Consider the following 112,923-nt stretch of genomic DNA (forward strand, 5'->3'; position numbering starts at 1 on the left):
GTGGTCGGGGCCTCCTATTCGGGCACCGAACTGGTGGCTCAACTGCGGGCGCTGGCCGACGCGGCAGCCAAGCAGATGCGCTTCGACCCCGCCGCCGTCCGGTTCGTGCTCCTCGATCTGGCCGAGCAGGTGATGCCCGAAGTCGGCAAGAAGCTGGGCGACGCCGCGCAGAAGGTGCTCCGCCGGCGCGGCATCGACGTCCGGCTCGGCCTCACGCTCAAGGAAGCTCACGGCGATCACGTTGTGCTCAGCGATGATTCGCGCATCGACACGCGCACGGTCGCCTGGCTGACCGGTGTCACCGGCGCGCCGTTGATCCAGGATCTGGGGTTGCCGACCGAACGCGGCCGGCTCAAAGTCCGCCCGGATCTGCAAGTGCCGGACCACCCCGGCGTCTTCGCGGCCGGCGACGCGGCCGCGGTCCCCGACCTGACCCAACCGGGCAAGATCACGCCGCCCACGGCCCAGCACGCCACCCGCCAGGGCAAGGTGCTGGCCCGCAACGTGGCGGCCAGCCTCGGTTACGGCACGCCCAAGCAATACAAGCACCGCAACCTGGGCCTGGTGGTCGACCTGGGACCGTGGCAGGCGGTGGCCAACCCGCTGAACATCCACCTTTCCGGCCTGCCGGCCAAGATCGTCACCCGGTCGTATCACCTGTATGCGATCCCGCGGGGCGTCAACCGGTGGGCGGTGTCGCTGGCCTACCTGACCGACGCACTGTTCGCCCGGTCGGTGGTGTCCATCGGGTTGTCCTCCGAGGAGGACGCGGGGTTCGCGGCCAGCGAGGGCATCCCGATGCCGAGGACCGGCTGAGCGCCGCTCAGCCCCCGGCCGACTGCTGCGCCATCGAGTAGGCGAGCTGAAGGAAGTCGGCGCCGGTCAACACGGTGAAGACGCCGGCGATCAGGCGGGTGAATCTGGGGGCAAAGACCAAGCCGATGGCGAAGCCGGTCGCCACCCACATATCCAGGCAGAACGGGCACGTAAGTAGTTCTCCCAGGCTGTGCCGCAACGGGCTTTCTTCCCGGACCTCCTCCATGACCTCCGCCGGTCCGCCGCTGCCCGCGAAGCGGGTGAACGGCGCGCGCAACGGGCTGGTCACCGCGTCTTTGGTCAGCGTCCGCGAGAGCTTGTGGGTGCCCAGGGTGACCGTGATCAGGTCCTGGATCCGCCACCGGGTGGGCAATGTCCGCCCGGTGAGCAGCGCGGCCGTGGTCGCGACGGCCACCAGGGCGGTGTAGATGAGCAGCACCGCCACGTAGCCGCCCAACGGGCGAGGCTCGTCGCCGCGGTATTCGTCCGCCTCGCGCCGTGCGCCGTCGACCACCTGGGTCTTGGCTTCCGCCACCTCTCCCATTGCATCTCCTTCAGCTCAAGGGCCCAGCAGGCTGGGTACCCGAACTCGGTGAGCGCAATCGGAGGGCCGGTGCCCTCAGCCGGCACCTTCGCCGGGTTCGCCGGCCTCCTGCGTGACCGTGGCGGTTTTGGCGGCCTTCCGCAGGGTTCGGTTGGTGGACAGTAGGTCGGTGTTGGCCGCCGAGAGCGTCGCGTTGTGATCCTCGAGGTCGAGGATCCGGGCGACGCCGGCCAGGTTGATGCCGGCGCCGACCAGCTCGCTGATCCGCTTGAGCCGGGCCAGGTCATCGGCGCTGTAGCGGCGGGTTCCGCCGTTGCTTCGCGCCGGCGCGAGCAGCCCATACCGCTCGTAGAGGCGCAGCGACTGCACCGGGATGCCGGAGAGCTCGGCGGCCACCGAGATGCCGTACACGCCGTGATCGGGCGCCGGGACGCCGGAGTCGCCGCGTTGGTCGGTCATCACGCGTCTCTCCTCGAAGCTAGCTGGCCTAGAAAATCTATTTATCACACTTGCGTGACTAATGTCGACAGTGCTATACCAAATCTATGTCATTGGACATAGGTAATAACCAGACCACAGCCTAGATTGGAGTGAGAGGTGACCACCATGCTGATGCGTACCGACCCCTTCCGTGACCTCGACCGCTTTGCCCACCAGGTGTTCGGTACGGCCGCCCGGCCGGCGGTGATGCCGATGGACGCCTGGCGCCAGGGCGAGGAGTTCGTCGTTGAGTTCGACCTGCCCGGCATCGATGCCGAGTCGCTCGACATCGACATCGAGCGCAACGTCGTGACCGTGCGCGCCGAGCGGCCGGCCCTCGACCCGAACCGCGAGATGCTGGCCACCGAGCGCCCGCGCGGGGTGTTCAGCCGGCAGCTGGTGCTCGGCGACAACCTCGACACCGACAAGATCGAGGCGTCCTACCGCGAAGGTGTTCTGCGGCTGCGCATTCCGGTGGCCGAACGGGCCAAGCCGCGAAAGATCACCGTCGGGCGCGGCGACGGGCAAACGGCCATCAATGAGAACGCCTCGCAACGCGAGGTCATCAACGCCTGATGTCCGGCGGGCAGGCGGCGACCCGGGTCCCTGCAGAAACACACGGGCCGCCGCCTTCCGCCGGTTCCACAACGCGGGGAGCCCAGGTGCGAGATGAAGTGGGAACTGGACGGCCAGCGGGCTAACGTCGAACAGGCGTTGGCCGGCGGAGCCGCGCAACCGGCCGGCTGGTTTCGCTTCTACTTCACCGACCAGCGCTGGGAGTGGTCGGAACAGGTGCAGCGGATGCACGGGTATGAGCCCGGCAGCGTGACGCCCACCACCGATCTGGTGCTATCGCACAAGCATCCGGACGACCGCGGGCAGGTCGCGGCCACCATCGATCAGATCGTCAACACCCGGCAGGCGTTCAGCACTCGCCATCGAATCATCGACACCGACGGGAATGTGCGCCACGTCGTCGTTGTGGGCGACCGGTTCTTCGACGACGACGGCGACGTCGTTGGAACGCAGGGGTTTTACATCGACGTCTCCCCGGCCACGGGACAGGTGGCGGAGGAGATCGTCAGCGCCAGGCTGGCCGAGATCAACGAGAACCGGGCCGGGATCGAACAGGCCAAGGGCATGCTGATGCTGATCTATGGCATCAGTGACAGCGCGGCCTTCGAGTTGCTCAAATGGCTTTCACAGGAAGCGAACATCAAGTTGCGGCCGCTTGCCGAGCAGATCGCCGAAGACTTCCGCGGGGCCAGGTTGCGCCTCGGTGCCCAATCGGAGTTCGACCACCTACTGCTGACGGCGCATCAACGCGTCACCCAGTCCGAAGCGTCATGACGCCTTGCGGCGCCGGGTACGGGCGGCCGCAATCAATTGCGCCATCCCCTTCTCGATGCCGGCCGCGAGCGCGTCGATGTCGGGCGCCGTGTCGTAGTCGGCGGTGATGCCGAAGACGAAACTGTCGGCGTAGCTGAGCATTCCGATGCCGGTGCGCACCTGCAGAGCGATCGGGGGAACCGGCAGGAGTTCCAGCACCCGGCGGCCCATCAGCCGCTGGCGGCTCCGTGGACCGGGAACGTTGCTTGCCAAGGCGACGACCGCCCGTTGAGGGAACCGCGACAGCAAGCGAATCGCCCACGCCGACAGCGCAAACGGGGTGCGCTTGGCGGCCATCACCACCGCGCTGCCACCCTCGCTCTGACCGCTCGCTTTGGCGTGGGTGAGCCGGTCGTGCACCAATTTCAGCTGCCGCACCGGGTCCGCCTCGTCGACGGGCAGCAACGGCAGCATCGCCGAGACCCGGTTGCCGGCGACATTGAAACGGTCCACCGCGCGGACGGAGACCGGGACGAGCGTGCGCAGCGAGTCTCGGCCCGGTTGTTCCCCGCGCGCCAGCAAGACGGCGCGATAACTGTTGGTAATCGCTGCCAGCGCAACGTCGTTGAGCGTGACTCCGAATGCCCGGGCGACCTTGTTCATGTCCGTCAACCGGGCGCGGGCCACACTGTACCGCCGCATCGCGGTGACCGGCCCGTTCAGCGAGGATTCCGGCGCGGGGCGCATCAGTGCGGTGGCCAGCTCGGCCGCCCCGATCGCCGCGTGTTCGGCCGCGGTCACGGCGCCAAACGCGCTTCGCCCGATTCCGCTCGCCCAGCTCAAGGGATTGAGGCTGATCTTGGACAGATCCGGCCCGCGCCGAACCGCCTTGCGGGCGGCGCCGACGTCGACGGCAAAGGTGCCGCCCTCGCCGTCGTCGCCGAACTTGGCGAACAGCTGCGTCATCGCGATGCCGTCGGCGATGCAGTGGTGAATCTTGGTGAGCACCGCCCACCGGTTTCCGCTGAGCCCCTCGATGATCCAGGACTCCCATAGGGGGCGCTCACGATCGAGTCGGCGTTCCATCAACGACGCGATCATCTCGAACAGCTCCGGATCGCGGCCCGGTTGCGGCAGCGCGACGCGGTGCACGTGACGCGCGAGGTCGAAGTGGGGGTCGTCCGTCCATTCCGGCGGCCGCAGGTCGAGTGGATGGGTGCGCAGGATCTGCCTGCAGCGCGGTACCGCCGCCACCCGCTCGGCGAATCCGCCGACGAACTCGTCGTAGGTCGGGATCGGTCCCTCCACGATCGACACACCGCCCACCGCCAGGCTGACATGCGGGTCGGAGTCCTCCACCTCCAGGAAGCCGGCATCGAGCGCGGTCAATTGCTCCATGGTGTTACTTTCCGCGCCGCAATGCCCTGCTGGCAGGGCCGTAAGTCCTCAACTACTGAGGCCAAACGGCGGCTGTGGCGGCGCACCCCCGGCCATATCGTGAGGGGGGTGACGGGAGAGCAATTGAGCAGCGAGGCAGATGCTTTCGCCGCCGCGTCCCGCACCGACCTGACCGCACTGCCCGACCTCGTGCACGGGCGGCCGCGCGCGGGCCCGGTCCGCGAACGCCGCCCGATCTACGTCGATCTGCTGCCGCCGTGCAACGCCGGTTGCCCCGCCGGCGAGAACATCCAGGCGTGGCTCGCCCACGCCCGGAGCGGACGCTTCGAGCAAGCCTGGCGGCAGCTGACCGCCGACAACCCCTTCGCCGCGATCCACGGCCGCGTCTGCTACCACCCCTGCGAATCCGTCTGTAACCGGGCGCATCTGGACTCCTCGGTGTCGATCCACGCGGTGGAACGGTTCCTCGGCGACACCGCCCGCGCGCAGGGATGGCTGTTCGACCACCCGCCGCAGACGACGGGCAAGCGGGTGCTGGTGGTCGGCGCCGGCCCCAGCGGCCTGTCGGCCGCCTATCACCTCGCGCGGCTCGGCCACCTGGTGGAGGTCCGTGACACCGGCGCGCAGCCGGGCGGGATGATGCGCTACGGCATCCCGAAATACCGGCTGCCCCGCGACGTGCTGGACGCCGAGATCGACCGCATCGCCGCGCTGGGCGTGGAGTTCACGTGCGGGCACCGGGTGGAGGACCTGGCCGCCGAACGCGACGCCGGGGGTTTCGACGCGGTGTTCGTCGCCGTCGGTGCCCACCTCGCCAAGCGCGTGGACATCCCGGCCGCCGATGCCGCTTCGATGCTGGACGCGGTCTCCTTCCTGCGCGCCGTCGCCGTCGGCGAAACACCCGAACTCGGCCGCCGCGTCGCCGTGTACGGCGGCGGCGACACCGCGGTGGACGCCGCGCGCGTCGCGCGCCGACTCGGCGCCGAGGACGCCGTCATCATCTACCGCCGCACGGCGGCCCAGATGCCCGCGCACTCCCACGAAGTGCAGGAGGCCGAGCGCGAGGGCGTGCGGATCCACTGGCTGCGCACGATCACCGCCTTCGACGGCCCCGAACTCCAGGTGGAGCTCATGCGACTCGACGAATCCGGACGTCCGGTGCCGAGCGGGCAATTCGAGACGCTGGCGGCCGACACCGTGATCATGGCCCTGGGGCAGGAAACCGAGTCAGCGTTCATGCGCAGCCTGCCCGGTGTGGAGTTCGACGACGACGGTTCCGTGCGCGTGTCGTCGTCGCTGATGACCGGCTGCCCGGGGGTGTTCGCCGGCGGCGACATGGTGCCCTGCGAGCGCACCGTGACGGTCGCCGTCGGGCACGGCAAGAAGGCGGCCCGTCACATCGACGCGTGGCTGCGCGGCGTCGACGGGGAGCGCGCCCCCAAAAATCCGACCGCGGAGTTCGACCTGCTGCATCCGTGGTACTTCGGTGACGCCTCCCGGCGCAGCGAGCCCGAACTTCCCGCCGCGCAACGCGTTAGCGGGTTCGATGAGGTGGTCTGCGGCCTGTCGGCGCAGGCCGCGACGTTCGAGGCCGGCCGGTGCCTATCGTGCGGCAACTGCTTCGAGTGCGACGGCTGCCTGGGCGCCTGCCCGGAGGACGCGGTGATCAAGCTGGGACCGGGTCACCGCTACCGCTTCGACTACGACCGCTGCACCGGTTGCGCCGCCTGCTACGAGCAGTGCCCGGTGCACGCCATCGAGATGATCCCGGAGTCCCGGTGACGCGCGCCACGATCGACGGCAACGAGGCGGCGGCGTCGGTCGCCTACCGCCTCAACGAGGTGTGCTGCATCTACCCGATCACCCCGTCCTCGCCGATGGCGGAGCTGGCCGACGACTGGTCGAGCCGGCACCGGCCCAACATCTGGGGCACCGTGCCCACGGTGGTGGAGATGCAGAGCGAGGGCGGGGCCGCCGGAGCGCTGCACGGCGCCCTGCAAGGCGGCGCGCTGGCCACGACGTTCACGTCGTCGCAGGGCCTGTTGCTGATGATCCCGAACATGTACAAGATCGCCGGCGAGCTGACCTCCGCGGCGATCCACGTCGCGGCCAGATCAATTGCTGCGCAAGGTCTTTCGATTTTCGGCGACCATCAAGACGTGATGGCCGCGCGCCAGACCGGCTTCGCGCTGCTGTCGTCGGCCTCGGTGCAGGAGGCCCACGACCTGGCCCTGGTCGCGCAGGCGGCCACGCTGCGCACCCGAATCCCGTTCGTGCACTTCTTCGATGGCTTCCGCACCTCGCACGAGCTGAACACCATCGAGCTACTCGACGACGACGACCTGCGGGCCCTGGTTCCCGAGGAGCTGGTGCTGGCGCACCGGGAGCGCGCCCTGTCCCCGGAGCGGCCGTTCATCCGCGGCACCGCGCAGAATCCCGACACCTACTTCCAGGCGCGCGAGACCGTCAACCCGTTCTACGCCCGGGTGCCCGAGGTGGTCGATGACCTGATGGCCGAGCTGGGCCGTCGCACCGGGCGGCCGATGCGCATCGTCGAGTACACCGGGCACCCGCAGGCCGAACGGGTGGTCGTGCTGATGGGATCCGGCGCCGACACCGCCGCCGCGACGGTTGCGGCCCTCACCGAGCGCGGCGAGCGGGTCGGGGTGCTGCGGCTGCGGCTGTACCGGCCGTTCCCGGTGCGGGCGCTGCTGGCCGCCCTGCCGCCGGCCGTCCGCGCCGTCGGCGTGCTCGACCGGACCAAGGAACCCGGCTCGCACGGCGAGCCGCTGTATCTGGACGTCGTCGCCGCCCTCGCCGAGGCGTATGTGAGCGGCGAACGGTCGGCCCTGCCGATGGTGTGCGGCGGGCGCTACGGGCTGTCGTCGAAGGAATTCACCCCGGCCATGGTCGCCGGCGTGTTCGCCGAACTGGCCCGCGACCGGCCCCGGCCCCGCTTCACCGTGGGCATCGACGACGACGTCAGCCGGACGAGCATCGACTACGACCCGGCCTTCGACATCGAGCCGGCCGACACGGTGCGCGCGGTGTTCTTCGGCATCGGCTCCGACGGCACCGTCGGCGCCAACAAGAACACGATCAAGATCCTCGGCGGCGAGGAGGACCTCTACGCCCAGGGCTACTTCGTGTACGACTCGAAAAAATCGGGCTCGCAGACCGTTTCGCACCTGCGGTTCGGGCCCGAGCCGATTCGCGCGCCCTACCTGGTGCAGCGGGCCTCCTTCGTCGGCTGCCACCACGAGCGGTTCCTGCACAAGCTCGACGTGCTGGGTGGCGCCGCCGAGAACGCCGCGCTGTTGGTCAACACGAGACGTCCGCCCGAGAAGGTGTGGGACGCCCTGCCGGGCAGCGTGCAGCGCCAGATCCTCGACAAGCGCATCCGGCTGTACGTCGTCGACGCCAGCGGCATCGCCCGCGAGGTGGGGCTCGCCGGACGGATCAACATCGTCCTGCAGACCTGTTTCTTCGCCATCTCCGGTGTGCTGCCGCTGGAACAGGCGCTCGCCCGGATCAAGGACAGCGCGGCCAAGACGTACGCCGGGCAGGGTGCCGACGTGGTGGCCCGCGAGGCCGAGGCCGCCGACCGCGCCCTGCAACGGCTGCACCAGGTCGACGTCCCGGACACCGCGACCTCCGTCGTCGCGCTCGAACCGCCGGTCGGACCCGACGCCCCCGAATTCGTGCGGGCGGTGACCGGCGAGATGATCGCCGGCCGCGGCGACGCGCTGCCCGTCAGCGCCCTGCCGATCGACGGCACCTACCCCAGCGGCACCGCCGCCTACGAGAAACGCAACATCTCCGACCTCGTCGCCGTCTGGGACCCCGACACCTGCATCCAGTGCGGCAACTGCTCGTTCGTGTGCCCGCACAGCGTCATTCGCACCAAGTTCTACGACCAGGAACACCTCGAGGACGCGCCCGCGACGTTCCCCTCGGCACCGCTCGACGCGGTCGGCCTGCCCAACGCCCGCTACACCCTGCAGGTCTACGTCGAGGACTGCACCGGATGCGACCTGTGCGTCCAGGCCTGCCCCGCCGTGGTGCCCGGCACGCCGGTGACCAAGGCGATCAACCTGGCGCCGCGCGAACCGCTGGTCGCCCCCGAACGCGAGAACATCGCGTTCTTCGAGACGCTGCCGGTGGCCGACCGCTCGAGGGTCGATTTCGGCACCGTCCGCGGCACGCAGTTCCTGCAGCCCCTGTTCGAATTCCCCGGCGCGTGCGCCGGTTGCGGGGAAACGCCCTACCTCAAATTGCTGTCGCAGCTTTTCGGGGACCGGTTGGTGATCGCCAATGCCACCGGCTGCTCGTCGATCTACGGCGGCAACCTGCCCACCACGCCCTGGACGGCCAACGCCGAGGGGCGCGGGCCCGCCTGGTCGAACTCGTTGTTCGAGGACAACGCCGAATTCGGCCTCGGGCTGCGGCTGGCCGCCGACACCCATCTCCGCCAGGCCCGTCAGCGGCTGACCGAACTGCGTGACGCGCTGGGCCCCGACCTCGTCGACGCCGCCCTGGCCGCCCCGCAGCGCCGCGAATCCGAACTGGACGAGCAGCGCCGCCGCGTCGCCGAGCTGCGCGGCCAGGTCGACCGGCTGCAGGTCGGCGACGAATTGCAAAGCGTAATCGAGCATCTGGTGCGCCGCAGCGTGTGGATCGTCGGCGGGGACGGGTGGGCCTACGACATCGGCGCCGGCGGACTGGACCACGTGCTCGCCAGCGGACACAACGTCAACGTGCTGGTGCTCGACACCGAGGTGTATTCGAACACCGGCGGACAGATGTCGAAGAGCACACCGCTGGGGGCGGTGGCCAAGTTCGCCGCCGGCGGCAAGACCGTGCCGCGCAAAGATTTGGCGCTACAGGCAATTTCGTACGGCAACGTGTATGTCGCGCGCGTCGCCATGGGCGCCGACCCGCAACAGACGCTGCTGGCCTTCCGCGAGGCCGAGGCCTACGACGGGCCGTCGCTGATCATCGCCTACAGCCACTGCATCGCGCACGGCTTCGAGATGCGCAACGGCCTGGATCAGCAGCACCGCGCCGTCGCCAGCGGGCACTGGCCGCTGATCCGCTACGACCCGGTGCTGCGCGCCACCGGAAACCCGCCGTTCTTGCTGGATTCGCACCGGCCCCGCATTCCCCTGGCCGACTACCGCAACCGCGAGCTGCGCTACCGGAGCCTGGCCAACACCGCCCCCGACGAGGCGGAACGGCTTGCGGCGCTGGCGCAGGAGTCAATCAACCAGCACTGGAACGTCTACGAGGACATGGCCTCCCGCGACCCGCACGAGTTTCCCGCCAGAGCGGGATCCCCTCCGACGCTGCGGAGGGAGGGCTGATGGACCTGACCGCCCACTACCTGGGCCTGAGGCTGCGCAACCCCCTGCTGGCATCGGCATCCCCGCTGAGCACCACGGTCGACGGGGTGCGCCGGCTCGTCGACGCGGGCATCGGGGCGGTGGTGCTGTACTCGCTGTTCGAGGAGCAACTGCGGCGCGAGGCGGCGCACAACGAGCGAATGGCGTTGCAGGGCAGCGAAAGCTACGCCGAGTCGCTGAGCTACTTCCCCGCCACCGTCGAATCGTCAGGCAACGGCGGCCCCGAGCGCTACCTGCGCCAGCTCGAGCGCGCGGTCGCCGCGGTCGACGTCCCCGTGATCGGGAGCCTCAACGCGTCCGCGCCCGGCAACTGGGCGCACTACGCCCGCCGCATGCAGGACGCCGGCTCGGCGGCGATCGAGCTGAACATCTACTACCTGCCCGGCGACGCCGGCGTGGACGGCCGCGCGGTGGAGCAGCGCCACCTCGACGTGCTGGCCGAGGTCAAAAGCGCGGCCGGCATCCCGGTCGCAGTCAAACTCAGCCCGTACTTCAGCGCGACCGCCGACATGGCGCACCGGCTGGACGCCGCGGGCGCCGACGGCCTGGTGCTGTTCAACCGGTTCCTGCAGCCCGACATCGACCCCGAGACGCTCACCGCGGTGCGCACCGTGACGCTGTCGACGACGGCCGATACGCGCGTGCCGCTGACCTGGATCGCGTTGCTGAGCGGCCGGATTCGCGCCTCGCTGGCCGCCAGCACCGGGGTGGAGTTCGGCGGCGACGTGGTCAAGTACCTGCTGGCCGGGGCGGATGTCGTGCAGTCAGCATCAGCACTGCTGCGCCACGGTCCCGAGTACGCGGACGTGCTGCTGCGAGGGCTGTCGGAGTGGATGGCCCGCAAGGGTTTTCAGTCCCTCGCCGAGGTGCGCGGGCTGCTGGCCGCGCCCGATACCGAGCACTCCGGGCTCCGCGAACGCGCGGATTACGTCTGGGCGGTCCGCAAGGCCAACAACGGTATCTACGAAGCATATTGACGCGGTAACTACAGGGAGGAAAGAGACGATGAGCGACTTGACCTACATTCGCTTCTTCGAGGAGGTCGGCATCAGCGACGTCCCGCTGGTCGGCGGAAAGAACGCCTCGCTCGGCGAGATGTTCCAGAAGCTGTCCGGGCAGGGCATCCGGGTGCCGCACGGGTTCGCGACGACCGCCGCGGCCTACAAGCACGTCCTGGACAGCGCCGGGGCGTGGGACGCGCTACACGCCGAGCTCGACGATCTGGACCCGGGCGACGTGGCCGCGCTGGCGCACAAAGGCAAACGCGCCCGCGAGATCGTCTACGGCGCAGGCCTTCCCGACGACCTGGCCGCCGAGATCGTGGCCGCCTACCGGATGCTGCAGGACGAGTACGGCGAGGATGTCAGCCTGGCGGTTCGGAGCTCGGCCACCGCGGAGGACCTGCCGACGGCGAGCTTCGCCGGCCAGCAGGAGACCTTCCTCAACGTCACGGGGGCCGAGAGCCTGCTCGACGCGTGCCGCCGCTGTTTTGCCAGCCTGTTCACCGACCGGGCCATCCACTATCGCATCGACCAGGGCTTCGACCACTTCAAGGTCGCGCTGTCGATCGGCGTGATGAAGATGGTGCGCTCCGACCTCGCCTCGTCGGGCGTCATGTTCACCATCGACACCGAGTCGGGCTTCAACGACGTCGTGTTCATCACCGGCGCCTACGGGCTCGGCGAGAACGTGGTGCAGGGCGCCGTCGACCCCGACGAGTTCTACGTCCACAAGCCGACATACCTGGCCGGCCACCGCGCCGTGCTGCGCCGCCTGGTCGGCGACAAGGCCGTGAAGATGGTCTTCGTCGCGGGCGGAACGAAGCACACCACCCGCAACATCCCCACGCCCAGGGCCGACCGCGCCCACTTCTGCATCACCGATGAGGACGTCCTCGAATTGGCCGGCTACGCCTGCACCATCGAGCGGCATTACGGGCGGCCGATGGACATCGAATGGGCCAAAGACGGTCTCGACGGAAAGCTCTACATCGTCCAGGCCCGCCCCGAGACGGCGGCCTCCCAGCGCAGCCTGACGACGGTGGAGAGTTACGTCCTGGAAGGCAGAGGCGAGGTACTCGCCGAGGGCCGGTCGGTCGGCGAGAAGGTGGCCACCGGCGTGGCGAAACGGATAGAGCACCTCGATCAACTGTCGGAGTTCCAACCCGGCCAGGTTCTGATCGCCGACATCACCACGCCGGACTGGGAACCGGTCATGAAGACGGCGGCCGCCGTCGTCACCAACCGGGGCGGGCGCACCTGCCACGCGGCGATCATCGCGCGCGAACTCGGTATCCCGGCCGTGGTGGGGGCGGGCGACGCCACCGCGAGCGTGCCGGACGGCGAGGTCGTCACGGTGTCCTGCGTGGAGGGCGACACGGGGCGCGTCTACCGCGGCGAGGTCGGCTTCCACGTCGACCGCACGGAAGTGGCCGACCTGGCGCGGCCCCGCACCGAGATCATGATCAACCTCGGCAACCCCGACCTCGCCTTCAAGACGTCGTTCCTGCCCAGTGACGGTGTCGGGCTTGCCCGGATGGAGTTCATCGTCAGCGAATACATCAAGGTTCACCCGCTGGCCCTGCTGCATCCCGACAAGGTCCACGACCCCGAGGCCCGCCGGACGATCGCCCGACTCACCCAGGGCTATGCCGACGGCGGCGAGTTCTTCGTCCAACGGCTCTCCGAGGGGATCGGCACCATCGCGGCCGCCTTCTGGCCCAAGCCCGTGGTGGTGCGGATGTCGGACTTCAAGACGAACGAATACGCCAGCCTGCTCGGCGGGACCGCCTTCGAGCCCGTCGAGAGCAACCCGATGATCGGGTTCCGCGGCGCCTCGCGCTATGCGCACCCGGCCTACGCCGAGGGATTCGCGCTGGAGTGCCGGGCGATGAAGCGGGTGCGCGAACAGATGGGGCTGACCAACGTCGTGCTGATGTTGCCGTTCGTGCGCCGGGTGGCCGAGGCGGACCTGGTCCTGGCGGAGATGGCCAAACACGGTCTGCACCGCGGGGAGGACGGGCTCAAGGTGTACGCGATGTGCGAGATCCCCAACAACGTCATCCTCATCGACGAGTTCGCCAAGCGCTTCGACGGGTTCTCCATCGGATCCAACGACCTCACCCAGCTGACGCTCGGCGTCGACCGGGACAGCGAGATCGTGGCCTTCGACTACGACGAACGCGACGAGGGCGTCAAGGAGATGATCCGCCTGGCCGTGGAGGGCTGCCGCCGCAACGGGATTCACTCCGGGTTGTGCGGTCAGGCGCCGTCGGACTACCCCGACATGGCCGAGTTCCTGGTTCGCTGCGGCATCGACTCGATCAGCCTGAACCCCGACGTGATGGTCAAGACCACCCGCCGCATCGTCGACCTGGAGCAGCAGGTGGCAGCTGCCCGCTGAATCGACCGGCCGCCAGGGGGCTAATTGGTTGTCGGTGGTGGTTGGGGCCGGAAGGGTTCGTACCACCACCAGTCGGCGCGCTCGCCGGTGGGCCCCGGGCACGGCGGGACAGCCGGTGGGGGCCCAGTGGGTGGGTGCGCCAGCGATCCGGGGCTCAGTGCGCGGCCGGCGCTGTCGGTGATGACGAGAGCGTCTGGGGTCCCGGTGATGGTGATGACGCCGCGGTGGTGCAGCCGGTGGTGATACGGGCAGAGCAGCACCAGGTTGGCCAGCTCGGTGGGGCCGCCGTCTTCCCAGTGCCGGATGTGGTGGGCGTGCAGACCGCGGGTGGCGTCACAGCCGGGAACCGCGCACATGGGGTGGCGATACTCCAGCGCGCGGCGAAGCCGCCGGTTGATGGTGCGGGTGGTACGGCCCACGCCGATGGGCTCGCCGTGCCGTTCGAACCAGACCTCACATGTGGCATCACAGGTCAGGTAGCGGCGTTCGGCGTCGGACAGCAGCGGACCCAGGTGCAGCGCGGCGGCGCGCTGCCCAACGTCGAGGTGCACCACCACCGTGGTGTGCTGCCCGTGCGGCCGCCGTGCCGCCTCGGCGTCCCACCCCGCCTCGACCAAACGCAGAAACGCCTCGGCGGTGCTAGGCACCGGGGGCCGCCGATCTGAACCGCCATGGCCCTCGCCGTGATCGCGCTTCCACTCGGCGATCAACGCCTCACGATGCGAGGCCAAGGCGGCGTCGAACTTCGCCGCGTCCAGGTGCGGCAGCCTGATCCGCCAACAGGTGAACTCCTCGTCGGCGGTCTTGGTGATCGCCGGCTGCGGTTGCGGCCGAGTTTCGGGTTCGGGTCGTGGTTCTAACCTGACCGCGGTGCGCAGCTGGTTGACCGTGGCCACCTGCGCCAGCTGCGCATAGTGCTCATCGGATCCCGCACCGGCGCGCGCGGTGATGACCCCGACCCGATCCAGCGACAGCCGCTCCTCCCGCAGGTCCTTCGCGCAGCGCGGAAACTCCTCCAGCCGCCGCGCCACGGTGCTGATCGTATGCGCGTTGCCCGACGAGCAGCCCAGCTTCCAGGCCACCAGAGCCGGCACCGATCGTGCGCCCGTGAGCCCGCACAACTCGTCGCGATCGATCTCGGCGACGATCTCCACGATGCGCCCATCAAGCGCGTTGCGCTGACCGGCCAACTCCGCCAACTCCTCGAACAACATCTCAAGACGCTCGCCAGGACTTACCGCCACGGCGCCAACAGATGCGGTCGAAGACATAACGCCATCCTCGCAGCCGGGTACGACAAGTACGCTGCGACGACCGCTCGCGGGCGCGATCTCAGCCGCGCGGTGGCTGTCGATAGAGGGCGGCGCCGGCGACGACGTCGGCCCCGGCCGCGACGAACAGGACCCGTGCGCCCGCCGGCAACCGCTCGGCCCGCTGCCCGAACGCGGCCGCCAGGGCGGCGGTGTGCATGCGTTCGTCGTCGGCGACGGTGATCACCTCGACCGGCACGCCCAGCCGGGCGCCCAGCGCGGTGCGGTATCCGGACCGGGCGGGGGTGGCGACGATCGCGTCGACTTCGGACAGCCGCACCGACTGCTCCTCGAGGCACGCCGACACCGCCCGTGCGGCCGCCGCGGCGAACCGCTGGTCCATCGATGCCGACTCGGAAAACCGCAGGACGTTACGGGAGTCGGCGAAACCCACCGTGGCGCTGAATGTTTCGTCGCCGACTTCACTCGGGTCGTTCACCCAGGAGACCCGGCTGAGGCCGTTGTCGTCGTCGGACCAGCCGCACAGCATCGCCGCGCCGGCGGCAGAGAACGGGAAGTGCTCGCTCATCCCGTGCCCGGGGTCGGCGTCGCTGGCGACGACCAGCGCGCGCCGGATGGCGCGGCTGCGCATGAACCCGTCGACGATCTGCAGTGCCGTCAGCAGCCCGCACGTGCCGTTGGCGATGTCGAAGGAGAAGGTGCCGTGGGCCCCCGCGTGCGGGTCCTCCGGGTTGGCGCCGATGTCGTCCTGAATCAGCGCGGCGAGCGCCGGCTCACCGAGGTTGCGGTCGCGGTAGATGCCGGCGTTGACGACGAGGTCGAGGTCTTTAGCATCGCATCCGGCCCGCTTCAGGCAGTCCTTGGCGGCGACGACGGCCAGGTGCAACGCGCTGTGGCGCCCCCGCAGCCGCGGATGCGAGACGTCGATCCGATCAATCACCGTGCCCATAGCGGCTCACCACATCCTCGTCCAGGGTCAACAAGACCACACCGATCTCCAGCCCGGAGGCCAACGCCAGCAATGCGATTCGCTCCCCGGGCCGGATCCTCCCGGCCTCGAGTTCCTCGACGAGCGCCACCGTGTGGGTCGTGGAGGCGGTGTTTCCGTAGCGGTCGACGGTGATCACCGCGTCGTGGCGCGGGCTGTCGCCGAACACCTCCGACATCCGGGCCATGCCCTTGCGGATGGCGCGCGCGGACGTCTGGTGGGTGATGACGTGGTCGATGTCGTGGATCGAAAGACCAACGGTGTCAAGCACTTCGCTCAAGAGCAGCGGGGTGTCGGCGATCGCGGCCTTCTGGATGGCGCGGGAGTTGGTGAACATCCGCGCGCCCGGGTCATCCCCCTGCGGATACGCCAGGCAGAGCCGGCTGTAGTCGGCGACGGTGGTGAAGCCCGCCAGGGCGATGCCGGCCGAACCGGCCGGTGCCCGCTCGAGCAGCAGCGCCGCGCCGGCATCGCCCAGGGTCAGGCAGGCCAGTTCCTTGCTCATGATGTTGCGGATGTGCCGGGCGGCGTTGTTGGACAGCTGCGAGATGTACTCGCCGCTGACGACGAGGCCGCGCTCGACGACGCCCTCGCGGATCCAGTTATTCAAAATCGTTACGCCCGTGAGCATTCCGGCGCACGCGTTGGATACGTCGAACGTCATCGCGTTCACCGCCCCTATCCCGCGCGCCACGGCGCTGCTCATGGTCGGCTCGAGCCACTGGGTCAGCCCGTCGCGGAACTTGGTGATGCTGCAGCTGATCACCACGTCCAGCGCCGCCGGATCCTGCTGCGCGGTGGCCAGGCAGTTCAGCGCCGCCGAGCTGGCCAGGGTGTAGGAATCCTCATCGCCGACCGACACCCGGCGTTCGCGGATCCCGGTCAGCCGTTCCAGGTCGATGTGGGTGCGGTGGCGGGTGGACGCCATAAGCTCGTCGGTGCTCAGGCGGGTTCCGGGCAGATGCCGGCCCGCGGCCGCGACCCGCGCGACGAAGGGGTCCGCACCGCCCTTCCCGGTCGTTTCCATCACCAGCCAATGCCGAGTCATCGATGGCACCTCCTTGGCATGTCGGTCACCCACGCATCTCGAGGACTTCGGTCACCGGACGCCGGGCGGTGGGTTTGGCGTGTGGGTCCTTGGCCGGTGACCGGCCGACCCGGATCAGCAGCTGCGGCTGGCCGGAACCGCCGGTGACCTGCCTGATGATGTCGCGGCTCAGCGACATCTCCGTCATGTGGGTCAGCGTGCAGGTGGCCATGCCGGCCAAAGTGCATTCGAGCAGCACCGCCGACAGCGCCTCGCCGCAGCGCAGCACCTCGTCCGGCGCATCGTCGTGATGGGTGGACAGGACCACGATCTTGGAGTGGTCCGCCTCGATCGCGGCGCGGCGGCGGCCCCCGCCCGCCGGCGGGAACGCGCGGGCGATGTCGACGCGCGCGGCCTCGGAACTGGACACCAGGGCGCTTTCGGGCACGTGGTCGGCGTTCGCTTCGAAGGGCGATGTCCACCAACGCAATTCGGTCAGGTAGGACGTATCGCTTCGGCGCAACTGCTCGGTGAGCCGCGACGCCTCGGCCAGCCTCGGCCGCTCGTCGTCGTCGACCACGTCCAGCGACACGTCGTACGGGGTCACCGCGCGGCTCAGCGCCGAATGCAGCGTGGGCCACGCGGTCGGTGCGCCCAGGGGCAGCCGGTCGGTGCGGCGGCGAAGGATCGCGTCGGCCCGCAGCCGGCACTGCGCGGTCACGTTCTCGACGGGCAAAAAGCCCACACTCGCGAGGTGATCCGGTCTGCCCTCGGTGGGAAAACGTTCGGTGACGCTTTCCCAGCCCGCGGCCGCCATGGCGACCCGCAGGTGGTCGAGGACCGCGCCGCAGCTCAGGATCAGCTCGCAGCCGGTGTGGTCGGTGGCGTGCATCGCGTGGCGCGGGTCGGCCCACAGGTGCAGCCTCGTGCCGTCGGCCACCCACCGCCAGGGCTGGCTGTTGTGCAGCGAAGGCGCGCGGCACGCGAGCGTCACCGCGTCCCGGATGACCTTCGCGGTCGGCACGTTCGCGTCCATCTCCACCATTTCGTCGATTTCGGTGAGGAAAACTGTATGCCCCGTTCGGCGGGTGCGGGCAGGGCCGTTGGTCCCCGACGGCCGGGACGTTGGAACCTCCGCAGCTACGTCGCGCGCCCCCAGAGGTCGTGCGCCTCGCGAGCGACGAGGTCCGGGCTGCGGGAGGTGTCGATGCGGTGCGCGCCGTCCCAATCGGCGTGCCCGGCGGCCAGGGCGGCGGCGATCTCCGGGGTCACCTCCGAATTGCCCGCGGGCCTGGTCTTGATCCGGTCGGCCGCCACGTCGGCTGTCGCCGAGCACACGAATTCGACGAGCGCCGAGTGCGTCTCGGTGGCCAGCCGGTGAGCCGCCTCGCGCGTCCGCGGATCGCGCCAGGTGCCGTCGAGGATCACCGAGTGCCCCTCGCCCAGCAACTGCCGCGCCCGGCGGAGGGTGGTCTCGTAGACCACCGCGACCTGCTCAGGGCTGTAGAGCCCGGCGTTCAGCACGCCGGGCTCACCGGCGATGACGCCCGAGTCCCGAAGCTCCCGGCGCACGTCGTCGGTGGAAATAAGCCGCGCCCCAAACGATTCAGCTAAACCACGGGCCACGGTGGACTTCCCGGTGCCCGGGTTGCCGCCGACGAGCGCAAGCCGAACGGTGCCGCTCTGCAGGTGCCGGGTGGCGATGGCCAGGTGGCGGGCGGCGTCGACGGACGCGCCCGGACTGCCCTGCGAAACCCGGACACAGTCCACCTTCGCCCGCACCACGGCCCGGTAGGCGATGTAGAAGTCGGACAGCGCCGGCGGCGCCGTCCAACCCGCGTGCTCGGCATAGCGCTGCAGGAAGAAGTCGCCGAAGTCCTTGCGGCCCAGAAACTCCAGGTCCATCGCGAGGAAGGCGGCGTCGTCGAGGCAGTCGACGTGGCGCAGCCGGTCGTCGAACTCCAGGCAGTCCAGCAGCGCGGGGGTGCCGCCGGCCCAGAAGATGTCGTCGGCGAGCAGGTCGCCGTGCCCGTCGACGATGCGCCCGTCGCGGATGCGCCGCGCGAACAGCACCGCGCGCCCGGCGACGAACTGGGCCGCCAGGCGCTGCACACGAGCGACCTCATTTTCGGCCATGCCCGAAATCGATTGTTTCGCGTACCGTTCCAATTCGGACAGGTTCTCCCGCCAGCGCCACTCGATCGCGGCGGCCTCGCCCTGGGCGTCGATCCGCTCGCCGCGCTCGGCGCGCTCGTGGAAGCGGGCCAACACGGCCGCGACCGCGTCCAGCACGCGGTGCACGGACTCAGCGGTGTCGTGGGCCACCAGGTGCGCGAGGCGGTCCTCGGCGCGGTAGCGCCGCATGACCACGACCGGTTCGGCCGGCCCACCGAGCGGGTCGGTGAGGTGGGCGACGCCGAGATAGCTCTCGGGCGAGAGCCGGCTGTTGAGCTCGACCTCCCGGCGGCAGGCGTGCTCGCGCTGCTCCGGCGCGCGGAAGTCGAGAAAGTCGGTCAGCACCGGCTTCTTGGCTTTGTACGCGCGGTCACCGGCGAGAATGACCACACCCGTGTGGGTTTCGTGCAGATCGAGATAGGCCACGGCGGCGGCGCGACCCTAGGACGGCCGCGCGACGATCACCGGCATCCGGACCGAGTGGACCACGGCGTTGCTGACCGACCCCAGCAACACGCCGGACAGGCCGCCGCGCCCGTGGCTGCCCACGACGACGAGTTGGGCGGATTCCGACTGTTCGATGAGCTGGCGGGCCGGCCGGTCGGAAACGACGACCCGGTTCACGGTCACGTCGGGATAGCGTTCCTGCCAGCCGGCCAGTTGTTCGGCCAGGCTCCGCTCGGCTTCCCCCCTCACCGCCGACCAATCCACCCCGGGCAGTTCGAAGACGTCGACGTCACTCCAGGCGTGCAGCGCCGTCAGCTCGACACCGCGTCGCGACGCCTCGTCGAAAGCGACCGCCACCGCAACGTCCGATGCGGGTGAGCCGTCGATGCCCACGAGCACCGGGGCTTGCTGGGGGTGTGGCATGAGCGGGTCTTCGTCGCGGATGACCGCGACCGGGCAGCGCGCGCTGCGGACCACGCTGCTGCTCACCGAACCCAACAGCAGCCTGCCCATCGCCCCCCGTCCGTTGCTGCCGACGACGACCAACTCGGCCTCTTTGGACATCTCAACCAACGTGGGCACCGGGGGCGCGCACCTCAGCTCGCTGCGGACGTCGACCTTGCGGTCCGTGCTGACGGCCTCTTCGGCGATCTTGACCGCCTGCTCGAGGACCTCCCGGCCCTGCTCCTCCTGCCACACCGCCACGCCGGTCGACAGGGGCAGGGCCGGATACATCGGCACCATCGCGTTCACCATGTGGACCACGGTCAGCGGGACGTGTCGCATCGCCGCGTCACGGGCCGCCCAACAGACGGCGGCGTTCGAGGCCGGCGATCCGTCGATTCCGACGACGATGCCATGGCGGTTTGCGAGTACGGACATGATGTTCTCCCTCTCCTCGTCCAAAACGCTATGGCGGGAACGTCCGTCGATCATGAGGCTTTAGTCACCAACCGCATGGCCATGAGGCCCCCTTGCACCCGTTGGCCTTGACCAGCGCCGGTGCTGTGGCATCGTCACAGAGGTGACTGAATGGCCTGTCACGGTCGATAGGCGCTACCACGACGCGGTGATTCTCGGGCTCGACTGTGTTGTCGTGGAGCCGGCACCGGGGGTGGTCGAAGCCCGCGGTTCGACCGCCGGATTTTTGCAGCGAGTGCGCGACGTCGGCGTCGCCACCGCCGCCTATTCGTCCACCCGGGACTGCGAAGCCGTGCTGCGCGCCGCGGGGGTCGAGGAATGCGTCTGCGCCGCCGGCGCCGCTGAGCGCGCCGATGCGGCGCTGACCATGACCGTGAAGCGCCTGGGCGTGCGGCCGGGCCGTTGCGTCCTCATCGACTGCAGCGACGCGGGAATCGCGGCCGGCAGGGATGCCGGCTTCGGCCTCGTCATCGGCCTGGAGCACAACGGAGGAACCGGCGAATTGCTGTCCCTCGGGGCGGACATCGTCGTCGGCGATCTTGCCGAGGTCTCGGTGCAGTCCGGCGGCAAACCCTTGTCGACCATCGCCGACGCGATGCAGGTCTACAGCCAGTTGAAGGAACTGGTGGCCAGCCGACGCCCGGCGGTGTTCCTCGACTTCGACGGCACGCTGTCCGAGATCGTCGCCGAGCCGGAGGCAGCCACCCTGGTCGAGGGCGCCGCCGACGCGCTGCGCGCGCTGGCGACCCAATGCCCCGTCGCGGTGATAAGCGGCCGCGATCTGGGCGATCTTCGTGAACGCGTGAACGTCGACGGAATCTGGTACGCGGGCAGTCACGGCTTGGAGCTCGTGGCACCGGACGGCACCCACCACGAGAACGCGGCAGCCATCGGCGCTACCGGCGCCCTGACGCGTGCGGCTCACCGACTAGCGGAGCTGCTCGGTGAGTTACCCGGAATCCGGGTGGAGCACAAGCGGTTTGGGGTCGCGATTCACTACCGCAACGTCGAGCCCGAACAGGTCGATCGCGTGATCGCGACGACACGCAAGCTCGGCCGATCCCAGGGTCTGCGGATCACGACGGGGCGCGAAGTCATCGAACTTCGGCCCAGCCTCGATTGGGACAAGGGCCGGACGCTCAACCGGATCCTCGAACACATCGAGGGAACGGGAAGCGGCACCGTGCTACCGATCTATGTCGGCGAAGACCTTGCCGACGAGGACGCCTTCGACGCGGTCCAATTCGACGGCGTCGGAATTGCGTTGCGGCACAACGAGGACGGGGATCGCCCATGCGCCGCGCTGTTCACCTTGGCGGATCCGCCCGCGGTGTGTGATTTCGTCCGGCGGCTGGCCAGCGATCTACGCGCGGCGGCCGAGCCCAGCGATCCGTGGGAGCTCGTTTACGAGGGATATGACCCGGATTACGAGCGACTGCGCGAAACTCTGTGCGCTGTCGGTAACGGCTACGTCGCCACCCGCGGCTGCGCCCCGGAGGCGACAGCGGCCAAGGCGCATTACCCCGGGACGTACGTTGCCGGCGTCTACAACACGCTGGTCGATCGCGTCGCCGGCCGGACCATCGAGAACGAAAGCCTGGTCAACCTCCCCAACTGGCTCTCGCTGATGTTTCGGATCAACGGCGGGCCGTGGTTTCACATCGACGACACCGAATTGCTCTACTACCGGCAGACATTCAACCTGCGACACGCCACGTTGACGCGCACCCTGCGGTTCCGGGACGGCGCGGGCCAGATCACAACGATGACCCAAGAACGGTTCGCGTCCATGGACCAGCCGCACTTGCTCGCCATTCAGACCACGATCGTTGCCGAGAACTGGTCGGGCACTGTGGAATTCCGGTCGTTGCTGGACGGCAACGTCTGCAATACCATGGTCGAGCGCTACCGTTCGTTGTCGAGCACACACCTCGCGACAACCATGATCGACGAATCCGCAGCCGACTCGGCGATCTTGCGCACCGAAACATCGCAATCACGCATCAGCATCGCGGTGGCAGCGCGCAGCACCGTGTGGTGCGACGATGCTCGGGCAGTTGCGCAGTACAAAATCGTGCGGGAAGCCGGCCGCGGCGGGCACGACATCCAGGTCGCGCTGGCCGTGGGGCAATCGGTCACGCTGGAAAAGGTCGCGACCATCTTCACGAGCCGGGACAGCGCCATCTCGGAACCGGCAAGCACCGCCCAGCTGCACCTGGACGCCGCCGGACGATACGCCGAGCTGCATCGTCAGCATGCCCGGGCGTGGGCCCTGCTGTGGGAACAATGCGCCATCGGCCTGGCCGACGGCATCGATAGCGCCGACGCGCTACGCATCCTGCGGCTGCACTTGGTGCACCTGCTGCAGACGATCTCGCCGCACACCGCCGACCTCGACGCCGGCGTCCCCGCGCGGGGCCTGCACGGCGAGGCCTACCGCGGCCACGTCTTCTGGGACGCGTTGTTCGTGGCCCCGGTGCTTGGCATACGGATGCCGAACGTCACCCGGTCGCTGCTGCTTTACCGCTATCGGCGGCTGCCCGAGGCCCGCCGCGCAGCGCGGGTGGCCGGTTACCTCGGTGCGATGTATCCCTGGCAGTCGGGTAGCGACGGCCGAGAGGTCAGCCAGGAAATGCACCTCAATCCGCAGTCCGGGCGGTGGAACCCGGATCCGAGCGGCCGTGCGCATCATGTCGGTCTCTCCATCGCCTACAACCTCTGGCAGCACTATCAGGTGTCGGGCGACCGCCAGTTGCTTGTCGACTACGGGGCCGAGATGCTGGTGGAGATCGCACGGTTCTGGGCGGGTCTGGCGAAACTGGACAAGACTCGCGGACGTTACACGATCCGCGGCGTCATCGGCCCCGACGAATTCCATTCGGGCTATCCGGGCAAGGAATACGACGGCATCGACAACAACGCATACACGAATGTGATGGCCGTCTGGGTGATCATGCGGGCGATGGACGCACTCGATCTGCTACCGCTGCGCGACCGGCTCGATCTGGTGGCGAAGGTGGACCTCACGGCCGACGAGCTCGATAGGTGGGACCGCGTGACGCGCCGGATGTTCGTGCCCTTCCACGACGGTGTGATCAGTCAGTTCGAAGGTTATGCGGAACTGGCGGAACTGGATTGGGAAGAGTACCGGCAGCGGTACGGCAACATCCAGCGGCTCGACCGTATTCTGGAGGCCGAGAACGACAGCGTGAACAACTACAAGGCGTCCAAGCAGGCCGACGCGCTGATGTTGTTCTACTTGTTGTCGTCGGACGAGCTGCTGGGTCTGTTGGGCCGGCTCGGTTACCGCTTCGCGCCCGAGCAGATCCCGGAAACGGTGGACTACTACATCAAGCGCACTTCCCACGGTTCCAGCCTGAGCGCCGTCGTACACGCCTGGGTTCTTACCCGTGGCAACCGGCATCACGCCATGAAGTACTTTGTGCAGGTTTTGGCGTCCGACGTCGTCGACATCCAAGGCGGCACCACGTCGGAGGGGATACACCTGGCCGCGATGACCGGCAGCATCGACCTGCTGCAAAGGTGTTTCACCGGACTCGAAACCCGCGACGAACGGCTGATCCTCAGCCCGCAATGGCCAGATGCCCTGGGCTCCATCGAGTTTCCCTTCATCTATCGCGGCCAACGGCTACACCTTCGGGTCAGCGGACGGGCGGCCGAACTGACCTCCGAGGCGGGCAACAGTGCATCGGTCGCGGTGGAATGCCGTGGCCGGTTGCAGCACCTGGCGCCCGGGCACACCGTCGAGGTCGCCTGAAGCCCGGTGACCAATTCCTCCGAACGTGGGTCGAACGACCCTGCTGAAGCGGGCCGTCTGCCCATAACGTGGCCAGTGACGGGCCATCGATGTCCCGGTGGTCAGTCGCAGAGGAGGACTCGATGAACAATCCGCAGTCGTCGCAGCGGATCGTGGTGGGTATCGACGGCTCGGACGCCGCGATCAATGCGGCCAAATGGGCAGCCGCCGAGGCCGTCAGCCGCAACATTCCGCTCCGGCTGATCCATGCCGTACCGAGACGGAATGCGGGCGATGACGGCTTGGACATCGAATACGCCCAATCGTCGTTGCGCGCCGCCGATGCGGCGTTGCAGGAGATGGGCACGCCGGTCAAGGTCGAGTGCGACATCGTCCGCGCCTCCTCGGAGGAAGCGTTGATCGACGAATCACGCGACGCCGCAATGGTGTGCGTGGGTTCGGTGGGGACGGGCTGGGTGGCCCGCAAGGTCCTCGGCTCGACCGCGCACACCCTGGTGAAGAAGGCACACTGCCCGGTGGCCGTGATTCGCAGCAGCCGCGACGGCGCCGAGCCGCAGGACGGATACGTCGCCGTTGCCGTCGAGGAGTCGGAAGCCAACGACGCGGTGCTCGAGCACGGGTTCCGCGAGGCGCGCCTTCGTGACGCACCGATCTTGGCGATGGGCGTCTGGCGGTGGGGCCTCGGCGAGATTCCCTACCACCAGCTGGATCAGCGGCTCGGACCCTGGGTATCGGAGCATCGCCAGGTGCACGTCCAACCCGCCGCGGCGAGGCGTGGGGCGGCCGAATTCCTCACGCGCACAAAAGAACCCGTTCAGCTCGCGGTCGTGGGCAGCGAGGATGCCGACAAGGTAGCCCGCATGGTCGGGCCGATCACCCCGCATCCGGGCGGCCACACCGGATGTTCGGTGCTCGTGGTCCGCGGCTGACGGCGGCTATCCGGCCGCCCAATCCTTGGCGCGGTCAAGCTCGTCAAGTGAGAACACGGCCATCTCGCCCGGAACCATCCACGCCACCGCATGCAGCACGGAAGCGACCCAGTCCTTGTCGGAGACCACCGCGATCCGCTTGAACGCCGAATGGTGCGGCAGGACGGTGCCGAAGCCCAGCTTGAGGTCCTCGAGAAACCCACCGGGCCCGAATCCCTCGTAGTCGGACGCGATGACCTCGACGATCCTGACCTCGCCCGTCCGGAGCACCTGGTCTATTTTGGGTTTGAAGTCGCGCAGCTCGTCACCGCGCAGCCGGCCCGACACGCGGATGCCGATCACTCTCTCCGGCATGTCCGGGAGCAGCTCGATCATGGGAAGCCTCCTTTGCGGGCATCGATCGTCATCGTCAGCGGACAACCAGCACGGGCACCCGCGCCGACTGGGCCACCGCCGAACTCACCGAACCGAGCAGCATCCCGGGAAATCCGCCACGGCCGCGGCTGCCGACCACCACCAGTTGGGCGTGTTCGGATTCCTTCAGCAGCCATTCGGACGGCTTGTCGCAGAACAGTTTCCGTTCGACGCGCACCTCGGGATAGCGTTCTTGCCAGCCGGCCAGGCGTTCGGCGAGGATCTCGTGCGCCTCTTGCTCCCGGTCATGCCAGTCCATGCCGAGGATGGGGAATACGCCCACGTCGCTCCACACGTGCAGGGCCACCAGCCCCACCCCGCGGCGCGAGGCCTCGTCGAAGGCCAGGGCGGTCGCCTCTTCGGAGGCCGGGGATCCGTCGATGCCCAGCACCACGGGCGCGCCGGGGACCGGGGCCGCCCTGTCGCCGGTGTGGATGACCGCGACCGGGCAATGGGCGTAGTGCACCAGTCCCGTGGTTACCGAGCCCAGCAGCAAGCGGCCCACCGCTCCCAGTCCCTGGTTTCCGGCCACGAGCACCCAGGCCTTCTTGGAGGCCTCGATCAGCGCCGGGACGATCGCGGAATAGACGGTCTCGGTGTGTATTTCGGGTGATTCGGACGCGCCCAGGCTGGCGCTCAGTGTCTTGCGGGCCTGGTCGATCACGTGCTGAGCGCTGTCCTGTTGCCAGTCGGGCATCTCGGCATACAGTTGCCCCACCGGCCAGCCGACCACGATGGGGGGAACGACGTACATCAGCGTGATGGGCAGGTCACGCATGATGGCCTCGCGCGTCCCCCAGGCGACGGCGGCGTCGGATGCGGCCGACCCGTCAACACACACCAATACCCCGTAGTCTTTCGCGTCTGACGTCATTTTCCGCTCCTCTACGCCGGCGTTTCGTCGAATTGGGGCAGCTCGATCTCGAGGTGCCGAATAGCTCCGTAATCGATTGGCCTGCAAGGCCAGCCGAGATCGAAGAAGACCGTGAGCATGAGGTGGTTCTCGCCGAGGACGTCCGCCACGAACCGCCCGATCCCGTGGGCGCGGGCGATCGGGGCCAGGTGCTTGAGCAGGGCCGTACCCACGCCCACCGAATGGTCTTGGTGCGCGACCACGACAGCGACCTCGGCCGCGTTCGGGTCGTCGACGACGACGTAGTGGGCCACGCCGATCAGACGATCGGCGTCGAAGGCACCGAGGGCGTACAACCCGTCCGCCGGCTCGGTCAGCTTGGCTACGAGCTCGTGCAGCGGCGACAGCTGCAGCGTGAAGAAACGAAAGTACCGGTCGTGATCGGACAGGCGTTCATGCAGCGCCGAAACGGCCTCGGCGTCGGCGACGGTCAAGGGACGCAACGACACCAGGCGTCCATCGAGCAACCGAGCAGTAGCCGCGGCCTCCACCGATGGATTACTCACAGTCCCGACCATATTCGGCGGCCGCGCGGGCGGGCAGGGCCGTTAGACCCCATGGCCCCTCCCTTTGGTCCCGTTCGGGGCGACCGCTATTGGTCGATCAGCGGGGCCACCCAGTGCACCCGGGTACCACCCTCCGGGGGGCCGGTGATCTCGCAGGCCCCGCCCAGTCGTTCGGCGCGCCGCTTCATGTTGGCCAGGCCGCTGCGCCGCGTGTTGCCGTCGGGTATGCCGGAGCCGTTGTCGACGATGTCGAGGACGAACATGTCGGCGACGCTGATCTCGACGGTCAGCCGCGATGCCCCCGAATGACGCAGGACGTTGCTGACGGCCTCCGTGCTCACCGCTTCGGCATGGTCGGCAAGCTCACCGCCGACGGCGGTCATCGGACCGTGCATGCGCAGCGTGGTGACGATGTCACGGTTCTCGGTCAGGTCGGCGACCACCTGTTGGATGCGATGCCGGAAGTCGTTCTTACCCGGCGGGGATTTCAGCTGGAAGATCGTCGTGCGGATCTCCTCGATGATGGTTTGCAGATCGTCGAGCGTGCGGTTCAGCCGGTCGGCCACCTCCGGGGAGCGCGCCCGGGCAAGCGTTCCCTGCAGGTCCATGCCGGCGGCGAACAGCCGTTGGATGACGTGGTCGTGCAGGTCGTGGGCGATGCGTTCCCGCTCGGCCAGGATGGTCAGCTGGCGGGCGTCGTCACGGGCCGACGCGAGCACGAGCGCTATCGCGGCGTGCGTGGCAAAATCGCTGACCAGATCGAGGTAGCTCTCGTCGAAGGGCGGCTCGTGGCTGCCGCGGGCGATGGCGATCACGCCGACGACCTCGTCGTGGGCGCGTAGCGGCATCAGGATGGCCGGCCGCTGCCCGACATCGGTGAATGCCTGGATCGGGTACCGCAACGTCTCGGTGATCAGCGGTTCGCCGGACCGGAAAACGGCCCCGCTGGTGGAACCGTCCACCGGGACGCGTTGGCCGACCACCTCGGCGGCGTGCACGCCCACCGCGGCCGAGACCACCAGCGTGTCGACCTCGTCGTCGGGCAGGTCGGGGTCGGCCGGCACCAGGACGATCGCCTGCTCGGCATCGGTCAGGGCCCGCGCACGTTCGGCGATCAGCTGCAGCGGGCGCCGGTGCGGCTCGGCGCTGGACAGCAGCGCGGTGGTGATCTCGCGGCTGGCCTCCATCCACTTCGCGGCCGTCCGCTCGCGTTCGAACACCTGCGCGTTGTCGATGGCGATCGCGGCGGCGAACGCCAGGGCGCGCGCGGCCACCTCGTCGGACTCGGAGAATGTTCGCTGCGGTTCGACGTGGGTGAGGTAGAGGTTGCCGAACACGGTGCCTCGAATGGTGATCGGCACCCCGAGGAAGCCGCGCATCGGGGGGTGGTGCTCGGGAAACCCGACGGCGGCCGGATGGGCGGTCAGGTCGTCCATCCGCAACGCCGGCGTGTCCAGCAGCGACAGGCTCAGCAGGCCCTTGCCCACCGGCAGGTGCCCGATCCGGGCCACCGTGTCGGCATCCATCCCCTCGTGGACGAACGAGAGCAGGTTGCCCTCGGGATCGCGGATGGCCAGCGCGCCATAGGGGGCGGAGGTCAACCTCCTGGCCGCGCCGATGATCCGGTGCAGCGTGGCGTCGAGGTCGAGGCCCGCGCCGATCTCGACGATGACCCGCAGCAGCTGCTCCATCTGGTCGCGGGCCGCCAGCAACTCGTCGAGTTGCTCGTGCATGCGGCTCACCAGCCCCCGCCGGCCGAGTCCGGCGAATGCCGAGCCGGTGTCGTCGCTCGTCAAACGGAAAACCTCCAGGACACTTCAATTGCGACAATGCCTAATGGCGAAACCAGCCTAATCGCAAATTGTCAAGCTCCCAAGCGAATGGTTGTCGTCGAAGGTGTGACAGGTTTGCTTGTCGCTAGTCGGTCGGCGCATCCGCCGGCACGGACGGATGGCCGGGCCGCTGGTCCAGCTTAGACGCGAACACCGCCGCCTGGGTCCGGCGCTCCATGCCGAGTTTGGCCAGCAACCGGGACACGTAATTCTTCACCGTCTTCTCGGCGAGGAACATCCGCGCGGCGATCTGCCGGTTGGTCAGGCCCTCGCTGAGCAGGCCAAGCAGCGTTCGCTCCTGTTCGGTGAGCCCGGACAGCGGGTCTTCGCGCTCCGCCGCGCCGCGCAGCTTGGCCATCAGGGCGGCCGCCGCCCGGTTATCCAGCAGCGATTTGCCGGCGCCCACCTCCTTGATGGCGTGGGCGAGCTCCATGCCCTTGATGTCCTTGACCACGTAACCGCTGGCACCGGCCAGGATCGCCTCCAGCATCGCCTCGTCCGAGGTGAACGACGTCAGCATCAGGCAGCGCAGGTCGGGATGATCGGACACCAGGTCGCGGCACAGTTCGATGCCGTTGCCGTCGGGAAGCCGCACGTCAAGCACGGCGACGTCGGGTTGCAGCGCCGGTATCCGCGCCTTCGCCTCGGAGACTGAGCCGGCCTCGCCGACGATCTCGAGCTCGGGGTCCGCCGCCAGGAGATCGGCGAGGCCGCGCCGGACGACTTCATGGTCGTCGACCAGGAAAACCTTGACCATTACGAACCCTTCCGCCGGTCGTGGGACCTCCCTATCACACATTAACTATCGTACAAATTTCACAAATGTTGCCGATTGACGATCAACAGCGAACAGTCCGCGTCCGCCATCACCGAACTGCCGACGGGTCCGACAAGCTCGGCAACGTGCTGACGATTGTCGGCGCCGACGATCACCAAGCCGACCGGCCCACGGTGTCCTGCCAGGTAGTCCAGCAGGCCGACGTGTATCGCCATCGATTCGACCCGAAGTTGCGGATGGCGTCGCTTCCACCCGGACAGGCGGCGATCCAGGTCGGCGAGTGCCCGGCGATCGGCCTCGGTATCACCGTGTTCGGCCCGCCCCGTTCGCCGCGAGACAACCGCCTCGAGCGCGGCACCGCGCAGCACCGCCTCTTCGATGGCGGCGCCGAGCAGAACCGAGTCCGGGGACCCGGCTATCTCGACGACCGCACTTTCTGCGGCCTGCCCGCGATGACCGTCGCGGCCCCGGACGATCGCCACCGGGCAGCGCGCCGATACGGCCAATGCCGCCGCGGTGGAGCCGACCCGGCCCGGTTGAAAGTGGCGCAGTCCGACGGCGCCCACGCAGACCATGGCGGCCGACGCCGACGAGCGAATCAGCGATCCCACCGCGGGCCCGTGGACGATCTCCGTCTCGACCCGCACGGGCTTGCCCGCGGCTCGAATAGCCATCACCGCCTGGCGGACCGCCAGCTGCGCGGTTTGTTCGCCGTCGTAGGTCGCGTAGAGCAGGCGTAGCGGAACGTCGCGGCTCGCCGCCTCGTCGACCGCCCACAGCGCCGCGCGTATCGCCGCTTTGGAACCGTCGATACCGGCGACGATCGACTTGGTTCTGGCTGACTGGGTCATGGGGCCTCAGTGGCGGACCACAAGCACCGAACAGTCGGGGTAGCCGACGATCGGATGGCAGTTCGGGGTGGCCAGCGCGGCCATCTCCTCGGCATCGGCACGGCCTACCACCGCCAGTTCGATTGCGCTACCGGGCTTTCCGCCGTATTTCGCGCCGGATCCCGCAGCCACCGTCTGGACGTGGACGTCCGGATAACGGCGAACCCAGCTGTTCAGTCGCCGGTCGATTTGACGCACGATGGCGTGGCGGCGTCGCCCTTCCTCCATCGCTTGGTGCACCACCTCGTCGTTGTCGGGCTCGTCGTTGAGCACGACGGCGATCACACCTAGCTCCCTCGGCGATCCGTCGGAAGTGCGAATGATCGCCACCGGGCAGTGCGCGCGCGCCACCAGGCCCGTGGCCGTCGGGCCCAACAACCCGTCGGACGCCCATCCGCGCCTGGCGGTGCCTACACACACCAGGGCCGCGTCCTGTGATTCGTTGATCAACGCCTCGGCGGGATTCCCGGAAACGATGGCCGTCTCGATCTCGACCGGCTTGCGCTCGCTCTGTATGGCGCACTCCGCTTCGGCCAACGCTATTTCGCCGCGTTCGACCTCCCATTCCGAACGAGGCCCCGATCCGATGCGCCGCGGCCCGCGCGGCATGACATACACCAGGCGAAGTGGCAGCTGCCGGCCGATCGCCTCGTCGATTGCCCACTTCGCGGCGTTGACCGCGGCCTGGGAGCCGTTGACGCCCACGACCACAGCCTTGGCGTCCAGCTGGCTCATATCGGCTCCTGATTGTTCCGATGGCTCAGGTTTCAGGCTATTGCGGCGGCGCCCGCTCGGCAGGGGCCGTTAGGCCTCAGCCGCGAAGTCGTTCGTCCCCACCTCTGCCGGCTCGGCGACCAGCTCGAACAATCGCTCTATGTCGGCACGTTCGAAGACCGCCGTACCGGGTGTCATCAGCATCGCCGCTCCCGCCGCGATCCCGTAACGAACGGACTTGGCGAGAGGCCACCCGTGGGTGAGGCCCACCGTGATCGCGGCAACCATCGCATCGCCCGCCCCGACACCGCTCCCGCCTGGCATCGGGACCGCCGGAAACCGCTGGCTGGCATGGCGTGTCGCGAGCAGCGCGCCATAGGAACCCAGGGAAACCACGACGACTTGTGCGCGGCCACTGTCGATGAGTTGGTGGGCGGCCTCTAACTGCTCGGACTCGGTGGCGAGTCGGCGACCGACGCATTCCCTTAGTTCTCGCACGCTCGCCTTGAGCAGGAACACCCCTGAGGAGATGTGCTGCAAGCCGCCGCCGGAGGTGTCCAGGATGAGCTTGACGCCCAACTGCCGGCAGAGGTCGGCAACCCGCTGGTAGTAGTCGGCAGGTACACCCGGTGGCAGACTTCCGCTTGCCACAACGACTTCGGCCGATTGGGCTGCCACCCGCAATTGGTCGAGGCATTGCTCCTGCTCGAGGGCGGTGAGCTCCGGCCCGGGCAGGACGAACCGGTATTGCTGGCCGGTGCTGGTCTCGTTGACGGTGAAACTCTCGCGCGTTTGGGCAGCGACCGGAACGTGCCGGAACCGGACATCGGCCTCGCTGAGCAGGCTCATGACGAGACCCCCGTGCGAGCCGCCCGCGGGAAACACCGCCAGTACCGAGCTACCAAGGACCTTTGCGATCCGGGCGACGTTGATGCCGCCTCCGCCCGGGTCGTAACGCGTCGCAGAGCAGCGCAACTTATCGGTCGGCCGTACGACGCCGACACTCGTCGTGATGTCGAGCGCGGGATTCATGGTCAACGTCACGATTCGAGGTCGGCGGACCGGGTCGGAAGGCATCTCCATCTTGGTTGGCTCCGCGGGTCTTAGAGGCCGCTCGGATACGTTTCCGGCGTTTCGCCGGCGATCCAGAGGCTGGTGACCTCAAGGGGTTCCAGCGCCCGGGTCCGATCGATGTGGATCATCGCGTCGAACTGGTCGGCGGGGCGGACGTGGAAGTAATGGCTCTGCCGTTCGGTCTCGGGGCGGTAGATCACGCCGATGGCGCGCCCCAACCGGACCGCGCTCAGCGGTTCCCCGGCCCCCGGGCTGATGTGCGCCGACACCAGGAATTCGCTCCTGCGTGTCTCGTGCAGGAGTTCTTCGATGCTTCCATTGAGCGCGGGGCGCACGACCTTACGTTCGGCGATGCCACCCCAGTCGCTGGCGGCGGTCACCGTGCCCGTGTAGGTGCTGAAGCCGATCAGACGTGCCTCGTCGCCGTGCCGCTGCCGGACCAGTTGGCCCAGCGTGAGTTGTCCATCGGCCCAGACTTCGGTGGCGCGGGCGTCCCCGACGTGAGAGTTGTGCGCCCACACGACGATTCGTGCCGACGGGATGTCTTGGTGGCGGTCCAGATGCTTCAGCAGCGCCTCGAGCGTCTGCGCCATGTGTTTGTCGCGCAGGTTCCACGAGGTGACTCGCCCGCTGAACATCGCCCGGTAGTACACCTCCGCGTTGTGCACCGTCTGGGCGTTCTGGTGGGCGTAGAACAATTCGTCCTCGGCGAGCAGACCATCTCTGCGCGCGTAGGCCAGTTCGTTGCGCTGCATGTCGACCAGTTGATCGATGGCTTCCTGTTCACACGATGGGCCGGCGCCGAAGGCGGCCGAGAAGCCGTACGCCTGGCCGTCGTCCGCCGAGGCGTGGTCGAAGCAGGCATAACGCTCGCGCGCCCGCGCCGCCGCCTTGGGGTCGACCTTGTCGAGGTAGCCGATCACTTCCTGCATCGACCGGTGCAGGCTGTAGAGATCCAGCCCGTAGAAGCCGGCCTGCCGCTGCCCGTTGTTCTCGTGCAGCCGGTTTCGGGTGCGCAGCCACTCGACGAAGTCACGCACGACGGTGTTGCGCCACATCCACGCGGGAAATCGCTCGAATCCGCTCAACGCCTCGTCGGCACTGGTGTCGTCACCGATGCCGCGGACGTAGCGATTCACCCGGTAGGCGTCGGGCCAGTCCGCCTCCGCCGCGACGGCACAGAAACCCTTCTCCTCGATCAACCACTTCGTGATTTCCGCGCGGGCCTCGTAGAACTCGTGTGTGCCATGCGAACTTTCGCCGATCAACACGATGCGCGCATCGCCGATCAACTCCTCCAGCGCGTCACGCGGCGGGACGCCCGCCGGCGCATCGATGGCCACCCGGGCGATCACCTCGGCCGGGGTCCGCGCCGCGGCCCTCGCCGGGGTGCCGGTCGTCGGCGTCGCGAGGAACCGGCGGACCTCTTCGTCGGTCACTTGCCGGAAATCCCAGAACGACTCCCCGACCGCGAGAAACGGAGTGGGCATGCTCGCGCATACGACGTCGTCGACCTGACCGGCGAATTCGCGGCACGTGGACTCCGGGGCCGCCGGTACGGCGATGACGATGTGTGCGGGCTCGGCCTCGCGGAGCGCCTGGACGGCCGCGAACATGCTTGCACCGGTGGCCAATCCGTCGTCGACCAGGATCACCGTCTTGCCTGCCACGTCCACGGGCGGACGCCCGTCGCGATAGGCGGCCTCGCGCCGGATCAGTTCCCGGCCTTCCCGCTCGGCGACGGCACGCAATTCCTGCGGGGTGATACGCAGGCCGCGCACGACGTCGTCGTTGACCACGACGCGGCCCCCGCTCGCGAGCGCCCCCACGGCGAACTCCTCGTGGCCGGGGGCACCGAGCTTGCGCACGATGAAGGCATCCAGCGGGGCATGCAGCGCCGCCGCCACCTCCCAGGCGACGGGTATGCCGCCGCGCGCCAGGCCCAGCACGATCACATCGTGCCGATCGCGGTAGGCAACGAGGAGGTTCGCCAGCACGCGGCCGGCCTCGGCGCGGTCACGGAACACCCGCCGCGGCGAGCGTCGGGTGGCGTCAGCTGCTCTGGTCATCACACACCGCGCCTGTAGTCATGGCAGTCTCCTCGATCTTGACCATCGACGAATCAATCCGACCAGCCCGCCGTAATCGGCGGTAGGGCATGAAGTCCCAGGCTTGCGGGTCGTTCGTCGGCTCAGCTCCTGCGGCGCAGCTCGCCGATATAGGCCATCACCCGGTTGAGGATGAGGCCGTAGGCGTCGCCGTCGTCCACCAGCCGGGGCAATCCGCAGTGGCGGAGATAGCCGTCCAGGCGCTGGTCCAGGCTCCAGTCGAGATAGCTGTCGCCGGCATAGGGCGAGCGCAGGAACTCGAACGCGATCTCATCGACATCGGCATCGGTCATCGACGGGGATCCCTCTGTGGTAGGGGTCATTTGGCTTCCTACCCGCTCCGAGCGTGATCCCTGATGGCGGCCTGCACCGCGGCAAAGCGTGAGCGTGCCCGTTCGTCGGCGGCCTGCTGTTCGGCGGCCGTCACGACTATCGCGTCCGGACCGGGGAACACGGTCGCCTCCTCCCCGGTGGCCAGCCACCGGACCCGGTACGGCGGTTCCCCATTCGGTGAACGCACCGAGGTGATCAACCCGCGCAGATCCGGTCGCCCGATCGTGCCGCTCTTGATGACGAGCCAGTCACCCGCATCGGCAATCACTATCAGCTCCCTTCGAAAATATTGCAACGCAAACCGACTCGCGTTATCAACGCATCTCCAAGACCTCGCGTACCGGCCGGCGCGGCGTCGGTTCGGGAGCGCCCTTGCCCGAAAATGCGGTGCCCACCCGGATCAGAACCTGGGGTACCGCTTCGGTCTCGGGTATGAGCTCCCCGATCATGTCGCGACTGGCCTGCAGCTCCGTCACGTGTGTCACGGTGCAAGTCGCCAGTCCGGCCATGGTGCACTCGAGCAGAACCGCCGAAAGGGCCTGGCCGCACCGGAACGCGTCCGCGCGGGTGTCCCCCGGCGTGGACAGGACAACGATCTTTGCTTGATCGTGGAGGCTTGCCGAGCTCCCCCGGGCGTGCCCGTCGGCGGGGAATCGCCGGTTCACGCCGTCGGTACGGGGCTGCGCCTCGTTGACCAGGGCGGCTTGAGGTATGCCGTCGTCGTGCCTGCCGGGCGCTGTCCACCAACGCAATTCGTGATGGTAGAGGTCGTCGTAGCGCCGCAGCGCCTCGTTGAGGTGCGCGGCCTCGACCAGCCGCGGCAGTGCGTCGTCGGCCAGTACGTCGAGGGTGGCCAGGTCGGGATTGAAGGCGCTGCGCAGCACCGGCTCGAAGGACGCCCACCCCTTCGGGGCCCCGAACGGACGCCGGTCGGTCCTGCGGCGCAGGATCGCCGCCGCGCGGTCCCGTCGCGCCACGGCGACGTAGTCGGCCGAAACGAAGTCGATGGAGGCCAGGTGGTCGGGGTTGTTGGGATTGGGAAACTCGTCGGCGTCGGCGACCCAGCCCTCGGCGGCCATCGCGACCCGGAAATGATCGAGCACCGCGCCGCAGCTGATGATCGACTCGCGTCCCGAGCTGTCGGCCGAGGACACCATGCGGTGCGGGTCGGCGAAGAGGTCGACGGTCGGGCCGCCGGCAACCCATCGCCATGGCTGGCTGTTGTGCAGCGAGGGGGCGCGGCAGGCGAGCTCCACCGCCCGGGTCAGCACTTTGCTGTCGACCATCGTCTGGGTCATTGTTCTTCGCCTCTCCTGTGTTACTTGGACCCTCGGGCATGCGGGGATCGCGCGCCAGGGTCCTTGGTCCCCAGCGTCAGGTCATTGGACCCGGGGTCGACTGATGACCTTTGTCTCTATTGCGGCGACGCCGCGCGGCAAACGATGTAGACGACCCACCCCGACCGAGGACCCCTGATGGACGTCATCCGCAAAACAGCCCATGACCATCGTGTTCGGCCCAACCTGACGGACTACGAGCACGAGCGCGCCCAGTTCCACTGGTCCGACATACCGGATCTGTGCGAAGGCATGGGACCCGGCCTGTGCAACATCGCCTACGCCGCCCTTGACCGTCACACCGCCGGGCCGGCCGCGACGCGAACGGCGTTGCGGTTTGTCCTCGATCGCCCCTCGGACGGCGTGATCACCACCCACGACCTCAGCTACGCCGAGCTCGGCCGACTCTCCAGGAAATTCTCCAGCGCGTTGCGCTCGTTGGGCGTCAACCGGGGCGACCGGGTTTTCATCGTGATGGCCCGTGGCCCCGAGCTCTATATCTCGATGCTCGGCGCGCTGCGCAACGGCAGCATCGTCTCGCCGTTGTTCTCGGCCTTCGGGCCGGAGCCGATCGCGACCCGAGTCAACCTCGGGCGCGCCGACGTCCTGGTCACCACGAGGGCGATCTACCAGCGCAAGATCGCCAAGATTCGTGACCGGCTGCCGTCGGTGCGGCACATCTTCGTCGTCGATGACGGGCAGGGCGGCGGTGCGCCGGAGGGGACCCTCGACTTCTGGCAGTGGGTGAACGCGGCCGACGATAACCCGCCGGTCGAGCCCACCACCGCCGACGACCCGGCCTTGCTGCACTTCACCAGCGGGACCACGGGTACGCCGAAGGGCGCCATCCACGTGCACGGCGCCGTTGCGATGCACTACGTCACCGGCCTGTACGCGCTCGATCTGCACCCCGACGACACCTATTGGTGCACGGCCGATCCCGGCTGGGTGACGGGGACGTCCTACGGCATCATCAGCCCGCTGCTGCACGGGGTGACGTCCATCGTCGACGAAGCGGAGTTCGACGCCGAACGGTGGTACCGCATCCTGCAGGACCAGGGCGTGTCGGTGTGGTACACCGCGCCGACCGCCATCCGGATGCTCATCAAGGCGGGACCGGAACTGCCCGCGCACTACCACTTTCCGCGGCTGCGTTTCATCGCCAGCGTGGGCGAACCGCTCAACCCCGAAGCCGTCTGGTGGGGAAAACGGGTGCTGGGCTTGCCGATTCACGACAATTGGTGGCAGACCGAGACGGGCGGCATCATGATCGCCAACACGCCCGCGTTCGACATCAAGCCCGGCTCGATGGGCCGTCCGCTGCCCGGGGTGGACGCTTTCGTCGTCCGCAGCAACGACGACGGCACCGTCGAGGTGATCGACGAACCCGGCGTCGAGGGTGAGCTCGCGCTCAAACCCGGCTGGCCGTCGATGTTCCGCGGATACCTGAACGCCGAGGAGCGCTATCGCAGCTGCTTCGCGGACGGGCTATACCTGACCGGGGATCTCGCGACGAAAGACGCCGACGGCTACTTCTGGTTCGTCGGGCGCAAGGACGACGTGATCAAGTCCGCGGGGCATCTGATCGGGCCGTTCGAAGTGGAGAGCGCGCTGACCGATCACCCGGCGGTGGCCGAGGCGGCCGTCATCGGCATACCCGATCCGACGGTCGGTGAGATGGTCAAAGCCTTCGTCACCCTGAAGGACGGTGTCGTCGCCGACGAAGACCTGCGGCTGGAACTGCTGGGCCACGCGCGCAAGCGGCTCGGAGCCACGGTGGCGCCCAAGGAGATCGAGTTCGTCGACTCCCTGCCGCACACCAGCAGCGGCAAGATCATGCGGCGCCTGCTCAAGGCCCGCGAACTGGGACTGCCGGAGGGCGACACCTCCACCATCGAGCAGCACCCGGCCCACCAATCCGAGGGAGTACCGTCGTGACCGATACGAAGCTGGCCCATGAGCTGTTGTCGGACATGATCCGCGTGCGGCGCATGGAGGAAAAATGTGCCGAGCTCTACAGCGCGGCCAAGATTCGCGGCTTCCTCCACCTCTACGTCGGTGAGGAAGCCGTGGCCGCCGGATCGCTGCGGGCGCTGGCCGACGACGACGCGGTGGTCGCGACCTACCGTGAGCACGCGCACGCCTTGTTGCGGGGCATCCCGATGACCTCGATCATGGCCGAGATGTTCGGCAAGCAGGAGGGCTGCTCGCGTGGCCGCGGCGGTTCGATGCACTTGTTCGACGGGTCCAAGCGGTTCTACGGAGGCAACGCGATCGTGGCCGGTGGCCTGCCGCTGGCGGTGGGCATCGCTATGGCCGACGCCATGCTGCAGCAGAAGCGCGTGACCGCCTGCTATTTCGGCGACGGAGCGGTGGCCGAAGGCGCCTTCCACGAGTCGTTGAACATGGCGGCCCTGTGGAACCTTCCGGTGCTGTTCTGTTGCGAGAACAACCTTTACGCGATGGGCACCGCGCTGGATCGGGCGCAGTCGCAGACCGATCTCGCCGCCAAGGCGGCCGCCTACCGCGTGCCGACGCTGGCCGTCGACGGGATGGACGTCGAAGCGTGCCACACGGCCGCGCAGGAGGGGGTCGATCACGTCCGCGACACCGGCGGCCCGTTCTTCATCGAATTCCGCACCTACCGGTTCCGGGCGCATTCGATGTTCGATCCCGAACTGTACCGGGACAAGGGTGAGGTCGAACGGTGGCGCGAGCGGGACCCGATCCAGGCGTTCACCGAGAAGTGTTTGGGCGACGGCACATTGTCCGAGGCGGACGTGCGTGAGCTCGAAGACGCGGCGGCCACCGAGATCGCGGACGCGGTGGCGTACGCCGAGGCCGGAACCTGGGAGGACGTGGCGGATCTCGAACGCGACGTGCTGACTCCGGAGGCGGCGCGATGAAGACCAGCTACCGAACCGCCGTGCACGATGCCCTGCGCGACGCCCTGCGCGATGACGCGCGGGTATTGCTGATGGGCGAGGACGTCGCGCGTTACGGGGGAACGTACGCCGCCTCCAAGGGCCTGCTGGACGAATTCGGCCCCGACCGCGTGCGGGACACGCCGCTGTCGGAACTGGGCTTCGTCGGGATCGGAATCGGCGCGGCGCTGGGTGGGTTACGCCCGATCGTGGAGGTCATGACGGTCAACTTCAGCCTGCTGGCTCTCGACCAGATCGTCAATACCGCTGCGGCCCTTCGCCACATGTCCGGCGGCCAATTCTCGGTACCGCTCGTCGTCCGGATGGCGACGGGTGCCGGGCGCCAGCTCGCGGCGCAGCATTCACACAGCCTGGAGCCGTGGTACGCCCACATCCCGGGCATCAAGGTGGTGGCTCCGGCCACCGTCGAGGACGCGTACGGCATGCTCGGCCCCGCCCTGGCGGACCCGGACCCGGTGGTGATCTTCGAACACGTTCAGCTCTACAACACCTCAACGGATGTCGACGTTCTCACTCCGACGGACATCTCGCGGGCGGCGGTCCGCCGCAGCGGCAACGACGTCACCCTGATCACCTACGGCGGCAGCCTGCCGAAGACGCTCGACGCCGCCAATGAGCTTTCGCTAGCCGGAATCGACTGCGAAGTAATCGATCTGCGCGTCCTGCGCCCACTCGACGACGACACCATCCTCGAGTCCGTCCGCAAGACGCATCGGGCGGTGGTCATCGACGAGGCGTGGCGCACCGGCAGCCTGGCCGGGGAAGTGAGCGCGCGCGTGATGGAGGGCGCCTTCTACGACCTCGATGCGCCGGTGGGCCGGGTGTGCAGCGCCGAAGTTCCCATGCCCTACGCCAAGCACATGGAGGAGGCCGCCCTCCCCCAGACCGCCAAGATCGTCGCCGCCGTGCAGGGCCTGTTCGGGGACCCGTCGTGATCGAGTTCAAGATGCCCTCGCTCGGCTCCGACATGGATGAAGGCACCCTGAACGAGTGGCTGGTCAAGCCCGGGGACAAGGTGACCCGCGGCCAGGTCGTGGCGATCGTCGAGACCACCAAGGCCGCCGTCGAAGTCGAATGCTGGCAGGAGGGCATCGTCAGCGAGCTCGTCGTCCCCGTCGGTGAAACCGTCCAGGTGGGAACGACATTGGCCACCCTGTCGGCACCCGGCGAGCAGCCGGAGAAGCCGGCGCGTCCGTCGCCGGAGGCGGTGACCACAGCGGCGCCCGAACCGGCGGCCACGCCGTCGACCGCACCGTCGCCGCCGCCCGTCCCCAGTGCTCCCCCGACCGCCCCTGGACACCGGCGGTGGGTGTCCCCGGCCGCGCGGCGGTTGGCCCAGTCGCTGGGCGTCGATATCGACGCGGTGAGCGGCACCGGGCCCCAGGGGGCCGTCACCATCAACGACGTTGAGCATGCCGCGGCGGCCAGGCCGGTCGAGGTCAAGCCGGTCGCGAAACCGGCAGCCAAGGCGACGGCGGCCGACCGCGCGACACAGATGCGCAAGTCGATCGCGGCGGCGATGAGCCGGTCGAAGCGGGAGATTCCGCATTACTACCTCGCCGAAGAGATCATGTTGGAAAAGGCGCTGTCCTGGCTGACGACCAGGAATGCGCAGCGATCCATCGACGAGCGGGTGCTGCCGGCCGTCTTGCTCTTGAAGGCCGTCGGAGTCGCCGCACAGCGGTTCGCGGAGTTCAACGGATTCTGGCGGGAAGACGGGTTCGAGCCCGCGGCCGGGGTTCACGTCGGTGTCGGGATATCGCTGCGCGGCGGCGGCCTCGTCGCGCCGGCCATCCACGACGTTCCGGAGAAGAAGCTCGACGAATTGATGGACGACCTCACCGATCTGGTGGCGCGGGCGCGCTCCTTCTCGCTGCGGAGTTCGGAGATGTCGGACCCGACCATCACGCTCACCAACCTCGGCGATCAGGGTGTCGATGCGGTCTTCGGGGTCATCTACCCGCCCCAGGTCGCGATCGTGGGCTTCGGTCAGCCGGCCGAGCGGGTCTGTGTCATCGACGGCGGGATCCGGGTCGTCACAACGGTCCAGGCCACGCTCGCCGCCGACCACCGCGCCAGCGACGGACACCGGGGCGCGCTATTCCTGGCCGCGATCAACGAGCTGCTCCAGCAGCCCGACCTACTAGAAAAGTGATGCGCAATGAGCAATGAAGACATCCGCACCGGCGTGCTTTCGGTGCTGACCACCATCGCCCCCGAAGTCGACCCCGAAGACATTCGCGACGAGGCCCTGCTGCGCGATCAGGTCGACCTGGATTCCATGGACTGGCTGAGCTTTCTGCGTGGGATCCACAAGCGATTCCACGTCGACATCCCGGAGTCGGACTACGCGTCGCTGCGGACACTGGCCGACGTCGTCGGCTACGTGGAAACCAACGCGTCCAAAGTCTGAGCCGCACAGCGCTTTTCGGAGCGCACTCGACAGGGGGTTGGCATGGAGGCTACGAGGCCGGACATCGGCGTGCTCGAACGGGCGGTGCTGCTAGCCTGCCGCGCCCCCTCCGTGCACAACAGTCAGCCCTGGCGCTGGGTGGCCGACGACGGCACCCTGCGCCTCTTCGTCGACCGGCACCGGGCGATGGCGGCCACCGACCATTCCGGCCGCGAAGTGATCCTGTCCTGTGGTGCCGTCCTGAACCACCTCTGCGTCGCCATGACCGCCGCGGGCTGGGAACCGAAAGTCGATCGGTTTCCCGACCCGGATGACCCCGACCAGCTGGCTTCGGTCACCTTCAGCCCGCTAGAGCACGTCACCGAAGCCGAGCACCGCCGCGCCGAAGCGATCCTGCAGCGCCGCACCGACCGGCTTCCGTTGGGGCGACCCACGTATTGGGACATGTTCGAACCCGCACTGCGTGATACGTTCGACGACACCGAGGTCGCCGTCGACGTTCTGCCCGACGATGTGCGACCGCTCCTGGTGGAGGCCTCGCAACTCACCGAGGAGCTTCGCCTCGACGACTCTTACTATCACGCCGAACTCGACTGGTGGACTTCCTCGTTCGCATTGGCCGAGGGGATGCCCCCAACCGCGCTGGCCTCCGACAAGGAGAGCTGGCGGGTCGACGTGGCCCGCAGCTTTCCGATCAGGAGCCATGCGGACCGGCGTGGCGAGGTGAAAGTCGATTGGGCCAAGATCCTTGTGCTGTCGACCCCGCAGGACACCAGGTCGGATGTGCTGCGGTGCGGCGAGGTGCTGTCGACGGTGTTGCTCGAGTGCACGGTCGCCGGAATGGCGACCTGCCCGCTCACCCATCTGATCGAACTCGACGAGAGCCGCGACATCGTGCGTGAACTCATCGGCATGCGCGGCGAGCCGCAGGTGTTGATTCGCGTGGGGATCGCGCCGCCGCTGGAGCACCTGCCGGCGGCGACACCACGACGGCCGCTGAGCGATGTCCTTCAGGTCCGCTAGCGGTTGCGTGGGTGACGGTATGGGCAAGTGGGTAAAGAACTTTGGTCCCGGACCTGCGGGACTTTCGGCCGGCGCTGCGGGCCGGTCTCGGCAATACCATCGAGCGTGTAGTGCCGTCGACGAAGAGGACAACTGATGTCGCTGATCGATAATGGGGTTTCGATCCTGCCGGTGAACGAATGCTGGGAGCTGCTGGCCGGTGTGACGCTGGGGCGCCTGGTCACCAGCGTTGGTAACCAGCCCGAGATCTTCCCGGTCAATTACGTCGTGCAGCGCAATACGGTGCTGTTTCGTACCGCGGAGGGCACCAAGTTGGTCAGCACGGCGATCAACAACCGGGTGCTGTTCGAGGTCGACGACCACAACGTGGCCGAGGGCTGGAGCGTGATCATCAAGGGCACCGCGCGTTCCTGTCGCAGCAACGAGGAAATCGAGGAAGCCGAGCGCGCGCAGGTGCTGCCCTGGACGGCCACGGAGAAGTCGCACTTCGTGCGGATCATTCCCGAGGTGGTCACGGGCCGCCGGTTCCGTTTCGGTGTGCCGGTGGAGTGACCCCCGGCGGCTAGCCCGGCCTGATCCGGCGCGGGCGCGGGACGAATTCCAGCGACAGCAAGACCAGCAGCGCAGCCGGAATATGGTGGGCGCACAACACCACGTAGCGCCGATCGGACAGCGCGTGGAATTTGCGGAGGTAGCGGTACAGGGATTCGAGCCGGATCAGCGGGTCCAGCAAGTGGATCAGCCACAGCGCGATCCGCTGCAGGGGCCCCGGTTGAGCGGCCTCGAAGATTTCCGGGAACGCGGCGAACGCCAGCGAAAGGCGCTGTCCGCCAGTGGCGCCCACGTGGGCGATCATGTCGACGCTGAGCCGCTCGTCGACGCCGTTGGGGGCGCCCGGACGGCGGAACGGCACGTCGAGGCTGACTTCCGATCCCCCGCCGGCGGTCAGGTATCTATGAAACGCGACGGCTCGCCCGCGCTGGTCCCGCGCGATGGCCAACCGGACACCGGGGAAACGGCCTTGCAACGCGCCGTCGAGGTTCATGCAGAAGCCGCGATCGGTGCGTGCGGCGCGGTGAGCGGCGTACAACACCTCGGTCAGCTCGGCCAGCGTTGCGCCGCTGAGCTTTTGTTCGTCGACGATCTCGGTGGTGACACCGCAGTTGTGCGTGCGCTGCACCGCTTGGCGCAGATTGCGAAAGCGGCGGCCCCGAAGGCTGAAGTGACGGACGTCGACGACGACGTCACGCCCGATCGGCACCGATACCATCGGCTGCCCCACGGTGTCCCTGCGCCACAACCGAAGGTGGCGTTCGCCGGCGGCCAAGACGATGATCTGCCATCCCCGGCCGCGGCACATGCGGACGAAATCGGCCACCAGAGCGTCGAATTGCGTCGCATCGCCAATCGGGTCGCCGCTGACCACGGCGAACCCCAGCCGCGAGCGGTAGGCGATCGCCGCGGTGCCATCGGGGTTGAAGTGATAGCTCTTGCCGGAGTGCATGGCGAACGGCGCCAGCGGATCCCCCCGCGTGGCGTTGACCAGCGACCACACCTGGCCCAGCAGCTCCGGCTGCGGTCGGGCCGTGCCGGGTGACATCAGCGCGAGCCCACTGCCGGCGATCAAAACGTTGCCCAGCACGGCCCAGGACAGGAAATGCGCGCCCAGCCCGGCGCCAACCGCGGCGGCCGCGTAGATCGCGTGTGCGGAGGTCACCGGACGGCCGAGAAAGATACCGCGAGCGATCAAAGCGGCCGCGCCCAGTAGCGCCACCGACCAGCCGAACCGACCCGGGGCAACTCGCTCGTAGCCGAGGTACGCTCGTGCGGCCAGGACCACCAGCCAAACCAGGACGCACAGCAGCATCAGCACGCTGATGCGTCGCGCCGCCGGGACGTCGGCGCCGACCAAGACCCGTTCCCCGCCGCGCGCGACGTTGGTTCCGCGGCTCCTGGGGGTGATCTTCACGGGGCCACTAGCGCACGACGAGCACGGAGCATTCGGGGTGGCGGAAGAGGGGATGCCCTTGGGGCCCGACCAATTGGGCGAGCTGGCCGGCCTCGTCGGCGCCGATCACGGCGAGCTGAACCCTCTCGTCGTTGGCGCTCAGGTAACTGGCGATGGCGTGCTTCGTAGTGATCGGGTAGACCCGCACCTCGGGATAGTGCTGCCGCCATTCCGCGACCCGGCGTTCGAATGCGCCGTCGGCGTGCTCGGTGAGTTCCTCGGGCCGGCCGCCGAGCACCAGCATCGGAGCCCTGCGCAACTTCGCCTCCGCCGCAGCGAAATTCACGACGGCGTCGTTGCCGGGTGCGTCCGTCATCCGGACCACGATCCAGTTGATGTCGGGCGCCGGCCGGTCGGATTCGGTCCGTAGGACCGCGACCGGGCAACGGGCCTTCTCGGCGAGCTCCGTCGCCGTCGAACCCACGATGGAGCGCGCGTAGCGTCCGATGCCGACGCAACCCACGCAGATCATCGCCGCATCCCAGCATGCCTCCAACAGCGCCGAGCCGGCCGGGCCCCGCGGCACGTCGGTCTCGATCGCGACCGCCTTACCGGTGGCCTCCACGGCCAACCGTGCTGCATGGAGCGACTTCTCGGCATGCGCGAAGTCGCGCTCGTAGTCTTCCGCGGAATCGTGCGTCGGCTTGATAACGGAGACGAGACGCAATGGGGCGCCGCGGGTGATCGCCTCGTCGACACCCCATAGCGCGGCCGTGATCGCCGCCGCCGAACCGTCGATTCCTACCAGGATTGGTTTCATGATCCGACCTTTCTGCTGTCGAAGGTAGCCACTCCGCACGGTCGGCACTAGGGTCGTTCGGCCTTCCCGCCGCGGACCAATGGGCAACGCGGGCAAAGGCGGGAGCGCTCAGATTGTTTCGACTGACGAACGGATCGGCACCGGCTCGGCGGGCCGCTCCGCCCGCCGCTTGATCGCGAGCATCAGCCCACGGGTCCCCAGTGCTATCAACGGCCTGGCCAGTTCCATCACGAACACTTCGCCCGGGTAGCGCAGGGCAATTCGAGCGCGGGCCAGCAGCCGGACGCGGTCTTCCCAGTGCGGCTGGAGATGAAGGGACAAGACCACGTTCCACCGCGGCTCGGATCGCATCGCATTGAGGACCAGGTATTTTTCGGGCACGATCTCCGCGATGCGTAACGTCAACCCGCCGGGTAACCCCATCCAGCCCTCGGGAGCCAGACGCACCGAATCCCCGACCCGCAGCCCCTTGCTATTTTCCTGCCCCACAACGCTTTCCGAGCTTTCCGGCCCCTGGAAGCCGTAGCCTTCTCTCCTGTCCAGGCCGATCTGCAGGAGCCGGGACCAGACCACGGACGCGGTCGCGTCGATGTCAACCGCCTCGGTCGTCTGCACCGCCGGATCGCTGACCAGGGCGTCACCCGGAACGCGCATCTGCGATTCCGCCTTCGTTGCACCCCAGTTGCGGTAATACCTGCGCGCGCAGTAGAGCACGGTGAGCAACACGGTGGTCTGGGCAATCCGCCTTGACATCTTGGACATGGCGCCAGTCTGCGCGGCGCGTCCCGATGCCTGCGAGGGTCCTTGGTCCTTGGTGGTGCGCCGATATGCCCTGCGCACCGCTGAAGGCCCTAGCCGGCCGGGGTGATCAGGCCGTAATGCCCGTCGTAGCGGTGGTAAAGCACGCCGGCGCAGCCGTAGGCGGCGTGAATGAAGAACAGGAACGGCAGGCCTAGCATGGCCAGCCGCTCGGCGGCCCCCTCTTCGGTGAGGCACGGCAGCGGTTGTTGGCTGATGGTCACCGGTAACGCGTGCTGGCTCACCCGGTCGGCCAGGGCCGGCGCTGCCAGCGCGAGCCGGTAGCCCGTCGGCCCGGCGTGATACAGCACACTTGCGGTGCCGGTGCCCTGCTCCGTGAACAGATGAAAGTCGTAGTCGAGCAGGTCCATTTCGCGGGCGGCATCGTCGACGGTGCAGGGCGCCATCGTGAACGACTTGCGCCGGATGACGCGGCGCTGATCGGCCGGACGAGGGAAATAGTTCGGCCGGTGCGCCGGCTCGGACTCATGCCGCCATTCGTGGGGACCCGCCGGCGGCAGCTCGCCGCGGCGCGCGTCCCGGTGCTCGGCGGCGCGTTCCAGGCGGCGGCGCAATCGCGCCACGAGAAGATCGACCGATTCCCGCGCCGTGTCGGCCTGGACCTGGGCGCGGACCGGTCGGCCATCGACGTCGAGATTGGCTTGCGCGACGACGGGCCGCTGCACCGCCGGGTCGCGATGTCTGGTCAGTCTCACGCGGGCGTGCCGCACCGGCCGGCTTGCGTACCGCGTCAGCTCACCGACCTTGGTGCGGGCGTACTCAGCCGCAGCCGGAAGCTCGTCCCGGATGGTGACCTGCACGTCGATGTCCTGTGGCGGTTCTGGCCTGTGGCGCATGGTCAAAGTGCTACGTCACGAAACCGGCTGCGGGACAGGGCCAAAGGTCACCGGAGTATTCATTGCAGTGCCGCCGCCCGCACCAGCTTGTCCTCGGGCTGGCCGGGGTTCTTGGACGCGTCGGTCTCACGCGCCAAGAAGGCGGTGAGTTCCCCGATCGCGGTCATCAGCGGGGCCGGGAACACGATGGTGGTGTTCTTCTCCACCCCCAGTTCGAGCAGGGTCTGCAGGTTGCGCAGCTGCAGGGCCAGCGGGTGCCGCATCATGGTGTCCGAGGCGTCGCCGAGGGCAGCGGCGGCGCGCGCTTCCCCCTCGGCCGCAATGATTTTGGCCCGCTTCTCCCGCTCCGCCTCGGCCTCGCGCGCCATGGCGCGTTTCATGCTGTCGGGGAGCTGAATGTCCTTGAGCTCTACCAAGGTGACCTCCACACCCCAGTCCACCGTGGTGGCGTCGAGGATCTGGCGAATGCTGCCGTTGATCTTCTCGGTTTGGGCAAGCACTTCGTCCAGGGAATGTTGGCCCACGACATTGCGAAGGGTGGTCTGCGCGATCTGGTCGATGGCGGCGTGGACGTTTTCGATCACCACGACGGCCTTGCGGGCATCGACGATCCGGAAGTAGGCAACCGCGGCGATGTCGACGCTCACGTTGTCACGGGTGATGATGCCCTGCGACTGGATGGGCATGGTCACGATCCGCATCGAAATCCGCCACAGGCGGTCGATGATCGGAATGATGATCCGCAACCCGGGTTCGCGAACGCCGATCACGCGGCCGAGGCGGAAATGCACACCCCGTTGATACTGCTGCACCACCCTGATCGACGCCGCCAGCAACACCGCGACGACAATCCCCAAGGCCACCAGTATTGCGGCAATCTGGCTCATCACCATCTCCTCGATCCGCTTCGCACCGTCACGAAGCCGCCGGAGAGCCGGCGGCCCGCTTGTGAATCCGGGCGGCGAACGCCGCCGCGCGGCCGAGGTCATGCCCGTTCGGCCGCCCCCGGTTTATTCCGCCGATGAATCCGAATGGCCCCACCGTGTCGAACCCCCGGCACGAGAACGATCCGATGACGTCGAACCCCTTCTGCTCGAGCTTCTCCCGAATGGGTTTGTGATAACCCAACAGTGGAACCTCGCGTGCGCCGCTGGTGAAGAACGTGAAGGCCGCGGTGGGGTGGTCGGCGGCCGGAAGCTGACGGATCAGTTTGCGCAGCCTGGCGTCCACCATCATGTAGTAGATGCCGGAACCGAACCCGACGAGGTCGTAGTCGTGAACGATGCCCGGGTCGACCGACTCGGGTGTGACGACCTCGGCACCCAGCACCTCGGCCATCCGATCGGCTACCAGCCGGGTATTGCCATGTGACCTCGAAGCGCACACGATAAGCGTCCTCATGGCCAACTCCTTTGCGAATGTGGCTCAGACGGCTCCATGCTCCGCCGGGATTGGCGGCCCCGGTAAGGGCGCAAAGGCACAGCGCCGTGAGGGCCTTGGTCACTTGTGTGAATCGTCCCTGGTGACAGCCGAAATCGACTGACAACCGGAGGTCCTTCGCGGTCGGGACTTCGGTCCCTATCCACGCGCCCGGCGAACCGGTCGAATAGGGATTGTGACTGTCACACTTCCCGCAACGGATGCCGGTGCGAAGATAATCGTCCTCGAGTCGCATCCGGCCTGGATTTCGGCGCAACGACGGGCCGCCGAGCGCGTCGAGGCGATGCGCCGTCATCCGTCATGGACGGCCCGGCCCTCCGATCGGCCCCAAACCCAGCTCCGGCGGCCCCGGCCGTGACTCGGATGGCGGCGAGGGCGCTGGCGTTGCCGGCCGCCGCGCTCATGCTGTTGGCGGGACCGTCGGGCATGGCGGCTGCCGACAACGGGCGTCCGCAAGCCAAGCCCGAGGAGCGGGCCGCGGCTCTCATCCGGCCGTCCATCATGTACCTCGCCGGTGAAGGTTACGGGCTGGTCCGGCTGCCCAGTGGTGAGGTCCTGTCGCAATTCGGGCGGGGCTCGAGCATGCCGTTCCTGGCCACCTGGCACTGCACGGCCTTCGTCGTCAACCCCGACGGTTGGGTGGCGACGGCGGGCCACTGCGTCGACCCGGCGAGCGCCACACTCCTGATACTCAAACGGGCCGCCCTCGAATACCAGAACGAGTATCCGGATGCGCCAGAGTCGAGCGATCCGGCGGTCACATTGGACTGGCTGCAGAAGAACGCGAGGGTGGAAGGCGACACACCCGGCCAAGGCCCCCACGTGGGCATCACGCTGATGTCGGGCACGGGAACGAAACTCACGGACAAGTTGACCGCCAACGTCGCCGATTTCCGGCCCATGGGGAAGGGCGACGCCGCCCTCCTCAAGATCCCCAAGCGCAACCTGCCGTCGTCGGAACTGGCCACCGATGCCGACGTCACCATCGGGACGCCCGTTCTCGCGGTGGGCTTCCCCGAGAGCACCCAGAACATCACCGGTCCTTCGCTCGACCCCACCTACAAGAGCGGCAAGGTCAGCAAGAGGTCCCTCGCGGGATCCAATCCCGAGTACGAGATCGACGCCGCGATGACCGACGGCATGAGCGGTGGCCCGACGGTCGGACTGAACGGAAAGGTGCTCGGCGTCAACAGCTTCGCCCCGATCAACGAAACACAGCCGTTCAACTTCATCACGCCGGTGGACGGCATCGCCGCGATATTGGCCGGCAAGGGTGTCAAGCCGGCGCTTGGACCCGCGGACCGGTTCTACCGCAACGGGCTGACCGACTTCTATGCGGGTCGCTACACCGACGCGATCGACGAGTTCGACCAGACCCTGGCGATGTCGCCCGGCTACCCCGGTCTGGACGATCTCAAGACGACCGCAGTCAATCTGCGCCAGCAGTACGGGGATTCCTCCCCACTGAGCGGACGAAATCTGTTGTGGTACATCATCATCAGTGTCGTTTCGGTGCTCGGTCTCGGTGCCGGCCTGACCTACCTGGGCCTCAGGCTCCATCGTCGCGTCCCCACGGCGCCCGACGTACAACCGCTTCGTCTGATGCCCAAGCATGAGTTGGCTGCCGGTGAACCGCATTTCTGCGCACATTGCGGGGCCGAGCACCACCCGAGCGAACAGTTCTGCCCGAACTGCGGTAAGCACATAGACCTTCCAGCGGCGCTACGGGGAACCGGATTGATTTCCTGACGGGTGGCCTATAGGTGAGCGCGGGATTATCAACCAGAGTGGCGGCCCGGTTCGACGACGCGGCGGCCCGCACTCGAGAAGCCCTTGCACAGCACGGATTCGGCGTGCTCACCGAAATCGATGTCAGAGCGAAGGTGCAGATTCAGCTTGGCGTCGAGATGGAGGACTACCTGATCCTCGGCGCCTGCGATCCAACCGTGGCCTATCGAGCCATCGGTGTGGATCGAGAGATCGGGCTGCTGCTGCCGTGCAACGTGCTGGTGCGCGCCGACCCGGGCGACCCGGGCACGGTGATCGTCGAGGCGATGGATCCCGGGATTCTGGTCGAGGTCACCGGCGAGCCGGCCCTCATCTCGATCGCCGCCGAAATCACCGAGAGCCTGTGTGCCGCGATCGCTTCGCTGACCGAAAACGATTGATCTCGGCGGCCACCATGCCGACCACCACCGGGACGGCTCGTGCGACCATCGGGCTCAGCCCGTCCCCAGGGCCGGTATCTGCCGCCTCGACGGCGAAGACCACCACCGCGTCGGGTACCCGCCCGAGCTCTCGAGCCAGCGCATGGGTGCGACCGATATCGATGCTGTGCGAGCTCAACCCCTCGCCTTGCGTGGGCAACTCGTCCAGCTGGTAGCGATGGACGCGGCCCGGGGTCGCCGGGGTGACGACCGCCGCGTCGATGACCACGGCCAGCTCGGCCCCGGTCCATGCGTCGAGCACGCCCAACGGTTCCGCAATGCCCGTAGCCACAACGACGTTCGGCCAGGCGAGGCGTTCCATTGCAATCGCTGCGGCGACGCCGACGCCGTCGTCACGCCGGTAGCAATTGCCGAGCCCGATGACGGCAACCCTGCCGGCACCCTCGGTCATCGTCGCTGCACCGTCAGCGTCAAGAAGTGCGCCGAACAGGAGATGCACGGGTCGTAATTGCGAATCACCCGTTCGCACAGGGCCGTCAGGGCGGCATCGTCCAAGGTGAGGTTGTCGGACACCACCCGGGCAAGATCGGATTCAATGGCGGCCTGGTTCTGCGACGTGGGCGGGATGATGGTCGCCGCCGAGACCAGCCCGCCATGATCGATGTCGTAGCTGTGATACAGCAGGCCGCGGGGCGCCTCGCTGACGCCGTGCCCGGTTCCCGCCCGGGCCGGGACGTCGACGAAAGGCCTTGGCGGCCGCTCGTATCCGTCGATGATGCGCAGCGCCTCTTCGATCGCGTAGACGACCTCCACGGCGCGAACGATGATGCTGCGGAACGGGTTTCGGCACTCGGCCGACAGCCCGGCCGCCGCGGCCGCCTGGGCCGCGATCGGTGAAAGAGCCGACGAATTCAGGCTATAGCGCGCCAAGGGGCCGGTGATGTAGCGGCCGCCGTCGAGCGTCGCGTGCAGGGCGGTGGAGTGGGGCACCTGCGACTCGCGCACGTGCTCGGCGAAGTCGGCCGCCGCGAACGCCTCCCCGGCGCTGCGCGCGATGACGCCGTTCTCGATCGGATACTGGCCGTTCTGGCTCAGCGCCAGCATCTCATGGTCGAGCTCGAGGTCGGGGAAGTCGAAACCGGCCACCCACTCGACCGTCGCGACCGCGTCATCGAGCGCCCGGCGCAACTGCTCGGCGACGGGAGCGAACTGCGACCGGGTGGGCACCGAGTAGAACCCACCCAGGCGAACGTTGATCGGGTGTATCGACCGCCCGCCGACGAAGTCCATCAACGCATTGCCCGCCTTCTTCAATCGCAGGCCGCGTTCGACGATCTCACGCTCGTCGCGGGCCAGCGCGATCGCATCGGGGTAGCCGAGGAAGTCGGGTGCGTGCAGTAGATAGATGTGCAGCATGTGGCTGTGAATCCATTCGCCGCAGTACAGCAGCCGGCGCAGCGCGACGAGCTCTGGATCCACCTCGACGCCACAGGCGCTTTCGATCGCGTTGCAGGCGCTCGCCTGGTAGGCGACGGGGCAGATTCCGCACACTCGCGCGGTGAGATCCGGCGGCTCGGTGTAGGCGCGTCCTCGCAGGAATGCTTCAAAAAATCGGGGCGGCTCATAGATGTTCAATTGGACGGTTTGCAACGCGCCGTCCTTGAGCGTGACGTGCAGCGCCCCTTCGCCTTCCACTCGGGTCAGGGTGCCGACGCTGAGCGTCCGGGTCGCTGGGTTCACGGCTTGCTCCGCTCGGCAGCGAAGTTCGCGACGTTGAAGGTCGAGAACACCCGGTCGACGTCACCGTCGGACATCCCGTCGCGGTGCAGCAACGGGATCAGTGTCCCGATTTGCGGCGCCGCGGACGGGCCGAAACAGCCGTAGCAACCGCGATGATGGCTGGGGCACAGCGCACCACACCCGGCGTGGGTGACCGGCCCCAGGCACGGAATGCCTTCGGCGACAACAACACACGTGGTCCCGCGCAGCTTGCACTCGGTGCACACCGTCTTGGCCGGCAGCCGGGGTTTGCGCCCGATCAGCAGGGCCGCCAGGGTGTCGAGCAGCTGGCCCCGATCGATCGGGCAGCCCGGCACCTGGTAATCCACCTTGACGTGCGCCGACGCGGGCGTCGAGGTTGCCAGCGTGTCAATGTATTCCGGCTTGGCATATACGACGGAGGCGAACTCGGCGACGTCGGCGAAATTGCGCAGCGCCTGCACTCCCCCGGCCGTCGCGCACGCGCCGATGGTGACCAGCACCTTGGACTGGTCGCGGATTTCGCGGATCCGTTGTTCGTCGTGATGGGTGGTGATGGAGCCCTCGACGAGCGACACGTCGTAGGGTCCGCCGACCATCGAGCTCGACGCTTCGGCGAAGGTGGCGATCTGCACCTGGTCGGCGAGGGTCAGCAGTTCGTCCTCGCAGTCGAGCAGCGTCAGTTGGCAACCGTCGCAGGATGCGAACTTCCACACGGCCAAAGTGGGGCCCATTACAGCTCCTTGACTACCAGTAGCGGGCCGGCGACGTCGTAACCGACGACGGGCCCGTCGCGACACACCAGCAACTGGCTCAGCTGGCAGTGGCCGCACGTTCCGATTCCGCATTGCATGTTGCGTTCCAGCGATACCCGAATATCGGTGGCAGCCATACCTTTGGCCAACAACGCCTCCGCGGCGAACCGCAGCATCGGCTCCGGGCCGCACAGGAACGCGGTGGTGCGGTCGGGATTGAGCGCGAGTCGCTTCAGCGGCTCGGTGACCAGGCCGACCTCGCCGCGCCAGCCGTGGACCGGGACGTCGACGGTCAAGTGCAGCTCGATCTGCGGGTCGGCGGACCACTGCTCGAGCTGGGCGGCGAACACGAAGTCCTCGCGCGAGCGGGCGCCCGCGATCAGGATCAGCTTGCCGTAGCGCGCCCGCTCGGCCAGTGCGCCCAGTATTGCCGGGCGCAGCGGGCACAGGCCCACGCCCCCGGCGACCATGACCAGATCTCGCCCGGCAGCTTCCGCAAGCCCCCAGGTGGTGCCGAACGGGCCCCGCACCCCGATGACGGCGCCGGGCTGCGCGTCGTGCAGGGCGCGGCTCACCGCCCCGACCGCGCGGATGGTGTGCGTGATCGAGCCGTCGGTGACCGTGGGGTCGCCGCTGATCGAAATCGCCGCCTCGCCGACGCCGAAGGCGTAGAGCATCATGAATTCCCCGGGCTGGGGGGTTCGCAGGACTTCGCCGAGCGGTTCGAGGCACAGTGTCGCCGAATCGGGGCTTTCCACGACGCGGCTGCGCACCCGGTAGGGGTTGGGCGCCATCGAGGACGGTGGTGCGCCCTCAGTCATCGCGGGCCATCTTGTTCATTTCTTCGGTGATGTCGATCCCGGTGGGGCACCACGCGATGCAACGCCCGCAGCCGACACAGCCGGACATGTCGAACTGGTCGTGCCAGGTACCCAGTTTGTGGGTTATCCAGTGCCGGTACCGCGATTCCGGGGACTGTCGCACGCTGCCGCCGCCGTGCACGTAGGTGAAATCGAACTCGTAGCACGACGCCCAGTGCTGCCAGCGCTCGGCGTGCTCGCCGGTCAGGTCGCTGACGTCTTCGGTGCTGGTGCAGTAGCAGGTTGGGCACACCATCGTGCAATTGCCGCACGTCAGGCAGCGGCTGGCGACCTCCTCCCACTGCGGCGACTCGCGCGACTCGATCAGCAGGTTGCGCAGGTTGGCGTCCGGCATCGCCCGACCCATCCGCTGCGAAGCGGCCTGCACCGCGGCGTGCGCCGAACCGATCTCCGCATCGTCGGCAGCCCGATGGGGAACGGCGGCAAGGACTTCGGCGCCCTCGTCGGTGCCGACCTCGACCACGTAGGTCACACCGTCGCCGCCGGGGCGCTCCGTCAGGGCCAAGTCGTAGCCCGGTCCGGCCGCGGGGCCGGTGCCCATCGAGGCGCAGAAGCACAGGCCGCCCGGCTCCGTGCAATTCACCGCGACCACGAAGATCTGGCGATGCCGGCGGACGAAGGAGTTGTCGGGGAACTGGCCGCGGCCCAGGACCCGGTCGAGCGTCGCGATCGCGGCCAAGTCACACCCACGCACGCCCAGGAACGCGTACCGCGGAACTTCCTCGTCGGAATCGGCGGTGCTGAACCCGTCCCGGGTGCCGGACCACAGCCGGCGCCGCGGCGGATGCAGGAACTGCTTCCAGGACTGGGGCCCCGATGAGTGTCCGAACGCCGCGTCATCGTCACGCCTGCGCACCCGATACTGCCCGGGCGCCACGTCGACGCCCCATCCCCGCGGCAGGTCGGCGGCGGACTCCAGTTGGTCCAGCACGATCGCGTTGTCCCGCAACGTCGGACCGATCACACGGTAGCCGCGCTCGATCAGGACCTCGACAAGCCGGTGCAGTCCGGCGGTGTCAAACGATGCGGCACCGGGGTGCTCGCCGTCTCCGCTCATCGACCCATCATCCGCCGGTTCGGTTGTGCTGTATAGGGGTTTGGCAACGGGGTCATGGTTACGAGGCCTCCGCGAGGAACTTGATGTCGCGTTCCCACAGGGCGTCGCGGGCGCGATCCAGCCGGGACCGGACGACCGCCACAAGTGCCGCCATCGTCATCGTCGCCGCCAGCGCTGTCACCACCGCCACGCCGACCGCCTCGGCGACGGCGAGCCAGGTGGGGGTGGGCGGATCCACCGGATTGCCGTCCCCGTCCACCCATATCTCGATGGTTCCACCCACCTTGGCCTGCTCGGTGACCACCAGTGGTCCGTTGCGCTCCCCGCTCGGCCCTGGCCACTTCGCCTGCACGACAACGACACCCAAATCCTCGACCAGGGCATCGACGATCGTCGCCATCACGCGGTGCCGCTCGTGCGCCTCCCGCGTGTACACCCCATCCCGCGCGCCGTAGGTCACCGCGCCGAGCACACCGGCGACCGGGACGGCGATCAGGGATACGACAAGCGCGACCAGCATGACCAACGATTCGATGCGGTCCGCGCGGCGGAGCAACGGGTTACGGCCGAAAACGCGAGCGATCCGCCAGCGGCTGGGGTCCCAGGTGAACGTCTCCATAATGTCCTCTGCGCCGCAACCGTTTCGGTGGATTCGCCGGTTCAGAGGGCGACCTGGTGCTGGTGATCGATCATCCACTCGACGAAGTCGGAGAGCTCGCGCCGCGGTGTCGCCGGCAACGGGTCCGCGTTGATGGGCGCCCAGCCCACTCGGAGCAGCATCTGGGGGTGGCTGCTGTCGCCGAAGATGTCGGACTGGACCGCCGTGCGCGTTTCGGGCGTCTCCAGCGGTTCGGTGACCGGGCAGCTGGCCAGCCCCAGTGACGTCGCGGTGAGCAGCACCACGCTGGTCGCCTCACCGGCACGCAGCTGGGCCAGGCGGTCGTCGTTGCGGGTGCCCAGTGCGAGGACGACGGCGTTGTCGTCGGCCGACGACGAGTCCGGCGGCATGGGAAGCACCGGGCCGGCGAAGACCCGGCCCGGGATCTTCGCCGAGAGATCCGGTGCCGGCGTATTGCGCGCGGGGACGCCTGCCACCGACGCGTAGCGGCCACTCCACTCGGTGAGTTCGGCGAGATAATCCTGGTTCATGTGGTCCCGGACGGATTGAGCGACGATCTTCCGCAGATTGTCGAGGTCTTCGACCTGGCACAGCGTTACCCCGCTTCGAGCCGCCCGCGCAGCCATCAGGGCGACGTCGCCCACCGGCACGGGCCAGGAGCTGTAGTAGCGCCGGTCGGTTCGCCGCCGCGGTATCGCCGCGGCCAGCGCGATGTCGACGGAGTCGGCGCGGTGCGGCGAAAGCTCGATTGCGGCAAGGTGGCTGGGATCGGCGGGATTCGGGAGCCGGGTCACCTTGGAAAGCCACCCGACCGCCGCGAGCGCGACGACACAGTGATGCAGGGCCGCACCGCAACTCAGCATGAGGTCCCGGGCATCCGGGTCGGTGTTGGGCAGTTGCCGGCTCGCGTCGGAGTAGAGGTGCAGGCTCGTCGCGTCCACCCGCCAGCGCCAGGGTTGGGTGTTGTGCACCGAAGGTGCCCGCGATGCCAAACTCAAGACCGTCCGGACCGTGCCGGCATCCGGAAATCGAGTGTTCATGGCGGTCGTTTCCCTTCGGTATTGCCTCGTCTTCTCTACCATTGCGGATCGCTGCCCGCCCGACGAGAGCCTGACGGCTCTAGCCCGAGGGACTTTGGGCCAATCGCATAGCTACGCGGCCACCGCGACGCTCACATCGACGGATAGCCGATCGCCGATGGCGTAGGCCACCGACCAGTCGCCGAGGCATGCCGCCCGTGCCAGCTCGTCGACCAGGGGGCTGTGGGCGCCAAGCTCCGCCAGCCACGCCGTGACGACGGGGGCGATCTCATGACCGGGCACCCGGACGGTGCGGCCGCCGTGCAAACGATCGGTGACGCGGTACATCATCGGGGTCGGCACGGCTCGCAGGTGGTGTCGTGTTGTAAACCTCATCACGGCCTCCTCGATCGAGCTTGAAATACATCCGACCACTCAACCGCTCGGGCCCACAGGGCCGAACGCAACCGGGCGGCAGGTGCTTCAGTCGTGCTTTCGAGGATGCGGAGGTCCCGCGGCGGTAGGGCCGTTGGTCACCTGCCTCCGTGACGCGAACGCGCCCGCGGTAGAGGCGGCGGCGATGGTCAACAAGGCGCCGAACATCAACGCCGACGCTTCACCCGCGACGAGCAGGTGCTCCTGGGTGCCGATGGTCGCCGCGGCCACCGGCACGCCGAGCTGCGCGGCCGAGAGCACCGCCAGAGTGAGCGGTTGGCCGAGCAGCCTGCCGGCGCAGTGTGCCAGCACGGCCCCGAGCCCCAATCCCACGCCGAGCAGGATGAGTTTCGGGTGTGCACCGAGCTCGCGCACCTGTAGGGAGGCGCCCAGCCAGACGAAGAACAGCGGACTGAAAAACCCCTCGGTGATTCCGAACAACTGGCGCGCCAACCGTCGCGGTTCGCCGACCATGGCGACCACCAGCCCCACCGCGAAGCCCGCCAGCATGACGGACACGTGCGTGCTCATGGCGATCGCCGCCAGGGCGAACAGCACGATGAGGTTGGTCCGCAATTCCAGTGCGAACCGCCGGTTCTCGGAGTAGACGTGCATCCGGCGGCGCCAGCCCTTGGCGTCGGAGGCGCGCAGCAGCGCGTACAGCACCCCCGCGCACCCGGCCACGGCCAGCGCGCCGAGCGCGGCGGTGGGCGCATGCCGGAGGTCAATCACTAACGGCAGCAGGACAATACAGGCGGCATCCGCGAGAGCGATCTGCGCCGTAACGGCAATCACCTGCGGCCCCTGCAATCGCAGGGAATCGATCACCGGCAGCGCCAGCGCGGCCGACGACGAGGCCATCAGCACGGCGTACATCGCCGCGTGGCCGGTGCCGAAGGCAGCCGCCAACCCGGCCCCGAGCGCCACCGCGACGGTGCCACTGAGCGCCGCGCGCACCAGCGCCCTCGGCAGCGACGCACGCAGTGCGGTGGCGCCGACCGGGACATGGGTGCCCACGACGAACATGACCAACGCGAAGCCGATGTTGGCGAGCAGCTGAAACGTCGGGTTGGTGACATCGACGACGTCCAGACCGGTCCGGCCGACGACGAGGCCGGCGACGAGCTCGCCGATGATCACCGGTATCCGAAGGCGCGGCAGCGCCGCCAGCAGCGGACCGGCCAAGCCGATCGCGGTCAGCAGCGCCAGGGTGTGGAAGCCGAACCCCGGCACGTCAGCGGTCCCTGCGCGCCAGCACGAAGACATTCTGCATTCTTCGCGGCGCAGTTTTAGGGATTGATCGTGTTATCCCCGACCTGGCGGCCCCAGACGTACTCGATGGCGTATGGGGATCCGGTGTCGAGGTGGTTGTAGGGGGCGATGCTGTTCCCGGTGTCCATCACCAATTCGGGTGCGGGCCAAAGGTGTCGGGTGATGGGCTGCCAGCAACCGGGGGCGCACCGCCGACCACGGCCCGCCGTTCGTGTACAGCGTGGTGGTACATGGCCCGACCGTTTCCACGCTGGTCAATGAATCCAAGATCGCGGACATGATGGTCGTGGGGTGCCGGGGCGAAGGCGCATTCAGCCGCGTCCCGTTCGGCTCGGCCAGCACCGGCCTCGTCAACTACGCGCACTGCCCGGTCGCGGTCGTCCATGATGAGGCCCCGCCGCGCCCGCAGGCACCGGTGCTGGTGGGAATCGACGGTTCGGCGGCATCAAGACTGGCGGCGGAGATCGCCTTTGATGAGGCCTCTCGCCGGGGCGTGGAGTTGGTGGCATTGCATGCGTGGTCGGACATCAGCATTTCGGAAGTCCCAGGCCTGGATCTCGAGATGATGGAAGCGCAGGCACAACAGGCGCTCACCGAGTGGCTCGCCGGATTTCAGGAGCGCTACCCCGATGTCAGGGTGCGACGTGTGGTGGCGTGCGATCAGCCGGCTCGTCAACTGATCGAGCACTCGGAGTCCGCACAACTCGTCGTCGTCGGCAGTCACGGTCGCGGCGGATTCGCCGGCATGCTGCTGGGGTCGGTGAGCACGGCCGTCGCGCATGCCGCGCAATCGGTGGTGATCGTCTCTCGCGAGTCATAGCGGCGCAGGCCGGGCAGGCCACTGACACGTGGCACGAAAACGGCCCCCGAAAACTCTCCGGGGGCCGTTTCACTTGGTAGCGGGGACAGGATTCGAACCTGCGACCTCTGGGTTATGAGCCCAGCGAGCTACCGAGCTGCTCCACCCCGCGTTGGTGAATGCCAGGTTACCGAACCAGCATCACGGCGACCAAATCGCGGGCTCAGCGGGGGTGCGGCGCCCGCTCAGTGCGATGGCGGGTTCAGCCCGTACCGCCGCGCGATGTCGTCCATCCAGTCCGGCGACCCGTAGGTCAGCCCGTACTTGTCGGCCAGCTCGCCGAATTCGGGCGACTCGTGCAGGACCTTGCCGACCGGGTCGTCGGCATGCTCGACGAGCAGCTCCCCGAGCTCGCGGAAATAGTTCTCGAATCCGCCCGGGGTGATGACTTCGATGATGCGACCCGGCTCGCTGCCGGCGTTCCACATCGCGTGCATCTGACCTCGTGGCTTCGTGATGTAGCCACCGGGACCCAGAACCACTTCGCTGTCGTCGGAGCGGAAGCCGATCTCACCGGCCAACACGATCGAGTGCTCGTCCTCGCGGGTGTGCATGTGCGCGGCGGTGAGCAGGCCGACTTCAAACGGGTGCTCGACGATGGATACCTCACCCCCGTTGGTCGTGCTGGACAGCTTGAACACTGCCCCGAATCCGGGGAGGGCGACGTAGTCACCTTCCCCGGGCTGCACCACGGTGACTCCGATTTCGTTCGCGTTCGTCATTTCGCGTTCCTCTGAGATGGCCACAGCGGCTGCGGCACTTCCACACCGAACGGCTTGCCCCAGCCGTTCCGGGAGGAAACCTCGTGCACGGGGCGCCGATTGGCAGCGACACCCCACTTGCCCCGGGGATAGCCGAGGGCCAGCATGGCCGACATCTCCCAGCCTTCCTCGACGGGCACGCCCAGCAGTTCGTTCACCTCGTCGGTGAAATTGCGGAGCACCATCGTCATGACGCCGCCGACGCCCTCGGCCCGGGCCGCGAGCAATGCGCTCCAGATCGCCGGGTAGATGTTGGCGCCGCCCAGGTCGTCGATGGCAAAGACGAAGAGCAGCAACGGGATTTCTTCGAAATGGTCGGCCAGGTAGTTTCCCGAGCACCGCATTCGGCGCATCGTCTCGGCGTGGGCGGTCGGGTCCGCGCCGGGGGCCCCCGGCGCCAAAGCGACCATCGGGCCGGCCCCCGCGCTGAACTTCTCGTACTCGATGGCGCGGGCCTGCCGGAACAGTTGGGCGAACTCACGGATGAGTTGCGGGTCGTCCACGGCCACGAAGTGCCAGCGCTGGGTGTTGCCCCCATTGGGAGCCCGCACCGCCGCGTCGAGGATGCGGGCCTGCGTCTCCAGCGGGATCGGGTCCGGCCGCAGCCGCCGCATCATCCGGGTGGTGTACAGCGCTTCGTAGACGTCCATGTGCCTGCTCCCCTCCGCTATTCGGGCCAGCTGTTGTTGAGGATGATGTCGACGAAGTCGGTGCGCTCGAAGCCGGCGTCGAAGTGCGCCAGCACGTCGGCGTTCATGGTGCCGAAGGTGGTCTGCGGGCGGTGCTTCATGCCGTCGTTGAACGCCGAGAGGATGCGGTTCTTGAAGTCGGGCCGCGGGTGGGCGGCGGTCACCGCGGCCAGGGCGTCGGGGGCCAGGGATTCGCGGCCGACGCCGACCACGTCGACTTCGACGCCGGCTTGCAGCAAGGCGACCTCGGGTGCGAGGAACTCGGGCACACCGGGCGTGGTGTGCAGGGCGATGCCAAGCCACACCTTGTCGGCCTCGGCCTTGTCGACACCGCTGGCGGTCAGGAAGTCCCGGGCCGCGTCGGCCCCGTCGACCTCGAAGCGGACCGTGGAGGTGCGGTAGCGCCCGGTGAGCCCGATGTCGTGGAACATCGCGCCGACGTAGAGCAGCTCCAGATCGGGTTGCAGGCCGCGCCGCAGGCCCTGCAGCGCGCCGAACAGGAACACCCTCCGCGAGTGGTTGAACAGCAGGTCGTCCTCAACCTCGCGGATGAAGTCGGTGGCCTCGCGCACCAGCGCGGTGTCGGGGATGCGGATGCCGGCGATGGTTTCGATGGATTGGGTGGTCATGAGCGCCAGTGTGCGCCCGCGCGCGCTCAACGACCGTGGGCGTTCGGGCCGTCCTGTCCACAGAAAGCGACACAATGTTTTGCGTGGCTGAAGCGGGAGCGCGTTCGCGGGTGGTGGTGATCGTCGTCTTCGACGACGTGACGCTGTTGGACGTCGCGGGAGCGGGTGAAGTGTTCGTCGAGGCGAACCGGTTCGGCGCCGACTACGAACTCAAGATCGCCTCGGTGGACGGGCGGGACGTGACCACGTCGATCGGGACTCGACTGGGTGTCACCGACAGCATCGCGTCGATCGGTTCAGCCGACACCGTCCTGGTCGCCGGCAGCGACCACCTGCCGGCGCGGGCGATCGACCCCGCGCTCGTCGAGGCCGTCAGGTCGGTGTCGGGACGGGCCCGGCGGATGGCATCCATTTGCACGGGGTCGTTCATCCTCGCGCAGGCCGGTCTGCTCAGCGGCCGGCGCGCCACCACGCACTGGCACGATGCCCGGTTGATGGCCCGGGCCTTCCGCGACGTCACCGTCGAGCCGGACGCGATCTTCGTCCGAGACGGCGATGTCTTCACCTCGGCCGGGATCTCGTCGGGCATCGACCTGGCGCTGGCGCTGGTCGAAATGGATCACGGGACCGAACTGGTCCGCGACGTGGCCCGGTGGCTGGTCGTCTACCTCAAACGCGCGGGGGGCCAATCACAATTCTCGGTGCTGGTCGAGGCCGATCCCCGGCCGGACTCGCCGCTGCGACCGGTGATCGACGCGGTCGCCGCCAACCCCGCCGCGAACCACAGTGTGAAATCCCTTGCGGGCCGGGCGTCGCTGAGCACCCGTCAGCTGACCCGGCTCTTCCAATCCGAGCTGGGGATGACCCCGGCCCGCTACGTCGAACTTGTTCGGATCGGTTTCGCCCGTGGCGCACTGGAATCCGGCCGGTCGGTCAGCGAGACCGCGGGCATGGCCGGCTTCGGCAGCATCGAAACCCTGCGGCGGGTGTTCGTCAGCCACCTGGGCATCAGCCCGAAGGCCTATCGGGAGAGGTTCCGAACGGCCGGAATGGCCGGGGCCTGAACCTATTTGGTGTTGTTGTACTTGGTGATCGCGTCGTCCAACCGCTGCAGGGCGGCGCCGTAACCGGCGAAATCGCCCTTCTTCTGGGCGTCCTTGGCGGCGCCCAGCGCCGTCTGAATCTCTTGCAGGGCAGCGGCTTTGGCCGGGGACAGCGTCACCGACCCGTCGGGAACCGGCGGAAGCGCCGCCGGCGGTGGCGATCCCGGTGTCCCGGCCTGTGCCGGCGGACTCGGCGGCGGAGCCTGGGGGGCGCCCCCTTCGGTCGGCTGAATGCCCGTCGCGGCCGCGCCCGCACCGGGCCCGAACAGCCCGGTCAGGGCGTCGCGCACGGTGGGGCCGTAGCCGATCTTGTCGTTGTACATCATCGCCACCCGGATCAGCCGCGGATAGGACGAGGCGGCGTCGCTGGCCCCCGGGGAGGCGTAGACGGGTTCGACGTAGAGCAGGCCGCCCTGGCCCACCGGCAGGGTGAGCAGGTTGCCCCAGCGGATCCGGTTCTGGTTGTCGCGCCCGATCACACCGAGGTCCTGGGAGACCGCGGGGTCGGTGGTGATGGCGTTGTTGGCCAGTTTCGGCCCGTTGACCTGACCCGGGATGGTCAGCACGNTGATCCTGCCGTAGGTCGCCGGGTCGGAGCTGGCGCTGATGTAGGCGGCCAGATAGTCGCGCTTGAACCTGTTCATCGCGCTCGTCAACTGATACGACGACGAATTGTCGTTCTTCGCAATGTTTTTCGCGACGATGTAGTAAGGCGGCTGGTAGCTGCTCGCGGTCGGATTGGGGTCCAGCGGCACATCCCAGAAGTCGGACGTGGAGAAGAACGTCACCGGGTCGTTGACGTGGTATTTGGCCAGCAGCATCCGCTGCACCTTGAACAGGTCCTCGGGGTAGCGCAGGTGCTCGGCCAGTTCGGGGGTGATGTCGCTCTTCGGCTTGACCGTGCCGGGGAAGACCCGCATCCACGCCTTGAGCACCGGGTCCTGCTCGTCCTGCTGGTACAGCGTCACGGTCCCGTCATAGGCGTCCACCGTGGCCTTGACCGAGTTGCGGATGTAGGAGACGTCCTTGTTGGGCGCCAGCTTGTTGAACGCCACCTCGTTCGAGTCGGCGGTGGCCGATTCCAGCGAGGTCAGTTCGGAGTACGGGTAGTTGTCCAAAGTGGTGTAGCCGTCGATGATCCACACCAGTCGCTTGTTGACGATCGCCGGGTACACGGAGCTGTCGGTGGTCAGCCACGGCGCCACCGCCTCCACCCGCCGCGCCGGGTCGCGGTTGAACAGGATCCTGCTGTTGGAGCCGATCACGTTGGAGAATAAGAAGTTTCGCTCCGCAAATTTGGCGGCGAACACGCTGCGGGACAACCAGTCGCCGACGGGCACGCCCCCCAGCCCGGTGTAGGTGTAGTTCTTGGTCTCGGCGCTGGTCTCGTAGTCGTATTCGCGGTCGGCACCGTTGCGGCCGACGATCGCGTAGTCGGCGGACGTGCTGGAGATGACGGGTCCGTAGTAGATGCGCGGCTGGTCCAGCGGTGCCGGACCGTCGGACACCACGTTGCCGTTGGCGCCGACGACGTTGACCAAAAACTCTGGGTAGCCACCGTTTTGGTTCGGGTCGTTGGCGACGCCGCGCACCGTGTTGGCCGGCGACGCGATGAACCCGTTGCCGTGTGTGTAGACGCTGTGCCGGTTGATCCAGTCCCGCTGGTTCTCGATCAGCCGGTCGGGATTGAGTTCCCGGGCCGCGACGACGTAGTCGCGCAGGGAGCCGGTGCGGTCCAGGTAGCGGTCGATGGACAGCTGGTCGGGGAAGTAGTAGAAGTTCTTGCCCTGCTGGAACTGGGTGAACGCCGGGCTGACGATGGTCGGGTCGAGCAACCGGATGTTGGAGGTGGTGGCCCGGTCGTCGGCCACCTGCTGGGCGGTGGCCTGCGTGTCGCCGGAGTACGTGCGATAGGTGACCACGTCCGACGTCAGGCCATACGCCTGCCGGGTCGCCGTGATGCTGCGGCCGATGTATTCGCTTTCCTTCTGCGCGGCATTGGGTTTCACGCTGATCTGCTCGACGATCAGCGGCCAGCCGGCGCCCACGATCAACGACGACAGCAGCAACAACACCAGGCCGATGGCGGGGATTCGCAAATCTTTCAGCACGACCGCGGAGAACACCGCGGCGGCGCAGATCAGCGCGATCGCCATCAGGATCAGCTTGGCCGGCAGCACCGCGTTGATGTCGGTGTACCCGGCGCCGGTGAACGGCTTGCCGCCCCGGGTGTGCGACAGCAACTCGTAGCGGTCCAGCCAGTACGCGACCGCCTTGAGAAGGACCAGCAGCCCCACCACGGTGACCAGCTGGATGCGGGCCGAGCGGCTCAGCGCACCGGTGCGGCCCGAGAGCCGGATTCCGCCAAAGACGTAGTGCGCCAACACGTTGGCAATGAAGGCCAGGAACACGGCCACGAACAGGTAGCTGAGCAGCAGGCGGTAGAACGGCAGGTCGAACGCGTAAAAGCCGAGGTCCTTGCCGAACTGCGGGTCCCGGATGCCGAAGTCCCCGCCGTGCATGAACAATTGGATGCGCACCCAGTAGCTTTGCGCGATGATGCCGGCGAGCAGGCCGATCGCGACCGGCACCCCGATCCCCACCAGCCGCAGCCGGGAGAGGACGACGGCGCGATACCGGGCCACCGGATCGTTGTCACTGCTCGGCACGAACACCGGACGGGTGCGATAGGCCACCGCGAGACCGGCGAACACGATCCCGCCCACCAGCAGGCCGGCCACCAGAAAGACCACGAACCGGGTGACCAGCACGGTCGTGAACACCGAGCGATAGCCCAACTCTCCGAACCACAGCCAGTCCACGTACGCGTCGATCAGCCGCGGGCCGGCGAGCAGCAAAGCGATCACACCCAGTGCGATCAGGATCAGAATCCGGCTACGCCGGGTCAGCTTCGGCATCCGTGCGGTGGGCCGCATCCCCACTGGCTACGCTCCCTGCTCGATTGATCGACGGTGACAACTCTACGCATCGCGCGGCCCGCGATCCCGGCCGAGCTTCAGCAGCTTGGCGCCTGGCCCCCCGAGGCGACCGCGTGCAGCGCGTCGACCGCCTGGCTGAGCGTCTCGACCTTCACCAGGCGCAGCCCGGACGGGTTGTCCGAGTTCGCCTCGTAGCAGTTTTTGGCCGGCACCAAGAAGACGGTGGCGCCCGCCGCGTGCGCGGCGACCATCTTGTGCGTGATGCCGCCGATCTGGCCCACCTTCCCGTCCGCGGAGATGGTGCCGGTTCCCGCGATGAACTTCGACCCGGTCAGGTCACCGGTGGTCAGCTTGTCGACCACCGCCAGGCTGAACATCAGGCCGGCCGAGGGCCCGCCCACGTTGGCGAGGTTGAAATCCACCACGAACGGCGCCCAGGGCGCGGTCAGCACGGCGACGCCCAGGAAGCCGTAGTCGCGATCCTTGTTCGCGCCCAGCGTAATTTGCGCGACGCCGGCCGGCTCGTTCTTGCGTCGGTAATCGATGGTCACCGTCTGGCCCGGCTTGGTGCTCTTCAGCAAACCCGTGAACTGGTCGACGTCGGCCACCGGGGTGCCGTTGACCGCGTCGATGGCGTCGCCGTCCTTCAGCTTGCCTGCCGACGGACCCGGATCGGTGACCTTGGCGACCGTCACCGCGGCGGGGTACTTCAGATATCCCAGGGCGGCATACGCGGCACTGTCCTCGGAGTCCTTGAAGTCCGCATTGTTGGCCTTGTCGACCTCGTCCCGCGACTTGCCCGGCGGGTAGATCAGATCGCGGGGAACCAGCTGTTCCTGACCTGACAGCCACAGCGTCAGCGCTTCGCCCAGCGTCAGCTCGTCGCGCTGGGACACCGTGGTCATGTTCAGGTGTCCCGTGGTCGGATGCGTCGAGGTGCCCTCGATCGCCACAACCTGCTTGCCGTCGACCTCACCGAGCGTGTCGAAGGTGGGGCCGGGGCCCAGCGAGACGAACGGCACCGTCACCACCGCGAGCAGCACCCCGAAGACCAGGATCGGCACCAGCGCGACCATCAAGGTCAGAATCCGCCTGTTCACGCCGATTACACTAGACGGAGCCCGCCGTGCCCGGTTCAGCCACAAGCTGACCCGAGATCGCCCACCCCCTCCTCGGGGTGAGTACCGTTGACGGTATGGCTGACCTGCCCTTCGGCTTCTCCTCCGGAGAGGACCCCGACAAACCCGGGAAGAAAGATCCCAACTCGGGCTCTGGTGGCTCCGATCCGCTCGGCGCATTCGGCATGGGCGGCGAGTTCGGCATGGGCGACCTGGGACAGATCTTCACCCAGCTGGGCCAGATGCTCAGCGGCGCGGGCGCCGGCATGGCCGGTGGCGAAAAGTCGGGTCCGGTCAACTACGAGCTTGCGCGCCGGGTTGCGACGAACTCGATCGGCTTCGTGGCGCCCATCCCGGCCACGACCAACTCGGCGATCGCCGACGCGGTGCACCTCGCCGAGACCTGGCTGGACGGCGCCACGGCGCTGCCCGCCGGCACCAGCAAGGCGGTGGGCTGGACCCCGGCCGACTGGGTCGACAACAGCCTTCAGACGTGGAAGCGGTTGTGCGACCCCATGGCACAACAGATTTCGACGGTGTGGGCGTCGTCGCTGCCCGAGGAGGCCAAGAGCATGGCCGGCCCGCTGATGGCGATGATGTCGCAGATGGGCGGTATGGCCTTCGGCTCGCAGCTGGGGCAGGCGCTGGGCCGGCTGTCGCGCGAGGTGCTGACGTCGACCGAGATCGGTCTGCCGTTGGGGCCCAAGGGTATTGCCGCGATCCTGCCCGATGCCCTGGAGTCGTTCGCCGCCGGACTCGAGCAGCCCCGCAGCGAGATCCTGACGTTCCTGGCCGCCCGCGAGGCCGCCCACCACCGGCTGTTCAGCCACGTGCCGTGGCTGTCGAGCCAGCTGCTGGGCGCCGTGGAGGCCTACGCGATGGGCATGCAGATCGACATGAGCGGGATCGAGGAGCTGGCTCGCGACTTCAACCCGGCAACACTGTCGGACCCGGCGGCCATCGAAAACCTTTTGGGGCAGGGCGTTTTCGAGCCCAAGGCGACCCCCGCGCAGACGCAGGCGCTGGAACGGCTCGAGACGCTGCTCGCGTTGATCGAAGGCTGGGTGCAGGTGGTGGTGAACGCGGCCCTGGGCGACCGGATTCCGGGTGCGGCCGCGCTCAGCGAGACGCTGCGCCGCCGGCGTGCCACCGGCGGCCCCGCCGAGCAGACGTTCGCGACGCTGGTGGGCCTGGAGCTGCGGCCCCGCAAGTTGCGCGAAGCCGCCGCGTTGTGGGAGCGCCTCACCGAGGCCGCCGGCGTGGACGCCCGCGACGCCATCTGGCAACACCCCGATCTGCTGCCCGACGCCGAGGACCTCGACGACCCGGCCGGCTTCATCGACCGGGTCATCGGCGGTGACACCAGCGGCATCGACGAGGCGATCGCCAAACTCGAGGAGAACCCCGAGGACCCGGGCTCCGGTCCTGTGGACAACTGACTTAGCCGGTCACCGCCGGCGTGCCACAGTGCACCCGTGTCACCGGCCCTGCTTTCCACCTATGCGCTGGACCCGGCCATGCCGGTGCTGCTGCGGCCCGACGGCGACGTTCAGGTCGGCTGGGATCCCCGCCGCGCCGTGCTGGTGCGTCCGCCGGGCGGCCTGGCCGCGCCGGAGCTCGCCGCGCTGCTGCGGTCCATGCGATCACCGACGCCGCTATCGGAGCTACAGCGCCGGGCCGCCGACCGCGGCCTGCGGGACGCGGACGGGCTGACGCACCTGGTCGCCCAGCTGGTGGGTGCGGGCGTCGCGACCGAATGCGCGAAGTCCCGCGGTCGGGCGCCGTCCATCCGGATCCACGGCCGCGGACCGCTCTCGGAGCTACTCGTCGAGGCGTTGCGCTGCTCGGGCGCCCGGGTCGCCCACAGCAGCCAACCGCACGCCGCCGTGTCGGCGACGGCCGTCGACCTGGTGGTCCTGTCCGATTACCTGGTCGCCGATCCGCGCATGGTCCGCGACCTGCACACCCAGGGCGTCCCCCACCTGCCGGTCCGGGTCCGCGACGGCATCGGGCTGGTCGGTCCGCTGGTCATCCCCGGCAAGACCAGCTGCCTGGGCTGCGCCGACCTCCATCGGCGCGACCGCGACGCCGCGTGGCCGGCCATCTCGGCGCAGCTGCGGGAAACCGTCGGTGTCGCCGACCGGGCCACGTTGCTGGGGACCGCCGCGCTGGCGCTCAGCCAGGTGAACCGGGTGATCGCTGCCGTTCGCAAGCAGGAAGCGGTGCCCGATCCGGGTCCGCCCCGGACGCTGAACGCGACGCTGGAATTCGATCTCAACGCCGGCGCGATCGTCGCGCGGCAATGGACCCGACATCCGTTGTGCCAGTGCTGAACCGAGCAGCTAGCCCATCCGACCCTGGTCCGGAACGTTCGTCGACACCGCCTCGTATGCCGCCGCGAGCTGGTGCAGGATCTCCGCGGTCAAGGTGCGGTCGGTTCGATGTTTGTCCAGCGTTTCGATGATCGCCCTGAACAAGGAGTCAGCGGCGTCGTGCTGCGATTGCTTTGCTGCCATGGCCTGGTCGATACCGCCCTTCGGATGCGCCCTACGGCGGGTCGCCGGCTGCGACCCGCAATGCACAACCTAGGGCCCGCGCCGCCGGTTGCCCGGCGATCAAGTGTTGTGAAGATCAAGCGCGAGCCGCGCCGGCCGTCATGGATGATGGATACGTGGCAGACATCAAACGCGGTCGTGCGGCGCGCAATGCGAAGCTGGCCAGCATCCCGGTCGGCTTCGCCGGCCGGGCGGCGCTCGGCTTCGGTAAGCGGCTGACCGGCAAGTCGAGGGACGAAGTCCAGGCCGAGCTGATGGAGAAAGCCGCCAACCAGCTGTTCACCGTCCTGGGCGAGCTCAAGGGCGGAGCGATGAAGGTGGGCCAGGCCTTGTCGGTGATGGAGGCCGCCATCCCGGACGAGTACGGCGAGCCCTACCGCGAGGCGTTGACCAAGCTGCAGAAGGACGCCCCACCGCTGCCCGCCCACAAGGTCCACCGGGTGCTCGACGCCCAGCTGGGCACCAAGTGGCGCGAGCGGTTCAGTTCGTTCGACGACAAACCCATCGCCTCGGCCAGTATCGGCCAGGTGCACAAGGCGGTCTGGGCCGACGGGCGGACGGTCGCCGTCAAGATCCAATATCCGGGCGCGGACGAGGCGCTGCGCGCCGACCTGAAAACCATGCAGCGGCTGGTCGGCGTGGTCAAGCAGCTCGCCCCCGGCGCCGACGTCCAGGGCATCGTCGACGAGCTGATCGAACGCACCGAGATGGAGCTCGACTACCGGCTGGAGGCCGACAACCAGCGCGCCTTCGCCAAGGCCTACGAGGGCCACCCGCACTTCGTCATCCCGCACGTCGTGGCCAGCGCGCCCAAGGTCGTGGTGCAGGAGTGGATCGAGGGGTTGCCGCTGGCGGAGATCATCCGCAGCGGGACGCGTGAGCAGCGCGACCTGATCGGCACCCGGCTGCTCGAGCTCACCTTCGACGCGCCGCGCCGGCTGGGCATGCTGCACGGCGACGCCCATCCGGGGAACTTCATGCTGCTCCCCGACGACCGGATGGGCGTCATCGACTTCGGCGCCGTCGCGCCCCTGCCCGGCGGCTACCCCATCGAGCTCGGGATGACGATTCGGCTGGCCCGCGACAAGAACTACGACCTGCTATTGCCGACGATGGAGAAGGTCGGCTTCATCCAGAAGGGCCAGCAGGTGTCGGTGCGCGACATCGACGAGATGCTGCGCCAGTACGTCGAGCCCATCGAGGTCGACGTCTTCCACTACACGCGCAAGTGGCTGCAGCGCATGACGGTCGGCCAGATCGACCGGTCGGTGTCGCAGATCAAGACGGCCCGACAGATGGACCTGCCGCCCAAGCTGGCCATCCCGATGCGCGTCATCGCGTCCGTGGCCGCGATTCTGTGCCAGCTGGACGCGCGGGTGCCGATCAAGCGGCTGTCCGAGGAGCTGATCCCGGGATTCGCCGAGCCCGACAGCGCGGTCGTCTAGGCCGCGACCCCGTCTTTGCGGGGACGTCCGCGCGGTCGCTTGAAGCCCAGGATCGAACCTCGGTCGATGATCTCGCCGCCCCACACACCCCACGGCTCGGCCCGCTCCAGCGCCGACGCCAGGCATTGGCGCCGAATCGGGCAGCCCGCGCAGAGCGCCTTGGCGCGCTCGAGGTCGGCCGGGGTCTCGGCGAACCAAAGGTCGGGATCGCCGGTGTGACACGGCAACACCCGCGACGACTGTCTGGGGACTGTCAGTGCCGACATGTCCTGCTCACCTGCTTCCTGGTCGGGGCTTCCTTTTGGTGATCCGGACCAGGTAGCGGGCTTGGAAAAACGTTGCCCCTAAAACTGTGGCCACGGATCCTTGACTTCGGGTGCGTGGCCATTCGGTGAAAACCGGGGAGTTAGGTGGCCATTCGGTGGACCTCGAGTCGCACGGACGCGTTCGTCGCGGCGGCGGCGCGATGCTTGAGCGCGGCCGCCGGCACGGCGGTGGAGGCGGCGTGCTTCAGCACGGCCGCCGCGGCGGCCACGCCCACACCGAACGCGTCGTTGATCATCGTGGCCACCCTCCTTTCGTAGCGCCGGAACGCGGTTTCGAGGGTAAACGGTCGCCGCCCCGCACCACAACCGATTTTCTGACCTGCGCCTTCAGCGGTCAGCGTGCGCGCACCAAGCCCAGCACATCGGGCCCGTACTGTTCCAGCTTGCGCGCGCCGATGCCGGGGATCGCGATCAGCGCGTCCTCGTCGCCGGGGCGCAGCTCGGCGATCGCGATCAGCGTGTTGTCGGTGAAGACGACATACGCGGGCACGTTCTGCTCCTTGGCGACGTCCAGCCGCCACGCCTTGAGCCGCAGCAGCAGCTCTTCGTCGACGTCGGCGGCGCAGGTTTCACAGCGCCGCAGCATGACCGCCGCGGCGGTGGACAGGTCCTTGTTGCAGACGCGGCAGCGCGCCGGGGCGCCGCGGTTGCGCCGGGCCTTGCCCGGGGTGGCGTCGGCGCGGGCCTGCGGTGCGATGCCGTTGAGGAACCGCGAGGGCCTGCGACCCTGCCGCCCGCCGGGGCTGCGGGCCAGCGCCCAGCTGAGCGCCAAATGAATTCGCGCCCTGGTGATTCCGACGTAGAGCAGGCGGCGCTCCTCTTCGACGGCCTCGCTTTCGGGGCCGTGCGCCAGCGCGTGCGAGATGGGCAGCGTGCCGTCGGCAAGCCCGACCAAGAACACCGCGTCCCACTCCAGGCCCTTGGCGGCGTGCAGCGAGGCCAGCGTGACGCCCTGCACCACCGGTGGGTGCCGCGCGTCGGCGCGCAGCCGGAGTTCGGCCAGCAGGCCCGGGAGTTCCAGCTGCGGGCGCTGGGCCACCTCGTCGTCGACCAGCTCGGCCAGCGCGGTCAGCGCCTCCCAACGCTCCCGGGCGCGGGTGCCGACCGGCGGCTCGGCCGTCAGCCCCAGTGGTTCCAGGACCGCCCGCACGACCGCCGGCAGCGGCCCCTCGGCGCCGCGCTCGGCGGCCCGCTGCAGCGCCAACAACGCCTGCTTGATCTCCTGCCGGGTGAAGAACCCCTCACCGCCGCGGACCTGATAAGGGATGGCGGCCTCGGTCAGCGCCTCCTCGTAGGCCTCGGACTGCGCGTTGACCCGGTACAGCACGGCGATCTCCGACGGAGGCGTGCCCGCCTCGATCAGCCGGGCGATCGAGGCGGCGACCGCGGCGGCCTCGGCCGGTTCGTCGGAATACTCGTGGAACGACGGCGCCGGGCCCGGCGGACGCTGCCCGGACAGGTGCAGCTTGCTGCCGGCGACCCGGCCGCGGGCCGCGGCGATCACCTGGTTGGCCAGCGACACCACCTGCGGGGTCGACCGGTAGTCGCGCTCGAGGCGAACCACGGTCGCGTCGGGATACCGCCGCGAAAAGTCGAGCAGGAACCGCGGCGAGGCCCCGGTGAACGAGTAGATGGTCTGGTTGGCGTCGCCGACGACGGTCAGGTCGTCCCGGTCGCCCAGCCACGCCGTCAGCACCCGCTGCTGCAGGGGCGTGACGTCCTGGTATTCGTCGACGACGAAGCAGCGGTAGCGGCCCCGGAATTCGTCGGCCACCGCGGCGTCGTTTTCGATCGCGGCCGCGGTGTGCAGCAGTAGGTCGTCGAAATCGAGCAGTGTCACCGACTCGTCGCGGACCTTGAGCGCCTCGTAGGCGGCGTACACGGTCGCGACCCGGGCGGCGTCCAGCGGGATGTCCCGCCCCGCCTCGGCCACGGCGGCCGGGTATTCCTCGGGGCCGATCAGCGACGCCTTGGCCCACTCGATCTCGCCCGCCAGGTCGCGGACGTCATCGGTGCTGGCGTTGATCCGGGAGCGGCTGGCCGCCCGCGCCACGACGGCGAACTTGGTGTCCAGCAGCTGCCAGCCGGTGTCGCCGACCACCCGCGGCCAGAAATACCGCAGCTGCCGGTGCGCCGCGGCGTGAAACGTCAGGGCCTGCACCGCGCCGACGCCGGTGTCCGTGCCCGCGGCGTCCAGCGTGCGCAGCCGGGAACGCATCTCCCCCGCCGCCCGCTGGGTGAAGGTGACCGCCAGCACCTGCCCAGCCGCCACGTGACCGTTCGCCACCAGCTGCGCGATTCGGTGCGTGATGGTGCGGGTCTTGCCCGTCCCGGCGCCGGCGAGCACGCAGACCGGTCCGCGCGGAGCCAGCACGGCCTCGCGCTGCTCGTCGTCCAGTCCGGCGGTCAAGGCGTCGGCGACCATCGGCATGGCGTCCATCTTGGCAGCGGTTGCCGACAAACCGTGGCCCCGCGCGGGTGCGCGTCGGCGAGTCGCCGCGACGCGCCGGTATCGGTACCGCGGCCGCGGCGCGGAACATGTTGTCCCCGGGCTACGTTAACGAGCTATGACCAACGCCCCGCTCACCGTCTACACGACCTCATGGTGTGGCTACTGCCACCGCCTGATGACCGTGTTGAAGTCCAACGGAATCCCTTATGAGGCGGTCGACATCGAAGACGATCCCGCCGCCGCGGAGTTCGTCGGCTCGGTGAACGGCGGCAACAGGACGGTTCCGACGGTGAAGTTCGCCGACGGGTCGACGCTGACCAACCCGAGCGCGGCCGAGGTCAAGGCCAAGCTGGCCGAAGCCGGCGCCTAGGGGCGTCGGGAGCGGCGCCGGCTCAGTCGAGCGCGGCCCAGGATTCGATGATCACGCGGGCGATCGAGATCGACCCGGGCAGCAGCAGTTTCGAGTCCGCCGAGCTGGACCAGTCGCCTGCCGCCAGCGCCGTGCGCACCTCGTCGCGGGTGAACCACGCCGCCTCGGCGATCTCCCCGTCGTTGAACGAGAAGTCCTCGCCCGGGTCCGCGACCGCGTGGAAACCGACCATGAGCGAGCGCGGGAACGGCCACGGCTGGCTGCCCAGGTAGCGCACGTCGCGCACCGTGAGGCCGATCTCCTCGCGGATCTCGCGCGTGACGCAGGCTTCGAATGATTCACCGGCCTCGACGAACCCGGCCAGCAGCGAGAACATCCGCTCCGGCCACACCGCCTGGCGGGCCAGCACCGCGCGGTCGCGGCCGTCGTGGACCAGGCAGATCACCGCCGGGTCGATGCGCGGGAACTCCTCGTGGCCGGTGACCGGGTTGACCCGCGCCCAGCCCGCCCGCGCCGGCCGCGTCGGCGAGCCGTCCACCGAGCTGAACCGGGCGCTGTCATGCCAATTGAGCAACGCGACGGCGCACGACACCAGCTGACTGCTGGTGTCGTCGAGGATCGAGCCAAGGCCGCGCAGGTTCACCACCTCGGCGCGCACCTCCGGGTCCTCCGGGGCCTCGAGCGCGCCGCGGATGGCCCACACGTGGCGGTCGTCGTCGAGGCGGCCGAGGAACACCGCTTCCGGTGGCGGTTTGTCGGCCAGCTTGGCCGCGGCGCCGAGCACCACCCGGCCGTCGGCGATGAGCACCTGACTGCGCGAGTCCACCCGCAGCAGCGCCGCGTCCGCCCACCCCGCGGTGGCCGCTTCGACGTCGGTGCGCAGCTGGTCGGCCCGGTCGGCGCCGACGCGCGACAGCAGCGGAACGTTCCGCAGCTGGAAGTCTGCGATCGCCACTAGTGCCCCGCTTCGTGGCGACCCGCCGCGACCGGCCTCGCCGCTCTTGCGATCGCCACTAGTGCCCGGCCTGCCGGATGTACAGCAGCCGGTCGTTGGCCTCGACGGCGTCCACCTCGGGCGCGCCGATGCGCAGCAGGTGGCCGTCGCGCACCACGCCGAGCACGATGTCGCGCAGATGCCGTGGGGAGCCGCCGACCTCGGTGGGTTCCACCTCGCGCTCGGCGATAGCCAGCCCGAAGTCGGGCGTCAGCAGGTCCTCGATCATCTCCACGACGCTGGGCGTGGTGGTGGCAAGCCCGAGCAGCCGCCCGGCGGTCGCCGACGAGACCACCACCGAGTCCGCGCCCGATTGCTGCAGCAGGTGCTGGTTTTCGGCCTCCCGGATCGACGCCACGATCTTGGCGTTGGGCGCGATCTCCCGCGCGGTCAGCGTGACCAGCACCGCGGTGTCGTCGCGGCTGGTGGCGACGATGATCGAGGCCGCATGTTGCGCCCCGGCCAGCCGCAGCACGTCGGCCTTGGTGGCGTCGCCGTGCACGGTGACCAGGCCCGCGCTGGCGGCGTGCTCGAGGGCGGTGCGGTCGGTGTCGACGACGACGACCTCCCCCTGGGCGGCCTCGTCACCGAGGATGGCGGCGACGGCCGTTTTGCCCTTGGTGCCGTAGCCGATCACGATCGTGTGGTTGCGCACTCTGCTCCTCCAACGCTGAATCTTCCACCCTTGGCGGGACCGCTCGGAGAGGACTTCGAGGGTCGTGCCGACCAGCACGGCCAGGAACGCGATCCGCAGCGCAGTAAAAATCAGGGTGTGAACCAATCGCGCGGTCTCGGTGTACGGGGTGATGTCGCCGTAACCGGTCGTCGACAGTGACACCGCGGAGAAGTACACGGCGTCCAGGAACGTCAGCGGCTGGCCCCGGACGTCGCGGTACCCGTTGCGGTCCGCGTAGACGATGACGGCCGCGGCGAACAACACCACCAGCGCGATGGCCACGCGCCGGGTGATGACGCGGATGGGGCTGGCGGGATCCTCGGGGATGCGCACCACGCCCACCAACTGGTGGCCCCGCTGCGCGGTCAGCGCTTCATCCAGACCGGTCAGTTGTCGGGACCTACCGTTGCGCACGGCGGTCCGTTATCGGCTCAACGCCAGCGCAGGAGTCACGCACGACTCAATGTAACCACGATCGCCACCGCGGTACCCGGGCAGCGCGAAGTCAGCCGACGGCGGGCGCGGCCAGCAACCCGGCCAGTTCAGCGGGGGCGGGCAGATCGTCGGGAGCCACCGTGGTGCGGGCGCGCACGTAATAGAAGGCCGTCCGCACCGACGATTCCGGAACGCCGGACAGCGCGGCCCACGCCAGTCGGTAGACGGCGAGCTGGACGGCGGCCTGGCGCATGGCTTCCGGCCCGTGCGGTGGTTCACCCGTCTTCCAGTCCACGACCGTCGCGCCCCCGTCGGGGTCGGCGAACACCGCGTCGATTCGCCCGCGCACCAGGGTGTCGCCGATGGGCATCTCGAACGGCACCTCGACGGCGATCGGAATGCGGGTAGCCCAGGGCGACTCGGTGAATGCGGCCTGCAACGCGGCCAGTTCCCGGGTGTCGCCGACGTCGGAGTCCGCCGCACCCGGCAGGTCCGCGAGATCGAAGAGACACTCGGCGCCGTAGAACTGCTGAACCCAGGCGTGAAAGGCGTTGCCCAGCAACGCATGCGGGTCCGGCCTGGCGGGCAGCCGATGCCTGAGCCGCTGCGCAGCGCCGGCGGGATCCCGCGCCAGCTCCACCAGGCCGCTGACCGACAACTGACTCGGCAGCGCGCCGGTGGGCGGTTCGACCAACTGCGCCCGCTCGGCGAGTAGCGCGTCGACGTCGGCGGCCCAACCCTCGATGTCGTCGCCTTCCCCACCCGCGTCGTCACCCGACATCGCCCGGGTCACCAACGCGGCGCCCCGCTCGACGTCGGCGCGCCGGGCGGCCAGCGGGTCGGCGGGCCAGACCGACTCGATGATGTTGTCGCGCAACGGGTTGCGATCGCCGTCCGCCGGCGCTGGCGCCCACTGATCCACCACCCCGCAGGGCACCCCGGCCGCGGCCGAACGGTCGATGACCTCCTTGATCTCACGCAGGAAATCCGAGGGGCCGCGCGGTTTGATGCCGGAGGCCCCCCAGTGATGACCCGACACCAGCAGGGTGTCCTCGGCCCGGGTGACGGCGACGTACAGCAGCCGGCGTTCCTCGTCGACGCGCCGCTGATCGAGCTGGCGGCGATGCTCGGAGATCTTGTCGGACAACTGCTTTCGATTCGTGACGGCAGAGGTGTCCAGCACCGGGATGCCCAGCGCGCCCGCCGAGGCGCGGTCGCCCCGCAGCAGCGGCGGCAGCTCGGCCGCGTCGGTGAGCCAGCTGCCCCTGGACGCGGTCGAGGGGAAGATCCCGCCCGACAGGTGTGTCACCGCCACCACCTGCCACTCCAACCCCTTTGCGGAATGCACCGTGAGCACCTGGACGCGGTCGTGCGCGGCCACCAAAGGGGCAGGCGGCAGACCGTTCTCGACGGACTCCGCCACGTCCAGGAAGGCCAACAGGCCCGACATCGATGCCGCGGTACGACGGTCCGGCACGCCGGCGGCGTCGGCTCGTTCGGCGTATCCGGCGACGACGTCGGCGAACGCGTCGAGGTGTTCGGTGCCGGCCCATCCCGTGTCCGCTCCCGCCGCGGCGCGGACCTCGCAGTCGACACCGAGCGCGCGGCGCACCTCGGCGACCAGGTCCGGCACGGAATGGTCCAGGTGGCCGCGCAGGGCGCGCAGTTCGCCGGCCAGCGCGGTGATGCGCTGATATCCCGCGGCCGAATACCCTTCGGGCGGGCCGGGATCGGCGATGGCGTCGGCCAGGCACGCCGTGTCGGCGTCCGGGCCGGCGGACATCGCGATCGACTCGGGCGCGGATGCCCCGCCCTGGCCCAGCCCTTCGCCGAGTTTGCGGGCGCGCCGCCAGAGCGCGGCGATGTCCCGGCCCCCGAGGCGCCAGCGCGGACCGGTGAGCACCCGCATCGCCGCCGCGCCCGCGGTCGGGTCGGCGACGAGCCGCAGCATGGCCACGACGTCGGCAACCTCGGGGATGGACAGCAGCCCCGCCAATCCGACGACCTCGACGGGGACTCCGCGGGCGCGCAGGGCGTCGGCGATGGGGGCGGCGTCGGCGTTGCGGCGCACCAGAACCGCGGCGGTCGGCGGGCTCACTCCGTCGGCCCGGGCCGCCTGGTACCGCGCAGCGAGCTGGTCCGCGATCCACTCGCGTTCGGCGTGCACGTCGGGGAGCAGCGCGCAGCGGAGGGTTCCGGGCGCGGCGTCCGGGCGCGGCCGCAGCGCGTGCACCGCGACCGACCGGCGGCGCGCCTCCGCCGATATCGCGTTGGCCAGTTGCAGGGTCCGCGGCGGGTTGCGCCAGCTGGTCCGCAGCTCCAGGACCGGCGCGGGGGTGCCGTCGGAGAGGGGGAAGTCGGTGGTGAAGCGCGGGAGATTGGTCGCCGAGGCGCCGCGCCAGCCGTAGATCGACTGAATCGGGTCGCCGACGGCGGTCAGGGCCAGCCCGTCGTCGACACCACCGCCGAACAAGGCCGACAAGGCGACCCGTTGGGCGTGCCCGGTGTCCTGGTACTCGTCGAGCAGCACCACCCGGTAGCGGCCGCGCAGGTCGGCGCCGACCTGCGGGAAGTTCGCCGCCAGCCGCGCCGCGCAGGCCATCTGCACCCCGAAGTCCATCGTCTTCGCGGCACGCATGCGCTCGTTCAGCGCGTCGAGCAGCGGAACCAGCTCGGCGCGCTGGGTCTGGGTGGCCAGCAGCCGCAGCAGCCACTGGCTGGGGCCGCGGTCGCGCTGATAGGGGCCCGGCGGGAGCGCGTGGATCAGGCGCTCCAGCTCCACATGCGTATCGCCGAGCTGGCGGGTGTCCACCAGGTGTTCGGCCAGCTGACCCCACAACCGCAGCACCATCGACGTGACCGCGGCGGGGGTCTTGTCGGTGCGCAGCTCGCCCCGGTACCCGCTGACCACGTCGAATGCCAGCTGCCACAGCTCGGTTTCGCCGAGCAGCCGGGTGTCGGGCTCGATGGGCAGCAGCAGCCCGTAGTCGCGGATCAACGACCCGGCGAACGCGTGGTAGGTGCTAACCGTCGGCGCGCCCGCCGGCTCCGCGGGGGCCGCGCCGTCGGGACCCAGGCCGACGCCGGCCAGCCGGGCCAGCCGGGACCGGACCCGGCGCAACAGCTGCCCGGCGGCCTTGCGGGTGAACGTCAATCCGAGCACCTGGCCGGGTTCGGCGTAGCCGTTGGCGACGAGCCACACCACCCGCGCGGCCATGGTCTCGGTTTTGCCGGCGCCGGCGCCGGCGATGACGACCAGCGGCCCGGGCGGTGCCGCGATGACGGCGGCCTGCTCGTCGGTGGGCGGGAAAAGCCCGAGCGCGCCGGCCAACTCGGCGGGGCTATAGCGCGGGTTCACTGCGCCGCCCCGCCGGCGTGGGCCGGACACGAGGGCCGCAGCGGGCAGTGCGAGCAGCCGTCGTTGCGCCGGGCGACGAACCGCGGCCCGGCGGTCGCCTCGGCGGCGCGCCGGACCAGCCGGCGCCACTCGTCGCGGGCGGCCGGTGTCAGCGGATCCTGTTCGCGCTCGGTGGCGCCCGAGGCCCCGGACTTGCCCAGGTAGACCAGCCGCGCCCCGCCGGGCTCCGACCCGGCCGCGACCATGCCCTCGGCCACCGCCAGCTGATACATCGCCAGCTGGGCGTGCTGTTGCGCATCGTCCTTGCTGACCGGGGTTTTGCCGGTCTTGATGTCGACGATCACCAGCCGGCCGGCGGCATCGCGCTCCAACCGGTCGACCCGGCCGCGCAGCCGGATGTCGCCCCCTTGAAGGGCGCCGTCCCCGGATGATGTCATGGCGCCGTCGATCTCGACCTCGACACCGACCTCGGTCAGCGCGCGTCGGGTCTGCGCGCGCCACTCGACGAAGGCCTCGATCATCGCGCGGTGCCGCGCCAGTTCGTTGGCCGAATGCCACTGCGCCTCGAAGGGCAGATGGCGCCAGGCCCGGTCCAGCTCGGCCAGCAGTTCGGATTCGCTGCGCTGCGGTTCGGCGACCAGGGCGTGCAGCACCGACCCGATGGCGGAACGCAGATCACGCGGGTTGGTGCCACCGTGGCGTTCGGCCAGCCAGCGCAGCGGGCAGTCGTTGAGCATCTGCAGGGTCGACGGGGTCAGGGTGACGGCATCGTCGCCGCCACGCACCGGTTCGCTGGTGCTGACCGGGATCAGGCCGTGCCAGCCGGCAGGGTCGGCGCCCGGAACGCCGGCACGGGCCAACCGCGCCAATTGCGTTGCCGCACAAGCGCGGGCGGCGTCGTCGACCGTGCCGTCGGGCGCGCAGACGACGCCGCGCAGCCGGCCGACCAGCGCGGCAGCGGACAGCACCCGGGGCGTTGAGATAGGTTGCGCGGCAGCGAGATCGACGTCGCCATCGGTCCACTGAGCGAGTTCGTAGCAGAACGACGACGGCAGCGCGGCCTCGTTGTCCCCGCCGCCCGTGTCGCCGTCCACGGCGGTCACCAGCAACCGGCGGCGGGCCCGGCCCATCGCCGCCACCAGCAGCCGCCGCTCCTCGGCCAGCAGCGGCGCCCGCACCGACGCGTCCTGGGTGACGCCGTCGAGCACGTCCAGCAACCGCTGGGTGCCCAGCACACCGCCGCGCGGAACGGTGTTGGGCCACAACCCTTCTTGCAGCCCGGCGATGACCACCAGGTCCCATTCGTGTCCCAATGCGGCGTGCGCGCTGAGCACCCGCACCTGCTCCACGGGTGACACGGGCCCCTGGTTCACGCTCGGCAGGTGCAGCGTGGCGACGTGCTCGACGAGACCACGCAACGATGCGCCCGACGTGCGGGACACGTACTGATCGGTGATGTCGAACAGCGCGGTCACCGCCTCCAGGTCCCGGGCGGCCTGGGCGCCGGCGGGGCCGCCGCGCTCGGCGGCCGACAGCCAGCGGCGCTGCAGGCCGGACCGGTGCCAGGCGGCCCACAGCGTGTAGCGCGGGTCTTGGCCCGCACGATGGCAGCGCGCCGCGGCGTCCAGCACGGCACGCACCCGCTGCAACGGGCGCAAGTGCGGGCCCGATGGCGGCGGGTCGGCGGACAGCGTCTCGGCCAGCAGCTCCGCGACCTCGCCCGGCGCGCGACCTGGGTTGGCGCGCTGCACCGTTCGGCGCAGCTGGCGCAGCGAAACCGGGTCGACCCGACCGATGGGACCGGTCAGCAGCGCCAGGGCCCGTTCGCCGTCGAGCCCGTCGGCGGTGGCCGCCAAGACGGTGAGCAGCGCCCGGACCGCCGGCTCGTCGGACAGCGGTCCGCTGGTCGCGGGCGCGGCCACCGGCACCCCGGCGGCGGCCAGCGCGCGGGGCAACCGCGCACCCACCCGTGGCACCGACCGGACGACGACCGCCATCTGCGACCACGGCACCCCGTCGACCAGGTGCGCACGCCGAAGCGCGTCGGCGATCATCGCCGCCTCCGCGTGCGCCGACGCCGCCACGCGCACGGTGACCGAGCCCTCCTCAGGCCCGCTGCCCTCGATCCGCTTGCCGCCGCTGCCGCCGGGTAGCCGGCGCGCGATGCCGCTGACGGCGCGCGCCACCGCCGGGGCGCAGCGGTGCGAGACCGTCAACGTCACCGACGGCGAATCCCCGTCAAGCAGGCCGGCGGATTCGCCGCCCCGGAAGCCGAACACCGCCTGGTTGGGGTCGCCCGCGATCACCGCGAGTTCGGCGCCCGCCGCCAGCACCCGGACCAGGCGGGCCGCCTGCGGGTCGAGCTGCTGAGCGTCGTCGACCAACAAGACCCGCACCCGGCCCCGCTCGGCGGCCAGCAGCTCGGGATCGACCGCGAAGGCCTCCAGGGCGGCGCCCACCAGTTCGGCGGCGCCCAGCGCGGGCGTCGTCGCCTGGGGTGCCGCCGTCCCGACCGCCGCCCGCAGCAGCATCACCTGCTCGTACTGCCGGGCGAACTGGCCGGCGGCCGTCCATTCCGGGCGCCGGCACCGACGGCCCAGGCGCTCCAGCTCCTGCGGATCAACGCCACGTTCGGCGCAGCGCGCCAACATGTTTCGCAGCTCGGTGGCGAAGCCCGCGGTGGCTAGCGCGGGGTGTAGTTGGGCGGGCCACGCCGTCGCCGCGCGCGGCCCGTCCTCGATGTCGCCGGCCAACAGCTCCCGGATGATCGCGTCCTGTTCGGCGCTGGTGACCAACCGCGGGGGTGCGTCACCGGCACGCTCGGCGGCCCGCCGCAGCACCGCGTAGGCGTAGCCGTGCACGGTGCGCACCAACGGTTCGCGGACGGCGGCCCGGCAGGGCCCGGTCGAGCGTGCGCCCAACAACGCCGTCGTCAGGGCGCTGCGCTCCGTCATGCCCAGCCGGCCCGAACCGGTAAGCAGCAGAACCGAATCCGGGTCGAGGCCCGCGTCGATCCGGGCGACCGCGGCGGCGACCAGCAGGCTGCTCTTACCGGTGCCGGGGCCGCCGAACACCCGGACCGGCCCGCGCGTGCCGGGCGCCAGCAGAGCCCGCGCCTCGGTGTCCCAGATGTACGACATGGCTGCATGCAATCACCAGGGTCCGACAAGTCGCCGGGCCGGCGCCGCCGCGGACCCCTACGCTGGAGGCCGCAAGCAGCCCGACGAACGGTGAGGAGGTAGGTGATCGTGACGAACGTCGAACCCGGTTTTCCCAGCGACGAAGCGCCCGAAGGTGACGCCGCGGAACAATTGCAACCCGTCGACTTCGACGACGAGGTCGGCCTGGACACCGAATATCTGACCGCTGCCGACCGCGAGGCCAACGAGGCCGACGTGATCGAGCAGGCCTACATCGTCCCCACCGAGGACGAGTGGGACGAACGCTGACCCGCCCGCCCGCGCGTGACCGTGGCGCCGGCTGGCACGATCGACGGGTGACCGCTGACCTGTATGTGCACCGCTACGGCCCGCCGGGTCCGGTGCGGGTGCTGGCGCTGCACGGGTTGACCGGTCACGGGCAGCGGTGGCAGCAGCTGGCCGGCCTGCTGCCCGAAATCACCTTCGCGGCACCGGATCTGATCGGTCACGGCCGGTCGTCATGGGCGGCGCCGTGGAGCATCGACGCCAACGTCGCGGCGATGGCCGCGCTGCTCGACGGCGAGGCCGGGGCACCGGTGCTGGTGGTGGGGCATTCCTTCGGCGGCGCGCTCGCCATGCAGCTGGCCGCGATGCGGCCGGACCGGGTGGCGGCGCTGCTGCTGCTGGACCCGGCGGTCGGGTTGGACGGCGCGTGGATGCGTCAGATCGCCGACGCGATGTTGGCCTCGCCCGACTACCCCGACGCCGAGGAAGCGCGCCTGGAAAAGCTGCACGGCTCGTGGTCGGACGTCGACCCCGCGTTGCTCGACGAAGAGATCGACGAGCATCTGGTCGAGCTGCCGGGCGGGCGGTACGGCTGGCGGGTGAGCCTGCCGGCGATGATGTCGTACTGGAGCGAGCTGGCCCGCGACATCGTGTTCCCGCCGGCCGGGACGCCGACGGTCCTGGTGCGGGCCAAGCGCACCTCGCCGCCGTACGTCGGCGAGGAGCTCATCGCCGGGCTGCAGGACCGGTTGGGATCGGATTTCCGGCTGCTGGATTTCGATTGCAACCACATGGTGCCCTACGCCGCGCCGGCGGAGGTCGCCGCGCTGACGCGCGAGCTGCTCGAAGCCCGCTGATCGTGGCGCCGGTGACCGACGAGCAGGTCGAGCGGGTGCGCGCGCTGGTCGCGGCGATTCCGCCCGGCAGGGTCGCCACCTACGGCGACATCGCCGACGTCGCAGGGCTTTCCAGCCCGCGCATCGTCGGCTGGATCATGCGGACCGACTCCTCGGACCTGCCGTGGCACCGGGTGATCACCGCATCGGGGCGCCCGGCGCCTCATCTGACCACCCGCCAGCTGGAGCTGCTGCGGGCCGAGGGGGTCCTGGCCACCGACGGCCGGATCGCGTTGCGCGAGGTTCGTTACGACTTCGAGCGCTAGAGCACCAGACGCACCAGCGCCGCGGTGCGGGCCAGCCCGGGAAACGCCTCGGCGGTCGACCGCGGGTGCAACGCATGGACCGCCAGGCGAAACATCAAGGCGCGTAACAACATCTGCGGCCACTCCGGCAGCGCGTTCCAACGTTCGATGAGTCCGTCGTCGGCCTCGCCCCAGGACAGGGCGTCGACGACGACCACACCGGCGGCCCACGACGCGGGCCGCCAGTACGGGGTGATGTCGGTGATGCCCGGGGCGGCGGTGCCGATGAAAAGCACTGTCCCGTAAAGGTCTCCGTGCACCAGCTGGTTCGGGCTCTTGGTCGGGCGGCGCAGGGTTGCCAGCTGGTTGATCAGCTCCACCGACCGCTCGGCGTCGGCCGTCGGCGGTGCGGTCCGGGCGCCCGGGGGCACCGAGGCCAACGGCCGTTCCTCCCAGGCGGCGCGGTCGGCGGCGATGAAGATGTCCACGTCGCCCCACGGCGCGGTGGGGCCCTGGGTCAGAAATCGGGGCCGTTCCAGTTTGCCGGTCGCCTCGTGCAGGCGCACCGCCGCCGAGACGACCTCGTCATGCCGCGGTTCGGGCGTGCCGGCGACGAAGGTATCCGCCCGCCATCCCGAAACCACGTATCGCCCGTCCGTCGAGCGGACCGGGCGGGCGAGCCGAACACCGTCGACGAACAGCGTCTCGCGCACCCGGGCCGACCAGGCCGCCCGGGCGTGATCGGCCACCAGCGACAGGACGACCTCACCGCAGCGCCAGCCGCCTTCCCAGCTAGCCCCCAGATAGACGGGGTTGACGCCGGTCAAACCAAACGCCGCCAGCACGTGCTCCGGCGGTGGTTCGACATTCACACGGGTAGCCTAGACGAGGTCACCTGCGGTGATCGCGAGCGCGGCGAAGCCGGGCGCGGCGGGTCGCCGCCGACAAACCACGCTCTATCGGGTCAGTACATGACCATGTCGGGTTGCATCTGCTGCGCCCACGCCACGATGCCGCCCTGCAGGTGCACCGCGTCGGGGAATCCGGCCTTCTGCACCGCCACCAGCGCCTCAGCCGAGCGGACCCCCGTCTTGCAGTACAGCACCGGCATGCGGTCCTGCGGCAGCTTTGCCAGCCCCTCACCGGAGTTGATCGACGACTGCGGGATCAGCTGGGCCCCGTCGATGTGCACGATGTCCCATTCCGCGCGCTCACGAACGTCGATCAACGCCAGTTTCCTTCCCGAATCCAGCAATTCGCGCAATTCCCGCGGGGTGATCGCGGAGCCGGTGACAACCGGTCCGGCGTCATCGGGCGCCACACCGCAGTACTGTTCGTAATCGATCAGCCCGGTGATCTTCGGCCGGAAGGCGTCGTCGGGGTCCCTGCGGATCGTGATGGTGCGATAGGACATCTCCAGTGCGTCGTAGATCATCAACCGCCCCAGCAACGATTCGCCGATCCCGGTGATGAGTTTGATCGCCTCGGTGCCCATCACCGACGCGATGGAGGCGCAGACGATGCCCAGCACGCCGCCTTCGGCGCACGACGGCACCGTGCCGGGTGGCGGCGGCTCCGGGTAGAGGTCGCGGTAGTTGAGACCCCGCCCGCCCGGCGCGTCCTCCCAGAACACCGAGACCTGCCCCTCGAATCGGTAGATCGATCCCCACACGTACGGCTTGCCGGCCAGCACGGCGGCGTCGTTGACCAGATACCGGGTGGCGAAGTTGTCGGTGCCGTCCAGGATCAGGTCGTACTGCGAGAACAGGTCGACGGCGTTGGTCGCGTCCAGCCGGAACTCGTGCAGCCGCACCCGGACCAACGGGTTGATCGCGGCGATCGACTCGCGCGCCGACTGCGCCTTGGAGCGCCCGACGTCGGCCACGCCGTGGATGATCTGGCGCTGCAGGTTGGAGTCGTCGACGACGTCGAAGTCGACGATGCCGATCGTGCCGACGCCGGCCGCGGCCAGGTACAGCAGCGTCGGCGCGCCGAGCCCGCCAGCGCCGATCACCAGCATCTTTGCGTTCTTGAGCCGCTTCTGCCCGTCGACGCCCAGGTCGGGGATGATCAGGTGGCGGCTGTAGCGGGCCACCTCATCGCGGGTCAGCTCGTCTGCCGGCTCCACGAGAGGCGGCAGTGCTGTCTGCGGTGTCGGCACCCACTCCTCCTCGGTCTCGCGTTGCGGTTGTCCACCACCATCACAGCAGCCACCGAAGTGGACGGCAATGAATTCAACTTGCCGAGCTTCGGCTAGGCGATCGGGAACGGCCAGGGGTTGAATCGGCAGGTCTTCCCGTCGGCCTTGACGAAATCCGGGTCGAATTGGGCGGCATCGTTGTTCGACGTGGAGAAGGTCTGCTGCATCATCACCGGCGCCAAAGCGCCCTGCTGCTCACACGGCTCGTGGCGCACGTATCCGATGGCGTGGCCGACCTCGTGGTTGATCACGTACTGGCGATAGGAGCCGATGTCCCCCTCGAACGGGACCGCCCCGCGCACCCAGCGCGCCTCGTTGATGAAGACCCGCGACTGCCGGTCCTTGCCGAATGAGGGGTTGTAGCAGGAGGTCTCAAGCCGGAATTCGTAGCCGCAGCCCTCGCGGACCGTCACCGGCGACACCAGTGAGATCCGGAAGTCGGGCTTTCCCCCATTAGTTCCGTCGATCCTGACGAACGCGAACTGCGGGTTGTGCGTCCAGCCCTTGGGGTTGGCCAGCGTCTGGTCGACCATCTGCGCGAACGCCTCGTCGCCGCCGATCATCGTGGGGTCGATGCCGTCCTCCACCTCGACGGTGTAGCGAAACACCCGGACGGTTCCCTGACCGATCTGCGGCGTCGTGCCGGGCACCACGTGCCAGGTCTTCTCGCCCGCCTCGGTGAACGGGCCGCCGTCCGGCAGCGTCCCCGCCGGCAGGTTGGCGTCGAACGCCGCGAGCCCGCGCGGTGGCGCGTCGATGATCGACGTGCCCACGGCCTCCATCGCCTGCGGACTCTGGATGGGCTGGTTCGCCGTCGGCTTCACCGCGCTGGTGCCCGTCACCGTCTGATAGATGACCACCGCGGTAAGCACCGCCAACACCGGCAGCGCGTATGCGCGCCAGCCGTAGGTGGATACGAACCGTCCCAGCCACGTCTGTTTGCGCCACTGGCGCGGCCGCTCCCGGTCGGCCCGGGTCCGTCCGCCGTCGCGGGCGATCGGGTCACGCAGCGCCCGTAGCGGTTCGCGCCACTCGTCCCGCAGCACCGGGACGCGACCGGTGCCGCGCGAAGGCCGCTGGGACGTCATTGCCCCAGGATTACACAGTCGGCAGCGGGGCCGTCCTTGGCGCGCCCGAATGCTCCGCCCGACACCACTTTCTGCCAGGCACGACGGCGGCGACGACGGCCACCGGGACGCCGCGGGTAGTAATGTCTCTCGCAACGAGCCGAGCGCGGCTGGCCAGTGGTGCCGGCGGCCGGTTGCCGACACATCAGATGAGGACTCGATGAGCGAACTCGCCAAGGCCGGGGCGCGGCGTGCCGTCAAATCGACCGACCGCAGTCGGCCCGGCGACGGCATCGCGGCTTCGAGCCGGCGCGGCAACCGGTTGCCCCGAGATGAGCGTCGCGGTCAGTTGCTCATCGTCGCCAGCGACGTCTTTGTCGATCGCGGCTACCACGCGGCCGGCATGGACGAAATCGCCGACCGGGCTGGAGTCAGCAAACCGGTTCTGTATCAACACTTTTCGAGCAAACTCGAGCTCTATCTGGCCGTGCTCGCCCGGCACGTCGAGAACCTCGTCTCGGGCGTGCAGCAGGCACTGAACACCACCACCGACAACCGCCGGCGGCTGCACGCCGCGGTGCAGGCGTTCTTCGACTTCATCGAGCACGACAGCCAGGGTTACCGGCTGATCTTCGAGAACGACTACGTCACCGAACCCGAGGTGGCCGCGCAGGTGCGCGTCGCCACCGAATCGTGCATCGACGCGGTGTTCGCCTTGATCAGCGAGGACTCGGGGCTCGACCCGCACCGCGCCCGGATGATCGCGGTGGGATTGGTGGGCATCAGCGTCGACTGCGCGCGGTACTGGCTCGACTCCGACCGCCCGATCTCGAAGGCGGACGCCGTCGAGGGCACGGTCGCGTTCGCCTGGGGCGGGCTGTCACACGTGCCGCTTACTCGCCTTTAGCGCCCTTGCCGGCGAGCTTTCCGACGTCGGCGCCGATGCCGAAGCCGACCCGGCGCGCGTCGGCGGGGCCGATCTCGACGTAGGCGATCTTGCTGGTGTGCACGAGGAAGCGACGTCCTCGCTCGTCGTTGAGCCTCAGCAGGCCCGGTCCCTCACTCAGCGCGGCGCTGACCAGCTCTTCGACTTCGGCCGGCGTCTGCGCGCTGGAGAGGACCAGCTCGCGCGGACTGTCCGTGATACCGATCTTGACCTCCACGGTCACCCCTTCCGTAGGTATTGAAGTCGACAGACCTGTCAGCTGCAGGCTAGTGGACGCGGCGGGCCCGCTGCGCCGACAGGCCCCCGGCGCGGGGTTCGCGCTGAGCGAAACGTCGGTCGCGAGCAGATAACGATTAGCTTGCGACTGAGCCCAGACCCGGGTCCGCAGCCCGGTTCGTGTTTTCACATGGCTACCTTCGGCCCCATGGGTACCACACTGGCCGATCTCGACGAGGTCCGGGACTACCCCGAAGACCAGACCGACGAGCTCTATGGAGCCGACGCCTACCCCGAGGGCGACTACACCTGGACCGGCTGGCCGGCCGAGCTTCGCTGGCGTCCGGTCACGGCGATCCTCGGCGCCGTGGTGGCCATCGGCGCGATCGCGACCGCCGTCATCATCAACAGCGGCGACAGCGCCTCGACCAAGGCCACCGTGGCACCGGCCCCCCAACCGGTGACGTCCGCGCCGGCGACGACCAAAAGCTCCGTCCCGCCCAGCGCCCAGCCCGGCCCCTCCCGCACGGCGTTGCCGCCCGAAACGGTCACCACCGTCACCACGCCCAGCGCGTCCCCGAGCCTGGCGCCGACGGGAACGCCCACCGCCGCTCCGCCCCTGACGCTGACGCCCCCGCCGGCCGCGCTGAACCCGCGCACCGTCGTCTACAGCGTGACCGGCAGCAAGCAGCTGCTGGACCTGGTGAACATCGTCTACACCGACGGGAGCGGCTACACCCAGACCGAGTTCAACGTGTCGCTGCCGTGGACCAAGGCGGTGATCTTGAGTCCGAGCGTCCAGAACCCATCGGTGGTCGCGACCAGCTTCTACGGCCGGCTCAACTGCTCGATCGTCAACGCCGCCGGTCAACTGGTGGCCGCGTCGACCAACAACTCGAGCCTGGCGACCTGCGCGCGCTGAGTCCAATGGCCGTGACCCGTCCCCCGGCTCCGCGGGGGTGCCCCCAGCGCCGGCTTTCGCCGCGCTTGCGATCACGGCCGAGCGTCAGCTCAGGCCCAGTTCGTGCATCCGCCGGTCGTGGGTGTGCTGCAACCGGTCGAAGAACGCGTTGAGCTGGCCCAGGCCCCCGGCGCCCGACATCACCAGGTCGACCAGCTCGTCGTGGTCGGCCAGCAGGTACTGAGCCTGCGTAATCGCCTCGCCGAACAGGCGGCGCGACCACAGCGCCAGCCGGCTGCGCTGCTTGCCGCTGGAGGTCACGGCGGCGCGCACCTCGGCGACGACGAACTGCGAGTGCCCCGTCTCGGACAGCGCCGCCCGCACCACGTCGGCGATCTCGTCGGGTAGCCCGTCGGCGATCTCCAGGTACAGGTCGGCGGCCAGGGCGTCGCCGACATAGGTCTTCACCAGGGCTTCCAGCCACGTGCTTGGCATGGTCAGCCGGTGGTAATTCTCCAGCGCCGAGACGTACTTCGACATCGCCTTCACGACGTCGACGCCCCGGCTTTCCAGGGCGTCGCGCAGCAGCTCGTAGTGCTGCATCTCGGCGGCGGCCATGCTGGCCATGGAAATCCGTCCGCGCAGGTCGGGTGCCATCCGCGCCTCGTCGGTGAGCCGATAGAAGGCGGCGATCTCGCCGTATGCCAAGACCGCGAACAACTCGTTGACGCCCGGGTGGTCGGCCGAAAGACGCGGGGCGGGCGAATCGTCCACCTGGTCGGCTTCCAGTTCGGCTTCGGAGGGCTGGCAAGAGGGCCGGGTCATGGCAACACTGTAGTCGGCGGACCCGGCGCTAACTGGGCGCCAGCTGTCGACCAGCTATCATGTATGTAGATAGCGGCTGTATTTCTTTTTCCAAGCCGCTATCGGCGAAATGTGCGTGCACAGCTGGCCCGCCCGGATTTGGGCAGGGGCCCGCGACTCGGCGACGTATTCGGAGTCGGAACTCGTGCGCGCGTGACCGCGACAGAGAAACACCGACACAAACCGATACGTCACCGAAAGGCTTACTACCCACGCATGAGCGCACTCACCAGCACAACTGAATTGACCTTTGCCAACCTCGGCGTTCGCGACGAAATCGTCCGAGCCCTCGCCGAAAAGGGCATCGAACGCCCCTTCGCCATCCAAGAACTGACCATGCCGCTGGCACTCGCCGGCGACGACGTGATCGGCCAGGCCCGCACCGGCATGGGCAAGACCCTCGCCTTCGGTGTGCCGCTGCTGAACCGCATCACGTCCGGAGTCGGCGTTCGGGAGCTCAACGGCACACCACGGGCCCTGGTCGTGGTCCCGACCCGTGAGCTGTGCCTCCAGGTCACCGAGGACCTGGCCGCCGCGGCCAAGTACCTCACCGCCGACGAAGGCCGGCGGCTGTCCGTCGTCTCGATCTACGGCGGGCGGGCCTACGAGCCCCAGATCGAGGCACTGCAGGCCGGCGCCGACGTCGTGGTCGGCACCCCCGGCCGGCTGCTCGACCTGGCCCAGCAGGGCCACCTGCAGCTGGGCGGGTTGTCCATGCTGGTCCTCGACGAGGCCGACGAGATGCTCGACCTGGGCTTTTTGCCCGACATCGAGCGCATCCTGCGTCAGATCCCCGAGGACCGGCAATCCATGCTGTTCTCGGCGACCATGCCGGGCCCGATCATCACGCTGGCCCGCACCTTCATGAACCAGCCCACCCACATCCGGGCGGAGGCGCCGCACTCGGCCGCCACGCACGACACCACCGAGCAGTTCGTCTACCGGGCCCACGCGCTGGACAAGGTGGAATTGGTGAGCCGGGTGCTGCAGGCGGAGTGCCGCGGCGCGACGATGATCTTCACCCGCACCAAGCGCACCGCCCAGAAGGTCGCCGACGAACTGGCCGAGCGCGGCTTCAAGGTCGGCGCCGTGCACGGCGACCTCGGGCAGATCGCCCGCGAGAAGGCGCTCAAGGCCTTCCGCAGCGGCGACATCGACGTGCTGGTCGCCACGGATGTGGCCGCCCGCGGCATCGACATCGACGACATCACCCACGTCATCAACTACCAGATCCCCGAGGATGAACAGGCCTACGTGCACCGCATCGGCCGCACCGGCCGCGCCGGCAAGACCGGTATCGCCGTCACCCTGGTGGACTGGGACGAGCTGCCCCGCTGGTCGATGATCGACAAGGCGCTGGGCCTGGAGTGCCCCGAGCCCGCCGAAACCTACTCGAACTCGCCGCACCTCTATGAAGAGATGGGCATCCCCACGGACGCGGGCAGCGCCATCGGCTCGCCGAAGAAGCCGCAGGGCCAGCGCCGTGCCAGCGAGCGCGACGGCCAGAAGGCGGACCGGGGCGGGCGTGCCCGCTCCGGCGCACCGCGACGGCGCACCCGCGGCGGCCAACCCACCACCGCACATGCGGGCGGGAATGCCGCGGCCGGCGCCACCAACGGCGAAGCCGCCGCGGAAGCGCCCGGTAACGGCGGGACCACCCGCCGTCGCCGCCGTCGTCGGAAGCCCGCCGAAGCCGGCGCAAACGCCAGCTAGATTCGCCCGCCCGGATGGTCAGACCCGAACGCCGGACCAAGGGCGACCTCTTGGCCGCCGCTGCGATAGCGGTCGTCGTCGCCGCCGTCGCCTCGCTGATCTGGTGGACCAGCGACGCCCGGGCCACCATCAGCCGGCCGGCCGCCGTTCCGGCGCCCAACCCGACACCGGCCCGGCAGGTCCCTGCCGCGCTCAAGGAGCTGTGGACCGCATCGAGTCCGGCCACCACCGCGCCCGTGGCGGTCGGCGGGACGGTCGTCACCGGCGACGCCCGCCGGGTCGACGGCCGTGATCCCGCCTCGGGCCAGTCCCGATGGAGCTACGAGCGCGACACCGACCTGTGCGGGGTCTCCTGGGTGTACCACTACGCCGTCGCCGTCTATCGGGACGACCGCGGGTGCGGGCAGGCGAGCACCCTTGACGGGTCCACGGGTCGCCGCGGGCCCGCCCGCAGCGGCTACGCCGACCCGCACGTGCAGCTATCCTCCGACGGCACGACGGTGTTGGCGGCCGGCGACACCCGGCTCGAGCTGTGGCGCTCCGACATGGTCCGGATGGTGGCGTACGGCGAGACGGACGCCCGGGTCAAGCCCTCGGCACGCGGGCTGCACTCCGGCTGCAAGCTGGTCTCGGCCGCGGCCAGCTCATCGGCGGTCTCGGTGCTGGAGAGCTGCGCCAACCAGGCCGACCTGCGGCTCGTGCTGCTGCGGCCGGGCAAGGACGACGACGAACCCCAGCAGCGCATCGTGGCCGAACCCGGGATCAGGGCGGATTCGGGCGCCCGGGTGCTGGCCGTCTGGGAGAGCAACACCGCGGTGTACCTGCCGTCCCCGCAGCCCCGGGTGGACGTGATCGACGAGACCGGCACCACCGTGTCGAGCACGCTGCTGCCCAAGCCGCCGACGAGCCCCGGTGCCGTGTCGCACGCGGGCAGCCTGATCACCTGGTGGACCGGGGATTCCGTCATGGTCTTCGAGACGGGCAACCTGTCGCTGCGCTACACCATCGCCGCGGGCGCCACGACGGCGCCGCTGGGGCCGGGCGCGATGATGGCGGGCCGCCTGCTGGTGCCGGTCACCGGCGCGATCGGCGTCTATGACCCGGTCAGCGGCGCCAACGAGCGCTACATCCCGGTGAACCGGGCGCCGGGCACGCCCGGACGGGCGGTGGTCCCGGCCGTCGCGGGATCCCAGGTGTTCGAGCAGCGGGGCGACACCGTGGTGGCCCTCGGCTGACGTTGCCGAGCGCGCGGCGGCCAAGCCGCACGCCGACCGGCCGCACCGCCACGGCCGCGACACATGACCAGTTGCGACAACACGCCGAAACGGGGCGCAATGGTTTATGTTTCGTCGCGCAGGAAGGCTCGGGGCTGACGCCGGCCGAGCTTGAACTACACCTCGACGGCGAACGTCGGCAGCGGCTTGCCGGTCTTCCAGTGCTTGAGCAACGCCTTCGCCAGGTCGGCGTAGGCCGACGCGCCCTTGTTCTTGCGCCCGGCCATCACCGACGACCCCGAGGCACTGGCCTCGGCGAAACGCACCGTGCGCGGTATCGGCGGGGCCAGCACCGGCAGGTTGTAGCGGTCGGCAACGTCCACCAAGACGTCCCGGGTGTGGGTGGTCCGCGAGTCGTACAGCGTCGGCAACGCGCCCAGGAGCCGCAGCTCCGGGTTGGTGATCTGCTGGACATCGGCGACCGTGCGCAGGAACTGGCCGACTCCACGGTGCGCGAGCGTCTCGCACTGCAGCGGCACGATCACCTCGTCGGCGGCGGTCAGCCCGTTGAGGGTGAGCACACCCAGCGACGGCGGGCAGTCGATGATGACCACGTCGAAGTCGTCGGAGAGCTTCGCCAACGCGCGTTTGAGCGCGTATTCGCGGCCGGCGCGCATCAACAGCATCGCCTCGGCGCCCGCCAGGTCGATGTTGGCCGGCAGCAGCGTCATCCCCTCCATCGTGGTGACCAGCGCGGCGTTGGGCTCGACCTCGCCGAGCAGCACCTCGTGCACCGACACCGGGAGTTTGTCGGGATCCTGACCGAGTGAGAAGGTCAGGCAGCCCTGCGGATCGAGGTCGACCAGCAGCACCCGGCGTCCCTCGTCCACCATCGCCGCGCCCAGCGAGGCGACCGTCGTCGTCTTGGCTACGCCGCCCTTCTGGTTGGCCACTGCCAGTACCCGGGTCTTAGCAGCCATAGGCGCGGCTCTCCCCTCTGCATCGTTGCCATGCGGTCAACAGTGCCCATCCTGGCACGTTCGCTCGCCACGCGCTGCGGCCGACGTGCCCGGCATGTCGTCCGGCAGAATCGGTCGATATGGGCTTGCACAATCATCGACTGGTCCTGCTCCGCCACGGCGAGACCGAGTGGTCGAAATCCGGCCAGCACACCGGCCGGACCGACCTCGAGCTGACCGACACCGGCCGCGTTCAGGCCGAGCTGGCCGGCCGCGTCCTGCGAGAACTGAACCTCACCGACCCGTTGGTGATCAGCAGCCCGCGCATCCGCGCCCTGACCACAGCGAAGCTGGCCGGCCTGGCTGTGGACGAGGTCTCTCCCCTGCTCGCCGAATGGGATTACGGCTCCTACGAGGGGTTGACGACGCCGCAGATCCACGAACAGGTGCCCGATTGGCTGGTCTGGACGCACGGCTGTCCCGGTGGCGAAAGCGTGCAGCAGGTCAGCGACCGCGCCGATCGGGCGGTCGCGTTCGCGCTGGAGCACATGAGCTCGCGCGACGTGGTGTTCGTCGGACACAGCCACTTCTCCCGGTCGGTCATCACGCGCTGGGTGGAGCTGCCGCTCGTCGAGGGCAGCCGCTTCTGGATGCTGGCCGGCTCCATCGCGGTGTGCGGTTTCGAGCATGGCGTGCGACAGCTCGCGGCGCTCGGATTGACCGCCCAGCCGCAGGCGATCAAACCCGGGTGAGCGCCCAACCGCCGTTCGCGCTGTGCGGGCCGAAGCAGAGCCTGGTCGCCGAGGGGGTGCGGGAGCGCTACCGCGACGTGGCGGTGGCGCAGGACGCGCTGCGTTCGGGCTCCGCCGCAATAGTGTTGGGCGCGTTGCCTTTCGACGTGAACCGGCCCGCAGCGCTGCTGGTTCCCGACGCGGTGCGACGCACCGACGGCCCGCCCGACTGGCCGACCGGCCCGCTGCCGCCGGTGCATATCGCCGCCGCCGATCCGTCACCGGCCGACTACCGCAGTCGCATCGTCCGGGCCCGCGATCAACTCACCGCCCCCGACAGCCTGCTGAGCAAGGTGGTGCTGTCCCGCGCGCTGCGGCTGGTCGCGGACGCCCCCCTGGACGCCCGCGTCATCCTGCGCCGGCTCATCGCCGCGGACCCGGCCGCCTACGGCTATCTGGTCGACCTGACCGCCGCCGGCGACGACTACGCGGGTGTGGCGCTGGTGGGCGCCAGCCCGGAACTTCTGGTGGCGCGCAACGGAGATCGGGTCACGTGCCGGCCGTTCGCCGGTTCGGCGCCCCGCGCCGCCGACCCGGACGCCGACGCCGCCAACGGCGCCGCGCTGGCCGGTTCGGCCAAGGATCGGCACGAGCACCAGCTGGTCATCGAAACCATTCGGGCCGCCCTCGAGCCGCTGTGCGACGAGTTGACGATCGCCGCCGAGCCCGAGTTGAGCCGCACCGCAGCGGTGTGGCACCTGTGCACACCGATCGGCGCCCGGCTTCGCGATACGTCCACCACCGCAATCGATTTGGCCCTGGCTCTGCATCCCACGCCGGCGGTCGGCGGGGTGCCGACCAAGGCCGCGGTGGAGCTCATCGCCGAGTTGGAAGGCGACCGCGGGTTCTACGCGGGGGCGGTGGGCTGGTGCGACGCCCGGGGCGACGGCCGCTGGGTGGTGTCCATCCGCTGCGCGCAGCTGTCGGCGGACCGTCGCACAGCGCTCGCACGATCCGGTGGGGGCATCGTCGCCGAATCGGATCCCGACGAAGAAGTCGCGGAAACCACAACGAAATTCGCGACGATCCTCAACGCATTGGACGTCGAGCAATGACCATTCGCCGCGCCGCGCCGGAAGACGCCGCCGCAATCACCGGAATGATCCACGAACTGGCGGAATTCGAACACGCCGCAGATCAATGCACGGTCACCGAAAAGCAAATTGCGGCAGCACTTTTCGGAGCCACCCCAGCGGTGTACGGGCACGTCGCGGAAGTCGAGGGCGAGATCGCCGCGATGGCGCTGTGGTTTCTCAACTTCTCCACCTGGGACGGCGTGGCGGGCATCTACCTCGAAGACCTGTTCGTGCGGCCGGGATTTCGCCGCCGCGGCCTGGCCCGCGCGCTGCTGGCCACGCTGGCGGCCGAATGCCTCGACAACGGCTACACGCGGTTGTCCTGGGCCGTGCTGAACTGGAACGCCGACGCCCGCACGCTGTACGACGGCGTCGGCGCCGAACCCCAGCGCGAGTGGACCACCTACCGGCTGTCCGGCCCCCGGTTGGCCGAGCTGGCGGAATCGCGCTGATCGCCGGCGGCCCAACGCAAGCCCGCGGGGCTGAAGAGCAGGCCTAACACGCTCAGCGCCACAATGCCGGCGGGAATCCCGAAGCCGGGCCGGTGCGAGTCCACCGTCAGGTACCACGCCACCGGCAGTAGCAGCAGCTGGGTGATCACGGCCAGCCCGCGCCCCCAGCGCTTGCCGACCGTCAGCGCCCGTCCGGCGGCCAGCACCATCGCCCCGACCAGAACGAAAAACACCGCCGTGCCCAACCCGTTGACCACGCGCTGGTCCGCCCCCGCGACGCCCCGCACCACCAGTACCGCCGCCACCACCAGCGCGGCCAGCCCTTGCACCAAGACGAGGAGCCCAGCGCCGCGCACGGCGGCTGGAGCGGCCCCTGGGTTGCGGCGGAAAACTGTCATCCGCGTCAGCGTAGTCACCCCGCCCGCCGAGGAGTTCCCCACAGCGCGGCCTTAACCGGCCCGCATAAGCTCGTGCTTCATGCGCGCCGTGCTGATCGTGAACCCCACAGCCACCACCACCACCCCGGCCGGTCGCGACCTGCTGGCGAACGCGCTCAAGAGCCGCCTGCAGCTCACCGTCGAACACACCAGTCACCGCGGTCATGGCACCGAACTCGCCGAGAAGGCGGTCGCGGACGGCGTCGACCTGGTCGTGGTGCACGGCGGCGACGGCACGGTGAGCGGGGTGGTCAACGGCCTGCTCGGGCGTCCCGGCGCGGTTTCGGGGCACACCGGCCCGGTGCCGGCGGTCGCGGTGGTTCCCGGCGGTTCGGCGAATGTGCTGGCGCGCTCGCTCGGGATCTCGCGGGACCCGGTGGCCGCCACGAATCAGCTCATCCAGCTCCTCGACGACTATCGCCACCACCACACCTGGCGCCGCATCGGCCTGATCGACTGCGGTGAGCGGTGGGCCGTGTTCAACACCGGCATGGGGGTCGACGCCGAGGTGGTGGCCGCGGTCGAGGCCGAACGCGACAAGGGCGGCAAGGTGACGGCCTGGCGCTACATTCGCGCGGCGGTGCCCGCCGTGTGGGGCTACACGCGCCGCGAACCAATGCTCACCCTGGAACTGCCCGGCCGCGAACCCATCACGGGGGTGAGTTTCGCGTTCGTGTCCAACTCCAGCCCGTGGACGTTCGCCAACGAACGGCCGGTGTGGACCAATCCCGGCTGCACCTTCGAGTCCGGGCTGGGCGTGTTCGCACCCAAGAGCATGAAAACGATCCCCACCCTTCGCATCGTGCGGCAGATGTTCGCCAAGCGGCCCAAGTTCGACTTCGACCACCTCATCACCGAGGACGACGTGCCCTGCTTGCGCGTCACCTCGAACGGCGGCCCGGTCGCCTGCCAGTTCGACGGGGATTACCTCGGCGTGCGCGAAAGCATGACCTTCAAAGCGGTACCCGACTCGCTGGCGGTGGTAGCACCTCCCCAGAAAAATACCTTCTGAGCTGCGCAAACGAAGCGGCCGCGGGCCACGCGGCGAAGTTTTTCCTCGTGAGTGGCCAGTGAGTGTAGTACAACGGAGTAATGGCCCGACTAAGGAACGATCGAAGTGAGATAGCCCACGAGCGAACTCGGGGCTATTGACATCTGTTGGGCCTGTGAAACGATCAAAAGGTTGCATGCAGGAAATTTAGATAGGGGTACGGACCCTTTTCTTGTGCACGCGTTAACAGCCGAAGAAAATTGGCCGTGCGCCTTGCTGCGCACTCAGTGAGGAGTAGGACGTATGGATTGGCGCCACAAGGCGGTCTGTCGCGACGAGGACCCGGAGCTGTTCTTCCCGGTAGGGAACAGCGGCCCGGCGCTCGCGCAGATCGCTGACGCGAAACTGGTCTGCAATCGGTGCCCGGTGACCACGGATTGCCTGTCGTGGGCCCTGAACACCGGCCAGGACTCGGGCGTCTGGGGCGGCATGAGCGAAGACGAGCGACGCGCACTCAAGCGTCGCAATGCCCGGACGAAGGCCCGTAGCGGAGTCTGACTCAGTTAGAGCAAACAGTGCGGCCTCGACGAAAGTCGGGGCCGCACTGTTGTGTGGCGCACACTTTGAACGCCTAGATGGCCAGTCGCGCCCGCCGGCCGATCGGTACCCGCAACACCACGTCGGTGCCGCAAGCCGGGGCTTGGCGCATGCCCAGTGTGCCGTCGAGTTCCGCCGACACCAGCGTCCGCACGATCTGCAGGCCGAGGCTGTCCGACGTCTCCAGGTTGAAGCCTTCCGGCAACCCGCGGCCGTCGTCGTGGACGACGACGTCGAGCCAGCGCGCCGAACGCTCGGCGCGGATGGTCACCGATCCCTCTTCGACCGCAGGATCGAACGCATGCTCGATCGCGTTCTGAACCAGTTCGGTGATCACCATGATCAGGGCCGTCGCCCGGTCGGAGTCCAGCACGCCGAGGTCGCCGACCCGGTTGATCCGGATCGGGCGGTCCACTGACGCCACGTCGTTCATGATCGGCAGAATCCGGTCGATGACCTCGTCGAGGTTGACCTGTTCGTCGACGGACATCGACAGCGCGTCGTGCACCAACGCGATCGACGAGACCCGGCGCACCGACTCGATCAGGGCTTCGCGCCCTTCGGCGTTGGCCGTCCGGCGGGCCTGCAGGCGCAGCAGCGCCGCCACCGTCTGCAGGTTGTTCTTCACCCGGTGGTGGATCTCGCGGATGGTGGCGTCCTTGGAGATCAGGGCCCGGTCGCGGCGCTTCACCTCGGTGACGTCCCGGATCAGCACGGCGGCACCGGCGCTCGCGCCGTCGACCACCAGCGGGAGCGTCCGCAGCAGCACCGTGGCGCCGCCGGCGTCGACCTCCATGCGCATGCTCTTGCCCCCGGCCAGCAGGTCCAGGACGTGCTCGGCCAGCTCTTGGGCCTCGAAGGGGTCCGAGATCAGCGGCCGGGTCACCTTGACCAGGTTGCGGCCCTCGAGCTCGGACGTCAGGCCCATCCGGTGGTAGGCCGACACCGCGTTGGGGCTGGCGTAGGCGACGACGCCGTTGACGTCCAACCGGATGAAGCCATCGCCCGCCCGCGGGGTGGAGCGGGACATGACCACGTCGCCCACGTCGGGGAAGGTGCCGTCGGCGAGCATGTGGACCAGATCGCCGGCGCATTCCCGGTAGGCCGTCTCCAGGTGGCCGGATGTGCGGTCGGCCGCGACGGCCGTCTGATGCCGGGTGAGCACGGCCACCACCCGGCCGCCGTATCGCACCGGGGTCGCCTCGACGTGCGGGCCGGGCAGCCACGAATCCTGTTGGCCCGCACCGCCATCCCGCTGGGCGGTGCCGGACTCAAAGGTCTCGGCGACGAGCGCCAGCCGGTCGGCGGCGACGACACTGCCCACCGAGTCGGTGACGAGCACCGTGGGCGCGGTGTTCGGCCGGCACTGCGCCACACACACCAACATGCCGTCGTCGCGGCGAACCCACATCAGATAGTCGGCGAACGACAGGTCCGCCAGCAGCTGCCACTCCCCCACGACCGCGTGCAGGTGGTCCACCGCGTTGCCAGGCAGCACGGTGTGTTCGGCAAGCAGATCACCGAGAGTCGACATCACTCACTCCCCGGGCCATTCCCCGGCAGCAGACAGGACGGTCCAAACTTTTCCGCGGCCTAGCTGATCACAGCAATCAGGTCGCCCGCCTGGATGACATCGCCCACCGCGACGCTCACCTTGCTGATGGTGCCGTCGACCTCAGCCAAGACGGGAATCTCCATCTTCATCGACTCCAGCAGCACCACGATGTCGCCTTTGCCGATCTGGTCACCCTCGTTCACTACGACTTCGAGCACGCTGGCCACGATCTCGGCGCGCACATCCTCGGCCATCTTCACCCCACTCGTTTCGGCCATTGCGCAGGCTGGCTGCTGGTCCATCAAGCTTTCGTCAGGCTCACGTACATCGAACCATAGGAGTGCTCGGGACCGCGGCGCACGGGGCGTTGTGGCCGGGCGGGTCTTTCGTGAGAGACTGTGCGGCAGGCTGACGGGCGCCGCGCGCCCGGATCAATGACCGAATCAATGGAGGTTCGACCCATGGCCAAGCGTGGCCGTAAGAAGCGCGACCGCAAGCACAGCAAAGCCAACCACGGCAAGCGGCCCAACGCCTGAGGACCGCTACCGCGTCTCGCGGATGATGGTGGTCCGCCGGATCTCCAGCCGTAGCCGCTCGCGCAGGCCCTCGGGGGCCTTCTCGCCTCTGCATTTGGTGGCGATCAACGCCTTGATCCGCTCCTCGAGGCCGTAATGCTTGAAGCAACCGGGGCACGCCTCCAGGTGGCGACGCAGCTGGTCCCGCGACTCCGGAGTGCATTCACCGTCGAGCAGGAGCCAAACCTGGCGGATCACCTCGGCGCAGCCGACCGCACCGTGGTCGTCGTCATTAGGGCACGTGTCGCCGGGGCTGGAGAACTCACTCAATGAGCGTCGCTCCTCAGCATCGCTTCGCTCTGCATCGTCGCCGGCGCGGCTCATGACGACACCTCCTCGTGCGCCTGGTGGCCGCGGTTGAAGCCCCGCTCCTTGGCCACGTCAGCCAGCAGCCCACGCAGTTGACGCCGGCCGCGGTGCAGCCGTGACATTACCGTCCCGATGGGCGTGTCCATGATCTCGGCGATTTCCTTGTACGGAAAGCCCTCGACATCGGCGTAGTAGACGGCCATCCGGAATTCTTCCGGCAGCGCCTGCAGCGCTTCCTTGATCTCGTTGTCGGGCAGCGCCTCGAGCGCCTCGACCTCGGCCGAGCGCAGCCCGGTGGACGAGTGCTCGGCGTTGGACGCCAGCTGCCAATCGGTGATCTCCTCGGTCGGGTATTCAGCCGGCTGGCGCTGCCTCTTGCGGTAGCTGTTGATGTAGGTGTTGGTCAGGATCCGGTACAGCCAGGCCTTGAGGTTGGTGCCGGCCCGGAACGAGCGGAACCCCGCGTAGGCCTTCACCATCGTCTCTTGCAGCAGGTCTTCGGCGTCGGCGGGATTGCGCGTCATGCGCAGCGCGCCGCCGTAAAGCTGGTCGAGCAGCGGAATCGCGTCGCGCTCGAAGCGCGCCATCAGCTCGGCGTCCGTCTCCGGCGGGGCGGGATCGGGAATCTCCTGTGCTGTTGCGCCGTCTGTCTCGGCCATGTCGATTACCCCGGTCCCTTCTGCTGCGGTGTCGCCGGGCAGCACCGAAAGCGCCACCGGGCTTGCGAGAAAGCAAGCCAACTGCTCGGCACCCGTTGGACTGTCCAACAGGCTCGTCGCCGCTGACACCAAACCGCTCCTCCCAATCTAGAGGCTGCCACCGACAGTGTCTGCCCGGGTGCGCCCACATAACATCAGAGACCGCCTCGTTTAACAGCGGTAACGCACGCGCTATTTCCGGGCCCCATCCGACCCGTGGCGGCAGGACGTTAATGTGACGCCATGTCCCTCAACGGCAAGACCATGTTCATCTCCGGCGCCAGCCGCGGTATCGGCCTGGCGATCGCCAAACGCGCCGCACAAGACGGTGCCAACATCGCCCTGATCGCCAAGACCGCCGAGCCGCACCCCAAGCTGCCGGGCACGGTGTACACCGCCGCCAAGGAGCTCGAGGAGGCGGGCGGTGCGGCCCTGCCGATCGTCGGGGACGTCCGCGACCCGGAGTCCGTCGAGTCGGCGGTGGCCAAGACCGTCGAGCAATTCGGCGGCATCGACATCTGCGTCAACAATGCGTCGGCCATCAACCTGGGGTCCATCACCGAGGTGCCGATGAAGCGGTTCGACCTGATGAACGGCATCCAGGTGCGCGGCACCTACGCCGTGTCGCAGGCCTGCATCCCGCACCTGAAGGCCGCCCAGAACCCGCACATCCTCACGCTGTCCCCGCCCGTGCTGCTCGGCAAGGAGTGGCTGAAGCCGACCGCGTACATGATGGCCAAGTTCGGCATGACGCTGTGCGCCTTGGGAATCGCCGAGGAGATGCGCGAGGCGGGCATCGCGTCCAACACGTTGTGGCCGCGCACGCTGGTGGCCACCGCCGCGGTGCAGAACCTGCTCGGCGGTGACGAGGCGATGGGACGCGCCCGCAAGCCCGAGGTGTACTCCGACGCGGCCTACGTCATCCTGAACAAGCCCGCCCGCGAATACACCGGCAACACCCTGCTGTGCGAGGACGTGCTGGTGGAGTCCGGCGTCACCGACCTGTCGGTCTACAACTGCGTGCCGGGCGGGCAGCTCGGCGTCGACTTCTGGGTCGACGGCGTCAACCCGCCGGGATACTCGGGCCCCTAGTCGTGGTCGCAAGCCCGGCGCCGGGCGCCGCGGGTCACGACCATTGGAGAAGCCGGTGGCTCGCGCCGCGACGCCCGCGCTGGCCGCGTTGACGAAAGCCGGTGTGCCGCATGAGGTCATCACCTTCGACCACGATCGGCGGGAACGCTCGTTCGGCGTCGAAGCGGTGCACGCGCTGACCGAACGCGGCATCGCACCCGAGCAGATCTATAAGACCCTGGTCGTCGCGGTGCCGGGCGGGCTCGCGGTCGCAATACTGCCGGTGCCGGACCGGCTCTCACTGAAGGCGGCCGCCGCGGCGCTGGGCGTGGCCAGGGCCGGCATGGCCGAGGCCGCCGCCGCCGAGCGCGCCACCGGCTACCTCGTCGGCGCCGTTTCGCCGTTCGGGCAGCGCAAGGCCCTGCCGACCGTCGTAGACGCCGGCGTCCTGGCCTGGGATCGGGTGTACTGCAGCGCCGGACGGCGCGGCTGGGACGTCGGGGTTTCACCGCAGGACCTGATCCGGTTGACCGGCGCGATCACCGCGCACATCCGCGCGTAGCCGCGCGAGCCTGGCGCCATGGCGAAAACCGGGCCGAATTCTCGCCGTCGCGTTACGCTCCCGCCATGACGACGAAGCGATCCCGCGGCGCGACGATGGTCGCCGCCGGTGTGCTGGCTTTCTCCGGGCTGATGACGATCGGTGTGGGCACCGGCAACGCGGACACGATCCAAACCGAGGGCAACTACCCGACCCGGGCCGCTTGTCAGGACGCCGGGCCCGGCGTGAAGGCCAGCACTCCGGGCAACTGGAACAACTTCTGGTGCGTGCCGGATCGCAACGTCAACGGCAACTGGAAGCTGGTCCTCAGCAACTAAAGCAAGGTCGCCTGCTCGGGCTCCGGGCCGGCCGGCTCGAGTAGCTCGGGCCCGTTGTTGCGGACGTTGTTGACCAGCGTCGACACCTCGCGCATGCGGATCCCGCGCACGTCGGGTGAGTGGGCCAGCAGCTCTTCGTCGACCGGGGCGTCCGGATCCAGCCAGCGGTCCCACTCCCGCTCCGGGACCACCAGCGGCATCCGGTCGTGGATCTCCGCCAGCTCGCCGGGTGCGTCGGTGGTGATGATCGTGCAACTCAGCAGCGGCTGAGCGTCTTTGGCCGGTTTCCAGACCGACCACAGCCCGGCCATGAACAGCGGCTCGCCATCCTCGCGGTACATGAAGAACGGCGTCTTGCGCGACTTCTTGCCCGCGACGGCGTCGTTGACGCGCCATTCGTAGTAGCCGTCCATCGGGATCAGGCACCGCTTCGACTTGGCGCTCGACCGGAAGGCGGGCGAGGTGGTGACCTTGTCCGCGCGGGCGTTGATCAGCATCGGGCCCTTGGTCTCGGGCGCCCCGTCGGAACCGGCTTTGGCCCACGGGGGCACCAGGCCCCAGCGCATCAGCCGCACCCGGCGGGTGGGCTGGTCGTCGGGGTCGGTGTGCCGGCTCACGACGGTCGCGATGGTCGACGTGGGGGCCACGTTGTAGTTGGGCGCCCCGGCACTTTCGGAGGCGCCGGTGGCCTCGTCGATCGCCTTGATCTTCTGGGCCAGCAGCGCCGGATCGGTGGTGACCGCGAACCGTCCGCACATAACACCCATGGTGGCAGAAGACGGTGACACGCAATGATGGACCAGTGAGTACGTGGACGGCCCCCAGCGCGCCGAAACCGGTGCACGCGACCGTGACCGTTCCGGGTTCGAAGTCGCAGACCAATCGCGCGCTGGTGCTGGCGGCGCTGGCGGCCGCGCAAGGCCAGGGGACGCCGACCATCAGCGGGGCGCTGCGCAGCCGGGACACCGATCTGATGATCGGCGCGTTGCGCGCCCTGGGCCTGCGCGTCGACGGCACCGGCTCCGAGCTGACGGTCGGCGGGCGGATCGCTCCCGGGCCCGCCGCGCGCGTGGATTGCGGGCTGGCCGGTACGGTCCTGCGGTTCGTCCCCCCGCTGGCGGCGCTGGCCGAAGCGGTCGTCGAGTTCGACGGGGACGAGCAGGCCCGGGTGCGACCCATCGCGCCGCTACTCGACGCCCTGCGCGGCCTGGGCGTGCCGATCGAGGGCGCGGGTCTGCCCTTCCGGGTGCACGGCAGCGGAGCGGTCGCCGGGGGCACCGTGGCCATCGACGCGTCGGCGTCGTCGCAGTTCGTTTCGGGGCTGCTGTTGTGCGCGGCGTCGTTCACCGAGGGCCTGACCGTGCAGCACACCGGCGCGACGCTGCCGTCGGCGCCGCACATCGCGATGACCGTGGTGATGCTGCGGCAGGCCGGGGTCGACGTCGACGACTCGGTGCCCAACCGCTGGCGGGTGCGCCCCGGCCCGGTCGCGGCCCGGCACTGGGAGGTGGAGCCCGACCTGACGAACGCCGTTCCGTTCCTGGCGGCGGCCGTGGTCAGCGGCGGAACGGTGCGCATCACCGGCTGGCCGGCGGCCAGCGTGCAACCCGCCGAGAACATCCTGAGCGTGCTGGGCAAGCTGAACGCCGTTGTCACCCAGGGGGATTCGTTCCTCGAGGTACAGGGGTCCGCCGACTACCCCGGTTTCGATGTCGACCTGCGCGCGGTCGGCGAGCTGACCCCGGCGGTGGCGGCGCTGGCCGCGCTGGCCAAGCCGGGATCGGTGTCCCGCCTCTCCGGCATCGGTCACCTGCGCGGCCACGAGACCGATCGGCTCGCCGCACTGAGCGCCGAGATCAATCGCCTGGGCGGTGACTGCTCCGAAACCCCCGACGGCCTGGTGATCACCGCGACACCGCTGCGCGCCGGCGTCTGGCGCGCCTACGCCGACCACCGGATGGCGATGGCGGGCGCGATCGTCGGCCTGCGGGTGGCCGGGGTTCAGGTGGACGACATCGGGTCGACTTCCAAGACGCTGCCGGAGTTTCCGCAGCTTTGGGCGGACATGCTGAGGTCCGATATTTGAAGCCCGGCGATTACGACGAGTCCGACGTCAAGGTCCGCTCCGGCAGGGGCTCGCGACCGCGCACCAAGACTCGTCCCGAGCACGCCGACGCCGAGGCCGCGATGGTGGTCAGTGTCGACCGCGGCCGCTGGGGATGCGTGCTCGGCGGGGACCCCGATCGCCGGGTCACGGCGATGCGGGCCCGCGAACTGGGCCGCACCCCAATCGTCGTCGGTGACGCCGTCGACGTGGTCGGCGACGTGTCCGGGCGGCTGGACACGCTGGCGCGCATCGTGCGGCGCGGGGAACGGCGAACGGTGTTGCGGCGCACGGCCGATGACACCGACCCGACCGAACGCGTGGTGGTCGCCAACGCCGACCAGCTGCTGATCGTGGTGGCGCTGGCCGACCCGCCGCCGCGCACCGGCCTGGTCGACCGGGCGCTCATCGCCGCCTTCGCCGGCGGGCTGAAACCGATTCTGTGCCTGACCAAGACCGACCTCGCCCCACCGGAGCCGTTCGCCTCGCATTTCGTGGACCTGGACCTGACGGTGGTGGTCGCGGGCCGCGACGATCCGCTGCTCGCGGTGGCCGACCTGCTGGCCGGCAAGATCACCGTGCTGCTCGGGCATTCCGGCGTCGGCAAGTCCACGTTGGTGAATCGCCTTGTGCCCGAGGCGGAACGGGCCGTCGGCGAGGTTACCGACATCGGCCGCGGCCGGCACACCTCCACCCAATCGGTGGCACTCCCCTTGGCGACGTCGGGGTGGGTGATCGACACCCCGGGCATCCGCTCATTCGGGCTGGCGCACATCGAGCCCGACGACGTGCTGATGGCCTTCTCGGATCTGGCCGGGGCGATCGAGGACTGCCCGCGCGGCTGCGGACACATGGGGCCACCGGCCGACCCCGAATGCGCGCTCGACGCCCTGTCGGGCCCCGCCGCCCGCCGCGTGGCCGCGGCCCGGCGGCTGCTGAAAGCGCTCAACCAGACTTAGCCAGCCGCATGCCGAGTTCGTCGGGCGCCACCTTGTGGCCTTCGGAGCAACGGATTTCGACGCCCGCCTCGGCGCCACAGCCGAGATGGGTGAGCCGGAGGCGATTGCGCCCCGGCAAATGGCGCCGGCCCCACTCGAACATCGCCCAGACGACGGGCATGAAGTCGATGCCGGCCTCGGTGAGCACATACTCTTCCCGGCGCCGCTGCCCGGGCTCGTGGTACGGCTGACGCTTCAGCAGCCCCAGTTCGACCAGCTCGGACAGCCGCGCCGAAGTGGCGGCCTTGGTGATGCCCACCCGGCGGGCGAAGTCGTCGAAGCGCGTCGTGCCGTAGTACGCCTCGCGCATGATGAGCATCGCGGATTTGGTGCCCACCAGCCCCATCGTCTTCTCGATCGCGCACTCGCCCACGGCCGACCAGGCATCGCGGTCGGCCAAGGGTCCCTGCAGCAGTGTCATAAATCACCTCCCAGCCTGGGTTGCTTTTAGTGTACCTAGATGTTTACCTGGGTACAGCGATCTATACCTAGATGCTGGGACTCAAGGAGGAGCCATGAACCGCGACGCCGTGATCGTCGGAGCCGTCCGCACCCCGATCGGCAAGGGCAAGCCCACCGGCGCGCTGCACGAGGTGCTGCCCGCCGACCTGCTCGCGCACAGTTTGCGCGAAGTGGTGGCGCGTACCGGGGTGGACCCCGCACAGATCGACGACGTCATCGCCGGTGCCGTCGCCCAGGTCGGTGACCAGGCGGTCAACATCGCCCGGAACGCGTTGCTGGGCGCCGGGTTTCCCGAGTCGGTTCCCGGCGTCACGATCGACCGGCAGTGCGGCAGCAGCCAGCAGGCCATCAGCTTCGCCGCCCAGGGCGTGCTTTCCGGCGCCTACGACATCGTCGTCGCCGCCGGCGTGGAATCCATGGGCCGCGTCCCGATGGGCACCTCGGTGCTGCCGGGCAGCAATCCCTTCGGCGACGACATGACCCGGCGCTACCCCGACGGCCTGGTGCCGCAGGGCATCAGCGCCGAACTGATCGCCGCGCGGTGGGGCTTCTCGCGGACCCAGCTCGACGAGTTCTCCGCGGGCAGCCACGACAAGGCCGCCCGCGCCACCAAGGACGGCCTGTTCGACAACGAACTGATCCCGATAGCCGGCCTGGCCACCGACGAATTCATCCGGCCCGGTACGACGGTCGAAACGCTGGCCGGGCTGCGGCCGGCGTTCTACAGCGAGGCGATGAAAGCCCGTTTCCCGCAGGTCAATTGGGAGATCACCGCCGGCAACTCCTCGCCGCTCTCCGACGGCAGCGCCGCGGTCATGATCACCACCAGCGACGTCGCGAGGAAGCTCGGCCTGCGGCCGCTGGCCCGCATCCATACCACCACCGTGGTGGGCTCGGATCCGCTCTACATGCTGACCGGGGTCATCCCGGCCACCGAAAAGGTGCTGCACCGGGCCGGGCTGACGCTGGCCGACATCGACCTGTTCGAGGTGAACGAGGCCTTTGCGCCCGTCGCGCTCGCGTGGGCGCACGACACCGGTGCGGATCTGGCCAAGACGAACGTCAACGGCGGCGCCATCGCGATCGGCCACCCGCTGGGCGCCAGCGGTGCCCGCATCATGACCACACTGGTCAATGCGCTCGAGCAGCGCGGCGGGCGGTATGGGCTGCAGACGATGTGCGAGGGCGGCGGCATGGCCAACGCCACCATCATCGAGCGGCTGTGACACCGACGATGCCTTCCAACAGCATCTCGAAAGTCTTTGTCGTAGGCGGCACGGGCGCCCAGGGCTTGCCCATCGTCCGTGCCCTGGTCGCCGACAACAAATACTCCGTTCGATTCCTCACCCGCGACCCCGCCTCCCGACGAGCGAAGGACCTTCTCGCCCTCGACAACGTGTCCGTCCTGGAAGGCTCATTCGCCGATGAGGCGATCCTGCGGGCAGGATTCCGCGGTTGTGACGCGGCATTCGTCAACATCGACGGGTTCAACACCGGCGAAAAGACCGAGATGTATTGGGCAATGCGCAGTTACGAGATAGCCATCGAAGAAGGAATCAAGTTCTTCGTCTACGGAAACCTCGACTACGGGCTCAAGAAGTCGGGATATGACTCTCGGTTCCGGACCGGCCACTACGACGGCAAGGGCCGGGTGGGTGAGTGGATCCTGTTCCAGAATCAGGTGAATCGCGATCGGATGGGAGCGGCGGTGTTCACGTCGGGCCCGTACATCGAGATGGTGATCTCACCCGGGACGCCCATGACGCCCACCGTCGAGGACGGGGTCGTGACGTGGCGGGTTCCGCTTGGCGAGGGTGCCGTGCCCCACGTGGCTCTCGAAGACTGCGGATTTTATGTCCGTTGGCTTTTCGACCATCCCGACCGCGCGAACGGCATGGATCTCGAAGTCGCTATCGACCATATCGCCTATGCGGATCTTGCTGCGGCGTTCGAGAAGGTCACCGGGCATCCGGCGCGGTACATCGACACCGATCTGGACGAGTACTGGAAGACCGGCCCCCTCAGTAGAGCCGCACATGCCCCTGCTGGGTACAACGCCGACCCAAACGACAAGAGCACCATGAACATCCGGGACAATTTCACGGGATTCTGGAATCTCTGGAAGTACGGAGTCGTCAAACGCGATTACGGTCTGCTCGATGAGGTGCACCCGAATCGGATCAGGAGTGCCGAGGAGTGGTTCCGCAGAGAAGACCGGTTAGGAAGGGCGCTGGGCAAGGGCGGCCTCTGGGAGCGGGTTCAACCGGAGAACCGGACTCCGATCCTCAAGATTGGTGAGGATCAACGGACAGGAAAGTTGTAGGTGCGATGACCGAGACCCTTTTCGACGGCGTGCGGGTGCGTTACGACAGCGCCAAGAGCTACGACGAGCTGCTCGCCGCGCTGCTTGCCGACATCGGCGAGCGGCCCATCCCGATCAACGACATCGCGGCGACTAGCGACAGCTGGGAGTCCTACCGCGAACGCATCGAACCCCACGTCGGGCCAAGCGGATTCATGCTGTTCGGTGTCGTCGACCACGGCGCGTGGATCCCCAAGGCGGGCATCGACCGCAAGGCGATCCGCCTGATTCTCGGCAACCCGTTGATCGCGATCACGATGCTGCGCCACGACGTGACGGCCGGCCTGTTCGCCCCGGTCGAACTCTTGATCACCGACGAGCCCGCCGGCTGCAGCCTGACCTACGTCAAGCCGTCGTCGCTGATGGTCGTCGAGCCCAACCCCGAATTACTCAGCGCCGCTGAAGAACTCGATGCCAAGCTGGCCGCACTGGCCGAAAAGGTGACCGCCTAGAGCCAGCCGGTGCGGGCGGCCGCCACCGGCTCGGGCGGCGACGGCGCCAACTCCCCGTCGCGCACGCCGTCGAGCATCCGTTTCACCGCGGCGACGATCTCGGGGGCCGCCGCGGCCAAGCCGGCCTTGTCGGCCTCGGGAACCTCGTCGGGGTCGACGCCCGCCCGGGCCAGCACGGCGGCCGGATCGGCCAGCTGATCGGCCAGCCAGGTGACCGGGTCGGCGGACAGCTCGGGGACGAAGTGCCGGCGCCCGGGCTCCCAGCCGTCGAACTTCGGGTGGTGGTGGGCCCGGTCCAGCGTCCCGGGCGGGCTCTCGGTGGAGCCGAACAGGTCCACCCGCCACACCGGGCGGTTGAATCCGATCGGGACGCCGGCGTAGATCGAGCCCTGCGGCTCATCCCGGTCGACGAGGCGCAGTTCCAGCCTGACCCCCCGCTCCGGGGTTTCCTGACCTTGGTTGGGGTTCGGGTCGACGAAGAACATGTCCCCGACGACCACACCCATGGATTCGAATCCGAACGCTGCGAACATGTTTCCGAGCGTAGTCCCGACGGTCGAACAGGCTAAGCGCCGACCTTCTTGGCCGCGCGGTCGGGCAGCACCACGTCGTAGTCCGCGAAGACCACTGCCCTTGTGCGGTGCTGGTATTCGTGCACCAGCCCCGGCCAGTTGGTGGTGACCCGACCGGAGGCGACGCGGTACCAGGAATCGCAGGTGGTCCACACCCCGGCATCCAGGCGGGCCTGGACCTCCGCGTCGTAGGCCTGCTCCACGGCGCGGCGCACCTCGAACGCGCGGGCCACGCCCCCGCGGGCCAGCTCCTCGACGATCTGGCGGATGTAACCGGCCTGCTGCTCCATCATCAGGATGATCGAACTGCTGCCGAGATTGGTGTTCGGGCCGTAGATCAGGAACATGTTCGGGAAACCCGGCACGGCCACGCCGAGATGGGCCCGCGCTCCCTCCGCCCATTCGGACTGCAGGTCCCGCCCGTCGCGGCCGGTGATCGTCATCGGGGCGAGGAATTCGGTCGCCTTGAACCCGGTGCCGTAGATGATCGCGTCGACCTCGTGCAACCGGCCGTCCGCGGTTCGCACACCCGCGGGCGTCACCTCGGTGATCGCCTCGGTCTCGACGTCGACGTTGGCGCTGGCCAGCGCCGGATACCAGTCGCTGCTGAACAGCACCCGCTTGCAGCCGATCGGGTAGTCGGGCGTCAGCTTGGCCCGCAAGACCGGATCTTTGATGTGGCGCTTGAGGTTTGCCGACGCGGCGATGCCGATCAGCCGGGCGAGCGGAGCAACCCTGGTCAGCGCGAGGCCGAAGAATTCCGAGATCTCCCAAATCAGGTTCCGCATCGCGGCCGCGAACCCGGGCACGGTCCGGAAGGCGGCGTGATGGGCGTGGGTGTAGGCACGATCCGGCTTCGGCAGCACATATGGGGCGGATCGCTGAAAGACGGTGACATGCTCGGCGGTCTCGCGAATGCGAGGCACGAACTGGATCGCCGACGCGCCGGTGCCCAGGACGGCGACGCGCTTGCCGGCCAGGTCGACGTCATGGCGCCACTGCGCCGAATGGAACGAGGGGCCCGCGAACGTGTCGAGTCCCGGGACGTTCGGCAGCGCCGGCCGCGACAGCTGCCCGACCGCGGGCACCAACACGTCGGCCTCGAACACGTCGCCGGTCGTGGTCTCGACCCGCCACGTGGCGGTGTCGTCGTCGTAGCAGGCCGAGGTGACCTCCACACCGGTCCGTACCACGTCACGAAGGCCGAACCGGTCGGCGGTGTCGTGGATGTAGCCGAGGATGTCGGGCTGCTCGGCGTATCGCCGGCCCCAGTCGGTCTTCCGGGCGAAGGAGTAGGAGTACAGGTTCGACGGGACGTCGCAGGCGGCACCCGGGTACGTGTTCTCCCTCCAGACGCCGCCGATGTCGTCGGCCTTCTCCAGCACCGTCACGTCGGCGAGACCATCCCTGGACAGCTCGTAGGCGGCGGCGAGGCCACCGAATCCGGCCCCGATCACCAGCACGCGAGGACGAGTCGAAGTCATGACTCCAACGCTAGGGGCGGGCCGCGGGCTGCGGGCAGCCGATTGCGGTCGGCAAATCCATGATTCCGGCCACGATCAGACGGCCTGGAGCCGGGCCCGCGGCGCGACCGACCGCTGATAGCGCGCGGGGGTGGTGCCCGTCCACCGCTTGAACGCGGCGATGAAGCTCGTCGCCTCGGCGTAGCCCAGCCGCAACGCGACGTCCTCAACCGACAGTGCGCCGGTTGCCAACAGCTCCTCGGCGAGGACCCGGTGCACCTCCTCGACCAGATCGCGGAAGGTCGTGTTCTCCTCCGCCAGCCGCCGCCGCAGCGTCCGCTCGCTCATCGCCAATTGCCGGGCGACGGCCGCGATCGTGTGGGGTTCGCCGTCGATCGACGCCAGGCGCTCGCGCACCCGCCGGGCGACACCGGTCCGCTCCCGGCGGCGCTCCAACAGGGCTCGACACTGCTGCTCGCAGGTGGCCACCGTTATCTCGCTGGCCCGAGGCAGCGGGTTGTCCAGCAATGCGGCCGGCCAGCGTGCCACGTTGGCGGGTGAGTCGTAACGCGGTGTGACGCCGAATGCCTTGCGGGCCAATGCGTCTCCCGACGCCGGCGCCGGGCCCGCGAACTCGATCGAGGTGAATGGGACTGGGCGGCCCAGCATTTCCGCCATGACCCGGGCGATGGCCGCCAGGTCGCGTCGCACCAGGAATTCCGCGACCGGCCCGGTCAGGTCGGGCAGGTCGAGCCGCATCGCCACCACCGGCCCGTCCACGGTGACGGTCGGCAGGCAGAAGCCGTAGCTCAGTTCGTAGAACCGGGCCGCGAACCGGACGGCGTCACCCAGTGTCGAACTGGTCAGGCAGGCGAATCCAAAGATGCCCAACGATCCGACGTGGTAGGCGCCGCCCACCCGAACCCCGAGGTCGGCCGGGTCCCCCAGCAGGTTCACCAGGTTCGTCACGACCGCCAGCTCCTGGCGTCCGACGATCATCCGGTTGGGGTCGTGCAGGTCGGCCTGCGACAGGCCGGTTCCCTCGAGCAGATCCGCCACGGCAAGGCCGTTCTCGCAACCGATCTCGGTCATCAACGCGACACTGACCGTGCTACGCGGGAAATCCCAGTGCGAAACCTGCGACCCGACGAACACCTGCACGTGTCCAGTATGGCGAACAGCGGCGCCGCCGAACGTGCACTCACGGCGAGAATCGGCCCGAAATCTCGCGCTCAGTACACGTTCGGCGAAGCGCTAGGCCGCCAGGTCGTCCGCGCCGCCGATCGCGCGCCGCGCATCCCGCTGCGCGCGCTTGGCGCGCCGCCAGCCACGCACGGTCGCGATGGCGGTCTTCAGCCCGCGCCGGCGGCCGGTCTCCGGGTCGGTGCCCGCGAAACCGGGCTCCAGATCGGCGAACATGCGCTCGCTGCGGGTTTCCGGAGCGTTGTCGGCGTCATCGCGCAGGTACTTGTTCGGCAGCGACAACTTGGCCAGCGTGCGCCAGGTCTTGCCGTATTGCACGAGGAACGAGCCGGTGGTGTAGGGCAGGTCGTACTTGTCGCAGACCTCGCGGACCCGCACCGAGATCTCGTGCAGCCGGTTGCTCGGCAGGTCCGGGTACAGGTGGTGCTCGATCTGGTGGCACAGGTTGCCACTCATGAACCGCAGCGCCGGCCCCGCCTCGAAGTTGGCGCTGCCCAGCATCTGGCG

110 protein-coding genes, 1 tRNA gene and 2 pseudogenes (2 of these 113 running past the window's edge) are annotated in these 112,923 nt (G+C 68.9%); 45 read left to right on the forward strand and 68 right to left on the reverse strand.

All coding sequences use genetic code 11. The annotated features are described in order from the left end of the window. A protein-coding gene (locus H7J89_RS07165; RefSeq protein WP_264039089.1) for an NAD(P)/FAD-dependent oxidoreductase crosses the window boundary here: on the forward strand, positions 1–816 show its 3' portion. Its footprint begins 495 nt before the window's first position; only the last 816 of its 1,311 coding nucleotides appear in the window; its start codon lies beyond the left edge, outside the window; the stop codon is at positions 814–816. Between the two features lie 7 nt (positions 817–823). Here H7J89_RS07165 and H7J89_RS07170 read toward each other — a convergent pair whose 3' ends face one another. After that, entirely contained in the window at positions 824–1,360 is a 537-nt protein-coding gene (locus H7J89_RS07170) for a DUF1360 domain-containing protein (protein ID WP_264039096.1), read from the reverse strand. A 75-nt stretch (positions 1,361–1,435) separates the two neighbouring features. Beyond that, a complete protein-coding gene (locus tag H7J89_RS07175) occupies positions 1,436–1,819 on the reverse strand; it encodes a MerR family transcriptional regulator (protein ID WP_264039104.1) in 384 nt (127 codons plus the stop codon). Between the two features lie 147 nt (positions 1,820–1,966). Here H7J89_RS07175 and H7J89_RS07180 point away from each other — a divergent pair, with 147 nt between their 5' ends. Together H7J89_RS07180 and H7J89_RS07185 are read left to right on the forward strand one after the other, a co-directional pair. Beyond that, positions 1,967–2,416 carry an Hsp20/alpha crystallin family protein gene (locus tag H7J89_RS07180; RefSeq protein WP_264040278.1) on the forward strand — a complete coding sequence of 150 codons (450 nt, stop codon included), beginning with the start codon at positions 1,967–1,969 and terminating at the stop codon, positions 2,414–2,416. 93 nt (positions 2,417–2,509) lie between these two features. After that, on the forward strand, positions 2,510–3,190 hold the full coding sequence (locus H7J89_RS07185) for a PAS and ANTAR domain-containing protein (RefSeq protein WP_264039115.1): 681 nt from the start codon (positions 2,510–2,512) through the stop codon (positions 3,188–3,190). On the opposite strand, the gene H7J89_RS07190 is transcribed toward H7J89_RS07185, so the two are convergent. Then, entirely contained in the window at positions 3,185–4,567 is a 1,383-nt protein-coding gene (locus H7J89_RS07190; protein WP_264039124.1) for a WS/DGAT/MGAT family O-acyltransferase, read from the reverse strand. The genes H7J89_RS07185 and H7J89_RS07190 overlap by 6 nt on opposite strands. Positions 4,568–4,675: 108 nt before the next feature. Between H7J89_RS07190 and H7J89_RS07195 the strand changes: the two genes are divergently transcribed. From H7J89_RS07195 to ppsA, 4 genes are read left to right on the forward strand one after another with little or no spacing between them, the layout of a single operon-like run. After that, positions 4,676–6,349, forward strand: a complete 1,674-nt coding sequence (locus H7J89_RS07195) for an NAD(P)-binding protein (RefSeq protein WP_264039132.1) — start codon at positions 4,676–4,678, stop codon at positions 6,347–6,349. Further along, positions 6,346–9,930, forward strand: a complete 3,585-nt coding sequence (nifJ, locus tag H7J89_RS07200) for a pyruvate:ferredoxin (flavodoxin) oxidoreductase (protein ID WP_264039143.1) — start codon at positions 6,346–6,348, stop codon at positions 9,928–9,930. Before H7J89_RS07195 ends, nifJ begins: the two co-directional genes overlap by 4 nt. Next, complete coding sequence (locus H7J89_RS07205; protein ID WP_264039146.1) at positions 9,930–10,946, forward strand: dihydroorotate dehydrogenase-like protein; 1,017 nt, start codon at positions 9,930–9,932, stop codon at positions 10,944–10,946. The genes nifJ and H7J89_RS07205 overlap by 1 nt, the downstream gene beginning before the upstream one ends. A 28-nt stretch (positions 10,947–10,974) precedes the next feature. Then, positions 10,975–13,371, forward strand: coding sequence for a phosphoenolpyruvate synthase (ppsA, locus tag H7J89_RS07210; protein ID WP_264039147.1), 2,397 nt, complete (start codon positions 10,975–10,977; stop codon positions 13,369–13,371). Positions 13,372–13,391: 20 nt separating this feature from the next. On the opposite strand, the gene H7J89_RS07215 is transcribed toward ppsA, so the two are convergent. From H7J89_RS07215 to H7J89_RS07240, 6 genes are all read right to left on the reverse strand, one after another. Beyond that, the gene (locus tag H7J89_RS07215) at positions 13,392–14,642 is read right to left on the reverse strand and encodes an HNH endonuclease signature motif containing protein (RefSeq protein WP_264039148.1); all 1,251 of its coding nucleotides are present in this window, start codon (positions 14,640–14,642) and stop codon (positions 13,392–13,394) included. 61 nt (positions 14,643–14,703) lie between these two features. Continuing rightward, complete coding sequence (locus H7J89_RS07220) at positions 14,704–15,591, reverse strand: beta-ketoacyl-[acyl-carrier-protein] synthase family protein (protein WP_264039155.1); 888 nt, start codon at positions 15,589–15,591, stop codon at positions 14,704–14,706. Further along, on the reverse strand, positions 15,575–16,678 hold the full coding sequence (locus H7J89_RS07225; RefSeq protein WP_264039164.1) for a 3-oxoacyl-ACP synthase III family protein: 1,104 nt from the start codon (positions 16,676–16,678) through the stop codon (positions 15,575–15,577). Before H7J89_RS07225 ends, H7J89_RS07220 begins: the two co-directional genes overlap by 17 nt. A 25-nt stretch (positions 16,679–16,703) precedes the next feature. Further along, positions 16,704–17,702, reverse strand: coding sequence for an Acg family FMN-binding oxidoreductase (locus tag H7J89_RS07230; protein WP_264039171.1), 999 nt, complete (start codon positions 17,700–17,702; stop codon positions 16,704–16,706). Between the two features lie 95 nt (positions 17,703–17,797). After that, the gene (locus H7J89_RS07235) at positions 17,798–19,258 is read right to left on the reverse strand and encodes a bifunctional aminoglycoside phosphotransferase/ATP-binding protein (RefSeq protein WP_264039178.1); all 1,461 of its coding nucleotides are present in this window, start codon (positions 19,256–19,258) and stop codon (positions 17,798–17,800) included. Positions 19,259–19,273: 15 nt separating this feature from the next. After that, positions 19,274–20,161: a universal stress protein gene (locus tag H7J89_RS07240; RefSeq protein ID WP_264039185.1), complete on the reverse strand. Its 888-nt coding sequence runs from the start codon at positions 20,159–20,161 to the stop codon at positions 19,274–19,276. Positions 20,162–20,348: 187 nt separating this feature from the next. Between H7J89_RS07240 and otsB the strand changes: the two genes are divergently transcribed. Further along, positions 20,349–23,978 carry a trehalose-phosphatase gene (gene otsB, locus H7J89_RS07245; protein WP_425563459.1) on the forward strand — a complete coding sequence of 1,210 codons (3,630 nt, stop codon included), beginning with the start codon at positions 20,349–20,351 and terminating at the stop codon, positions 23,976–23,978. A 122-nt stretch (positions 23,979–24,100) separates the two neighbouring features. After that, complete coding sequence (locus tag H7J89_RS07250) at positions 24,101–24,907, forward strand: universal stress protein (RefSeq protein ID WP_264039209.1); 807 nt, start codon at positions 24,101–24,103, stop codon at positions 24,905–24,907. Positions 24,908–24,913: 6 nt separating this feature from the next. On the opposite strand, the gene H7J89_RS07255 is transcribed toward H7J89_RS07250, so the two are convergent. The 12 genes from H7J89_RS07255 to H7J89_RS07310 all read right to left on the reverse strand — a co-directional run bounded on the left by H7J89_RS07255 (position 24,914) and on the right by H7J89_RS07310 (position 35,767). Beyond that, positions 24,914–25,282 (reverse strand): SpoIIAA family protein, encoded by a 369-nt coding sequence (locus tag H7J89_RS07255; RefSeq protein WP_264039217.1) that lies wholly within the window; start codon positions 25,280–25,282, stop codon positions 24,914–24,916. A gap of 34 nt (positions 25,283–25,316) precedes the next feature. Beyond that, positions 25,317–26,195, reverse strand: a complete 879-nt coding sequence (locus H7J89_RS07260; RefSeq protein WP_264039224.1) for a universal stress protein — start codon at positions 26,193–26,195, stop codon at positions 25,317–25,319. A gap of 11 nt (positions 26,196–26,206) precedes the next feature. Beyond that, complete coding sequence (locus H7J89_RS07265; RefSeq protein WP_264039233.1) at positions 26,207–26,740, reverse strand: GNAT family N-acetyltransferase; 534 nt, start codon at positions 26,738–26,740, stop codon at positions 26,207–26,209. An 86-nt stretch (positions 26,741–26,826) separates the two neighbouring features. Beyond that, positions 26,827–28,473, reverse strand: coding sequence for a sensor histidine kinase (locus H7J89_RS07270; protein WP_264040286.1), 1,647 nt, complete (start codon positions 28,471–28,473; stop codon positions 26,827–26,829). Between the two features lie 184 nt (positions 28,474–28,657). Then, positions 28,658–29,329 carry a hypoxia response regulator transcription factor DosR/DevR gene (gene dosR, locus H7J89_RS07275; RefSeq protein ID WP_264039241.1) on the reverse strand — a complete coding sequence of 224 codons (672 nt, stop codon included), beginning with the start codon at positions 29,327–29,329 and terminating at the stop codon, positions 28,658–28,660. Between the two features lie 59 nt (positions 29,330–29,388). Continuing rightward, positions 29,389–30,201, reverse strand: coding sequence for a universal stress protein (locus H7J89_RS07280; protein WP_264039249.1), 813 nt, complete (start codon positions 30,199–30,201; stop codon positions 29,389–29,391). Positions 30,202–30,207: 6 nt separating this feature from the next. Next, the gene (locus tag H7J89_RS07285; RefSeq protein ID WP_264039259.1) at positions 30,208–30,975 is read right to left on the reverse strand and encodes a universal stress protein; all 768 of its coding nucleotides are present in this window, start codon (positions 30,973–30,975) and stop codon (positions 30,208–30,210) included. Between the two features lie 69 nt (positions 30,976–31,044). Beyond that, positions 31,045–32,037, reverse strand: a complete 993-nt coding sequence (locus H7J89_RS07290; protein ID WP_264039268.1) for a 1-phosphofructokinase family hexose kinase — start codon at positions 32,035–32,037, stop codon at positions 31,045–31,047. 20 nt (positions 32,038–32,057) lie between these two features. Continuing rightward, positions 32,058–34,097, reverse strand: a complete 2,040-nt coding sequence (locus H7J89_RS07295) for an erythromycin esterase family protein (protein ID WP_264039276.1) — start codon at positions 34,095–34,097, stop codon at positions 32,058–32,060. A 122-nt stretch (positions 34,098–34,219) separates the two neighbouring features. After that, positions 34,220–34,459, reverse strand: coding sequence for a hypothetical protein (locus tag H7J89_RS07300; protein ID WP_264039286.1), 240 nt, complete (start codon positions 34,457–34,459; stop codon positions 34,220–34,222). Positions 34,460–34,467: 8 nt separating this feature from the next. After that, positions 34,468–34,737: a DUF1918 domain-containing protein gene (locus H7J89_RS07305; protein WP_264039293.1), complete on the reverse strand. Its 270-nt coding sequence runs from the start codon at positions 34,735–34,737 to the stop codon at positions 34,468–34,470. A 46-nt stretch (positions 34,738–34,783) separates the two neighbouring features. Further along, positions 34,784–35,767 (reverse strand): Acg family FMN-binding oxidoreductase, encoded by a 984-nt coding sequence (locus H7J89_RS07310; protein ID WP_264039303.1) that lies wholly within the window; start codon positions 35,765–35,767, stop codon positions 34,784–34,786. Between the two features lie 177 nt (positions 35,768–35,944). Here H7J89_RS07310 and acsA point away from each other — a divergent pair, with 177 nt between their 5' ends. From acsA to H7J89_RS07345, 7 genes are all read left to right on the forward strand, one after another. Further along, positions 35,945–37,744 (forward strand): acetate--CoA ligase, encoded by a 1,800-nt coding sequence (gene acsA, locus H7J89_RS07315; RefSeq protein ID WP_264039311.1) that lies wholly within the window; start codon positions 35,945–35,947, stop codon positions 37,742–37,744. Then, positions 37,741–38,712, forward strand: a complete 972-nt coding sequence (pdhA, locus tag H7J89_RS07320; RefSeq protein ID WP_264039321.1) for a pyruvate dehydrogenase (acetyl-transferring) E1 component subunit alpha — start codon at positions 37,741–37,743, stop codon at positions 38,710–38,712. Before acsA ends, pdhA begins: the two co-directional genes overlap by 4 nt. Beyond that, complete coding sequence (locus tag H7J89_RS07325; protein WP_264039330.1) at positions 38,709–39,686, forward strand: alpha-ketoacid dehydrogenase subunit beta; 978 nt, start codon at positions 38,709–38,711, stop codon at positions 39,684–39,686. Before pdhA ends, H7J89_RS07325 begins: the two co-directional genes overlap by 4 nt. Further along, a complete protein-coding gene (locus H7J89_RS07330; RefSeq protein ID WP_264039338.1) occupies positions 39,683–40,906 on the forward strand; it encodes a dihydrolipoamide acetyltransferase family protein in 1,224 nt (407 codons plus the stop codon). Before H7J89_RS07325 ends, H7J89_RS07330 begins: the two co-directional genes overlap by 4 nt. Before the next feature lie 6 nt (positions 40,907–40,912). Continuing rightward, positions 40,913–41,164: an acyl carrier protein gene (locus H7J89_RS07335; protein WP_264039347.1), complete on the forward strand. Its 252-nt coding sequence runs from the start codon at positions 40,913–40,915 to the stop codon at positions 41,162–41,164. Between the two features lie 42 nt (positions 41,165–41,206). After that, the gene (locus H7J89_RS07340) at positions 41,207–42,187 is read left to right on the forward strand and encodes an Acg family FMN-binding oxidoreductase (protein ID WP_264039355.1); all 981 of its coding nucleotides are present in this window, start codon (positions 41,207–41,209) and stop codon (positions 42,185–42,187) included. Between the two features lie 135 nt (positions 42,188–42,322). Further along, positions 42,323–42,739 carry a pyridoxamine 5'-phosphate oxidase family protein gene (locus tag H7J89_RS07345; RefSeq protein ID WP_264039362.1) on the forward strand — a complete coding sequence of 139 codons (417 nt, stop codon included), beginning with the start codon at positions 42,323–42,325 and terminating at the stop codon, positions 42,737–42,739. Between the two features lie 10 nt (positions 42,740–42,749). On the opposite strand, the gene H7J89_RS07350 is transcribed toward H7J89_RS07345, so the two are convergent. The 6 genes from H7J89_RS07350 to H7J89_RS07375 all read right to left on the reverse strand — a co-directional run bounded on the left by H7J89_RS07350 (position 42,750) and on the right by H7J89_RS07375 (position 48,011). After that, complete coding sequence (locus H7J89_RS07350; protein ID WP_372513731.1) at positions 42,750–44,156, reverse strand: bifunctional lysylphosphatidylglycerol flippase/synthetase MprF; 1,407 nt, start codon at positions 44,154–44,156, stop codon at positions 42,750–42,752. Between the two features lie 7 nt (positions 44,157–44,163). After that, the gene (locus tag H7J89_RS07355; protein ID WP_264039370.1) at positions 44,164–44,955 is read right to left on the reverse strand and encodes a universal stress protein; all 792 of its coding nucleotides are present in this window, start codon (positions 44,953–44,955) and stop codon (positions 44,164–44,166) included. 108 nt (positions 44,956–45,063) lie between these two features. After that, positions 45,064–45,717, reverse strand: a complete 654-nt coding sequence (locus H7J89_RS07360; protein WP_264039379.1) for an SRPBCC family protein — start codon at positions 45,715–45,717, stop codon at positions 45,064–45,066. An 89-nt stretch (positions 45,718–45,806) separates the two neighbouring features. Then, entirely contained in the window at positions 45,807–46,610 is an 804-nt protein-coding gene (locus tag H7J89_RS07365) for a sigma 54 modulation/S30EA ribosomal C-terminal domain-containing protein (RefSeq protein WP_264039387.1), read from the reverse strand. Between the two features lie 59 nt (positions 46,611–46,669). Next, the gene (locus H7J89_RS07370; RefSeq protein WP_264039396.1) at positions 46,670–47,497 is read right to left on the reverse strand and encodes a slipin family protein; all 828 of its coding nucleotides are present in this window, start codon (positions 47,495–47,497) and stop codon (positions 46,670–46,672) included. 28 nt (positions 47,498–47,525) lie between these two features. Further along, complete coding sequence (locus H7J89_RS07375) at positions 47,526–48,011, reverse strand: flavodoxin family protein (protein ID WP_264039405.1); 486 nt, start codon at positions 48,009–48,011, stop codon at positions 47,526–47,528. Positions 48,012–48,413: 402 nt separating this feature from the next. Here H7J89_RS07375 and H7J89_RS07380 point away from each other — a divergent pair, with 402 nt between their 5' ends. Both H7J89_RS07380 and H7J89_RS07385 read left to right on the forward strand, forming a co-directional pair. After that, entirely contained in the window at positions 48,414–49,799 is a 1,386-nt protein-coding gene (locus H7J89_RS07380; protein ID WP_264039415.1) for a trypsin-like peptidase domain-containing protein, read from the forward strand. Between the two features lie 14 nt (positions 49,800–49,813). Further along, complete coding sequence (locus tag H7J89_RS07385) at positions 49,814–50,218, forward strand: DUF302 domain-containing protein (protein WP_264039425.1); 405 nt, start codon at positions 49,814–49,816, stop codon at positions 50,216–50,218. Here H7J89_RS07385 and H7J89_RS07390 read toward each other — a convergent pair. The 10 genes and pseudogenes from H7J89_RS07390 to H7J89_RS07435 form a co-directional block, all read right to left on the reverse strand. After that, complete coding sequence (locus H7J89_RS07390) at positions 50,169–50,669, reverse strand: hydrogenase maturation protease (RefSeq protein WP_264039431.1); 501 nt, start codon at positions 50,667–50,669, stop codon at positions 50,169–50,171. The two genes, H7J89_RS07385 and H7J89_RS07390, sit on opposite strands and share 50 nt — an antisense overlap. Beyond that, on the reverse strand, positions 50,666–51,958 hold the full coding sequence (locus tag H7J89_RS07395; RefSeq protein WP_264039441.1) for a Ni/Fe hydrogenase subunit alpha: 1,293 nt from the start codon (positions 51,956–51,958) through the stop codon (positions 50,666–50,668). Before H7J89_RS07395 ends, H7J89_RS07390 begins: the two co-directional genes overlap by 4 nt. Next, positions 51,955–52,710 carry an NADH-quinone oxidoreductase subunit B family protein gene (locus H7J89_RS07400; protein ID WP_264039450.1) on the reverse strand — a complete coding sequence of 252 codons (756 nt, stop codon included), beginning with the start codon at positions 52,708–52,710 and terminating at the stop codon, positions 51,955–51,957. The genes H7J89_RS07395 and H7J89_RS07400 overlap by 4 nt, the downstream gene beginning before the upstream one ends. Then, the gene (locus tag H7J89_RS07405) at positions 52,710–53,552 is read right to left on the reverse strand and encodes an FAD/NAD(P)-binding protein (RefSeq protein WP_443677610.1); all 843 of its coding nucleotides are present in this window, start codon (positions 53,550–53,552) and stop codon (positions 52,710–52,712) included. Before H7J89_RS07405 ends, H7J89_RS07400 begins: the two co-directional genes overlap by 1 nt. Next, on the reverse strand, positions 53,545–54,669 hold the full coding sequence (locus H7J89_RS07410) for a 4Fe-4S dicluster domain-containing protein (protein WP_264039458.1): 1,125 nt from the start codon (positions 54,667–54,669) through the stop codon (positions 53,545–53,547). The genes H7J89_RS07405 and H7J89_RS07410 overlap by 8 nt, the downstream gene beginning before the upstream one ends. A 58-nt stretch (positions 54,670–54,727) precedes the next feature. Then, positions 54,728–55,288, reverse strand: coding sequence for an Rv1733c family protein (locus H7J89_RS07415; RefSeq protein WP_264039465.1), 561 nt, complete (start codon positions 55,286–55,288; stop codon positions 54,728–54,730). A gap of 41 nt (positions 55,289–55,329) precedes the next feature. Next, positions 55,330–56,328 (reverse strand): Acg family FMN-binding oxidoreductase, encoded by a 999-nt coding sequence (locus H7J89_RS07420; protein ID WP_264039473.1) that lies wholly within the window; start codon positions 56,326–56,328, stop codon positions 55,330–55,332. Between the two features lie 111 nt (positions 56,329–56,439). Then, positions 56,440–56,703 (reverse strand): Rv2628 protein family, encoded by a 264-nt coding sequence (locus H7J89_RS07425; RefSeq protein ID WP_264039481.1) that lies wholly within the window; start codon positions 56,701–56,703, stop codon positions 56,440–56,442. A gap of 87 nt (positions 56,704–56,790) precedes the next feature. Continuing rightward, on the reverse strand, positions 56,791–58,008 hold the full coding sequence (locus tag H7J89_RS07430; protein WP_264039488.1) for a cation:proton antiporter: 1,218 nt from the start codon (positions 58,006–58,008) through the stop codon (positions 56,791–56,793). Positions 58,009–58,031: 23 nt separating this feature from the next. Beyond that, a pseudogene (locus tag H7J89_RS07435) lies at positions 58,032–58,199 on the reverse strand (MCE-family protein MCE1A); the annotation flags it as partial. Positions 58,200–58,225: 26 nt separating this feature from the next. On the opposite strand from H7J89_RS07435, the pseudogene H7J89_RS07440 reads away from it, so the two are divergent. Then, positions 58,226–58,834, forward strand: a pseudogene (locus tag H7J89_RS07440) (universal stress protein); the annotation flags it as partial. Between the two features lie 74 nt (positions 58,835–58,908). On the opposite strand, the gene H7J89_RS07445 reads toward H7J89_RS07440, so the two are convergent. From H7J89_RS07445 to H7J89_RS07460, 4 genes are all read right to left on the reverse strand, one after another. After that, positions 58,909–58,985 (reverse strand) — tRNA-Met (locus H7J89_RS07445). A gap of 73 nt (positions 58,986–59,058) precedes the next feature. Continuing rightward, complete coding sequence (locus H7J89_RS07450) at positions 59,059–59,595, reverse strand: cupin domain-containing protein (RefSeq protein WP_264039495.1); 537 nt, start codon at positions 59,593–59,595, stop codon at positions 59,059–59,061. Further along, on the reverse strand, positions 59,592–60,284 hold the full coding sequence (locus H7J89_RS07455) for a nitroreductase family protein (protein ID WP_264039503.1): 693 nt from the start codon (positions 60,282–60,284) through the stop codon (positions 59,592–59,594). The genes H7J89_RS07450 and H7J89_RS07455 overlap by 4 nt, the downstream gene beginning before the upstream one ends. A 17-nt stretch (positions 60,285–60,301) precedes the next feature. Continuing rightward, positions 60,302–60,952, reverse strand: a complete 651-nt coding sequence (locus H7J89_RS07460; RefSeq protein WP_264039512.1) for an HD domain-containing protein — start codon at positions 60,950–60,952, stop codon at positions 60,302–60,304. Positions 60,953–61,026: 74 nt separating this feature from the next. On the opposite strand from H7J89_RS07460, the gene H7J89_RS07465 reads away from it, so the two are divergent. Next, positions 61,027–62,016, forward strand: coding sequence for a GlxA family transcriptional regulator (locus H7J89_RS07465; protein WP_264039521.1), 990 nt, complete (start codon positions 61,027–61,029; stop codon positions 62,014–62,016). A gap of 2 nt (positions 62,017–62,018) precedes the next feature. Here H7J89_RS07465 and H7J89_RS07470 read toward each other — a convergent pair whose 3' ends face one another. Then, positions 62,019–64,997: a UPF0182 family protein gene (locus tag H7J89_RS07470; RefSeq protein WP_264039530.1), complete on the reverse strand. Its 2,979-nt coding sequence runs from the start codon at positions 64,995–64,997 to the stop codon at positions 62,019–62,021. Positions 64,998–65,071: 74 nt separating this feature from the next. Then, a complete protein-coding gene (locus H7J89_RS07475) occupies positions 65,072–66,094 on the reverse strand; it encodes a YlbL family protein (protein WP_264039538.1) in 1,023 nt (340 codons plus the stop codon). A gap of 95 nt (positions 66,095–66,189) precedes the next feature. On the opposite strand from H7J89_RS07475, the gene H7J89_RS07480 reads away from it, so the two are divergent. Beyond that, positions 66,190–67,551: a zinc-dependent metalloprotease gene (locus tag H7J89_RS07480; RefSeq protein WP_276041763.1), complete on the forward strand. Its 1,362-nt coding sequence runs from the start codon at positions 66,190–66,192 to the stop codon at positions 67,549–67,551. A gap of 78 nt (positions 67,552–67,629) precedes the next feature. Next, positions 67,630–68,445, forward strand: coding sequence for a cyclodehydratase (locus H7J89_RS07485; protein WP_264040309.1), 816 nt, complete (start codon positions 67,630–67,632; stop codon positions 68,443–68,445). A 9-nt stretch (positions 68,446–68,454) separates the two neighbouring features. On the opposite strand, the gene H7J89_RS07490 is transcribed toward H7J89_RS07485, so the two are convergent. Further along, positions 68,455–68,628, reverse strand: coding sequence for a hypothetical protein (locus tag H7J89_RS07490; protein WP_264039556.1), 174 nt, complete (start codon positions 68,626–68,628; stop codon positions 68,455–68,457). A 140-nt stretch (positions 68,629–68,768) separates the two neighbouring features. Between H7J89_RS07490 and H7J89_RS07495 the strand changes: the two genes are divergently transcribed. Next, complete coding sequence (locus tag H7J89_RS07495; protein ID WP_264039565.1) at positions 68,769–70,112, forward strand: macrolide-binding ATPase MABP-1; 1,344 nt, start codon at positions 68,769–68,771, stop codon at positions 70,110–70,112. Here the strand turns inward: H7J89_RS07495 and H7J89_RS07500 are convergent. From H7J89_RS07500 to H7J89_RS07510, 3 genes are all read right to left on the reverse strand, one after another. Beyond that, positions 70,109–70,378 carry a WhiB family transcriptional regulator gene (locus H7J89_RS07500; RefSeq protein ID WP_264039573.1) on the reverse strand — a complete coding sequence of 90 codons (270 nt, stop codon included), beginning with the start codon at positions 70,376–70,378 and terminating at the stop codon, positions 70,109–70,111. The two genes, H7J89_RS07495 and H7J89_RS07500, sit on opposite strands and share 4 nt — an antisense overlap. A 140-nt stretch (positions 70,379–70,518) precedes the next feature. Next, positions 70,519–70,674, reverse strand: coding sequence for a hypothetical protein (locus tag H7J89_RS07505; RefSeq protein ID WP_197504055.1), 156 nt, complete (start codon positions 70,672–70,674; stop codon positions 70,519–70,521). Positions 70,675–70,772: 98 nt separating this feature from the next. Next, positions 70,773–72,869, reverse strand: a complete 2,097-nt coding sequence (locus H7J89_RS07510; protein ID WP_264040317.1) for an ATP-dependent DNA helicase UvrD2 — start codon at positions 72,867–72,869, stop codon at positions 70,773–70,775. A gap of 136 nt (positions 72,870–73,005) precedes the next feature. Between H7J89_RS07510 and mrx1 the strand changes: the two genes are divergently transcribed. Next, positions 73,006–73,260 (forward strand): mycoredoxin Mrx1, encoded by a 255-nt coding sequence (mrx1, locus tag H7J89_RS07515; RefSeq protein ID WP_066956105.1) that lies wholly within the window; start codon positions 73,006–73,008, stop codon positions 73,258–73,260. Positions 73,261–73,282: 22 nt separating this feature from the next. On the opposite strand, the gene nudC is transcribed toward mrx1, so the two are convergent. The 4 genes from nudC to H7J89_RS07535 form a co-directional block, all read right to left on the reverse strand. Then, positions 73,283–74,215, reverse strand: a complete 933-nt coding sequence (gene nudC, locus H7J89_RS07520; protein WP_264039607.1) for an NAD(+) diphosphatase — start codon at positions 74,213–74,215, stop codon at positions 73,283–73,285. A 58-nt stretch (positions 74,216–74,273) separates the two neighbouring features. After that, a complete protein-coding gene (locus H7J89_RS07525; protein ID WP_264039615.1) occupies positions 74,274–75,344 on the reverse strand; it encodes a potassium channel family protein in 1,071 nt (356 codons plus the stop codon). 91 nt (positions 75,345–75,435) lie between these two features. Further along, a complete protein-coding gene (locus tag H7J89_RS07530; protein ID WP_372513732.1) occupies positions 75,436–78,753 on the reverse strand; it encodes an ATP-dependent helicase in 3,318 nt (1,105 codons plus the stop codon). Beyond that, positions 78,720–81,863: an ATP-dependent helicase gene (locus H7J89_RS07535; RefSeq protein WP_264039631.1), complete on the reverse strand. Its 3,144-nt coding sequence runs from the start codon at positions 81,861–81,863 to the stop codon at positions 78,720–78,722. Before H7J89_RS07535 ends, H7J89_RS07530 begins: the two co-directional genes overlap by 34 nt. 108 nt (positions 81,864–81,971) lie before the next feature. Here H7J89_RS07535 and H7J89_RS07540 point away from each other — a divergent pair, with 108 nt between their 5' ends. The 3 genes from H7J89_RS07540 to H7J89_RS07550 are packed head-to-tail and all read left to right on the forward strand — an operon-like array spanning position 81,972 to position 83,310. Then, complete coding sequence (locus H7J89_RS07540) at positions 81,972–82,172, forward strand: Rv3202a family protein (RefSeq protein ID WP_264039642.1); 201 nt, start codon at positions 81,972–81,974, stop codon at positions 82,170–82,172. A gap of 47 nt (positions 82,173–82,219) precedes the next feature. After that, positions 82,220–83,005 carry an alpha/beta fold hydrolase gene (locus tag H7J89_RS07545; RefSeq protein WP_264039649.1) on the forward strand — a complete coding sequence of 262 codons (786 nt, stop codon included), beginning with the start codon at positions 82,220–82,222 and terminating at the stop codon, positions 83,003–83,005. A gap of 2 nt (positions 83,006–83,007) precedes the next feature. After that, complete coding sequence (locus tag H7J89_RS07550; RefSeq protein WP_264039657.1) at positions 83,008–83,310, forward strand: MGMT family protein; 303 nt, start codon at positions 83,008–83,010, stop codon at positions 83,308–83,310. Here H7J89_RS07550 and H7J89_RS07555 read toward each other — a convergent pair. The 3 genes from H7J89_RS07555 to H7J89_RS07565 form a co-directional block, all read right to left on the reverse strand. Then, a complete protein-coding gene (locus tag H7J89_RS07555) occupies positions 83,307–84,161 on the reverse strand; it encodes a TIGR02569 family protein (protein WP_264039665.1) in 855 nt (284 codons plus the stop codon). The two genes, H7J89_RS07550 and H7J89_RS07555, sit on opposite strands and share 4 nt — an antisense overlap. A 92-nt stretch (positions 84,162–84,253) precedes the next feature. Continuing rightward, positions 84,254–85,450 (reverse strand): adenylyltransferase/sulfurtransferase MoeZ, encoded by a 1,197-nt coding sequence (gene moeZ / locus H7J89_RS07560; RefSeq protein WP_264039673.1) that lies wholly within the window; start codon positions 85,448–85,450, stop codon positions 84,254–84,256. Positions 85,451–85,542: 92 nt separating this feature from the next. After that, positions 85,543–86,577 (reverse strand): DUF3152 domain-containing protein, encoded by a 1,035-nt coding sequence (locus H7J89_RS07565; RefSeq protein WP_264039681.1) that lies wholly within the window; start codon positions 86,575–86,577, stop codon positions 85,543–85,545. A gap of 199 nt (positions 86,578–86,776) precedes the next feature. Between H7J89_RS07565 and fasR the strand changes: the two genes are divergently transcribed. Then, the gene (gene fasR / locus H7J89_RS07570) at positions 86,777–87,463 is read left to right on the forward strand and encodes an HTH-type transcriptional activator FasR (RefSeq protein WP_066956131.1); all 687 of its coding nucleotides are present in this window, start codon (positions 86,777–86,779) and stop codon (positions 87,461–87,463) included. On the opposite strand, the gene H7J89_RS07575 is transcribed toward fasR, so the two are convergent. After that, positions 87,450–87,719, reverse strand: coding sequence for a DUF3107 domain-containing protein (locus H7J89_RS07575; protein WP_264039698.1), 270 nt, complete (start codon positions 87,717–87,719; stop codon positions 87,450–87,452). The two genes, fasR and H7J89_RS07575, sit on opposite strands and share 14 nt — an antisense overlap. A 207-nt stretch (positions 87,720–87,926) precedes the next feature. Between H7J89_RS07575 and H7J89_RS07580 the strand changes: the two genes are divergently transcribed. After that, positions 87,927–88,640, forward strand: a complete 714-nt coding sequence (locus H7J89_RS07580; protein ID WP_264039706.1) for an MmpS family transport accessory protein — start codon at positions 87,927–87,929, stop codon at positions 88,638–88,640. 84 nt (positions 88,641–88,724) lie between these two features. Here the strand turns inward: H7J89_RS07580 and H7J89_RS07585 are convergent, their stop codons facing one another. Continuing rightward, positions 88,725–89,444 carry a ferritin-like fold-containing protein gene (locus H7J89_RS07585; RefSeq protein ID WP_264039714.1) on the reverse strand — a complete coding sequence of 240 codons (720 nt, stop codon included), beginning with the start codon at positions 89,442–89,444 and terminating at the stop codon, positions 88,725–88,727. 255 nt (positions 89,445–89,699) lie between these two features. Between H7J89_RS07585 and H7J89_RS07590 the strand changes: the two genes are divergently transcribed. Both H7J89_RS07590 and H7J89_RS07595 read left to right on the forward strand, forming a co-directional pair. Beyond that, the gene (locus H7J89_RS07590) at positions 89,700–91,196 is read left to right on the forward strand and encodes a DEAD/DEAH box helicase (RefSeq protein ID WP_264039723.1); all 1,497 of its coding nucleotides are present in this window, start codon (positions 89,700–89,702) and stop codon (positions 91,194–91,196) included. Between the two features lie 14 nt (positions 91,197–91,210). Continuing rightward, on the forward strand, positions 91,211–92,431 hold the full coding sequence (locus H7J89_RS07595) for an Rv3212 family protein (protein WP_264039732.1): 1,221 nt from the start codon (positions 91,211–91,213) through the stop codon (positions 92,429–92,431). Positions 92,432–92,586: 155 nt separating this feature from the next. On the opposite strand, the gene H7J89_RS07600 is transcribed toward H7J89_RS07595, so the two are convergent. Further along, positions 92,587–93,390, reverse strand: a complete 804-nt coding sequence (locus H7J89_RS07600) for a ParA family protein (RefSeq protein ID WP_264039740.1) — start codon at positions 93,388–93,390, stop codon at positions 92,587–92,589. A gap of 119 nt (positions 93,391–93,509) precedes the next feature. Here H7J89_RS07600 and H7J89_RS07605 point away from each other — a divergent pair, with 119 nt between their 5' ends. The 3 genes from H7J89_RS07605 to H7J89_RS07615 are packed head-to-tail and all read left to right on the forward strand — an operon-like array spanning position 93,510 to position 95,688. Next, positions 93,510–94,121: an acid phosphatase gene (locus H7J89_RS07605; protein ID WP_264039748.1), complete on the forward strand. Its 612-nt coding sequence runs from the start codon at positions 93,510–93,512 to the stop codon at positions 94,119–94,121. Next, positions 94,118–95,215, forward strand: a complete 1,098-nt coding sequence (locus tag H7J89_RS07610) for an isochorismate synthase (RefSeq protein ID WP_264039757.1) — start codon at positions 94,118–94,120, stop codon at positions 95,213–95,215. The genes H7J89_RS07605 and H7J89_RS07610 overlap by 4 nt, the downstream gene beginning before the upstream one ends. Then, positions 95,212–95,688: a GNAT family N-acetyltransferase gene (locus H7J89_RS07615; RefSeq protein ID WP_264039764.1), complete on the forward strand. Its 477-nt coding sequence runs from the start codon at positions 95,212–95,214 to the stop codon at positions 95,686–95,688. Before H7J89_RS07610 ends, H7J89_RS07615 begins: the two co-directional genes overlap by 4 nt. Here the strand turns inward: H7J89_RS07615 and H7J89_RS07620 are convergent. Continuing rightward, positions 95,640–96,086, reverse strand: a complete 447-nt coding sequence (locus tag H7J89_RS07620; protein ID WP_264039781.1) for a hypothetical protein — start codon at positions 96,084–96,086, stop codon at positions 95,640–95,642. The genes H7J89_RS07615 and H7J89_RS07620 overlap by 49 nt on opposite strands. Positions 96,087–96,165: 79 nt before the next feature. On the opposite strand from H7J89_RS07620, the gene H7J89_RS07625 reads away from it, so the two are divergent. Continuing rightward, entirely contained in the window at positions 96,166–97,137 is a 972-nt protein-coding gene (locus tag H7J89_RS07625) for a diacylglycerol/lipid kinase family protein (protein ID WP_264039786.1), read from the forward strand. A gap of 282 nt (positions 97,138–97,419) precedes the next feature. After that, positions 97,420–97,674: a transcriptional regulator WhiB1 gene (gene whiB1, locus H7J89_RS07630; protein WP_007168139.1), complete on the forward strand. Its 255-nt coding sequence runs from the start codon at positions 97,420–97,422 to the stop codon at positions 97,672–97,674. A gap of 73 nt (positions 97,675–97,747) precedes the next feature. On the opposite strand, the gene H7J89_RS07635 is transcribed toward whiB1, so the two are convergent. Together H7J89_RS07635 and H7J89_RS07640 are read right to left on the reverse strand one after the other, a co-directional pair. Continuing rightward, positions 97,748–99,247, reverse strand: a complete 1,500-nt coding sequence (locus H7J89_RS07635) for a sensor histidine kinase (RefSeq protein WP_264039813.1) — start codon at positions 99,245–99,247, stop codon at positions 97,748–97,750. Positions 99,248–99,306: 59 nt separating this feature from the next. Further along, a complete protein-coding gene (locus tag H7J89_RS07640; protein WP_066956294.1) occupies positions 99,307–99,522 on the reverse strand; it encodes a biotin/lipoyl-binding carrier protein in 216 nt (71 codons plus the stop codon). A 207-nt stretch (positions 99,523–99,729) separates the two neighbouring features. Between H7J89_RS07640 and H7J89_RS25890 the strand changes: the two genes are divergently transcribed. Beyond that, complete coding sequence (locus H7J89_RS25890) at positions 99,730–99,804, forward strand: 50S ribosomal protein bL37 (protein ID WP_011728008.1); 75 nt, start codon at positions 99,730–99,732, stop codon at positions 99,802–99,804. A 6-nt stretch (positions 99,805–99,810) separates the two neighbouring features. On the opposite strand, the gene rsrA is transcribed toward H7J89_RS25890, so the two are convergent. Beyond that, a complete protein-coding gene (rsrA, locus tag H7J89_RS07645) occupies positions 99,811–100,113 on the reverse strand; it encodes a mycothiol system anti-sigma-R factor (RefSeq protein WP_264040332.1) in 303 nt (100 codons plus the stop codon). Between the two features lie 50 nt (positions 100,114–100,163). Further along, positions 100,164–100,811, reverse strand: a complete 648-nt coding sequence (locus H7J89_RS07650; RefSeq protein ID WP_264040340.1) for a sigma-70 family RNA polymerase sigma factor — start codon at positions 100,809–100,811, stop codon at positions 100,164–100,166. Between the two features lie 282 nt (positions 100,812–101,093). On the opposite strand from H7J89_RS07650, the gene H7J89_RS07655 reads away from it, so the two are divergent. The 3 genes from H7J89_RS07655 to H7J89_RS07665 all read left to right on the forward strand — a co-directional run bounded on the left by H7J89_RS07655 (position 101,094) and on the right by H7J89_RS07665 (position 102,800). Next, entirely contained in the window at positions 101,094–101,942 is an 849-nt protein-coding gene (locus tag H7J89_RS07655) for an SDR family oxidoreductase (RefSeq protein ID WP_067205464.1), read from the forward strand. Between the two features lie 55 nt (positions 101,943–101,997). After that, a complete protein-coding gene (locus H7J89_RS07660; protein ID WP_264039824.1) occupies positions 101,998–102,483 on the forward strand; it encodes a YbaK/EbsC family protein in 486 nt (161 codons plus the stop codon). Between the two features lie 65 nt (positions 102,484–102,548). After that, positions 102,549–102,800: a hypothetical protein gene (locus tag H7J89_RS07665; protein ID WP_067947732.1), complete on the forward strand. Its 252-nt coding sequence runs from the start codon at positions 102,549–102,551 to the stop codon at positions 102,798–102,800. On the opposite strand, the gene H7J89_RS07670 is transcribed toward H7J89_RS07665, so the two are convergent. Further along, positions 102,797–103,558, reverse strand: a complete 762-nt coding sequence (locus H7J89_RS07670) for an SOS response-associated peptidase (RefSeq protein WP_264039838.1) — start codon at positions 103,556–103,558, stop codon at positions 102,797–102,799. The genes H7J89_RS07665 and H7J89_RS07670 overlap by 4 nt on opposite strands. 44 nt (positions 103,559–103,602) lie before the next feature. On the opposite strand from H7J89_RS07670, the gene aroA reads away from it, so the two are divergent. Together aroA and rsgA are read left to right on the forward strand one after the other, a co-directional pair. Next, complete coding sequence (gene aroA / locus H7J89_RS07675) at positions 103,603–104,886, forward strand: 3-phosphoshikimate 1-carboxyvinyltransferase (RefSeq protein WP_264039845.1); 1,284 nt, start codon at positions 103,603–103,605, stop codon at positions 104,884–104,886. Then, entirely contained in the window at positions 104,883–105,863 is a 981-nt protein-coding gene (gene rsgA / locus H7J89_RS07680) for a ribosome small subunit-dependent GTPase A (RefSeq protein WP_264039853.1), read from the forward strand. The genes aroA and rsgA overlap by 4 nt, the downstream gene beginning before the upstream one ends. Here rsgA and H7J89_RS07685 read toward each other — a convergent pair. Then, positions 105,850–106,323, reverse strand: a complete 474-nt coding sequence (locus H7J89_RS07685; protein WP_264039861.1) for a winged helix-turn-helix transcriptional regulator — start codon at positions 106,321–106,323, stop codon at positions 105,850–105,852. The two genes, rsgA and H7J89_RS07685, sit on opposite strands and share 14 nt — an antisense overlap. Positions 106,324–106,417: 94 nt before the next feature. On the opposite strand from H7J89_RS07685, the gene H7J89_RS07690 reads away from it, so the two are divergent. From H7J89_RS07690 to H7J89_RS07700, 3 genes are read left to right on the forward strand one after another with little or no spacing between them, the layout of a single operon-like run. Continuing rightward, complete coding sequence (locus H7J89_RS07690; RefSeq protein ID WP_264039871.1) at positions 106,418–107,590, forward strand: thiolase family protein; 1,173 nt, start codon at positions 106,418–106,420, stop codon at positions 107,588–107,590. Between the two features lie 8 nt (positions 107,591–107,598). Beyond that, positions 107,599–108,687 (forward strand): NmrA family NAD(P)-binding protein, encoded by a 1,089-nt coding sequence (locus H7J89_RS07695; RefSeq protein WP_264040348.1) that lies wholly within the window; start codon positions 107,599–107,601, stop codon positions 108,685–108,687. Between the two features lie 5 nt (positions 108,688–108,692). Further along, positions 108,693–109,178, forward strand: coding sequence for a DUF302 domain-containing protein (locus H7J89_RS07700; RefSeq protein WP_264039878.1), 486 nt, complete (start codon positions 108,693–108,695; stop codon positions 109,176–109,178). Here the strand turns inward: H7J89_RS07700 and H7J89_RS07705 are convergent. From H7J89_RS07705 to H7J89_RS07720, 4 genes are all read right to left on the reverse strand, one after another. Further along, positions 109,175–109,711, reverse strand: coding sequence for a hypothetical protein (locus H7J89_RS07705; RefSeq protein ID WP_264039886.1), 537 nt, complete (start codon positions 109,709–109,711; stop codon positions 109,175–109,177). The two genes, H7J89_RS07700 and H7J89_RS07705, sit on opposite strands and share 4 nt — an antisense overlap. 32 nt (positions 109,712–109,743) lie before the next feature. After that, a complete protein-coding gene (locus tag H7J89_RS07710; RefSeq protein ID WP_264039894.1) occupies positions 109,744–111,234 on the reverse strand; it encodes a flavin-containing monooxygenase in 1,491 nt (496 codons plus the stop codon). Between the two features lie 75 nt (positions 111,235–111,309). Then, positions 111,310–112,374 carry an AraC family transcriptional regulator gene (locus tag H7J89_RS07715; RefSeq protein WP_264039902.1) on the reverse strand — a complete coding sequence of 355 codons (1,065 nt, stop codon included), beginning with the start codon at positions 112,372–112,374 and terminating at the stop codon, positions 111,310–111,312. Positions 112,375–112,467: 93 nt separating this feature from the next. After that, positions 112,468–112,923 carry the end of a fatty acid desaturase family protein gene (locus H7J89_RS07720; RefSeq protein WP_264039910.1) on the reverse strand. 840 nt of this gene lie beyond the right edge of the window, so 456 of the gene's 1,296 nt are visible here — the last part of the coding sequence; its start codon lies beyond the right edge, outside the window — the gene reads right to left on this strand; the stop codon is at positions 112,468–112,470.

Source organism: Mycobacterium paraffinicum (genome assembly GCF_025822865.1).
Classification (GTDB): Bacteria; Actinomycetota; Actinomycetes; order Mycobacteriales; family Mycobacteriaceae; genus Mycobacterium; species Mycobacterium paraffinicum.

Bases quoted from the DNA above. Each gene is read 5' to 3' on its own strand.
- H7J89_RS07170 (WP_264039096.1), bottom strand. From the start codon at position 1,360: ATGGGAGAGGTGGCGGAAGCCAAGACCCAGGTGGTCGACGGCGCACGG.
- H7J89_RS07175 (WP_264039104.1), bottom strand. From the start codon at position 1,819: ATGACCGACCAACGCGGCGACTCCGGCGTCCCGGCGCCCGATCACGGC.
- H7J89_RS07180 (WP_264040278.1), top strand. From the start codon at position 1,967: ATGCTGATGCGTACCGACCCCTTCCGTGACCTCGACCGCTTTGCCCAC.
- H7J89_RS07185 (WP_264039115.1), top strand. From the start codon at position 2,510: ATGAAGTGGGAACTGGACGGCCAGCGGGCTAACGTCGAACAGGCGTTG.
- H7J89_RS07190 (WP_264039124.1), bottom strand. From the start codon at position 4,567: ATGGAGCAATTGACCGCGCTCGATGCCGGCTTCCTGGAGGTGGAGGAC.
- H7J89_RS07205 (WP_264039146.1), top strand. From the start codon at position 9,930: ATGGACCTGACCGCCCACTACCTGGGCCTGAGGCTGCGCAACCCCCTG.
- ppsA (WP_264039147.1), top strand. From the start codon at position 10,975: ATGAGCGACTTGACCTACATTCGCTTCTTCGAGGAGGTCGGCATCAGC.
- H7J89_RS07215 (WP_264039148.1), bottom strand. From the start codon at position 14,642: ATGTCTTCGACCGCATCTGTTGGCGCCGTGGCGGTAAGTCCTGGCGAG.
- H7J89_RS07220 (WP_264039155.1), bottom strand. From the start codon at position 15,591: ATGGGCACGGTGATTGATCGGATCGACGTCTCGCATCCGCGGCTGCGG.
- H7J89_RS07225 (WP_264039164.1), bottom strand. From the start codon at position 16,678: ATGACTCGGCATTGGCTGGTGATGGAAACGACCGGGAAGGGCGGTGCG.
- H7J89_RS07230 (WP_264039171.1), bottom strand. From the start codon at position 17,702: ATGGTGGAGATGGACGCGAACGTGCCGACCGCGAAGGTCATCCGGGAC.
- H7J89_RS07240 (WP_264039185.1), bottom strand. From the start codon at position 20,161: ATGTCCGTACTCGCAAACCGCCATGGCATCGTCGTCGGAATCGACGGA.
- H7J89_RS07250 (WP_264039209.1), top strand. From the start codon at position 24,101: ATGAACAATCCGCAGTCGTCGCAGCGGATCGTGGTGGGTATCGACGGC.
- H7J89_RS07255 (WP_264039217.1), bottom strand. From the start codon at position 25,282: ATGATCGAGCTGCTCCCGGACATGCCGGAGAGAGTGATCGGCATCCGC.
- H7J89_RS07260 (WP_264039224.1), bottom strand. From the start codon at position 26,195: ATGACGTCAGACGCGAAAGACTACGGGGTATTGGTGTGTGTTGACGGG.
- H7J89_RS07270 (WP_264040286.1), bottom strand. From the start codon at position 28,473: ATGCACGAGCAACTCGACGAGTTGCTGGCGGCCCGCGACCAGATGGAG.
- dosR (WP_264039241.1), bottom strand. From the start codon at position 29,329: ATGGTCAAGGTTTTCCTGGTCGACGACCATGAAGTCGTCCGGCGCGGC.
- H7J89_RS07280 (WP_264039249.1), bottom strand. From the start codon at position 30,201: ATGACCCAGTCAGCCAGAACCAAGTCGATCGTCGCCGGTATCGACGGT.
- H7J89_RS07285 (WP_264039259.1), bottom strand. From the start codon at position 30,975: ATGAGCCAGCTGGACGCCAAGGCTGTGGTCGTGGGCGTCAACGGCTCC.
- H7J89_RS07290 (WP_264039268.1), bottom strand. From the start codon at position 32,037: ATGGAGATGCCTTCCGACCCGGTCCGCCGACCTCGAATCGTGACGTTG.
- H7J89_RS07295 (WP_264039276.1), bottom strand. From the start codon at position 34,097: ATGACCAGAGCAGCTGACGCCACCCGACGCTCGCCGCGGCGGGTGTTC.
- H7J89_RS07300 (WP_264039286.1), bottom strand. From the start codon at position 34,459: ATGACCCCTACCACAGAGGGATCCCCGTCGATGACCGATGCCGATGTC.
- H7J89_RS07310 (WP_264039303.1), bottom strand. From the start codon at position 35,767: ATGACCCAGACGATGGTCGACAGCAAAGTGCTGACCCGGGCGGTGGAG.
- acsA (WP_264039311.1), top strand. From the start codon at position 35,945: ATGGACGTCATCCGCAAAACAGCCCATGACCATCGTGTTCGGCCCAAC.
- H7J89_RS07325 (WP_264039330.1), top strand. From the start codon at position 38,709: ATGAAGACCAGCTACCGAACCGCCGTGCACGATGCCCTGCGCGACGCC.
- H7J89_RS07335 (WP_264039347.1), top strand. From the start codon at position 40,913: ATGAGCAATGAAGACATCCGCACCGGCGTGCTTTCGGTGCTGACCACC.
- H7J89_RS07340 (WP_264039355.1), top strand. From the start codon at position 41,207: ATGGAGGCTACGAGGCCGGACATCGGCGTGCTCGAACGGGCGGTGCTG.
- H7J89_RS07345 (WP_264039362.1), top strand. From the start codon at position 42,323: ATGTCGCTGATCGATAATGGGGTTTCGATCCTGCCGGTGAACGAATGC.
- H7J89_RS07355 (WP_264039370.1), bottom strand. From the start codon at position 44,955: ATGAAACCAATCCTGGTAGGAATCGACGGTTCGGCGGCGGCGATCACG.
- H7J89_RS07360 (WP_264039379.1), bottom strand. From the start codon at position 45,717: ATGTCCAAGATGTCAAGGCGGATTGCCCAGACCACCGTGTTGCTCACC.
- H7J89_RS07365 (WP_264039387.1), bottom strand. From the start codon at position 46,610: ATGCGCCACAGGCCAGAACCGCCACAGGACATCGACGTGCAGGTCACC.
- H7J89_RS07370 (WP_264039396.1), bottom strand. From the start codon at position 47,497: ATGAGCCAGATTGCCGCAATACTGGTGGCCTTGGGGATTGTCGTCGCG.
- H7J89_RS07375 (WP_264039405.1), bottom strand. From the start codon at position 48,011: ATGAGGACGCTTATCGTGTGCGCTTCGAGGTCACATGGCAATACCCGG.
- H7J89_RS07380 (WP_264039415.1), top strand. From the start codon at position 48,414: ATGGCGGCGAGGGCGCTGGCGTTGCCGGCCGCCGCGCTCATGCTGTTG.
- H7J89_RS07390 (WP_264039431.1), bottom strand. From the start codon at position 50,669: ATGACCGAGGGTGCCGGCAGGGTTGCCGTCATCGGGCTCGGCAATTGC.
- H7J89_RS07400 (WP_264039450.1), bottom strand. From the start codon at position 52,710: ATGGGCCCCACTTTGGCCGTGTGGAAGTTCGCATCCTGCGACGGTTGC.
- H7J89_RS07405 (WP_443677610.1), bottom strand. From the start codon at position 53,552: ATGACTGAGGGCGCACCACCGTCCTCGATGGCGCCCAACCCCTACCGG.
- H7J89_RS07410 (WP_264039458.1), bottom strand. From the start codon at position 54,669: ATGAGCGGAGACGGCGAGCACCCCGGTGCCGCATCGTTTGACACCGCC.
- H7J89_RS07415 (WP_264039465.1), bottom strand. From the start codon at position 55,288: ATGGAGACGTTCACCTGGGACCCCAGCCGCTGGCGGATCGCTCGCGTT.
- H7J89_RS07420 (WP_264039473.1), bottom strand. From the start codon at position 56,328: ATGAACACTCGATTTCCGGATGCCGGCACGGTCCGGACGGTCTTGAGT.
- H7J89_RS07425 (WP_264039481.1), bottom strand. From the start codon at position 56,703: ATGAGGTTTACAACACGACACCACCTGCGAGCCGTGCCGACCCCGATG.
- H7J89_RS07430 (WP_264039488.1), bottom strand. From the start codon at position 58,008: ATGTCTTCGTGCTGGCGCGCAGGGACCGCTGACGTGCCGGGGTTCGGC.
- H7J89_RS07450 (WP_264039495.1), bottom strand. From the start codon at position 59,595: ATGACGAACGCGAACGAAATCGGAGTCACCGTGGTGCAGCCCGGGGAA.
- H7J89_RS07455 (WP_264039503.1), bottom strand. From the start codon at position 60,284: ATGGACGTCTACGAAGCGCTGTACACCACCCGGATGATGCGGCGGCTG.
- H7J89_RS07460 (WP_264039512.1), bottom strand. From the start codon at position 60,952: ATGACCACCCAATCCATCGAAACCATCGCCGGCATCCGCATCCCCGAC.
- H7J89_RS07465 (WP_264039521.1), top strand. From the start codon at position 61,027: ATGTTTTGCGTGGCTGAAGCGGGAGCGCGTTCGCGGGTGGTGGTGATC.
- H7J89_RS07480 (WP_276041763.1), top strand. From the start codon at position 66,190: ATGGCTGACCTGCCCTTCGGCTTCTCCTCCGGAGAGGACCCCGACAAA.
- H7J89_RS07485 (WP_264040309.1), top strand. From the start codon at position 67,630: ATGCCGGTGCTGCTGCGGCCCGACGGCGACGTTCAGGTCGGCTGGGAT.
- H7J89_RS07490 (WP_264039556.1), bottom strand. From the start codon at position 68,628: ATGGCAGCAAAGCAATCGCAGCACGACGCCGCTGACTCCTTGTTCAGG.
- H7J89_RS07495 (WP_264039565.1), top strand. From the start codon at position 68,769: ATGGATGATGGATACGTGGCAGACATCAAACGCGGTCGTGCGGCGCGC.
- H7J89_RS07500 (WP_264039573.1), bottom strand. From the start codon at position 70,378: ATGTCGGCACTGACAGTCCCCAGACAGTCGTCGCGGGTGTTGCCGTGT.
- H7J89_RS07505 (WP_197504055.1), bottom strand. From the start codon at position 70,674: ATGATCAACGACGCGTTCGGTGTGGGCGTGGCCGCCGCGGCGGCCGTG.
- H7J89_RS07510 (WP_264040317.1), bottom strand. From the start codon at position 72,869: ATGCCGATGGTCGCCGACGCCTTGACCGCCGGACTGGACGACGAGCAG.
- mrx1 (WP_066956105.1), top strand. From the start codon at position 73,006: ATGACCAACGCCCCGCTCACCGTCTACACGACCTCATGGTGTGGCTAC.
- H7J89_RS07535 (WP_264039631.1), bottom strand. From the start codon at position 81,863: ATGTCGTACATCTGGGACACCGAGGCGCGGGCTCTGCTGGCGCCCGGC.
- H7J89_RS07565 (WP_264039681.1), bottom strand. From the start codon at position 86,577: ATGACGTCCCAGCGGCCTTCGCGCGGCACCGGTCGCGTCCCGGTGCTG.
- fasR (WP_066956131.1), top strand. From the start codon at position 86,777: ATGAGCGAACTCGCCAAGGCCGGGGCGCGGCGTGCCGTCAAATCGACC.
- H7J89_RS07580 (WP_264039706.1), top strand. From the start codon at position 87,927: ATGGGTACCACACTGGCCGATCTCGACGAGGTCCGGGACTACCCCGAA.
- H7J89_RS07585 (WP_264039714.1), bottom strand. From the start codon at position 89,444: ATGACCCGGCCCTCTTGCCAGCCCTCCGAAGCCGAACTGGAAGCCGAC.
- H7J89_RS07590 (WP_264039723.1), top strand. From the start codon at position 89,700: ATGAGCGCACTCACCAGCACAACTGAATTGACCTTTGCCAACCTCGGC.
- H7J89_RS07595 (WP_264039732.1), top strand. From the start codon at position 91,211: ATGGTCAGACCCGAACGCCGGACCAAGGGCGACCTCTTGGCCGCCGCT.
- H7J89_RS07600 (WP_264039740.1), bottom strand. From the start codon at position 93,390: ATGGCTGCTAAGACCCGGGTACTGGCAGTGGCCAACCAGAAGGGCGGC.
- H7J89_RS07605 (WP_264039748.1), top strand. From the start codon at position 93,510: ATGGGCTTGCACAATCATCGACTGGTCCTGCTCCGCCACGGCGAGACC.
- H7J89_RS07615 (WP_264039764.1), top strand. From the start codon at position 95,212: ATGACCATTCGCCGCGCCGCGCCGGAAGACGCCGCCGCAATCACCGGA.
- H7J89_RS07620 (WP_264039781.1), bottom strand. From the start codon at position 96,086: ATGACAGTTTTCCGCCGCAACCCAGGGGCCGCTCCAGCCGCCGTGCGC.
- H7J89_RS07625 (WP_264039786.1), top strand. From the start codon at position 96,166: ATGCGCGCCGTGCTGATCGTGAACCCCACAGCCACCACCACCACCCCG.
- whiB1 (WP_007168139.1), top strand. From the start codon at position 97,420: ATGGATTGGCGCCACAAGGCGGTCTGTCGCGACGAGGACCCGGAGCTG.
- H7J89_RS07635 (WP_264039813.1), bottom strand. From the start codon at position 99,247: ATGTCGACTCTCGGTGATCTGCTTGCCGAACACACCGTGCTGCCTGGC.
- H7J89_RS07640 (WP_066956294.1), bottom strand. From the start codon at position 99,522: ATGGCCGAGGATGTGCGCGCCGAGATCGTGGCCAGCGTGCTCGAAGTC.
- H7J89_RS07650 (WP_264040340.1), bottom strand. From the start codon at position 100,811: ATGGCCGAGACAGACGGCGCAACAGCACAGGAGATTCCCGATCCCGCC.
- H7J89_RS07655 (WP_067205464.1), top strand. From the start codon at position 101,094: ATGTCCCTCAACGGCAAGACCATGTTCATCTCCGGCGCCAGCCGCGGT.
- H7J89_RS07665 (WP_067947732.1), top strand. From the start codon at position 102,549: ATGACGACGAAGCGATCCCGCGGCGCGACGATGGTCGCCGCCGGTGTG.
- H7J89_RS07670 (WP_264039838.1), bottom strand. From the start codon at position 103,558: ATGTGCGGACGGTTCGCGGTCACCACCGATCCGGCGCTGCTGGCCCAG.
- H7J89_RS07685 (WP_264039861.1), bottom strand. From the start codon at position 106,323: ATGACACTGCTGCAGGGACCCTTGGCCGACCGCGATGCCTGGTCGGCC.
- H7J89_RS07690 (WP_264039871.1), top strand. From the start codon at position 106,418: ATGAACCGCGACGCCGTGATCGTCGGAGCCGTCCGCACCCCGATCGGC.
- H7J89_RS07695 (WP_264040348.1), top strand. From the start codon at position 107,599: ATGCCTTCCAACAGCATCTCGAAAGTCTTTGTCGTAGGCGGCACGGGC.
- H7J89_RS07700 (WP_264039878.1), top strand. From the start codon at position 108,693: ATGACCGAGACCCTTTTCGACGGCGTGCGGGTGCGTTACGACAGCGCC.
- H7J89_RS07705 (WP_264039886.1), bottom strand. From the start codon at position 109,711: ATGTTCGCAGCGTTCGGATTCGAATCCATGGGTGTGGTCGTCGGGGAC.
- H7J89_RS07710 (WP_264039894.1), bottom strand. From the start codon at position 111,234: ATGACTTCGACTCGTCCTCGCGTGCTGGTGATCGGGGCCGGATTCGGT.